This is a genomic window from Cellulophaga sp. RHA_52, from assembly GCF_007827205.1.
Classification (GTDB): Bacteria; Bacteroidota; Bacteroidia; order Flavobacteriales; family Flavobacteriaceae; genus Cellulophaga; species Cellulophaga lytica.
On the sequence record NZ_VIRZ01000001.1, the window covers coordinates 1,305,343 to 1,420,685 of the forward strand.

General features: G+C 32.7%; 115 protein-coding genes and 1 tRNA gene (1 of these 116 running past the window's edge). 52 read left to right on the top strand and 64 right to left on the bottom strand.

Going from position 1 to position 115,343, the window contains the following annotated elements; all coding sequences use genetic code 11:
* From JM80_RS05755 to JM80_RS05775, 5 genes are all read right to left on the bottom strand, one after another.
* Positions 1-315, bottom strand: the start of a protein-coding gene (locus JM80_RS05755) for a hypothetical protein (protein ID WP_144709450.1). Its footprint begins 345 nt before the window's first position; only the first 315 of its 660 coding nucleotides appear in the window; its start codon is at positions 313-315; its stop codon lies off the left edge, out of view.
* 239 nt (positions 316-554) lie between these two features.
* Entirely contained in the window at positions 555-1,313 is a 759-nt protein-coding gene (locus JM80_RS05760) for a porin family protein (protein ID WP_144709451.1), read from the bottom strand.
* A 55-nt stretch (positions 1,314-1,368) separates the two neighbouring features.
* Positions 1,369-2,556 carry a PD-(D/E)XK nuclease family protein gene (locus JM80_RS05765; protein WP_089118316.1) on the bottom strand — a complete coding sequence of 396 codons (1,188 nt, stop codon included), beginning with the start codon at positions 2,554-2,556 and terminating at the stop codon, positions 1,369-1,371.
* A 128-nt stretch (positions 2,557-2,684) separates the two neighbouring features.
* The gene (locus JM80_RS05770) at positions 2,685-4,184 is read right to left on the bottom strand and encodes an AAA family ATPase (RefSeq protein ID WP_144709452.1); all 1,500 of its coding nucleotides are present in this window, start codon (positions 4,182-4,184) and stop codon (positions 2,685-2,687) included.
* A 156-nt stretch (positions 4,185-4,340) separates the two neighbouring features.
* Positions 4,341-5,228, bottom strand: coding sequence for a hypothetical protein (locus JM80_RS05775; RefSeq protein WP_144709453.1), 888 nt, complete (start codon positions 5,226-5,228; stop codon positions 4,341-4,343).
* A 313-nt stretch (positions 5,229-5,541) separates the two neighbouring features.
* Here JM80_RS05775 and JM80_RS05780 point away from each other — a divergent pair, with 313 nt between their 5' ends.
* Positions 5,542-7,842: a DNA topoisomerase 3 gene (locus JM80_RS05780; protein WP_034645991.1), complete on the top strand. Its 2,301-nt coding sequence runs from the start codon at positions 5,542-5,544 to the stop codon at positions 7,840-7,842.
* Between the two features lie 7 nt (positions 7,843-7,849).
* On the opposite strand, the gene JM80_RS05785 is transcribed toward JM80_RS05780, so the two are convergent.
* Both JM80_RS05785 and JM80_RS05790 read right to left on the bottom strand, forming a co-directional pair.
* Positions 7,850-8,644 carry a CPBP family intramembrane glutamic endopeptidase gene (locus tag JM80_RS05785; protein ID WP_144709454.1) on the bottom strand — a complete coding sequence of 265 codons (795 nt, stop codon included), beginning with the start codon at positions 8,642-8,644 and terminating at the stop codon, positions 7,850-7,852.
* Between the two features lie 76 nt (positions 8,645-8,720).
* The gene (locus tag JM80_RS05790) at positions 8,721-9,722 is read right to left on the bottom strand and encodes an NAD(P)/FAD-dependent oxidoreductase (RefSeq protein ID WP_144709455.1); all 1,002 of its coding nucleotides are present in this window, start codon (positions 9,720-9,722) and stop codon (positions 8,721-8,723) included.
* 81 nt (positions 9,723-9,803) lie between these two features.
* On the opposite strand from JM80_RS05790, the gene JM80_RS05795 reads away from it, so the two are divergent.
* On the top strand, positions 9,804-10,178 hold the full coding sequence (locus tag JM80_RS05795) for a Fur family transcriptional regulator (protein WP_144709456.1): 375 nt from the start codon (positions 9,804-9,806) through the stop codon (positions 10,176-10,178).
* 11 nt (positions 10,179-10,189) lie between these two features.
* Here the strand turns inward: JM80_RS05795 and JM80_RS05800 are convergent, their stop codons facing one another.
* Together JM80_RS05800 and JM80_RS05805 are read right to left on the bottom strand one after the other, a co-directional pair.
* Positions 10,190-10,876 carry a GNAT family N-acetyltransferase gene (locus JM80_RS05800; protein ID WP_075694591.1) on the bottom strand — a complete coding sequence of 229 codons (687 nt, stop codon included), beginning with the start codon at positions 10,874-10,876 and terminating at the stop codon, positions 10,190-10,192.
* 100 nt (positions 10,877-10,976) lie between these two features.
* A complete protein-coding gene (locus JM80_RS05805; protein ID WP_038505106.1) occupies positions 10,977-11,354 on the bottom strand; it encodes a DUF2200 domain-containing protein in 378 nt (125 codons plus the stop codon).
* A 290-nt stretch (positions 11,355-11,644) separates the two neighbouring features.
* Here JM80_RS05805 and JM80_RS05810 point away from each other — a divergent pair, with 290 nt between their 5' ends.
* Positions 11,645-12,181 carry an MCP four helix bundle domain-containing protein gene (locus tag JM80_RS05810; protein ID WP_235183553.1) on the top strand — a complete coding sequence of 179 codons (537 nt, stop codon included), beginning with the start codon at positions 11,645-11,647 and terminating at the stop codon, positions 12,179-12,181.
* A gap of 49 nt (positions 12,182-12,230) precedes the next feature.
* Here JM80_RS05810 and JM80_RS05815 read toward each other — a convergent pair whose 3' ends face one another.
* The 16 genes from JM80_RS05815 to JM80_RS05890 form a co-directional block, all read right to left on the bottom strand.
* Positions 12,231-12,809, bottom strand: coding sequence for a hypothetical protein (locus JM80_RS05815; RefSeq protein WP_144709457.1), 579 nt, complete (start codon positions 12,807-12,809; stop codon positions 12,231-12,233).
* Positions 12,810-12,968: 159 nt separating this feature from the next.
* The gene (locus tag JM80_RS05820) at positions 12,969-13,499 is read right to left on the bottom strand and encodes a hypothetical protein (protein ID WP_144709458.1); all 531 of its coding nucleotides are present in this window, start codon (positions 13,497-13,499) and stop codon (positions 12,969-12,971) included.
* Between the two features lie 102 nt (positions 13,500-13,601).
* A complete protein-coding gene (locus JM80_RS05825; RefSeq protein WP_013620508.1) occupies positions 13,602-14,246 on the bottom strand; it encodes a hypothetical protein in 645 nt (214 codons plus the stop codon).
* A 6-nt stretch (positions 14,247-14,252) separates the two neighbouring features.
* A complete protein-coding gene (locus JM80_RS05830; protein ID WP_144709459.1) occupies positions 14,253-14,627 on the bottom strand; it encodes a hypothetical protein in 375 nt (124 codons plus the stop codon).
* A 90-nt stretch (positions 14,628-14,717) separates the two neighbouring features.
* Positions 14,718-15,281, bottom strand: a complete 564-nt coding sequence (locus tag JM80_RS05835; protein ID WP_144709460.1) for a hypothetical protein — start codon at positions 15,279-15,281, stop codon at positions 14,718-14,720.
* Between the two features lie 147 nt (positions 15,282-15,428).
* Positions 15,429-16,274 carry a hypothetical protein gene (locus tag JM80_RS05840; protein WP_144709461.1) on the bottom strand — a complete coding sequence of 282 codons (846 nt, stop codon included), beginning with the start codon at positions 16,272-16,274 and terminating at the stop codon, positions 15,429-15,431.
* A 99-nt stretch (positions 16,275-16,373) separates the two neighbouring features.
* Positions 16,374-16,823, bottom strand: coding sequence for an NTF2 fold immunity protein (locus tag JM80_RS05845; RefSeq protein ID WP_144709462.1), 450 nt, complete (start codon positions 16,821-16,823; stop codon positions 16,374-16,376).
* Between the two features lie 313 nt (positions 16,824-17,136).
* Complete coding sequence (locus JM80_RS05850) at positions 17,137-17,328, bottom strand: hypothetical protein (RefSeq protein WP_186439756.1); 192 nt, start codon at positions 17,326-17,328, stop codon at positions 17,137-17,139.
* Between the two features lie 74 nt (positions 17,329-17,402).
* Positions 17,403-18,059, bottom strand: coding sequence for a peroxiredoxin-like family protein (locus JM80_RS05855; protein WP_144709464.1), 657 nt, complete (start codon positions 18,057-18,059; stop codon positions 17,403-17,405).
* A gap of 68 nt (positions 18,060-18,127) precedes the next feature.
* Complete coding sequence (locus JM80_RS05860) at positions 18,128-19,300, bottom strand: MFS transporter (RefSeq protein ID WP_144709465.1); 1,173 nt, start codon at positions 19,298-19,300, stop codon at positions 18,128-18,130.
* A gap of 85 nt (positions 19,301-19,385) precedes the next feature.
* Entirely contained in the window at positions 19,386-20,270 is an 885-nt protein-coding gene (locus JM80_RS05865) for an AraC family transcriptional regulator (protein WP_144709466.1), read from the bottom strand.
* A gap of 288 nt (positions 20,271-20,558) precedes the next feature.
* Positions 20,559-22,190, bottom strand: coding sequence for a hypothetical protein (locus tag JM80_RS05870; protein ID WP_144709467.1), 1,632 nt, complete (start codon positions 22,188-22,190; stop codon positions 20,559-20,561).
* A 282-nt stretch (positions 22,191-22,472) separates the two neighbouring features.
* A complete protein-coding gene (locus JM80_RS05875; RefSeq protein WP_144709468.1) occupies positions 22,473-23,339 on the bottom strand; it encodes a S9 family peptidase in 867 nt (288 codons plus the stop codon).
* Positions 23,340-23,407: 68 nt separating this feature from the next.
* Positions 23,408-23,989, bottom strand: a complete 582-nt coding sequence (locus JM80_RS05880; protein WP_034646035.1) for a Crp/Fnr family transcriptional regulator — start codon at positions 23,987-23,989, stop codon at positions 23,408-23,410.
* 287 nt (positions 23,990-24,276) lie between these two features.
* Positions 24,277-25,893: a phosphoenolpyruvate carboxykinase (ATP) gene (gene pckA, locus JM80_RS05885; protein ID WP_038505072.1), complete on the bottom strand. Its 1,617-nt coding sequence runs from the start codon at positions 25,891-25,893 to the stop codon at positions 24,277-24,279.
* A gap of 68 nt (positions 25,894-25,961) precedes the next feature.
* Positions 25,962-26,348 carry a DUF423 domain-containing protein gene (locus JM80_RS05890; protein ID WP_013620494.1) on the bottom strand — a complete coding sequence of 129 codons (387 nt, stop codon included), beginning with the start codon at positions 26,346-26,348 and terminating at the stop codon, positions 25,962-25,964.
* 79 nt (positions 26,349-26,427) lie between these two features.
* Between JM80_RS05890 and JM80_RS05895 the strand changes: the two genes are divergently transcribed.
* From JM80_RS05895 to JM80_RS05920, 6 genes are all read left to right on the top strand, one after another.
* Positions 26,428-27,801: a saccharopine dehydrogenase family protein gene (locus tag JM80_RS05895; protein ID WP_144709469.1), complete on the top strand. Its 1,374-nt coding sequence runs from the start codon at positions 26,428-26,430 to the stop codon at positions 27,799-27,801.
* Between the two features lie 48 nt (positions 27,802-27,849).
* Positions 27,850-28,320: an Lrp/AsnC ligand binding domain-containing protein gene (locus JM80_RS05900; protein ID WP_013620492.1), complete on the top strand. Its 471-nt coding sequence runs from the start codon at positions 27,850-27,852 to the stop codon at positions 28,318-28,320.
* Positions 28,321-28,379: 59 nt separating this feature from the next.
* Entirely contained in the window at positions 28,380-28,739 is a 360-nt protein-coding gene (locus JM80_RS05905; protein ID WP_141103727.1) for a hypothetical protein, read from the top strand.
* Between the two features lie 236 nt (positions 28,740-28,975).
* Positions 28,976-29,806: an MbnP family protein gene (locus tag JM80_RS05910; protein WP_144709470.1), complete on the top strand. Its 831-nt coding sequence runs from the start codon at positions 28,976-28,978 to the stop codon at positions 29,804-29,806.
* An 83-nt stretch (positions 29,807-29,889) separates the two neighbouring features.
* Positions 29,890-30,918, top strand: a complete 1,029-nt coding sequence (locus tag JM80_RS05915; protein WP_186439757.1) for a cytochrome-c peroxidase — start codon at positions 29,890-29,892, stop codon at positions 30,916-30,918.
* A gap of 3 nt (positions 30,919-30,921) precedes the next feature.
* Positions 30,922-31,899, top strand: coding sequence for a transporter (locus JM80_RS05920; RefSeq protein ID WP_255436681.1), 978 nt, complete (start codon positions 30,922-30,924; stop codon positions 31,897-31,899).
* A 143-nt stretch (positions 31,900-32,042) separates the two neighbouring features.
* On the opposite strand, the gene JM80_RS05925 is transcribed toward JM80_RS05920, so the two are convergent.
* From JM80_RS05925 to JM80_RS05940, 4 genes are all read right to left on the bottom strand, one after another.
* Positions 32,043-32,741 (bottom strand): zinc metallopeptidase, encoded by a 699-nt coding sequence (locus tag JM80_RS05925; protein ID WP_013620487.1) that lies wholly within the window; start codon positions 32,739-32,741, stop codon positions 32,043-32,045.
* 90 nt (positions 32,742-32,831) lie between these two features.
* Complete coding sequence (gene ald / locus JM80_RS05930; protein ID WP_034646050.1) at positions 32,832-33,932, bottom strand: alanine dehydrogenase; 1,101 nt, start codon at positions 33,930-33,932, stop codon at positions 32,832-32,834.
* A gap of 164 nt (positions 33,933-34,096) precedes the next feature.
* Complete coding sequence (locus JM80_RS05935; RefSeq protein ID WP_144709471.1) at positions 34,097-37,015, bottom strand: leucine--tRNA ligase; 2,919 nt, start codon at positions 37,013-37,015, stop codon at positions 34,097-34,099.
* A gap of 125 nt (positions 37,016-37,140) precedes the next feature.
* A complete protein-coding gene (locus JM80_RS05940; protein WP_144709472.1) occupies positions 37,141-37,698 on the bottom strand; it encodes a porin family protein in 558 nt (185 codons plus the stop codon).
* Between the two features lie 160 nt (positions 37,699-37,858).
* Here JM80_RS05940 and JM80_RS05945 point away from each other — a divergent pair, with 160 nt between their 5' ends.
* From JM80_RS05945 to JM80_RS05965, 5 genes are all read left to right on the top strand, one after another.
* Positions 37,859-38,737, top strand: a complete 879-nt coding sequence (locus JM80_RS05945; RefSeq protein ID WP_144709473.1) for an ABC transporter permease — start codon at positions 37,859-37,861, stop codon at positions 38,735-38,737.
* 44 nt (positions 38,738-38,781) lie between these two features.
* Positions 38,782-39,048: a DUF3098 domain-containing protein gene (locus JM80_RS05950; protein ID WP_013620482.1), complete on the top strand. Its 267-nt coding sequence runs from the start codon at positions 38,782-38,784 to the stop codon at positions 39,046-39,048.
* 3 nt (positions 39,049-39,051) lie between these two features.
* A complete protein-coding gene (locus JM80_RS05955) occupies positions 39,052-39,837 on the top strand; it encodes an undecaprenyl-diphosphate phosphatase (RefSeq protein ID WP_013620481.1) in 786 nt (261 codons plus the stop codon).
* 10 nt (positions 39,838-39,847) lie between these two features.
* Positions 39,848-40,558 carry a tRNA pseudouridine(55) synthase TruB gene (gene truB, locus JM80_RS05960; protein ID WP_144709474.1) on the top strand — a complete coding sequence of 237 codons (711 nt, stop codon included), beginning with the start codon at positions 39,848-39,850 and terminating at the stop codon, positions 40,556-40,558.
* Between the two features lie 110 nt (positions 40,559-40,668).
* On the top strand, positions 40,669-41,346 hold the full coding sequence (locus JM80_RS05965) for a hypothetical protein (RefSeq protein WP_255436685.1): 678 nt from the start codon (positions 40,669-40,671) through the stop codon (positions 41,344-41,346).
* Here JM80_RS05965 and JM80_RS05970 read toward each other — a convergent pair.
* The gene (locus tag JM80_RS05970; RefSeq protein ID WP_144709476.1) at positions 41,329-41,958 is read right to left on the bottom strand and encodes a thioredoxin family protein; all 630 of its coding nucleotides are present in this window, start codon (positions 41,956-41,958) and stop codon (positions 41,329-41,331) included. The genes JM80_RS05965 and JM80_RS05970 overlap by 18 nt on opposite strands.
* A gap of 126 nt (positions 41,959-42,084) precedes the next feature.
* Here JM80_RS05970 and JM80_RS05975 point away from each other — a divergent pair, with 126 nt between their 5' ends.
* Complete coding sequence (locus tag JM80_RS05975; RefSeq protein ID WP_144709477.1) at positions 42,085-42,648, top strand: DNA-3-methyladenine glycosylase I; 564 nt, start codon at positions 42,085-42,087, stop codon at positions 42,646-42,648.
* 52 nt (positions 42,649-42,700) lie between these two features.
* The gene (locus JM80_RS05980; protein ID WP_144709478.1) at positions 42,701-43,240 is read left to right on the top strand and encodes a hypothetical protein; all 540 of its coding nucleotides are present in this window, start codon (positions 42,701-42,703) and stop codon (positions 43,238-43,240) included.
* Between the two features lies 1 nt (position 43,241).
* Here the strand turns inward: JM80_RS05980 and JM80_RS05985 are convergent, their stop codons facing one another.
* From JM80_RS05985 to JM80_RS06005, 5 genes are all read right to left on the bottom strand, one after another.
* Positions 43,242-44,219: an acyltransferase gene (locus tag JM80_RS05985; protein ID WP_034646127.1), complete on the bottom strand. Its 978-nt coding sequence runs from the start codon at positions 44,217-44,219 to the stop codon at positions 43,242-43,244.
* Between the two features lie 102 nt (positions 44,220-44,321).
* Positions 44,322-44,654, bottom strand: a complete 333-nt coding sequence (locus tag JM80_RS05990; RefSeq protein ID WP_013620471.1) for a T9SS type A sorting domain-containing protein — start codon at positions 44,652-44,654, stop codon at positions 44,322-44,324.
* A gap of 160 nt (positions 44,655-44,814) precedes the next feature.
* Positions 44,815-45,126, bottom strand: a complete 312-nt coding sequence (locus tag JM80_RS05995) for a T9SS type A sorting domain-containing protein (RefSeq protein WP_013620470.1) — start codon at positions 45,124-45,126, stop codon at positions 44,815-44,817.
* Between the two features lie 202 nt (positions 45,127-45,328).
* Complete coding sequence (locus tag JM80_RS16420; protein ID WP_013620469.1) at positions 45,329-47,554, bottom strand: hypothetical protein; 2,226 nt, start codon at positions 47,552-47,554, stop codon at positions 45,329-45,331.
* Positions 47,555-47,647: 93 nt separating this feature from the next.
* Positions 47,648-50,473, bottom strand: coding sequence for a TonB-dependent receptor (locus JM80_RS06005; RefSeq protein WP_013620468.1), 2,826 nt, complete (start codon positions 50,471-50,473; stop codon positions 47,648-47,650).
* 179 nt (positions 50,474-50,652) lie between these two features.
* Between JM80_RS06005 and JM80_RS06010 the strand changes: the two genes are divergently transcribed.
* Positions 50,653-51,342 carry a response regulator transcription factor gene (locus JM80_RS06010; protein WP_144709479.1) on the top strand — a complete coding sequence of 230 codons (690 nt, stop codon included), beginning with the start codon at positions 50,653-50,655 and terminating at the stop codon, positions 51,340-51,342.
* Positions 51,342-52,397: a cell wall metabolism sensor histidine kinase WalK gene (locus tag JM80_RS06015; RefSeq protein WP_013620466.1), complete on the top strand. Its 1,056-nt coding sequence runs from the start codon at positions 51,342-51,344 to the stop codon at positions 52,395-52,397. The genes JM80_RS06010 and JM80_RS06015 overlap by 1 nt, the downstream gene beginning before the upstream one ends.
* Here JM80_RS06015 and JM80_RS06020 read toward each other — a convergent pair.
* Positions 52,322-53,425, bottom strand: coding sequence for a glycosyltransferase family protein (locus JM80_RS06020; RefSeq protein ID WP_034646077.1), 1,104 nt, complete (start codon positions 53,423-53,425; stop codon positions 52,322-52,324). The two genes, JM80_RS06015 and JM80_RS06020, sit on opposite strands and share 76 nt — an antisense overlap.
* A gap of 70 nt (positions 53,426-53,495) precedes the next feature.
* On the opposite strand from JM80_RS06020, the gene trmB reads away from it, so the two are divergent.
* The 7 genes from trmB to JM80_RS06055 all read left to right on the top strand — a co-directional run bounded on the left by trmB (position 53,496) and on the right by JM80_RS06055 (position 58,148).
* Positions 53,496-54,167 carry a tRNA (guanosine(46)-N7)-methyltransferase TrmB gene (gene trmB / locus JM80_RS06025; RefSeq protein WP_013620464.1) on the top strand — a complete coding sequence of 224 codons (672 nt, stop codon included), beginning with the start codon at positions 53,496-53,498 and terminating at the stop codon, positions 54,165-54,167.
* Positions 54,168-54,170: 3 nt separating this feature from the next.
* Positions 54,171-54,803, top strand: a complete 633-nt coding sequence (locus JM80_RS06030; RefSeq protein WP_013620463.1) for a LysE family transporter — start codon at positions 54,171-54,173, stop codon at positions 54,801-54,803.
* A gap of 1 nt (position 54,804) precedes the next feature.
* Positions 54,805-55,140, top strand: a complete 336-nt coding sequence (locus JM80_RS06035; RefSeq protein WP_013620462.1) for an MGMT family protein — start codon at positions 54,805-54,807, stop codon at positions 55,138-55,140.
* Positions 55,141-55,298: 158 nt separating this feature from the next.
* Positions 55,299-56,441 (top strand): Mrp/NBP35 family ATP-binding protein, encoded by a 1,143-nt coding sequence (locus JM80_RS06040; RefSeq protein WP_075694561.1) that lies wholly within the window; start codon positions 55,299-55,301, stop codon positions 56,439-56,441.
* Positions 56,442-56,445: 4 nt separating this feature from the next.
* Positions 56,446-56,685: a NifU family protein gene (locus tag JM80_RS06045; protein ID WP_013620460.1), complete on the top strand. Its 240-nt coding sequence runs from the start codon at positions 56,446-56,448 to the stop codon at positions 56,683-56,685.
* Between the two features lie 75 nt (positions 56,686-56,760).
* Entirely contained in the window at positions 56,761-57,819 is a 1,059-nt protein-coding gene (locus JM80_RS06050) for an NAD(P)/FAD-dependent oxidoreductase (RefSeq protein ID WP_013620459.1), read from the top strand.
* Positions 57,819-58,148 (top strand): 2Fe-2S iron-sulfur cluster-binding protein, encoded by a 330-nt coding sequence (locus tag JM80_RS06055; protein ID WP_013620458.1) that lies wholly within the window; start codon positions 57,819-57,821, stop codon positions 58,146-58,148. Before JM80_RS06050 ends, JM80_RS06055 begins: the two co-directional genes overlap by 1 nt.
* A gap of 80 nt (positions 58,149-58,228) precedes the next feature.
* On the opposite strand, the gene JM80_RS06060 is transcribed toward JM80_RS06055, so the two are convergent.
* Positions 58,229-59,968: an ABC transporter ATP-binding protein gene (locus JM80_RS06060; protein WP_034646085.1), complete on the bottom strand. Its 1,740-nt coding sequence runs from the start codon at positions 59,966-59,968 to the stop codon at positions 58,229-58,231.
* Between the two features lie 158 nt (positions 59,969-60,126).
* On the opposite strand from JM80_RS06060, the gene JM80_RS06065 reads away from it, so the two are divergent.
* The 3 genes from JM80_RS06065 (at position 60,127) to JM80_RS06075 (ending at position 65,217) form a co-directional block, all read left to right on the top strand.
* Positions 60,127-62,310, top strand: coding sequence for an acylase (locus tag JM80_RS06065; protein ID WP_144709480.1), 2,184 nt, complete (start codon positions 60,127-60,129; stop codon positions 62,308-62,310).
* Between the two features lie 6 nt (positions 62,311-62,316).
* Positions 62,317-63,399 (top strand): YgcG family protein, encoded by a 1,083-nt coding sequence (locus JM80_RS16425; protein WP_186439781.1) that lies wholly within the window; start codon positions 62,317-62,319, stop codon positions 63,397-63,399.
* Between the two features lie 132 nt (positions 63,400-63,531).
* Positions 63,532-65,217 carry a helix-turn-helix domain-containing protein gene (locus tag JM80_RS06075; RefSeq protein WP_144709481.1) on the top strand — a complete coding sequence of 562 codons (1,686 nt, stop codon included), beginning with the start codon at positions 63,532-63,534 and terminating at the stop codon, positions 65,215-65,217.
* 1 nt (position 65,218) lies between these two features.
* Here JM80_RS06075 and JM80_RS06080 read toward each other — a convergent pair whose 3' ends face one another.
* Positions 65,219-65,851: a hypothetical protein gene (locus tag JM80_RS06080; protein ID WP_144709482.1), complete on the bottom strand. Its 633-nt coding sequence runs from the start codon at positions 65,849-65,851 to the stop codon at positions 65,219-65,221.
* Positions 65,852-66,052: 201 nt separating this feature from the next.
* Here JM80_RS06080 and JM80_RS06085 point away from each other — a divergent pair, with 201 nt between their 5' ends.
* Entirely contained in the window at positions 66,053-66,943 is an 891-nt protein-coding gene (locus tag JM80_RS06085; protein WP_013620452.1) for a DMT family transporter, read from the top strand.
* A 3-nt stretch (positions 66,944-66,946) separates the two neighbouring features.
* On the opposite strand, the gene JM80_RS06090 is transcribed toward JM80_RS06085, so the two are convergent.
* The 6 genes from JM80_RS06090 to JM80_RS06115 form a co-directional block, all read right to left on the bottom strand.
* On the bottom strand, positions 66,947-67,729 hold the full coding sequence (locus tag JM80_RS06090) for a DUF3050 domain-containing protein (protein ID WP_144709483.1): 783 nt from the start codon (positions 67,727-67,729) through the stop codon (positions 66,947-66,949).
* 125 nt (positions 67,730-67,854) lie between these two features.
* Entirely contained in the window at positions 67,855-68,193 is a 339-nt protein-coding gene (locus tag JM80_RS06095) for a n-acetylglutamate synthase (RefSeq protein WP_144709484.1), read from the bottom strand.
* 5 nt (positions 68,194-68,198) lie between these two features.
* Positions 68,199-69,191 carry a UDP-3-O-(3-hydroxymyristoyl)glucosamine N-acyltransferase gene (lpxD, locus tag JM80_RS06100; protein WP_034646098.1) on the bottom strand — a complete coding sequence of 331 codons (993 nt, stop codon included), beginning with the start codon at positions 69,189-69,191 and terminating at the stop codon, positions 68,199-68,201.
* Between the two features lie 108 nt (positions 69,192-69,299).
* Complete coding sequence (locus tag JM80_RS06105; RefSeq protein ID WP_013620448.1) at positions 69,300-69,755, bottom strand: tRNA (cytidine(34)-2'-O)-methyltransferase; 456 nt, start codon at positions 69,753-69,755, stop codon at positions 69,300-69,302.
* A 60-nt stretch (positions 69,756-69,815) separates the two neighbouring features.
* Positions 69,816-70,886: a phosphotransferase enzyme family protein gene (locus JM80_RS06110; RefSeq protein ID WP_255436687.1), complete on the bottom strand. Its 1,071-nt coding sequence runs from the start codon at positions 70,884-70,886 to the stop codon at positions 69,816-69,818.
* Positions 70,871-71,758 (bottom strand): sugar phosphate nucleotidyltransferase, encoded by an 888-nt coding sequence (locus tag JM80_RS06115; protein ID WP_144709485.1) that lies wholly within the window; start codon positions 71,756-71,758, stop codon positions 70,871-70,873. The genes JM80_RS06110 and JM80_RS06115 overlap by 16 nt, the downstream gene beginning before the upstream one ends.
* A 379-nt stretch (positions 71,759-72,137) precedes the next feature.
* On the opposite strand from JM80_RS06115, the gene JM80_RS06120 reads away from it, so the two are divergent.
* Positions 72,138-73,295: a homogentisate 1,2-dioxygenase gene (locus JM80_RS06120; RefSeq protein ID WP_034646100.1), complete on the top strand. Its 1,158-nt coding sequence runs from the start codon at positions 72,138-72,140 to the stop codon at positions 73,293-73,295.
* A gap of 49 nt (positions 73,296-73,344) precedes the next feature.
* Here JM80_RS06120 and hutG read toward each other — a convergent pair whose 3' ends face one another.
* Positions 73,345-74,292, bottom strand: coding sequence for a formimidoylglutamase (gene hutG, locus JM80_RS06125; RefSeq protein WP_144709486.1), 948 nt, complete (start codon positions 74,290-74,292; stop codon positions 73,345-73,347).
* A gap of 127 nt (positions 74,293-74,419) precedes the next feature.
* On the opposite strand from hutG, the gene modA reads away from it, so the two are divergent.
* The 4 genes from modA to JM80_RS06145 all read left to right on the top strand — a co-directional run bounded on the left by modA (position 74,420) and on the right by JM80_RS06145 (position 77,351).
* Positions 74,420-75,190, top strand: a complete 771-nt coding sequence (gene modA / locus JM80_RS06130; protein WP_144709487.1) for a molybdate ABC transporter substrate-binding protein — start codon at positions 74,420-74,422, stop codon at positions 75,188-75,190.
* Positions 75,191-75,270: 80 nt separating this feature from the next.
* Complete coding sequence (locus JM80_RS06135; RefSeq protein ID WP_075694552.1) at positions 75,271-76,026, top strand: ABC transporter permease; 756 nt, start codon at positions 75,271-75,273, stop codon at positions 76,024-76,026.
* Between the two features lie 3 nt (positions 76,027-76,029).
* Positions 76,030-76,674: an ATP-binding cassette domain-containing protein gene (locus JM80_RS06140; RefSeq protein WP_144709488.1), complete on the top strand. Its 645-nt coding sequence runs from the start codon at positions 76,030-76,032 to the stop codon at positions 76,672-76,674.
* Positions 76,675-76,793: 119 nt separating this feature from the next.
* The gene (locus JM80_RS06145; protein ID WP_013620440.1) at positions 76,794-77,351 is read left to right on the top strand and encodes a helix-turn-helix domain-containing protein; all 558 of its coding nucleotides are present in this window, start codon (positions 76,794-76,796) and stop codon (positions 77,349-77,351) included.
* 70 nt (positions 77,352-77,421) lie between these two features.
* Here JM80_RS06145 and JM80_RS06150 read toward each other — a convergent pair whose 3' ends face one another.
* From JM80_RS06150 to hutH, 8 genes are all read right to left on the bottom strand, one after another.
* Complete coding sequence (locus JM80_RS06150) at positions 77,422-78,309, bottom strand: DUF808 domain-containing protein (RefSeq protein WP_013620439.1); 888 nt, start codon at positions 78,307-78,309, stop codon at positions 77,422-77,424.
* 227 nt (positions 78,310-78,536) lie between these two features.
* Positions 78,537-78,610: transfer RNA gene (locus tag JM80_RS06155), tRNA-Asp, on the bottom strand.
* Between the two features lie 76 nt (positions 78,611-78,686).
* A complete protein-coding gene (locus JM80_RS06160; RefSeq protein WP_075694549.1) occupies positions 78,687-79,610 on the bottom strand; it encodes a DUF58 domain-containing protein in 924 nt (307 codons plus the stop codon).
* Between the two features lie 3 nt (positions 79,611-79,613).
* Entirely contained in the window at positions 79,614-82,175 is a 2,562-nt protein-coding gene (locus JM80_RS06165) for a M1 family aminopeptidase (protein WP_144709489.1), read from the bottom strand.
* An 81-nt stretch (positions 82,176-82,256) separates the two neighbouring features.
* Positions 82,257-82,574: a thioredoxin gene (gene trxA / locus JM80_RS06170; RefSeq protein ID WP_013620436.1), complete on the bottom strand. Its 318-nt coding sequence runs from the start codon at positions 82,572-82,574 to the stop codon at positions 82,257-82,259.
* Between the two features lie 160 nt (positions 82,575-82,734).
* Positions 82,735-84,738: a urocanate hydratase gene (locus JM80_RS06175; RefSeq protein ID WP_144709490.1), complete on the bottom strand. Its 2,004-nt coding sequence runs from the start codon at positions 84,736-84,738 to the stop codon at positions 82,735-82,737.
* Positions 84,739-84,776: 38 nt separating this feature from the next.
* On the bottom strand, positions 84,777-86,015 hold the full coding sequence (gene hutI, locus JM80_RS06180) for an imidazolonepropionase (protein WP_255436693.1): 1,239 nt from the start codon (positions 86,013-86,015) through the stop codon (positions 84,777-84,779).
* A 1-nt stretch (position 86,016) separates the two neighbouring features.
* The gene (hutH, locus tag JM80_RS06185; protein WP_144709492.1) at positions 86,017-87,597 is read right to left on the bottom strand and encodes a histidine ammonia-lyase; all 1,581 of its coding nucleotides are present in this window, start codon (positions 87,595-87,597) and stop codon (positions 86,017-86,019) included.
* Between the two features lie 78 nt (positions 87,598-87,675).
* Here hutH and JM80_RS06190 point away from each other — a divergent pair, with 78 nt between their 5' ends.
* Genes JM80_RS06190 through JM80_RS06200 form a run of 3 tightly spaced genes read left to right on the top strand, consistent with a single transcriptional unit; the run spans position 87,676 to position 89,669 of the window.
* Complete coding sequence (locus JM80_RS06190; RefSeq protein ID WP_013620432.1) at positions 87,676-88,569, top strand: LysR family transcriptional regulator; 894 nt, start codon at positions 87,676-87,678, stop codon at positions 88,567-88,569.
* A 36-nt stretch (positions 88,570-88,605) separates the two neighbouring features.
* Positions 88,606-89,082 (top strand): hypothetical protein, encoded by a 477-nt coding sequence (locus tag JM80_RS06195; protein WP_013620431.1) that lies wholly within the window; start codon positions 88,606-88,608, stop codon positions 89,080-89,082.
* Positions 89,083-89,117: 35 nt separating this feature from the next.
* Positions 89,118-89,669, top strand: coding sequence for a nitroreductase (locus JM80_RS06200; protein WP_144709493.1), 552 nt, complete (start codon positions 89,118-89,120; stop codon positions 89,667-89,669).
* A gap of 3 nt (positions 89,670-89,672) precedes the next feature.
* On the opposite strand, the gene JM80_RS06205 is transcribed toward JM80_RS06200, so the two are convergent.
* The gene (locus JM80_RS06205) at positions 89,673-90,608 is read right to left on the bottom strand and encodes a M28 family peptidase (protein ID WP_144709494.1); all 936 of its coding nucleotides are present in this window, start codon (positions 90,606-90,608) and stop codon (positions 89,673-89,675) included.
* Between the two features lie 10 nt (positions 90,609-90,618).
* Complete coding sequence (locus tag JM80_RS06210) at positions 90,619-91,137, bottom strand: DUF456 domain-containing protein (RefSeq protein WP_144709495.1); 519 nt, start codon at positions 91,135-91,137, stop codon at positions 90,619-90,621.
* Between the two features lie 165 nt (positions 91,138-91,302).
* On the opposite strand from JM80_RS06210, the gene JM80_RS06215 reads away from it, so the two are divergent.
* From JM80_RS06215 to JM80_RS06285, 15 genes are all read left to right on the top strand, one after another.
* Positions 91,303-91,671 carry a BlaI/MecI/CopY family transcriptional regulator gene (locus JM80_RS06215; protein WP_144709496.1) on the top strand — a complete coding sequence of 123 codons (369 nt, stop codon included), beginning with the start codon at positions 91,303-91,305 and terminating at the stop codon, positions 91,669-91,671.
* Positions 91,672-91,673: 2 nt separating this feature from the next.
* Positions 91,674-93,050 carry a M56 family metallopeptidase gene (locus JM80_RS06220; RefSeq protein WP_144709497.1) on the top strand — a complete coding sequence of 459 codons (1,377 nt, stop codon included), beginning with the start codon at positions 91,674-91,676 and terminating at the stop codon, positions 93,048-93,050.
* Between the two features lie 17 nt (positions 93,051-93,067).
* Positions 93,068-94,798, top strand: coding sequence for a M56 family metallopeptidase (locus JM80_RS06225; RefSeq protein ID WP_144709498.1), 1,731 nt, complete (start codon positions 93,068-93,070; stop codon positions 94,796-94,798).
* Positions 94,791-95,948 carry a tetratricopeptide repeat protein gene (locus JM80_RS06230; protein WP_144709499.1) on the top strand — a complete coding sequence of 386 codons (1,158 nt, stop codon included), beginning with the start codon at positions 94,791-94,793 and terminating at the stop codon, positions 95,946-95,948. Before JM80_RS06225 ends, JM80_RS06230 begins: the two co-directional genes overlap by 8 nt.
* 125 nt (positions 95,949-96,073) lie before the next feature.
* A complete protein-coding gene (locus JM80_RS06235; RefSeq protein ID WP_013620423.1) occupies positions 96,074-97,093 on the top strand; it encodes a LacI family DNA-binding transcriptional regulator in 1,020 nt (339 codons plus the stop codon).
* 106 nt (positions 97,094-97,199) lie between these two features.
* A complete protein-coding gene (locus JM80_RS06240) occupies positions 97,200-97,892 on the top strand; it encodes a glycerophosphodiester phosphodiesterase family protein (RefSeq protein ID WP_144709500.1) in 693 nt (230 codons plus the stop codon).
* Positions 97,892-99,172 carry an NAD(P)/FAD-dependent oxidoreductase gene (locus JM80_RS06245; RefSeq protein WP_144709501.1) on the top strand — a complete coding sequence of 427 codons (1,281 nt, stop codon included), beginning with the start codon at positions 97,892-97,894 and terminating at the stop codon, positions 99,170-99,172. The genes JM80_RS06240 and JM80_RS06245 overlap by 1 nt, the downstream gene beginning before the upstream one ends.
* Positions 99,169-99,711, top strand: a complete 543-nt coding sequence (locus JM80_RS06250; protein ID WP_144709502.1) for a DUF1697 domain-containing protein — start codon at positions 99,169-99,171, stop codon at positions 99,709-99,711. The genes JM80_RS06245 and JM80_RS06250 overlap by 4 nt, the downstream gene beginning before the upstream one ends.
* A 74-nt stretch (positions 99,712-99,785) precedes the next feature.
* Positions 99,786-100,868, top strand: a complete 1,083-nt coding sequence (mvaD, locus tag JM80_RS06255) for a diphosphomevalonate decarboxylase (RefSeq protein ID WP_144709503.1) — start codon at positions 99,786-99,788, stop codon at positions 100,866-100,868.
* A 23-nt stretch (positions 100,869-100,891) separates the two neighbouring features.
* A complete protein-coding gene (locus tag JM80_RS06260) occupies positions 100,892-101,827 on the top strand; it encodes a mevalonate kinase (RefSeq protein ID WP_013620418.1) in 936 nt (311 codons plus the stop codon).
* 20 nt (positions 101,828-101,847) lie between these two features.
* Positions 101,848-102,753 (top strand): geranylgeranylglycerol-phosphate geranylgeranyltransferase, encoded by a 906-nt coding sequence (locus JM80_RS06265; RefSeq protein ID WP_144709504.1) that lies wholly within the window; start codon positions 101,848-101,850, stop codon positions 102,751-102,753.
* Positions 102,753-103,703, top strand: a complete 951-nt coding sequence (locus tag JM80_RS06270; protein ID WP_144709505.1) for a carbon-nitrogen hydrolase family protein — start codon at positions 102,753-102,755, stop codon at positions 103,701-103,703. The genes JM80_RS06265 and JM80_RS06270 overlap by 1 nt, the downstream gene beginning before the upstream one ends.
* A 379-nt stretch (positions 103,704-104,082) precedes the next feature.
* A complete protein-coding gene (locus JM80_RS06275) occupies positions 104,083-104,514 on the top strand; it encodes a hypothetical protein (protein WP_144709506.1) in 432 nt (143 codons plus the stop codon).
* Between the two features lie 149 nt (positions 104,515-104,663).
* Entirely contained in the window at positions 104,664-105,167 is a 504-nt protein-coding gene (locus tag JM80_RS06280) for a hypothetical protein (protein ID WP_255436694.1), read from the top strand.
* A 189-nt stretch (positions 105,168-105,356) separates the two neighbouring features.
* Complete coding sequence (locus JM80_RS06285) at positions 105,357-106,187, top strand: pseudouridine synthase (RefSeq protein ID WP_013620410.1); 831 nt, start codon at positions 105,357-105,359, stop codon at positions 106,185-106,187.
* 137 nt (positions 106,188-106,324) lie between these two features.
* On the opposite strand, the gene argH is transcribed toward JM80_RS06285, so the two are convergent.
* From argH to JM80_RS06330, 9 genes are read right to left on the bottom strand one after another with little or no spacing between them, the layout of a single operon-like run.
* Entirely contained in the window at positions 106,325-107,599 is a 1,275-nt protein-coding gene (argH, locus tag JM80_RS06290; protein WP_144709507.1) for an argininosuccinate lyase, read from the bottom strand.
* 25 nt (positions 107,600-107,624) lie between these two features.
* On the bottom strand, positions 107,625-108,689 hold the full coding sequence (locus tag JM80_RS06295; RefSeq protein ID WP_038505010.1) for a M20 family metallo-hydrolase: 1,065 nt from the start codon (positions 108,687-108,689) through the stop codon (positions 107,625-107,627).
* A 1-nt stretch (position 108,690) separates the two neighbouring features.
* Positions 108,691-109,470 carry an acetylglutamate kinase gene (gene argB, locus JM80_RS06300; protein WP_013620407.1) on the bottom strand — a complete coding sequence of 260 codons (780 nt, stop codon included), beginning with the start codon at positions 109,468-109,470 and terminating at the stop codon, positions 108,691-108,693.
* Positions 109,471-109,472: 2 nt separating this feature from the next.
* Positions 109,473-110,411, bottom strand: a complete 939-nt coding sequence (locus JM80_RS06305; RefSeq protein ID WP_144709508.1) for an acetylornithine carbamoyltransferase — start codon at positions 110,409-110,411, stop codon at positions 109,473-109,475.
* On the bottom strand, positions 110,411-111,544 hold the full coding sequence (locus JM80_RS06310; RefSeq protein WP_144709509.1) for an aspartate aminotransferase family protein: 1,134 nt from the start codon (positions 111,542-111,544) through the stop codon (positions 110,411-110,413). The genes JM80_RS06305 and JM80_RS06310 overlap by 1 nt, the downstream gene beginning before the upstream one ends.
* 2 nt (positions 111,545-111,546) lie before the next feature.
* A complete protein-coding gene (proC, locus tag JM80_RS06315) occupies positions 111,547-112,344 on the bottom strand; it encodes a pyrroline-5-carboxylate reductase (protein WP_144709510.1) in 798 nt (265 codons plus the stop codon).
* 30 nt (positions 112,345-112,374) lie between these two features.
* On the bottom strand, positions 112,375-113,349 hold the full coding sequence (gene argC / locus JM80_RS06320) for an N-acetyl-gamma-glutamyl-phosphate reductase (protein WP_144709511.1): 975 nt from the start codon (positions 113,347-113,349) through the stop codon (positions 112,375-112,377).
* A gap of 6 nt (positions 113,350-113,355) precedes the next feature.
* A complete protein-coding gene (locus tag JM80_RS06325; protein ID WP_034646984.1) occupies positions 113,356-114,540 on the bottom strand; it encodes an argininosuccinate synthase in 1,185 nt (394 codons plus the stop codon).
* On the bottom strand, positions 114,533-115,159 hold the full coding sequence (locus JM80_RS06330) for a GNAT family N-acetyltransferase (protein ID WP_013620401.1): 627 nt from the start codon (positions 115,157-115,159) through the stop codon (positions 114,533-114,535). Before JM80_RS06330 ends, JM80_RS06325 begins: the two co-directional genes overlap by 8 nt.
* Positions 115,160-115,343 lie beyond the last annotated feature (184 nt).

The window sequence follows — 115,343 nt, forward strand, 5'->3', positions numbered from 1 at the left end:
AAAATAGCAATTAATTTGGTCATTTGTGGGGCAATTAGCCAAACCTGTAAGTTTAAAAACAGTGTCGTTATCTTTAAAATTTAAACCAATAATTTTTTTTGAGCAAGACAGTTTTTTCATCTCGTTTAAAAGAGCACTAAAATTTTTAAAAGAGTCTATTTCTATGATTTTAAAATTTGCTTTATTAAAATTATCTAAATAATCGTTAGATGTTATTTCTGTTGTAACTATGGCAAGTTTAGATTTTTTGTCGGTACCCAAACCACAGCCACATATTAAAAAGACCAAAACTATTATGCATAACCAATTTTTCATAAACATAAATTATAGCAATATTAACTAACTTTACTTTAGTAGTTTGACATCTAATTTAGTACTTTAAATTTTAAAGTAGCTTTAATACTACAAAAACACACAAGCCTTTTAGGCTACCATTAATTTTGGTTTACTAAATTGCTTAGCAATTGTAGGTATACACGTAGTGGCTAAAACCTAGCTGTAGGCATTATTTAATGTTGGCCAAAGACTTTTCATAATTGTCTAGTCCTATTTTTTTAATAAAACTCAAAGCCAAACGATAAAGCAATAGAACCATTTTTAGTTTTGTAATTGTATGAAGATTCTATATCTTTTTCTTCATACACATTTTGTAATGATTGGCTATACTCTAAACCAACTGTGAATTTATTTTTATTAATTTCTTTAAAAACATAGCTAAACCCAACCATAGAGTTTATTATAAAGGGTTTTGCATAATCAAATTCTTGAACTTCAAAGCTTTCATCTACATTTACAAGAACGCCTCCACTTGAAGATCCCGGAATGTAACTATTATATCTAATATCAGACATAATATTAAACCCACCAGATAAACCTGCATTAAAATAAATAGGCATCTGCTCAAAATTTTTAGACTTAAAAAGCTTTTTAAGGTTAATATTTGCCTTTATAGGAATTTCAATATAATCTAACCTAAACCTAGTTTTATCATACCCACTATCAGAACCATTTTGGTCTATTATTATCACACTACTATTAGGTCTTCTATATTCAGTTCCTTTACCAACATAACTTAAGCCAGACTCTAACCTTAAATAGTCATTTATTTTGTAAAAAGTACTTAAATCTAATTTTGCAGAAACTCTTGCAGAATTTGAATATCCTAAAGATTCATTGTACCCTAATTCACTTACAGGAGTATTAAAAAAACTAATATTAGCTCCTAAACCTACTCCAAACGATAGTTTGGGTTTGTTAGATTGTGAATAAGATAATGATGTAATTAAAAATGAAAGTAATATTATTTTTTTCATAGTATTTTATAGTATGGTTTTAATGGTTGTTAAGGTTATTTATGGCAACTGGCTTTTATTCTAAATGCTGTTGTAATTCCGTTTTATATTTTAATAATTCTGTTTCTACTTTGTTGACTATTTCTTGTACTTTACCCCATTCTTTATCTAAAACCTTCATTACTTCACTTTCGTCTGCTCCAATAAAATCTTCAACATCAAATTTCCAAGTATGAATAAAATGTACCAGCCATTTATTTCCTCTTGGTTTTTTTGCTCCTTCTATGTTACTCATTGCTTTCTTAAAAATATCGTGAATTTCTGGGGCGCCTGGTGAAACAACAGTTTTAAAAACAACTTTTTTTTTGCCCCAGAAATAGTCAATTTCAAAAAGAAAATTCTCATTTAAAGGCCAACCTTTCCCTTTTTTTGGAATTATATTGTCAAGTTCCGAAGTCAGAAATCGAGCGAAACCTTTATGTTTTGAACCCATTACCCAACCACTATTCTCAATTTTTTTAACAAAAACAGGATAAAGTTCAGATGCTATATCTGACTTATGTTCAAAAACAAAATCAATAAGTTCACGATGGTTTTTATATATTTTATCTGCAAGTTCGTTTAACTCATCGTTTTTCATAAGTTCTCGTTTTATTGTTGTTAAATAGTCCAAAATATATTGATTCACTCCATTGTTTAAAGAGTTTCCGTGAATTTTTAATATTCTGTCAAATTGTTCTATAATTTCTTGATAGGAATATGGCGCATAATACTCCCTTTCTGTTTTGTCTGTTGGTAATTCCCCAATTGGCGTTAAATAAACAAAAACTTTCTTTTTAGGCTTAAAATTAGAGTTTACAATTTCTCTGTACTTTGTAAGTTGGTTAGAATGGTCTTTACTATCAATTTTGTTTTCTATACAAATTACCAAAGAATCAAAAATCAATAGTAGGTCAATATTTTTCCATTCTCTTCTTATCTCTACGTTGTTAAAATTTAGCTCTTCAATTTCAAATTCATCAAGCTCGGTTGCTACATCAGAAGTTGAAATTCCACGTAAGAATTTGGTCAAAAATAATTTCCCAAGTCCGTGATTTCCATTGGGGTTAAGCAACCAGGCTAAAAAATTTGAATGTCGAATTTCAGTTCTTGCAACACCTAAAATTTGGAAAATATTAGGCGTTTTTAATTGAAGTTCTAGTTTGTCAAAATCAATATCGTTTATCAGCTCTCTGTATTTCTCTCTTACGTTTATTTCGGTCACGGTTGTTTTTTTAAATTGTAGGCAACGGTTTAGTTATGAGTAGTTGCGTGTAAATAATCGCTAACTTTTCGGGTTAACACAGACCTATTTTATTTTTACTTACTTTCGTTTTAGCGAATAAACCGCTATTACTTATACACATTATTGTAGGCCGTTTTTATTTTCTTTTCAAAGTCTTTATTGAATTTCTCTATTGCTGCGGTGTTTTCAGTCTTCCAATAACTGAATAGTTTTCTACCATTAATTCCCCAAAATTCTATTTGTGTTTTCCACCACTTTTTCATTACATCTCGATTTCCTATTTCGTTTAGGTCTCTAAAACAAACTTGTTTAGTATAACCACCAACACTTCCCCAAAAAGGGTGTGCAGGATCTAATCCTTTTAAGTATCTAAACATAATTTTCTCTGGGCTATCCTCTCCAGGTAAAGTAATTACATTTCTTGGGTTTGGTTTTACAACGGATGGTTGTTTATCTCCGTCAAGTACAATAACACTTCTTTTAAAAGCTGGTATTTTTTTATTTGCAAGTGTAAGTAATAATTCAGCTCCAAAATTTTCTGGAATAATCTTAATTTTTTTCTTTATTGCTGGTGTTAAAATTGATTTTAACAATTGTTCAGCTTCCTTATCTTCAAGATAAACTTCAATTTTAATATCTTTTACTTTGTCTATTAAAACTTCTGCTTTTAAATCAGCAATTATTTCTTTTAAGTTACTTTCTTCTGCTTTTTTGATTGGGCCATTTGCTTTGTGTAAATAGCAAACTTTAGATTGATGTTTGTATTTAGAAGTCAGTAAAATTTCTAAAATTTCAATTGAATGAGTTGTAAATACACATTGTAAATCTAATTTAGAAGAAGCCTTAAATAAAAATTCAATTAATTTTTCTTGCGCAGCTGGAAACATACTCGCATCTAGTTCATCAATCAGTAGAATTCCACCATTATAATTTTCTCCGAGTTCTTGTTTTAGTCTTTGAAATGAGATTATTGCAGTTACAATTTGTCCAATATTATCCTGTCCTGCTGAATTCCCAAGTGCATCATATTTGTCAGATTTAGCAGCCAAGAAATGCTTATTAGATGTCTTTACTTCATCACTCGTAATTTCATCTTGCATTAACAAAATTTCATTATGAGATTTTCTATAAAACTCTAATTCCTCATTACTAAGAGAATGAGCATTCAAATCCACCTTTCTTTCTTGAGCCAAAGGTATAAGTCTTTTTAAACCAAGGAATAGAACAGGAAAATCAATTTTTCCACCTTCTTTAGTACTTTGACCAACTCTTAGTCTTAAACTTTCAGGTTTGTTTTTTTCTTTTCTAGCATATGACATTACTTGTGTCGAAGTATTGTCAGAAAAATTAACTTCATACAAGTGTTCTTTTGGTTTGTCAAATTCTGGAAATGAAAATTTAAAAATTTCTGAATAATCCGTTTCAAATCTTTTATTGTCAAAAGTTTTGAAATTGGTTTTTTCTCTACAAACGTGACCAAGTAAACCGAGAACGGTTGATTTTCCTGTTCCGTTTTGACCTGCAATTGCTGTTAATCTATTTCCTAAGACAAAATTTATATCGTTTAAGTGTCTAAATTTTGTTATTTGAAGATTGGTAATATTCATTCAATATCGTTTTCTTAAATGGCCTACCGGTTTAGGCTATGAGTAGTTGCGTGGGTTAGCACTAAACGTTGCAAGTATACACCAAACTGAAAATCCGCGAGGATTTTTAGAAGTAGGCGAGAACAAGCAATTACTTATAGCCATTGTTAGGCAAAGTTATTTTAATATTTCAATACATTTTTCAAGAATTTTTCTTGTACTTCTGTAATTGAAACTATGATTTTTAAATGTCAAATATCCTCTCTTAAGGATGTTTTCCATTTCTATTATTTGCGTTTTGCAATCCATTAAGTATTTATTCATCTCCAAAGTGAATTGCAAATTATATGGTCTTCTATTTAAAGCAAGAGTCGGTTCAATTAGCATATCGTAAGTTGTTTTGTAGTGAACTCTTTCGGTTTCGTCCAAGGCTAACCAAGCTCTCCAAATATTTTCAGTTTCTATCATATAATCATCGATTGGGCTTCTCCCAGCTATTAAAGGAAGATTATGTTGTAAATCAAATTTCAAAGCGTCAATCATTTCGTTGAAGTTAGATATTGACTCTTTATATTTAACGTGGTGATTATTAAAGTCCGTTATAAAATTTTCTATGTCAGGTCGAATAAATCCCTCAAAATATTTAATGTTGTCAAGGTTTGAATATATTTTGTGGAAAGTTCTTTTTTTAACAGATTGGTCACAACAACTCCAATTTATATAACTCTCAAAAGCTTGAAATACTTGATGAAATTCAAATTCAAATACTGTGTGTAAATAATTTATTCTTGTGAAACTCAAAGTCCAATGGCCTCTATGTTCCGTTGTAAAAGTTGGATAAAACCTTTTGGTTTGTTCTTCTTTAATTTTACAAACTCGAATGATTTCTTTTATCATTACTCGGAAGATTTCACGAAGGTCTTTTCTTTGTCGATATGATTTTATCCGATTATATACAAAACTTATAAGTCCGCCAGTGATGAAAACAAGTAGTGTAATTAAAATTGGTGCAGAAACCTCATTCTCAATTCCAAATAGTTCATTAATAAATTCGAGAATGTTCATTTCGTTTTAGTTGGTTTTAATTTTGCCTAACTATATATAAACTCAATTTATTGTGTTTATTCCGCCAATAGGAGTAAATAAACGCACATTTAGCTTAGCAGTTGTTTTTTTTGGTTGTTTAATTTTCCTACAATGTAAAACTATTTTTTATACTACAATTACGGAAATGTGTAATTGGTATATTTTTTAGTATGGTTGGTTGTCTTTTACATGCGTTATGCACTAAATTTTTACTACTACTTTTTTTTGTTAATTTTTTTATGCGCCAACTATAAATACATCCACTAATAAAATCCTATTTTTACGCCTTGTTATGAAAGTTTGTATTGCAGAAAAACCAAGTGTTGCCCGTGAAATTGCTACTGTATTAGGTGCTAATACAAAGCATGATGGGTATTTTATGGGTAATGGCTATGCAGTAACCTATACTTTTGGCCATTTATGCACACTTTGTGAGCCTAACGACTATAAACCACACTGGAAAAGTTGGGACCTTAACAACTTGCCAATGCTACCCAATAAGTTTAAAACCAAAGTAGTACAAGAGTCTGGCATACAAAAACAGTTTAAAATTGTAAAAAAATTATTTGACCAAGCTACTGTAGTAATTAACTGTGGTGATGCTGGGCAAGAAGGAGAACTTATACAGCGTTGGGTTATAGACCAAGCAGCGTACAAAGGAGAGGTGCAACGCTTATGGATATCGTCTTTAACAACAGAGGCAATAAAGGAAGGGTTTCAAAAACTACAACCTGCTACCAAATATGACAATTTATACTACGCAGGTTTTTCTAGAGCCATAGGAGATTGGCTTTTGGGTATTAATGCTACACGTTTGTACACTGTAAAACACGGTGGTTACAAGCAAATGTTATCTGTAGGGCGTGTGCAAACACCTACTTTAGCTATGATTGTGAATAGGTACCACGAAATAGAAAATTTTAAGCCACAACCGTATTGGGAGCTACAAACATTGTACAGAGACACACTGTTTAATTGCGAAAAAGGAAGGTTTTTAAAGAAAGAAGAAGGAGAGGCTTTTGCTGCTAAAGTAAAAGAAAACGATTTTGAAATTGTGTCTACCACCAAAAAAAAGGGCAAGGAATATGCGCCTAAGTTGTTTGACCTTACTGGCTTGCAGGTATATTGCAATACAAAATTTGGTTTTTCTGCAGACGAAACCTTAAAAATAGTACAAAAATTATACGAGCAAAAAGTGGTAACCTACCCAAGGGTAGATACTACCTTTTTACCTAATGATATTTACCCAAAAGTAGCCGGAATTTTACAAAAGTTAACCAATTACCAAAACCTTACGCAAGTTGTTTTGGCGGGTAAAATTAGAAAATCTGCCAAGGTTTTTAACGATAAAAAAGTAACAGACCACCACGCTATTATACCTACTGGTGTGCAAATAAATTTACAGCACAACCAACAGTTGGTGTATGATATTATTACCAAACGTTTTATTGCTGTTTTTTATCCAGATTGTGAGGTGGCCAATACAACGGTATTAGGTAAAACAGACACAGTGCCTTTTAAAACAACTGGTAAAGAAATTTTAAAAAAGGGCTGGCGTGTTGTTTTTGAAAATCCGGATGCTAAAAATAAGCCAGAAAAAGGCATTTTACCATCTTTTGAAAAAGGAGAAAAAGGACCACATGAACCTTCGTTTTTAGAAAAAGAAACCAAACCACCAAAGCAATACACAGAGGCTAGTTTGCTACGTGCTATGGAAACCGCAGGCAAGCAGGTAGATGATGATGAAATGCGAGAGTTAATGAAGGAAAACGGTATAGGAAGACCGTCTACCAGAGCAAACATTATAGAAACACTTTTTAGACGCAAATACATAGAGCGTAAAAAAAAGCAATTGCTACCAACCCAAACAGGCATACAACTTATAGGCATTATAAAAAATAAATTGTTAACCTCTGCCGAGCTTACGGGTATGTGGGAAAAACAATTAAAACAAATTGAAAGCGGAAATTTTCATGCAGGTGTTTTTATCAACAACATGAAAAAAATGATTGACGATTTGGTGTATGAAGTCCGTATTGAACAAAAACACATTAAAATTTCGCATGCAGCCACAGAAAAAGCTGCAAAACCTGTAAAAGAAAAGAAAATTACCTCTGTACAAGGTAAAACGTGCCCTAAATGCAAACAAGGTGTGTTGTTAAAGGGCAAAACTGCTTACGGTTGTAGCGCCTATAAAACAGGGTGTAAAATGGTATTGCCTTTTGTGTATATGGATAAAAAAATATCTGAAAAACAGTATTTACGATTGTTAGATAAAGGTTGTACTGTTAACCTAAAAGGTTTTAAAACCGAGCACGGAACCAAAGAAGGTTTGTTGCGTTTTAATGATGATTTTGAGTTGGTGTTAGAAGAAAAAAAAGTAGCACCAAAACAAAAACAAACTACAGTTACAGATCCAATGCCGTGTCCGCAATGCAAAACAGGAACTGTACTAAAAGGTAAAACAGCCTATGGTTGTAGTGCGTACAAAACGGGTTGTAACTTTAAGTATCCTTTTAGTGTTTTAAGAGAAAAAGCAGCAGGCAAAGCCCTAACCAAAGAGTTGGTGTATGCATTATTATCTAAAAAGTAATGCTTTTTTAAGCATTATGAATAGTAGTTGCTGTAAGCTTGTATTTTTTCATTAAAAACAAGCCGTAAATAAAGCAAGGCAAAGCTAATACTGTAATAAGTGCAGCAGTCTCTAAGGACATTAATTCGCTAATTTTTTCTTTAATAGGCATACCTACCACATCTAAATCTGCTACAAAATCTATTATTGCGTGTACTATAATTAAGGGGTATAATCTTTTTGTTATCACAAGTAAAAAACCAAACATTATCCCAATAAAAGTAGCGTAAATAAGCTGTGCTAACTCGCCATAAATTCCGGTATCAAAATTTAATAAATGTATAGCACCAAAAAATAAGGCGGCTAAAAACACAGAAATAATAGTGTTTTTACGGCTGTTGCCTAAGTAATTTATAAGGTGCGACTGTAAAAAGCCTCTAATGCTTAACTCTTCTGCAAACCCTATAGATATGGAGTAAAATAAAAATAAGAAAACGTTAGGCAACAATGTTTGTATGTCTACAACATCTATAATTAATACATTTAATAACACTAAATACAAAAGAGGAAATAACAGCAGATACCATTTGTTTACGTTCCCTTTTTGGAGTCCTGCTAATTTACCGAGCTTATTTTTTTGAATAAAAAAGTACGAAACAACAATTAAAATTAAATTGGCACAAATATTTAAAAGTGTGTGTATAGCATAGGATTCAATATTTTTTTGAATAAAAAGGTATGATAAGGACTCCCTTGCAATTAAAATTAAAAGTAAAGCCGTAACAAAAAGTAAAAGCTGATTCCAGAACTGTTTTTTGGTCATAATTTTGGTCTTAGTTGGTTTGTTTACTTAATAGACGCAATTGTAGACCATTTTGTTGCCTGGTTTTTTACTACATTTAAAAATTTTCTTGAGTTAATTCGTTATTTAGCATTGCGCCCGCTAAGTTACCAGTATAAACTGCACTAGATAAAGCACGTAGTCTAGAGCTGTTGTCTCCGCAAGCATACACACCATCTACTGTAGTTTTTTGCATAGGGTTTACCTCAATATGTCCGTTTTCTGTAAGTTTACAACCTAGTTGTTCTGCTATATTAGTGCTTTGTTTAAAAGGTACATCTGCATAAGCACAATCATAATTTTCAGAGCTACCGTCTTTAAATTCAATTTTTTCTAACTGACCGTTTGTATGCACAATGGTTTCAATTTCTTTTTCGTTAATTTTAATATTATGTTGTTTTAGTTTTTTAAGTTCTTCATCACTAAAATTATTTTTGCCCATAGTAATAATTGTACTGTTATTAGTTAAGTTATTTACTAATGATGCCAAATGAAAAGCCCTATCTCCGTTAGCAATTATAGCTGTTTTTTTATTTTTGTACTCATAACCATGGCAGTATGGGCAATGTATTACAGATATGCCCCAACAAGAAGAAAAGCCTTGTATATTGGGCAATAGGTCTTTAATACCTGTGGCAATAATTATTTTTTTAGCATTAAATACTTTTTCATTGTCTGTAGTTACACTAAAAATAGCATTGGTTTTTTTAGCGTTAACCACAAATCCGTAGTGGTAAGTAACACTGTTGTAGGCTGCTAGTTGTTCTTTTCCAATTTTTAAAATTTCACCAGGCTTATTTCCATCTTGACTCAAAAAATTGTGAGCGTGTGGCGTTTGTGCATTGCAAGGTTTGCCAGCATCAATAACTAACGTTTTTTTTAACGATCTACCTAAGGCCATAGCAGCAGACAAACCTGCGTAGCTTCCGCCAATAATTACAACATCAAAATCTGTTTTATTCATTTTATACACGTATTTAGAAAAGTTCCATAAAGGATTTTGCACCGTAATGGCAATACCAGAAATTGCAAAAGTCTTAATAACAGCTCTCCTGATCATAATTTTATATTAACGCAACATTGTTGCAATTAGTAACAAATATAGATAAATTTTGTATTATTGCGAATTAATCGCAATAAAATGAATAGAAGAAATACACCAGCTAAAGAAGCGGTTTTAAAATTACTGTCTGGCTCAAAAAAAGCACTTAGCCAAGATGCTATAGAGAAGCAGTTAGATATTGCTATAAACAGGGCTACAATTTACAGGGTGTTAAATAGGTTTTGTGAAGATGGTTTGGTGCATAAAATTGTTGCAGAAGATGGCAAACAATACTTTGCTATTTGTAAAAAATGCGAAAACGAGGAGGAGGTAAAGCCTCATTTTCATTTTAGGTGTGTACGTTGTGATACTATAGAATGTTTGCAAATACCTGTAGAATATACCACCCCAAAAGGATACAGTGTTAGCAGTGCAAATTGTATTTTAACAGGCACTTGTAGCAATTGTGTGTAATGTGTGGTAATTTATTTTTTAGTGTACAACCACCAGTTCATATCTCTTGTTAAAGTATATCCTAATTTTTGATATAGCGCTATAGCTGGGTTTCCTTTATTGGTATGTAAAATGGGTGTTTTGTTTTCTTTTAAAATTTCTTTAGTGTTGTGTGCAATTAACTGTTTTGCTAATCCTCTTCTGGTGTAATTAGGATGTGTAACAACAGCGCTAACCTCAATAAAAAGGTTACTTTGTAAACGTTGCCCAGCTATAGAAACCAGTTTGCCGTTTTTAAATATACCATAGTACTTGCCCATTTCAAAGGTTCTTTTTCTGTAGTAACCAGGCATAACCAACCAAACTAAATCATAAATTTCTTCACTAAAAGTTTCGTCTAGTAGTACTATTTCTTCAGTTATATTAACATTGGTTAGGGAGTCTAAAACCATTTGGCATCCATCAATTTTTTTAGTGAATTCTACTTTGGTTTCATCTACCACAGGAGTTAAATTTTCTGAGACATAAAAAAAACTATCAGACGTTTTTATGTACTCATTAGCAGCTTCTGCAGTATTGTTTTCATCAAAAAAAGTCCCAAAAGTGCAAACTTCAGAATTGTAAAATTGTACGTTGTTAAACTCAACCGCAAATTTTTTATGTGTTTCTTGTAAAGAAGACCAAACAGGGTTTTTTAGTTGATGCTCTAGCGTAGACATAAAATAAAAGTTACGTGAAAAATAAAGTTTTTATAAATAGGTAAACTTGTTTGTACTGTAGTAATTTCAAAGAAATTAAAACAAAAACTAAAGGTATAAGTTATTTTTTTTCTTTTCGTAAAATCTTCTCCATTTTACGCCCTTTTGCCAATTCATCAATTAGTTTTTCCATTTGCCTGCATTGTTTGTATAGTTTAAACTCTTCTTCTATTTCTTCTATACGGTAACCACAAACAACACCTTTAATTAAATGTTCATTAGGGTGAATTTTAGCTTTGTCAAAAAAAGCTTTAAACGTCACTTTTTCATCAATAAGGTTTTGTAAGCTAGTAGCGTTAAAACCAGTAAACCATTCTATTACTTGGTCTAACTCTTCTTTTGTTCGCCCGTTTTTTTCTATTCTACTCAGATAGTGAGGATAAATAGAAGCGAAAATCATATTTGCGACTTGTTCATTTTTTTTGGTGGTAACTTTCATATTATACTTTTTAAAGCACGTATGCTTGTAGCTAATTAGGGTTGTAATTTAATAAATAGAAAATAAATAAAACTACAATCTGTGGTAATGATGGCTATACATAGCGTATGCTAACTTCCTTTATTAATTTAGGTATTGATAAATCTATTAATTTTTAGTATTTTTATTTTGTAAGATAAACTTAACACACCCACCACTTAGAGTTTATACAGTAAATAATAACTAAAATGGGATTTTATGCCAAGTTTAAATGGATTCTAGGAATTTTAATGATTTTTGTCTTAATTATAATGACAAACTTAATTGACAAAAACAATTTTGTGCGGGTTAGAGACTCTGTTGTAACCATTTATGAAGACAGATTAATAGCCAACGATTTAATTTTTGAAAAGTTAAAGTTGGTACAAGAAAAAGAGGTTGCGGTTAAAACATTGGATAGTACTTTTTATGAAAACCGTAATTTAAAAGTAAACGATAATTTACAATCGTTAATTTCTAGATTTGAAGAAACAAAATTAACTTCTAAGGAGGCAACCGTATTTAACGACTTTAAAAGTAACGTTAAGGTGTTGCAAAATGCAGAAACTAAGTTTATAAACTCTAGTTATAACAGTACATCTAAAGTAAATAGCGCTATAAATAGTTTAAAAACTAACCTTAGTGATTTATCTAAAATACAGTTAAATGAGGGTAGCAGGCAAATGTCTATTAGTAAACGTGCAGTAGATTCGGTAGAGCTATTTACACAAATAGAAATTTATATGCTTGTTTTTTTAGCAATTATTATTCAGATTGTTGTAATGTATAACCCCAAAGAAAAGAAGTGAGTTATACCGTAGCTGAAATAGAAGTGTTTTCATAGGTTGTTTTGCTAAACTACGTTAGCAAATTAACGGGAGTAGTCATATTATTACTCTTGTAACTTAATACGTATACAGGTTTTTCTTTTTTAGATGGGTTGGCTATTACAAATTCTATAGTGTTGTTTGTATACTTTTCAAAAATGATATTAGCTTTAGCGTTAGCTTCTTCTTCAGTTATTGTATTGGCTTCTAACTCTTTGTTAAGCGCCTCTATTTTAGGATTTACATCTTTATCGTTTACAATAAACTGCTCAAGCGCAATATTTTTTTTAGCTAAAATTTTAGCAGACTTATTAGCAATTATAACACCGCCAATTTGCCATTCTTTTTGACCTTGACCATTGGTTTCAAAAACAATATAGCCAACAGTACCAGATATAGAATATACAGGCGTATTATGTTCTAATTTAATCTTATATAGTTTTTTTAAAGTGTCTGTCTCTTTTTGTGTGAGGACTCTATCATGGCTTAAGTTTTCTAAAATACTGGCTTGTGTCTTTTTCATATCTCCTTTGCCTTGGTAATAGCTAATGATACTTATAATACCTACAACTAGCATAATAGCAAATAAGATTAATTTAATGTAGCCCATAATTTTTGGTGGTTTTTTGGTTTTTATAAAAGCAGAAATATTCTTTTTTTACAGTTTGGTTTAAGTGCAATGTATATACACTACAGTAGTAACTAACGCCTTTTTAATAGAATAGTTGTATGGGAAATAAGAAATTTAGGAGGTGTTTTTAAGTGATTTTTAATTTTTTCTTAGTTGATGTTCACCTTGGACTAATTTCCAAATTCCTAAACCAAATAGTAATATGGCTGGTATGCTTATTCTTCCTTTGGTAAGTAAAAAGATATTAATTAAAATAGAAACAACGAGTAATACAATACCTATTGTTGTATTCTTTTTTCCTTTTTCTCTTAATTTATTTTTTATCTCATTTAAATAATTAGAATCAACATTAAAGTTTTCTTTTAAATCATTATCTATAGTTTCTTTTGATTCTCCTTCAAGTTTTTTAGACTCAATATAGTTTAGAATTATATTTTCTTGGGATTGTTCTTTCTTTATAATATCAAACATATCTATACCCATAGTTTTTAGTTTAAATTTGATATTCTCAATAGATTCGCCAGCTTCTAATTCTTCTTTAATGTAATTCTCAGGATCAAAATTGTTTCTTAGTTCTTGCTCGTTCTTTTGGTTTATAAGGTGTTTGGTTATTTTAGAAGCTTCATCTAACTCATTACGCTTAATTAACTCTTCTTGCAGAAGTACCACAGCTTCAGGTTTTAAACCGTTTATTTCTTTAGCAATACTTAATAGCTTGTCGGTAGAAAATACTGAATAGTTTTTTTTTATTTTTAATTCTGTGTGTCATTTTTACTCCTTAAAAAGCACTTCTTTAAACGAGTTTTCTTCATCCGTTATAATTAGCGGTGGTTCTAGGTGAGCGTGACCTTCATCAAACATTTTACCAGTCACTTTTTTAATTTTATACCAAGATTCTTGCGTTTCAGACACAACACTAATGTCATAATAGTCTTCTTTTTCTAAAATGCGCATTGTACCATTAAACTCGGCTATATCTGCATAATTAAAAGAGTCTATAGCATTACATACAAACGCTATATTTTTTTTGATAGATTCTGTTTGTACATAATAGGGTATGTTTTTTTGATTATTAAAGTCCAGTGGGTTTGCAACGGTACTTTTAGAACCAGATGCTGTAGTTAAGTTTACGCTAGCATTATCATAAAAAACGGTGTTTATAGGCAAGTACATTACAGGGTTGTAAAAAATAACGTAAAGCTCTTTACCATTGCTTTGTACGCTAGTTTTAGAAAAGTTTTCTAATCTTGCATTTTTATCCACCAAAGGCAATGCAAGCTTAATAATAGAATCTTTACCTAATTTTACTAATTCCTTTACTTCTTTGGTCATTTTAAACTTCTTTGTTTTTTGGGCATAACTAGATGAAGAAATAAGAGTAATTAGAATTAAAATTGATGTAAATTTTATTTTCATAAATTTCTATTTTAAAGTGTCTATTCCAAACGGACTTTCTGCATCTTCAGCATAATCTCTAAAAAAGCCCCATTTGGTTTTACTGGTAATATTTTTCTTTTCACCTCCGCCTTTAAATCCATCATTACAGTCAACATCATATGAAATGGCTATTAATTCGTTATTCTCATTAAAATCAAACGATTTGTAAGTAAGAGGAATTCCGTTAGAAGCTAATTTTTTCTTTATGCTAATTAAATCATCAGGCTGTAAATTACTGTTAAATATAATTTCAATTTTTAGTCCGTTTGGCTTTGTCTCAGAAATTTTTTCATTAGTGTTAAACGCACTAAAGGTTACAAATAGTAGTAGAATTGGTAATGTTTTTAATAGGTTTTTCATAATAATTATATTTTTTAATATTTAAAAAATATGATAATACACACTAGCATTAAAGGCGTGTGCAATGGTTATTTTTATTAGTTATAGCAATTACTTACCAGCTAGTCCTAATTCTTTTTTTATGTCGGTTCGTGTAGATAATTTAGTAGGGTTTACACCCCATTTTTCGGCAATCTCCATAACTAACATTTCATCTGCATAAGTCAAGTCCTCACGCTCAAAATATGCTTCATTTTTTGCGTCCTCGGATAGTGAGTTGAATAATTTTAGTCCTTCTTCTGCTTTAGTCGGTTCACCAAAAACTTTAATGTTTTCCATACTTTCTCCAAGATACGAATAAATTCGTTCCATTTTTCCATTCTTAGATTTCATCCAACTATGGTACTCCACAACTCGGTTGGTGCCAAAAAAATGAGCTTCTCCAAACTCCGTACTTAAATAATTTAAGAGGATTTCTACAGCAGCCATATTTTCTTTAGTTTTTACAGCAATCCAAACCATTTTATATCCAAAATCTAAGGGTTTATATAGGATGTTAGAAACAGCTAACGCTTTTTGTTTATTATGAAATTCAGAATTTATTCCAGTTTTGTTTGCATACCAAACAGAAACTAAAACCAGTAAAACTATTCCAATGATGATTACAACTTTCATTTTTCTCTAATTGAGCTTAACGGACTAGTGTACAAAACGTAGCGTGTAAAAAGATACTAATTTTTAGGATTAACACAGAGCCGAATTTTTATATTTGGCGAACTTCGAAAAAATACGCCCAAGTTTTTAAATATAGCACTTTATACCCTATTTGATATAGCCAATGTTAGCAAGGGTATTTTTTTTCGGTACTCTTGCGTCATTAATAAATTTACCTAGCTCAACTGCTATTATTCTTCTAACTAGATAATCGTTTAAATCCAATTTGTGCCGATTAACCATATCATCAAATAGACCAATACTAATATGGCTTACTTTATTTTTTGTATCATAAAATTCCTCTAAAAATGGAACTCCATTTTGTATGGACTCAATAGCGCGCCAATATTTACCTTGATTATTAAAATGACAAATTCCAAATTCTATTTTTACAATAGAATCTATGTCCATATTAGGTTTAAAACTACCTCCAACTTCTCCAATTACTCTTTTCCCATTTTCACTTAAATAAACATACCGACTTTTTGTTCTAAGAATTATACTATCAATCAAAACCGAGTCAACGGGCGCGTATATTTCATGCCACAATTGACTTTCAAAGTATTCATCCAAATTGTAGTCAGTAAATAGTTCGTAAAGCTTCATCGATGCGATGGAGTAGGGGTTTTCAGATAATAGTTCTGAATAGGCTTTATTAGTTGTTAGAGTAGGATATTTTTTCTTTAGTATTTGAGTTTCGAAAGCCTGAACATAATCAGAAAGTACTTTTGAATTGTCCGCTCCGAGAGTTTTCTCAAAGGCCCCAATTTTTTTAGCGCTACTCAAACTCGAGCAGTTACATAAAAAAAGCAATGAGATGACTATTAAAAAAAATGCTTGTTTCATGTGTTTGCTAACGGTCGGGCTATGAACAGTGCGGGGGCAAACTAGCGTTTGCTTTCCGCCACGCACATAGCGAAATCTTTGTGTTTTGTTTTTTCTTTTTTTGTCCAAAGCAAAATCCCAAAGATTTTGCGGACTTCATAAAAATACGCAAACCTCTCGATTAAGCCCTAAGCCCGTATTGTTTATAGGTTTTGTTGTGCGTAGTTTTTATAACGACTTATATTTTCCATCATCATCCACTAAATACAATTCTTCTAAAATCCATTTATCCTCAATTAGAGTAAAATGATATTCATAATCGTGCTTTATAAAACTGAATTTTTCATTAGTAAATTTTGTCTTAACAATTGCTTTTGCCGAATCAATTATTTCTTCAATTACTAATTCTTGTTTTGGGCAATGGTCAGAATTACTGCCATAAGCAAGTCCCTGATATTTTTTTTCAGGACTACAAAATTTGAGTATTAAGTCATCATACTTTTTACCAATTTTATACTTAATATTTTCATCTTTACTTTCTTTATTAGCGAAGGCAAAGTCATTCCAATTTTTATAATCAATTATGAATTCGTTAGTTAATTCAGTAGGTGTTTTCATTGCTTTTTTTTGTCCGTTACAGTTTATAGTCAACAATAATATTAAAGTTATTATCTTCATTCTTTATTTTTCAAATTACGCACAACTACTCAATAACCTCAATGTATTGCGTTTATTCCTCCAATACGGCTGTATAAATGCACATTTTAGTTTTAAGCGTTTAATTTTCCTACAATTTATAACTATTTTTTATTTTAGAAATGTAAAAACGTATATAAATAATCTTCTTATATAAACTTTATAATCAGTTGGGAAACTGCAATAAGCATTAACGTAATAGCTAGGCTTACCAACATAGGCGCAGGAGTTTCTCTTATAAAATATTCGGTAACCAACGCTCCAGCCATAGTGCCAAATAGTAATATATAGCCCGTTATTGTAGTAATGTTCCCTGCTTTTCACTTAAAAAAACAGAAGCCAATAACACCAATGCAGTCACCAATTCTAATGTACCGGTAAAGTGCATAAAGCCTTTGCCGCTTATACCTAAAACTTCGCCAAATTGTGTAAAAGATTTTACGCTTACCGCTAAGCCACGTAGTTTAGGAAGGGCAAATGTAAACATAGCATAAGCGCTCAGTAATTTTAATCCTATTGTAATAATATTTAGTACCATTTTATTTTCTATTTATAGTTCAACTAAAGTGTTTTTAATACGTCTATGATTTCTGAAATTTCTGCTCTTTTGCGGTAATCAGCATCAAGAAAAGCATATTGCACAATACCTTTTGCATCTATAACATAAGTAGCTGTAATAGGTAGTTCGCTACTGTCATCGCCATTGTAATTTTTTAAGCCCAATTTGTTCTGGTATATTTCAGATAGCGCATAGGTTAGTTTATACACTAGTCCGTATTGCTTGGCAACCTTGTTTCCCACATCGCTTAAAACTTCAAATTGTAAATCGTACTTTTCGGATGTGCTAAGAGATTTGTCTGGCAATTCTGGAGTTAAAGCCAATAGGTTGGCACCATATTTTTTAAATTCTGGCAGACTGTTTTGCAAGTACTGTAGGGTAATGTTACAGTACGGACACCAACCACCTCTGTACCACGTTAAAATTACAGGTCCGTTGTCTAAAACCGATTGTAAGTTGGTGCATTCTCCCAAGGCATTTTTTAATGTAAAATCGATTATTTTATCTCCAACGTTTACCGCATTTTCTTTAAAATGGGTAGCTACAATAGCATCAAGGTTTTCGGTTGTCATTTCTTTTTGTGCCTCGGAAGCATTGGTTTCCCAAGCTGCTTGTTTTGCACTTAAAGCGTCTTCTAAATTTGTATGTTCTGTATTCATTTGTGTAATTTTTAAAAAGTGAATGTGTTTATTATCAATTGAAAGCGTAGTACAATTTCAATTGGTTTTTATTTCGATTTTCTCGAAATATGAAAAAGAAGGGCAATTGCAGCTAAAGCAAATCCAAAAATGGTAAGTCCTGTCCAGCCAAACTTGCTAATTACAGATACACCCAATGCAGAACCTGCAGATGCCCCTATATAATAAAAAAGCATATAAATGGCATTGGCTCTACTTTGTGCATTTACATCTACCGAAAAAACACGCACCTGGTTTGGTATTTGAGAACCAAACACGCCCAAATCTAGCAGTACAATACCAATACAAAGCACCACCATATTATTTTGCCCTAATGCAAGCACCACAAAACTTGCCAGCACCAAACTAATGGAAACGGTCATTACCTTTCTAGCTCCAATTTTATCTACCCATTTGCCCGCTATTTTAGCGCCAAAAATTCCGGCAGCACCAACAAACCCTAACAGACCTACTTGCTGTACCGATAACGAAAAAGGTTCTTCCATAACGTGTATAGCAATAGTTGCCCACATAGCGTTAAAGGCAGCAAACCAAAGTGCACCCACAAAAGCGGCTTCGCGTAAAAGTGGTTTGGTTTTTACTAAGGTAAACATTGACGCCAGTAACTGGTTGTATTTTAGTTTTGCCGTAGGTTTGTTTGATGGTAAGTAAACGTGTAGCACAACACCAATTATGGCGGCAACAACGGCAGCAGTTAAAAACACACTACGCCAACCAAAATGCTCAGCTATAAATCCGCTTAAAGTTCTAGACAATAAAATACCTGTGGTTAAACCCGTCATTAAGGTAGCCACTACTTTGCCTTTATTCTCTGGTGTAGCTAAAGACGAGCCCAGTGGCAACAACTGTTGCGTAATGTTGGCTCCCAAACCTACCACAAAAGTAGCCGCCACTAAAATGCCAAAATTTGGAGCAAAATACACGCCCAGCAATGCTATAACCAACGTGATAGATAAGTTTCTTATCACTGTTTTTCTGTTCATTACATCACCCAAAGGGGAAATAAAAAATATAGCCATTGCATACCCAATTTGCGATGCAGATGGTATAAAACCTAGCACACTTTCGCTAAGTCCTAATGATTCTCCAATAGACGGAATTAAAGGCTGATTGTAATATAAATTAGCTGCCGTTGCCGCAATGGCAGTAGCCATTATAAATAGCAACTTATTGCTTAAAGGTTTTGTTTCTATGGTGTTCATTGTACTCTTCTAATTTGTTATGGGGCAAAATTAGAGCAGAACAAAACCCTGTATAAGGTGAGTATTTTAGAGAAAATGATACTTTTTAAGGTAGTTTTCTAAAAGCGGCAGGTGTAATGCCTTCGTTGTTTTTAAAAAACTTGATAAAATTGGTAGGCTCATCAAAACCCATTTCATACGCAATTTGGGCAACTGAGCTGGTAGTTTGCTGTAACAAAGCCTTAGCGCGTAAGGTCATATAGTTAGATAAGATTTTTTTAGCCGTTACTCCTGTTGCTTTTTTTACACATTCAGACAAGTAAATGGGAGTAATGTTTAATTGATGGGCATAGTCTGCAATGGTTTTATATTTTGAAGTTTCTTTAAGGATTAATTCTTCAAAATTGGCTGTAATTTCTTGGTAACGTTTTAGTTGCACCACTTCTGTAGCATTACCCACTACACGTTTTATTTGAAGCAAAAGTACCAGCACGTAAGAGCGTACTATTTCTACTTTATGGGAATCGTCCTTTTTAAATTCTTCATAAATGGTATCAAACAGGTTTTTAATTAAAGGTAAATCTAGCTGTGATAATTTATAAGCCGGATTAGAGTTTAATTTAAAATAAGGAAACTCGTGCTGAATTTCGTATTGATGTTTTTTAGGTTCAAAGAAATCAGCCCCAAAAAGCAAGGAATAACCTTCTTCGCCTGGTATACCATTGGAGGTGTGTACCGAAAATAATTGTAAAGGCGAATTAAAAGCTATTGAATTGGTTAAGTCTTCAACCTTTGTGGTTCCTATTTGCCGTTTAGATAGGTTATCTGCATAAAAATCTATAGTAAAAAATGTTTTTAAATGCGGATGAAGTGCATCAGCGGCAATTTTGCTGGTCTCGTTAAATTTAAAAATATGAAAACCAGGATGTATAGACTCACTTTTTACGTTTAAGTCTTTTAATAAGTCTGCAATGTTTAGATAGGTTTTCATAATTGTAAGTATGCTGTTTACATTGCTGTACAGGTTTGTTTTGTTAGCCGGATTAATTGCCTAATTTAGTGAATACACACCAAATTAAAAACTAACTATAAGAAGTTAGTAAAGGTGATAAACTAGACGATAACGTTTAGTATTTAGCGACTTTATAATTAAACACAGACCTTTGGGTTAAACACCTAAGCCCGTATTGTTTATAGGTATTGTTAGCATTAGTTATTATTTCTATGACCTGTTTTTTGAGTCACGATTTTCTGTCAATTTTAAAAAGGATAAAAACCACTAATATTTGCATTTTTTTTCAATCTCCAAATAAAGTGCTTCATATTTATAGCCTAGAGCTTTCAGAGAACTAACTTCTTTTAAAAAATCAGCTTTTGTTAGTGATTTAGTGCCATTTATAAACCTTTTGTTGTTTTTGGAATAACGTATTTTACCAATACCACTATTTTGATTTGTTAGTAATTTATTCCAATAACAGTTTTTAACTATAGCATAGCTTTTGTTACCTGCACTTTTTGTTGTTACTTGAGCTCCAATGTTGCCTAAACTGTTTTTTAATTCATTTGCTAATGTTTTAAAAAATACTTCATCATTTTCACTAAACTCAAGCATTCCAGAAATTACTCCTGCTATTCCTCCCACATTTTCTTTTCCAGTTATTTTTCCAATAGCACTTGTGTTTGATATTAGCCCATTAAAATTTAATTCACCTACAACACCTCCAACATTTTTTTCTCCAATAACATCACCTGTAGCATACGAGTTATTAATATTGCCTTTTATAGAACCAACAATGCCTCCAACAAATTTTTTACCTTTTATATTTCCTGTTGAGTATGTTAGGTCTATAAATGAATCATATTCATGATAAATATCTCTCATTTCACCAACAATTCCACCAGCATATTCTTCAGTACAATTAATTGATCCGCTATTGTAACAATTAAAAACTAAGCTAGAAGTATCATTTCCTATAATGCCTCCAGTAGCATAATTTCCAAAAACACTCCCATTAAAGTAACAATAAAATATAGAACCAATCGAGCTTTGACCTACAATACCTCCTATTTCTCTCTTACCTTTTATAGTTGCTGAAGAAAAGCAATTATTTATAGAACCTGGACCTATTTCATTTTGACTTGATCCATTATCATAGTCGTAATCTCCTGAATTTCTACCCGCAATCCCTCCTATATTTCGCCAACCTATAACTTCACCAATGGAATTAGAATTGGTAATAATTGCTTCTTGCAAATCTCCGACTAGACCACCAACGTAACTCTTATTAGCTTCTAGTTTTCCTTTAAAAGAAGAGTAAGTTATTTTTCCATTTTTTTTTTCACCAATTAATCCCCCCAAAAAGAAGTCTTCAGATTTTAGGGTTCCATTAACATGAGAATTACTAATTAAAGATTTATGGTCTTTACCAGCTAAACCCCCAACACTAGTTTTACCAGTAATGGAAATATTAACTAAATTAATACTATCTAAAGTACAATTTTCTAATACAGAAAATAAGCCTATTTGGTCTTGTTCTGGTCTATTAATATACAAGTTAGAAATACTGTAGCCTTTTCCATTATAAGTTCCGGAAAAAGGAATCCTTTTGGAACCAATAGGCATAAATCCAAGAGTATTTTCTTCTTTTTTAGTTTTTAAATCAATGTTATTGGTTTGTAGGTAATTAGCACTCCACTTAAACCTTAATTTATCCTCATCATCAAGTTTGTTTTGTGATGAAGATGTATCAAATTTTAAAAATAAATTAGGGTTAGACAACCATATTAAATCTTCTTTAGAATCTATAATGTAGTAAGTTTTCCCATCAATTATTTTTTTTTCAATATCGTTATTAGAACATCCCGTTATAAAAATAATAGTTGAAAGAATGAGTAATTTTTTTTTGAACATTGGTTTGATGATGTTAAAAACAATTAATATTAAAATAGGGGTAATTTCTTGAGTACAGCAGATGTATTTTTTAATTAATGCTAACGTTCAGTATAAGAAACGTAGGGCAGTTGATAAGCGATACGTTTCGGTTTGGTACTAAGCCAAATATAATATTTTGCTTTTATCTTTTTTGTTGAAAATACCAAATTTTATATTTGGCGACTTTATAAATAGACACAGACCTTTTGGTAAGCCTAAACTGCTCTATGTTTTTTATACCTTGTTAGCCACTGGCTTTTATTATTCAGTTGGTAAATGCTTGTCTAAAAAATCATATACAAGATTAAAATGTTCCAAAGGTGCTATGTGCCCACCATCTATTGCTATATGTTTATTGTAATGCTTAAATTTTTTGTTTTTCAGTCTTTGGATTAATTGGTCAGACATTTCTGAAGCTGGCCATTGGTCATCGGTTTTACCTGATAATATCAATATAGCTCCGTTAATATTTTCAACTTCAATTTCAGCTTTTTTTAAAGCTTTTTTGTCTTCAAGTATCATTTTATGAGCAGTATATAAATCTCCTTTTAATGCAGGTAAGATTGTTTTTAAAGGTGCTGGGACATAAGGAACGTCTTTTCCTTTGAAAGTCCAAGAAGAAGTGTTTGCAGACCAAGTAATTGCAGGGAAGCTTACATTCGATGTTGACATTGCAATAACAGCATTGAAATGGTCAAATCTACTAGCTAAATTTAAGACTAATTCTCCACCACGAGAACCTCCAATAAGTGCAATTTTTGATTCATTAATTTTAGAATTTCTTTTGGCAATGTTGATTATCGTATCTGAAATTGCATCAAGTGAAATTCTGTCGAGATTTTTCGGTGTTCCTTCTGAATTGAAATATCCAATAGCTAAAATCGCATAACCTTTTTGAATAAGACTGTCTCTCTTACTTTTCATATGGTTTCTATGCCAATCAATTCCACCTTCTGCACCACCAAAAGCTACAATTAAAGGTTGATTTTCAGAATCTCCTAAATATAATAGAGTTTCAACAACTCCATGTTGTTTTGATAAATTCGGTATATACGTAAATATGTAAACTATTCCTGAGATTAAAGCTAGCGTAAGGATTAATAATATTCTTTTCGTTCTTTTCTTCATTATGAGTTTTAATTTAGAGTTAAAGTTCGTGATTTAAATTATTAGAACTTTTGACCTAAATCAAATAATTACTTTTTAGCCCTAATTCTACTTAATGTTTCTTGCGTTATTCCTAAATAAGAGGCAACCATTCCTAAAGGAATACGATGATAAATCTTAGAGTAAGTTTCTTGAAAGTGATTGTATTTTTCTTTAGCAGAAGTAAATCTCATTGAGGTAATACGCTCCATAAAATGACCAAAAACTGTCCCCATTGATAAACGAGCATAACGTTCCATTTCTGGAAAATTATCAAAAAGATATACAAGGTCGTTTACATTTATAAAATAAGCTTCGGTATTTTCAATTGCATCAATATAATAGATGTCTTTTTCTCTTTGTGTAAAGCTTCTTGGTGAATTAACCCATTCATCTATTCCTGAAAAATATTCGCTGATTTCTTTTCCATCTTTAATAAAATAAGTTCTTAAAATACCTTTACTAATGAAATAACTTTTTTTAGAAATATTGTTTGCATCTAAAACAAGTTCTCCTTTTTTAAATTCAATCGGTTTTATTCGTTTTGAAAGTTCAGATTTTAACTTTTCTGAAAGTGTAATAAACTTTTCAAAGTGGGTGTATATAATTTCCGTTTTTTCGATGTTATTCAATTTTGAGTTCGGTTGTTTCTTTAGCTTGTGGCTAACTACTCAATAACCTCAATGTATTGCGTTTATTCCTCCAATACGGCTGTATAAACGCACATTTAAGTTTTAAGCGTTTAATTTTCCTACAATTTATAATTATTTTTTTATTTTAAAAATGTAAATAAGTGATAAAGCACGTTTTTTATTATAACTATTAAAACGTATATCTTTAAAAATAAAAAATCCAGAGAAGCTAGCTCCTCTGGATCTGTAATTAAAATTATTAAGCTGTATTAGGTACAGTGTTGTATTTAAAATGCGTAGCGTTGTGGGCCACCTCTTCTAATTTCTTCATTAGCGTAGGCTTCAAACTTTTTAAAGTTTTCACGGAACGCGTTAGATAATTTAAAAGCTGTTTTGTAGTACTCTTCATCATTATTCCAAGTTGTTCTTGGGCTAAGTACTTCTGTAGGTACACCAGGACACTCTCTAGGTTGTGCAACACCAAATACAGAGTGTATGTGGTATTTGTCATAAGAGTATAAACCTAAGTCACCATTTAATACAGCATTAATCATAGCACGTGTGTACTTTAATTTCATACGTGTACCAACACCGTAAGGTCCGCCTGTCCAGCCAGTATTAACCAACCATACATTAACCCCAGCTTCTTGCATTTTTGTACTTAGCATTTCTGCATATTTAGTTGGGTGTAATGGCATAAATGGTGCACCAAAACAAGCAGAAAAAGATGGTACCGGCTCTACAACACCAGCTTCTGTACCTGCAACTTTAGCTGTGTAACCAGATATAAAGTGGTAAGCAGCTTGCGCAGGAGTTAACTTAGATATTGGAGGCAGTACACCAAAAGCATCTGCTGTTAAAAAGAATATGTTTTTAGGGTTAGTACCTATAGATGGTTCTTGTATGTTTTCTATATTATAAATAGGGTAACTAACTCTTGTATTTTGAGTAATAGAGGTGTCTGCAAAATCTACAGCGCCCTTATCATCCATTACAATATTTTCTAGAATAGCACCTTTTTTAATGGCACCAAATATTTCTGGTTCGTTTTCTGCAGATAGGTTAATTACTTTAGCGTAACAACCACCTTCAAAATTAAAAACAGAGTTTTCATTAGTCCAACCGTGCTCATCGTCACCAATTAATTTTCTGTTAGGATCTGCAGACAGGGTAGTTTTACCTGTACCCGATAATCCAAAGAAAATAGCAGTGTCACCATCTTTACCAACGTTAGCAGAACAGTGCATAGGCAATGTGTCTTTGTAAACCGGTAAAATAAAGTTTAACGCAGAAAAAATACCTTTTTTAATTTCTCCTGTGTAACCAGTACCACCAATTAAAGCAATTTTTCTTGTAAAGTTTAAAATTGCAAAATTGTGTTGGCGAGTACCATCTACTTCTGGGTCTGCCATAAAACCTGGGGCATTAACAACAGTCCATTCTGGGTCAAAGCCATTTAGCTCTTCTACAGTTGGTCTTAAAAACATGTTGTAAGCAAACATATTAGACCAAGGGTACTCGTTAATAACTCTAATGTTTAACTTGTAATCTTTATCAGCGCATGCATAAGCATCTCTTACATAAAGTTCTTTTTCGTTTAGATAATCAATCACTTTATCATAAAGTGCATCAAATTTATCTGGTGCAAAAGGAATGTTAATATCTCCCCACCAAACTTTGTCAGCAGTTACATCATCCTTTACAATAAATCTATCCATAGGAGATCTACCTGTAAATTCGCCAGTATTAATTGCTAAAGCTCCAGAAGAAGCTTCTTTACCCATACCTTTATCTAAAGTTATTTTGTGCAATTCTGACGGAGATAATTGATAATTAATGTCAGTGCTTGTAATACCATATTCCTCCAACGAAATCGTTTTCGTGTCTGGACTATAAGTGCTCATAGTTTTAGTTTTTTTGTTAATGCAAAGCTAAAAAAATTTTGCAGTTATATAGTTTAATTGTCAAATGTTTAGTTAAAATGTTTAAAAATACGATAACCCAATAAAAACCATCCAATTATTAAAAATAATCCACCAATTGGAGTTGCAAGTGCTATAGATTTTGCATTAAATCCTAAAATTGTATCGATACTTAAAATATATATAGAAAAACTAAACAGAAAAATACCTATTACCAAAACGTAAAAAATTTGCTTTTTATGCTTTTCTGTAAGTTTTGGTAGTACACCTAAAACCAACAATAAAAGTGCGTGGTACATTTGGTATTGTGTTCCTGTTTTGTATGATGCTATTGCTTTAGCATCTACCAAATTCTCTAATCCGTGTGCACCAAAGGCTCCAAAAATTACTGCAGTAAAGCCAAAAAATACTCCAGCACTTAAAATTGTTTTGTTCATAACAAAAAACGTTTGTAAATTTATAAATGTAACAAAACTGATCATTGTATCAGTATCACAACCAAAAGTAATAAAACATATGTTAAGACAAATACTTGTATTAGGTGCCGGAAAATCTACCGCTTATTTATTAGATTATTTACTAGAAAAAGCTGCTGAAGAAAGCTTACATATTACTATTGCAGATTTACAACCACAAAATATAGCGCCACATATAGCAAATCATCAGGCTTGTAGTGTAGTTGGTTTAGATATTTTTAATGTAGAAGAAAGGCAAAAACTGGTACAAAAGGCAACCTTAGTAATATCTATGTTGCCAGCAAGTTTACACATACAAGTAGCTAAAGATTGTGTTAATTTTAAAAAACATTTGGTTACGGCATCTTATGTTAGTGATGAGTTACTTGGTTTAAATAAACAGGTAAAAGACAACAAGCTTGTTTTTATGAACGAGATTGGCCTAGATCCTGGTATAGACCATATGAGTGCTATGCAAGTAATAGATAGCATTAGAGAAAAAGGAGGTAAAATGTTGTTGTTTGAGTCTTTTACAGGTGGTTTGGTTGCGCCGGAGAGCGATACTAATTTGTGGAACTATAAATTTACTTGGAACCCAAGAAACGTGGTGGTTGCTGGGCAAGGTGGTGCGGCAAAATTTATACAAGAAGGCACCTATAAATATATACCTTATAACAAACTGTTTAGAAGAACAGAGTTTTTTAATGTAGAAGGTTTTGGTAGGTTTGAGGGGTATGCAAACAGAGATTCTTTAAAATACAGAGAAGCGTATGGTTTGCAAGATGTGCTTACCTTATACAGAGGCACTATGCGCCGCGTTGGTTTTTCTAAGGCGTGGAATATGCTCGTAGAATTAGGAATGACAGATGATAGCTATACTATTGAAAACTCTGAGAATATGAGCTACAGGGCATTTACAAATTTATTTTTACCGTACTCACCAACAGATTCTGTAGAGTTAAAACTACGCCATTACTTAAAAATAGATCAAGATGATGTAATGTGGGGCAAGTTGTTAGAACTACACCTTTTTGACGACACCAAATTTATAACACTTAAAAATGGGACGCCAGCACAAATACTACAGCAAATTTTAGAACAAAGCTGGACACTAGATAAGGATGATAAAGATATGATTGTAATGTACCATAAATTTGGGTACAGCCTTAACGGAGAAAACAAGCAAATAGATTCTAATATGGTTGCTTTGGGTAAAAACCAAACGCATACAGCTATGGCAAAAACTGTTGGTTTACCGGTAGCAATGGCAGCTCTGTTAATTTTAAATAACAAAATAAAAACTTACGGTGTACAAATACCTATTACCAAAGAGGTGTATGACCCTATTTTAAAAGAATTACAGAATTTTGGGATTGTATTTAAAGAGTATAACACAGAATATAAAGGATACAATTCTGCTAAACTACATAGTTAACATTTAACGCTATTTAAGTATATTTACAGTTAATTTATAGCTAAACTTATGAAATTTGATAACGATAGAATAAAAATTGACGGAATAGACAAAAAAATTATAAGGTATCTTATGCAAGATGCTCGTAAGCCTATTTTAGAAATTGCTCGTAAAATAGGAATTTCTGGTGCAGCTATCCATCAACGTTTACGTAAGTTAGAAACATCTGGACTAATGTCTGGTTCTAAGTTTGTTATTAACCCAAAAGTTTTAGGGTATACTACAATGGCATACATTGGTATTTTTTTAGATAAGGCAATGAGCAACCCAAAGGCTGTTAAGGAGCTAGAGAAAATTCCAGAGGTTTTAGAGTGCCACTATACTACAGGCAACTGGTCTATTTTAATAAAAGTGTTGTGTAAAGATAATGAGCATCTTATGCATGTTTTAAATAAAGAAATACAGCAAATACAAGGTGTTTCTAGAACCGAAACTTTTATTTCTTTAAACCAGCAAATAGATAGGCAAATACAAATATAATTGTAGCTATTTATGACAAATGTTCTAGGTTTAATTTTTTTTAATTGTAAATTTGCGGCGTGAAACAGACCTTACTCATAATTGCAATTGTTATTTGCCTAAAGCCAATATTTCCGTTTATGGAGTATGTGGTTAATTATGACTATATTTCTAAAGTACTGTGTATTAACCAAGATAAACCAGAACTAGAATGTAATGGTAAATGTGCGTTAATGAAATCTATAGAAAAATCTACGCAAGAAGAACACAATGAGCAGGCTGTTGTAAAGTCAGAATTTCAGTTGTTATTTCATCAAAATAACCAAGATGTTTTTGTAAGCACACAAATTTCACCTCAAAAAAAATCAAAAATACTTTCTGCAGAGAGTAACTATCATTTTAAATCGGTTTTTAGCCTTTTACGTCCTCCTATTTCTTAAATTTTATTAGTTAAGCTTATTGTTTGTGTTGCTTTTTCAGTTTTTATTGAAAAATCATCATTTGTTGTGCTGTTTTTTAATCAGCCTATAGCTTAACAACGTCTCAGTTTATTTTATTAAAAAAATAATTCAGGTGATTCTTTTCTTAAGTATTCACGCCTTTATTTTAATTCTTTTTTATAAGCTAAACATCTAATAAAATCACATAAAAAATAAGGAAATAGTAAAAATTTAAAATGAAAACAAAATTTTTAAAATCGATAGTAATAAGTTTTAGTTTAATTGCATTGGCATCTTGCTCATCTGATGATGACGGAGAAATGGACAATGTTAACCCAGGACAAGTTACACTAGAATTTGATAATGGTTTTGCAGGAAACAATTTAATAATAGGTAATGCTAATACAGCAAATGCTAATGGTGAGGCCTTAACCGTATCTCGTTTAAATTACATAGTAAGTAATATTGTTTTAATAGATGAGGATGGTATGGAGTACACTTACCCAAAAGAAAGTAGCTACTTTATTATTAGTGAAGATTCTAATGATGAGTTGGCAGACAATACAAAAGTAGTTTTAGAAGATGTACCAGCAGGTACATACACAGCTGTTAAATTTGGTATTGGTGTAGATAAAGAAAAGTACAACCAGGGATTAAGCGGAGCAGGAGAGTTTTGGGATGCTGCTGGTGAGTATGACATGACGTGGTCTTGGGCTGCAGGTTACAAGTACATTAATTTTGAAGGTACTTACACATCTAACACAACTACAGATGAGCAGTTCTGGGTACACTTAGGTAGAGCTAGTGATGAGGTTACAAACTATACAGAAACTACTATAGAGGTGCCTTCTGGTTCTGCAATTATTGTAAATGAAGTAATGGCTCCAGAAGTACATATTATTACAGATGCAAATCAACTTTTAACAGCTACTGAGGCTATAAGTTTAGAGTCATATGACAATGCTATAATGGGTGGCGAAGGTGCAGTGAAAGTAGCGACTAATGTGCCGTTAGCATTTAAAATAGATCATGTACACAACAACGAAGCTGGTAACAGCAGTCACTAATTAATAATTGTGTGTTGCAGGCCTGGTTTTAGTTTTGGTTTTAGCTGGGCTTGTGGCACCTGTTATTTCTTTTTTTAGTTGTAATGAAAAAAATTAGCTTCTTTTTGGTTGTATTGGCTTTTGTAAGTTGCCAGAGTGATGATGATGGGTATACTAATATTCCGGTAGAGTTAGAGGTGCCTGCTCATTTCCCTGAAGTAACTTATAATTTAGCTCACAATCCGTTAACAAAAAACGGAATAGAACTTGGCCGTAAATTGTTTTATGAAGGTGCAGTGTCTTCTACAGGTACGGTTTCATGTGGTACTTGTCATGAACAAAAATATGCGTTTACTCATCACGGACATACATTTAGCCATGGTGTAAACGATTTAGAAGGGACAAGAAATGCACCTCCTGTACAAAATATGGCTTTTTTAGAAAATTTTGCTTGGGATGGTGCAACGGGTCATTTAGATCTTTTTCCTGTAATTCCTATTACTACAGAGGTAGAAATGGATGAGACCTTAGAAAATGTGATAGCAAAGCTGAAAAATAAACCGGACTACAAAGCACTTTTTGCTGCGGCTTTTGAAGATGGTGAGGTAAATTCTGAAAATTTTTTGTTAGCGTTGTCACAGTTTATGGTCACTATGATTTCTGCAGATGCTAAGTATGATAAGTACATAAATAACCAAGTGCAACTAACAGAGATAGAACAGCAAGGTTTGGTACTTTTTGAGCAAAAATGTGCTAGTTGTCACGCTACAGCATTATTTTCTGATGGTAGTTTTAAAAATAATGGTTTGCAACCCAATACCAAATTAAATGATTTAGGTAGGAGTGTAGTAACTGGTTTTGCAGAGGACAATTATAAGTTTAAAGTGCCCAGCCTTAGAAATATTGCGGTTACTGCACCGTATATGCATGATGGTAGATTTGGGTCTTTAGAGGCGGTACTTGCTTTTTATGATAGTGGAGTTGTAGACTCGCAAACCTTAGACCCTTTATTGCGTAGTGGTGAGAGATTGGGTATTGCTACAACAGCAGAGGAAAGGGTGGCAATTATTGCCTTTTTAAACACCCTTACAGATAATACTTTTTTAACGGACGAACGATTTTCAGAAAAATAGAATATGAAAAATTTAACAATAATAACGTGTCTATTGGTTGCGTGTAATGCGTTTGCAACGCATAAAACAGAACCAACAGACAGTTTGCCAGCAACAGCAACAACAAAGCATTACGTTTTTGAAGACTTTTGCGATACTTGTGGTTGTAGTGGTAATGGTGGTAGTATGGGGTTTGGTACTGGTTTAGACACCAATTTTGCAGGTGTGCGTTACATATTTCAAAGTTACAGGTCTAGAGATGGTATATTTAACAATTCACCTTGGATAGATGAAAACTTTAATACATTACAGGCTTGGGGTAGAATACCTTTGGGTAAGCGTTTTTTAGTTAACGCTATAGTTCCCTATCATTTTCATAATAGAGAGTTTGCAAATGAGTCTTCTCAAAATATTAATGGTTTGGGAGATATTACATTGTTGGGGTTTTATAAAATTTTAGCAAAGCAAGATAGTATTATGGTTGTTGGTCCGCAGCACTCTTTACAAGTTGGTGGTGGAGTAAAAATGCCAACAGGTAGTTTTGATAGGGCTAATAATACCGGAAGTGTAAACACTAGTTTTCAATTAGGAACCGGAAGTTGGGATTATGTTACTGCAGTTAATTACGGACTTACACATAACAATTGGGGGATGTCTGCAATGGTAAATTATACGTTTAAAACAAAAAACACTAAAGATTATCAGTTTGGTAATCAGTTAAACTATGGTTTAAATACTTATAAAACATATTACTTGTCTAATGATTTTGCATTAACGCCTGCAGTTGGTGTTAGTGGAGAAAATTATGATGAAGATGAGTCTTACGGATTAACAGTGTTAAACACAGGAGGTAATGTTTTTTTTGGAAAATTTAGTGTAGAGGCTAGTTACAAAACATACTCGTTAGGGGTAACTACAATGTTGCCAATAGATCAAGATTTAAATAATGGTAAGGTTGAGGTAAAAAATAGATTGTCTTTGTACCTAAACATAAATATTTAGCAACGCATAATTGGGCGTAATGTATAACGCTAACTACAGTTAGTTCTAATGGTTTGGGGGAATTTTTTAGAACGTCATTATGTCCAATAAAAAAGGGTGTCTTTAAGTAGACACCCTTTTTGCTTTTTGTATTTTTATAAAAATTAATCTCGTCCAAATACTTGGTAAGCCCAATACACTAATGATGCTAAAGCACCTAAAGCAGCTACAAGATATGTTCTGGCAGCCCATTTTAATGCGTCTTCTGCGCCAGCATATTCTTCTTGGCTAAGCATATTTTTGTTTTTTAACCAAGCTAATGCACGGTTACTAGCATCGTATTCTACTGGTAAAGTAACAAAACTAAACAATGTAGCAAAGCCCATCATTACCAAACCGGCAACTGCTATCCAAAATCCTACACCGCCAGCAACACCAGATACCGCCATTAGAACAACACCACCGTAAACTACCCATTGAGACATGCTAGATGTTACACTAACAACTGGCACTAATTTAGAACGCATTGTTAGCCATTGGTAAGCTGTAGCGTGTTGCACAGCGTGTCCGCATTCGTGTGCAGCAACTGCAGCAGCAGCAGCATTACGTTGGTTGTAAACACCTTCACTAAGGTTTACGGTTTTGTTTGCTGGGTTATAATGATCTGTAAGCATACCAGGGGTAGAGATAACTTTTACGTCTCTAATACCATTATCTGCCAACATTTTTTCTGCTATTTCTGCGCCACTCATACCGTTGCGCAATTGTACTTTAGAGTACTTTTTAAATTTGCTTTTTAGTCTGTTGCTAACAATCCAGCTCACTAAAGCAACTGCACCTATAATAATATAATATGTATACATAGTTTGTGTTTTAAAAAATAAATATAACAATTAAAAAGCAAAAACCTCGCCAAATTTAGCGAGGTTTATTTTACTGACAGTTGTTTGTATTTATGCTAATGCTTCTTCCCAGCCAAAAGCTTCAATAATTTCATTGTAAACTATTTTTCCTGATACAATGTTTAAACCTTTGTGTAAAGAGGCATCTTGTTCACAAGCTGCTTGCCACCCTAAGTTGGCTAGTTTTAAGGTGTATGGCAGTGTTACATTGGTTAATGCCATTGTAGATGTGTATGGTACAGCTCCTGGCATATTAGCTACAGAGTAGTGTACAACATCATCTATAATGTAAATTGGATCTTGGTGGGTAGTTGGTTTGGTGGTTTCTACACAGCCTCCTTGGTCTACAGCAACATCTACTATTACAGTACCTGGTTTCATTTCTTTTAGCATATCTCTGGTGATAAGGTTTGGAGCTTTAGCACCTTTTAAAAGCACACCGCCAATAATAAGATCATGTGTTTTTATGTGTTTTCTAATATTAAACTCGTTAGAAAATTCTGTTGTAACGTGTGGTGGCATTACATCATTAACATAACGTAAGCGTTTCATGTTTACATCTAGTATGGTGACGTGTGCGCCCAAACCAGCTGCCATTTTAGCAGCTTGTACGCCAACAACACCAGCGCCTAAAACCAAAACTTTACCCGGAGCAACACCAGGTACGCCACCTAAAAGTACACCTCTACCTTTAACTGGTTTCTCTAAGTATTTTGCACCTTGTTGTATTGCCATTCTTCCTGCAACTTCAGACATTGGAGTTAGTAGTGGCAAAGTGCCGTCATTGTCTTCAACAGTTTCGTAAGCAATACATATGGCTTTTTGCTTAATCATTGCTTTAGTTAGTGCTTCACTAGATGCAAAATGAAAATATGTAAATAAAATTTGTCCTTCTCTTATAAGGTTGTATTCCTCTTCTATAGGTTCTTTTACCTTTACAATCATATCACTCATTGCGTACACTTGAGCAATAGTGTCTAAAATAGCTGCGCCAGCTTGCTGGTAATCTTCATTGCTAAAACCACTGCCTAAACCAGCTCCAGACTGTACATAAACAGTATGGTTGTTTTTTGTCAATTCAAAAACCCCACCTGGTGTCATACCAACTCGGCTTTCGTTATTTTTAATTTCTTGAGGAATACCAACAATCATAATTAACTATTTTAGATTTTGGTGCTAAATTAAATTAATTATTAAAAGTATTTCTAATTAATCGATAAAAATAAGGGGTATGAGGTTAAAATAATTACTTTTAATAAAAAAACACCCCTGTAAAAACAGGGGTGTGTATAAAATTAAATTGCTTTTTTGTGTTGTTACCCCACGATATTTATAATTTTTCCAGGAACTATAATTATTTTTTTAGGTTCGCGACCTTGTAATTGAGCAATAGTTTTTTCGTGTGCCATTACTGTAGCTTCAATTTCATCTTTAGATAAGTCTAAAGGTAACTCTAGTTTAAATCGCATTTTACCATTAAAAGAAACAGGATATTCTTTACTGCTTTCTACAAGGTGCGATGCATCAAACTTAGGAAAAGGAGCTGTAGCAATAGAAGTGTTGTGTCCTAATTGCTGCCATAACTCTTCTGCTATATGCGGAGCGTAAGGAGAAACTAAAATAGCTAAGGCTTCTAAAATTTCTTTGCTAGTACATTTTTGACTAGACAACTCGTTTACGCAAATCATAAATGTAGATACAGATGTGTTAAAAGAAAAGTTCTCTATATCTTCTGCAACCTTTTTAATGGTTTTGTGTAATGTTTTTAAATTGTCTTTTGTTGGTGCAGTATCTGTAAATTTAGCGCCATTATCATCTAAATATAAACGCCATAATTTTTTTAAGAAACCGTGTGTACCTGTAATACCAGCAGTGTTCCAAGGTTTAGATTGCTCTAGTGGGCCTAAAAACATCTCGTACAAACGCAAGCTGTCTGCGCCATATTCTTCACAAATACTATCTGGACTAACCACATTGTATTTGGATTTAGACATTTTTTCTACCTCACGCTTAACCTTAAAAGTACCATCTTCTTCAGTAATAAAGTCAGCGTCTTTATATTCTGGTCTCCAGTTTATAAAAGCTTCAATATCTAACTCATCAGAAGCATTTACAAAAGAAACATTAGCGTGTATTAATCTATAAGAAACATCAGAAAGCTCATTTTCAGAAATTCCTTTACTATTTAAAAGTTTTAAAAGTTCTTCATATTTAGGATGCTCTGAGTTTAAGTAGTTTGGGCCATCAAACAATCCTGCTGACTCATAAATTTGTAAACTTTTATCATTGTGAAGAGCTTCATACACAAAAGCACTCGTACCTGTAATCATTCCTTGGTTAATCAGTTTTTTAGCAAACTCATTTTTAGGAACAACACCTTTATCAAACAAAAATTTCTGCCAAAAACGTGCGTATAATAAGTGACCGGTTGCGTGCTCACTACCACCAATATATAAATCTACATCTTGCCAGTAGTTAATAGCATCATCAGAAAATATGGCACCTGTATTATTAGGGTCCATATAGCGGTTAAAGTAAAAACTACTACCTGCCCAACCTGGCATTGTGTTTAACTCTAACGGAAATATAGTTTCATTGTTAATTTTACTATTGTCTACAACTTTATTTTCTTTAGTACACCAAGCCCAAACGTTAGCATTACCTAGTGGTGGTTCGCCAGTTTCTGTTGGTAAGTATTTTTCTACCTCTGGTAAGGTAATAGGTAAATGTTTAGCGTCTATCATTTGTGGCATACCATTTACATAATACACAGGAAAAGGTTCTCCCCAGTAACGTTGTCTGCTAAAAACAGCATCGCGCAAGCGGTAGTTAATTTTACCTTTACCGTGTCCTATTTTTTCTAGCTCGTAAATGGCTAGTTTCATTGCTTTTTTGTACGGTAAACCGTTTAGGAAATCTGAATTGGTAATTATAGTTTTGTCTTTATCTGCGTGTGCTTCTTCAGATATATCTACGCCTTCAAAAACATTAGGAATAGGAATATTAAAATGTTTAGCAAAATCATAATCGCGCTGGTCACCACAAGGTACAGCCATTACTGCTCCGGTACCGTATCCCGCTAATACGTAATCTCCAATCCAAATAGGAATAGGTTTTTTTGTAAAAGGGTGTTCTGCATAGGCACCCGTAAATGCACCAGAAATAGTTTTTACATCTGCCATACGCTCGCGCTCACTACGTTTTGCAGTGGCTTGTATGTAGGCATCTACTTCTGCTTTTTGTTCTGGAGTAGTAATGGTTGCTACTAGCTCATGTTCTGGAGCAAGAGTCATAAAACTAACACCAAAAATAGTATCTGGGCGAGTGGTAAAAACATCTATTTGCTCTTTATGATTTTTTACATTAAAAGTAACAGATGCACCTTGACTCCTCCCAATCCAGTTTGTTTGTGAGTCTTTTAAAGGTTGTGGCCAGTCTATGGTATTTAAATCGTCTAACAAACGTTGTGCGTAAGCAGAAATACGCATACTCCACTGTGTCATTTTTTTGCGAATAACAGGATGTCCGCCACGTTCTGATACTCCGTTTATAATTTCATCATTAGCCAATACTGTTCCCAAAGCAGGGCACCAGTTAACTTCGGTTTCTGCTAAGTATGTTAGCCTGTACTGTAATAAAATTTCTTGTTGTTTTTTAGTGTTAAATGCGTTCCATTCATCAGCAGTAAAAACACTAATATCATCATCAGAAACAGCATTTACGGTTGCGTTTCCTTCTTTTTCAAACAAAGTAACAAGTGTAGAAATATCTTCAGCCTTATTGGTGTTGTTATTGTACCAAGAGTTAAATAGCTGAATAAAGATCCACTGTGTCCATTTGTAATAATCAGGATTAGAGGTACGTACTTCACGACTCCAGTCAAAAGAAAAACCAATTTTATCTAGTTGTTCTCTGTACCTGTTTATATTAGTTTTGGTAGTAATTGCAGGGTGTTGCCCTGTTTGTATAGCATACTGTTCTGCTGGTAAGCCAAAAGAATCGTACCCCATTGGGTGTAAAACATTATACCCTTGGTGTCTTTTGTAACGAGCATAAATATCACTGGCAATATACCCAAGTGGGTGGCCAACGTGTAACCCAGCACCAGACGGGTAAGGGAACATATCTAAAACATAAAATTTTTCTTTATCAGAATTATTTTCTGCTTTAAAAGTTTGGTTTTCTGCCCAATATTTTTGCCACTTGGCTTCAATTTCTTTAAAATCGTAGTTCATATGCTTGTCTTCTGCTATTTAGAATGGGGCAAATTTAAGAATTACAAGCCAAACAGCCTACTATTGCTTTTACTAGTATGTAAAAACTTAAACACCCTGCAAAACAAGGTGTTTAATGATATTTTTTAAAAGATATAGCCTAATGAAATTTGTAGCACGCCGTTTTTAATATCTGGGTTTTCTGCAACTGTAGTAATGCCAAAATTATACCTTGCTTCTGTAAAAATACCAGCACCTAAATTAAGTCCAAAACCAGTGTTAAAACCAAAATCTACACTTTTGGCATCTGTATCTAAAGTGCCAATATTGTCGTCATAAAAAACAGCTTTATCAGAAACTAAAAAAGAAACCTGTGGACCGGCTTGTAAAAAGAACTTAGGTAATACGTTGTATTTAAATTGAATAGGAATAGATATGTAGTCTAATTTTGCTTTGTACAGACTGTTTAAATCTGCACCTTGCCTAGAGTACAGTAGCTCTGGTTGAATATTTAGCTTTTCTGAAATTTCGACTTGAGTAAAGAAACCAGCGTGAAAAGTAACAAGGCTATTTTTGTCTTGATTGTTGCCGTACAAATTAGAAACATTTAAACCTGCTTTTGCGCCATAATTTATTTTTTGAGCAATGGCATTACTGCTATAAACAAAAAGAGCTGCTAAAAGTAAAAAGGTAGTTTTTTTCATAATTATATGTTTTTTGTTTTGTAGGATTTTACAACTACTGTGCCAAAAAGTGTTAATTTACAATAAGCTTATTCTTGTTTTTTGTAGATTACTAATTACAAATACCTTTAAAATGTATTATTACAAATTACTTTACTATTTTTACGTATTGTTATAAGTTATGAGTAAATCTTTTGAACGTTATCAAAAAAGGAAGTTAATTTCCTCCTATTTTTCTGTAGTGCTTAGTATAGCCTTAGTGCTGTTTTTGCTAGGTGTGCTAGGTTTGTTGGTGCTTAATACCAAAAAAATGGCAGATCATTTTAAAGAGCAAATTACGGTTTCTGTATTTTTGAAGGATGAGGCTAAACAGGTAGAAATAAACCAATTGCAAAAAAGTTTAGCTATGGCAGACTATACAAAGCAAGCAGTATTTGTGTCTAAAGAGGAAGCTGCAGAACAACATACAGAAGCTATTGGTGAAAATTTTATAGAGTTTTTAGGATATAATCCTTTAAAGAACTCTATAGATGTACAACTTAAAGCAGATTTTGTATCTCCTACGCAAATAGAAGAAATAGCAGAAGCCATACAAGAAAAAGACTATGTAGAAGAGGTTAGTTATGATAAGCCTTTGATATCATTATTAAATGATAATGTTAAAAAAATTAGTTTATGGATTTTGGTAGCTAGCGGAATATTTGCATTTATTGCATTTTTGTTAATTAACAGCTCTATACGCCTGTCTGTTTACTCTAAACGTTTTATTATAAAAACAATGCAAATGGTTGGGGCTACAAAGCGTTTTATACGTAGACCATTTTTATGGACAAACATAAAATTGGGTATGTTGGGAGCCTTAATTGCAATGATAGGTTTGGCGGTGACTATATATTACGTAAACGATTTTTTTCCGGAGTTAACACTACTTAAAGACCCAACAACTTTAGCGTTGCTTTTTGCAGCTATTTTTGTTTTAGGCGTCTTAATTTCGTTTATAAGTACATTTTTAGCTACACAACGTTTCTTAAATCTTAGGACAGACGATTTATATTATTAGATTTGCACTGTTAAAAATTAAACAAGGATTAAATTTTTTACAAAATGAAAAAAAATAATAGCACCACAGAAGAAAGCTCTAAAAAAGAATTTATTTTTCAGAAAAAGAATTACATTTTTATGGCTATTGGCCTAGTTTTTCTTACACTGGGTTTTGTTTTAATGAGTGGTGGTGGTAGTGATGATCCTAATGTTTTTAATCCTGAAATATATAATTTTAGAAGAATTCGCCTAGCACCAACTTTGGTGCTAATAGGTTTAGGCATAGAGGTGTATGCCATTTTGTTAAATCCGCACAAGAAGAAAAACTAAATTTTGGACATATTACAAGCAATTATTTTAGCAATTGTAGAAGGTATAACTGAGTATTTACCAGTATCATCTACAGGGCATATGATTATAGTTTCTTCTTTTTTTGGTATTGCCCAAGAAGAATTTACAAAATTATTTACCATAGTAATACAATTAGGAACCATACTATCTGTAGTTGTACTTTACTTTAAGCGCTTTTTTCAGAGTGTAGATTTTTATTTAAAACTATTGGTAGCATTTATACCTGCTGTTGTTTTAGGGTTGTTGTTAAGTGATGTAATAGACTCATTACTAGAAAACCCGTTAACAGTAGCCATATCCTTAGTAATAGGTGGTGTTATTTTATTACGAGTAGACCATTGGTTTGCGGACTCTGAAGAAAAAGAAATTACGTATTTAACCGCATTAAAAATTGGTTTTTTTCAGTGCTTGGCTATGATTCCAGGAGTTAGTAGAAGTGGTGCAAGTATAGTGGGTGGTATGTCTCAAAAACTATCTAGAACTGTAGCGGCAGAGTTTAGTTTTTTTTTAGCAGTACCTACAATGTTAGGCGCAACATTAAAAAAGAGTTACGACTTTTATAAGCTAGGGTACACCTTAACAGGAGAGCAAATTAACTTGTTAATAATTGGTAATGTAGTTGGTTTTTTAGTAGCACTATTAGCCATAAAAACATTTATAGGGTATTTAAGTAAACACGGTTTTAAAATGTTTGGTTATTACCGTATTGTAGTTGGGTTGGCTATATTAGCAATTCATTACTTTGTACACCCGTTAATAATAATCTAATTTTTATAGCGTGACAACTAAAGAAGAATTTTTAGAAGGACAAATATTGCTTATAGATAAACCGTTAACTTGGTCATCTTTTCAGGCAGTAAACGCTTTAAAATGGGGTATTCGCAGAAAATTTGATTTAAAGAAAATAAAAATTGGTCACGCTGGTACTTTAGATCCATTAGCTACGGGTTTATTAATTATATGCACAGGTAAATTCACCAAAAAAATACCTGCACTACAAGGTCAAATAAAAGAGTATACAGGAACCATAACTGTTGGGGCAACCACACCGTCTTATGATATGGAAACCACAGTGGAAAAGACTTATCCAACAGAACATATAACTACAGAAAAAATACACGCAGCAACAACTAATTTTATTGGAAAAATACAACAAGTGCCACCAGTTTTTTCAGCTTTAAAAAAGGATGGTAAACGGCTGTATGAGTATGCAAGAGAAGGACAAGCAGTAGAAGTAAAATCTAGAGAAATAGAAATTACTGAGTTTGAAATTACCAATATAAATTTACCAGAAATAGAGTTTAGAGTAGTGTGTAGTAAAGGTACCTACATACGCTCTTTAGCAAATGATTTTGGTAAAGCACTGCAAAGTGGTGGGTATTTATCTGCTTTAAGAAGAACCAAAATAGGTGATTTTAACGTAGATAATGCAATAACCCCAGCAGATTTTCATACAACAGTATTGGGGATGCCTAAACCAAAAGAGTAGTAAAAAAACACCTTTTTTGATTAAGAATAAAATATTTTTATAAAAACAAGGTTATAAGTTATATGTTTAAAGATAGTAGATACTTATCATTTTTAATCACATTCTTTTCTATGTCTATTGTTATATTGTCTTTATACAATATACACTTAGGAGCAAAGGAGAAGGAAGAGTATGTGGTAGAATTAGCTATGCTAGAAGAAGATGAGGAGTTAGAGGAGATGCAGAAAGAAGAAGAGCAACAACCTACACAGCAGCAAGAAATTAAAAGCCATATGGCGTATAATGAAAAGGCAAAACCAACTTATGGTAATCCAGAGCCTTTAAAAACGCTTGAAGAGTTAATGGAAGAGGCTAAGTCTGATGCGGAAAGCGATCCTAACTCTAAATTGGTGAGTTCTGAAAATGGTTACGCAGCCAGTTTAAAAGAATTAGCAAAAAAACGAAAAGAAGCCAAACAAAGGTTAGGTGAAAAAGACGCTAAAAAAGATGAGGTTTCTCATAACTTAGCAAAACGTAAAACGTCTATTTCTTTTTCATTAGTAAAAAGAAGCGCTTATGATTTGCCACCACCAACATACACTTGTATAGAAGGAGGTAAAGTGGTTATAAATATAGTAGTAGATAATTTAGGCAATGTAATAGATGCAGAATTTAATAAAAAAAGTTCTGGTACAAGTAATGGTTGTTTGGTAGATAATGCTATTGAATATGCATTAAAGTCTAAATTTAGCAACGCATCTAAGGAGCGCCAAAAAGGAACAATTACTTACCTATTTCAAGGCAAGTAATTGTGTAAGATCTTCAATAATAGTATTTCCTTTATCTTTATTGTACCACACTTGTAGCTCTTGTTTAAACTCCGGAGTTAAACTTCCGTTTTTAGCTTTAAAATTTTCAACAATTTTAGTTAGTTTACTTGGTCTTGGCCCCCAATCACCTATAACTTCTTGTGTATCTTCATTAAAAGCAATAAGTCTAGGTATAGATAATGTGTTGTTGTATAAAAAATGATTCATCAGCTCTAAATTTTCATCTCTAAGAATCACTTTTACATTAATATTAGAACTCTGTTCTGCAAATTTTTGCATTACAGGCATAGACTGTGCAGCATCTCCACACCAACTCTCTGTTAATACAAGCCAAGTAACTTTAGCAGTTACTTGTTTTATTTTGCTAATAGTAGCATCGGTTAGCTTTGTTGTTTTATCTAACCGCTTCATACGTTTGTCATTTAGCATAGTGTAGTTTGCTAAAGCATCTGTCTGTAACACACCTGTAGACTTGTTGTTAGCTACTAAATTGCGCATTTGTTCTCTGTACTCTGTGTATGGCATAGCAGCAGAGATTGCATTAGTAATTAATGAGGTTACTGTAGTATTTATTGTATTTGTAGAATTCATAACTAAACGCTTTACTTTTTTATTCAAAAATAATATAGAAACTATTTATATAAACTGATAATGATCATATTGGTAGTAGAAAGTTGAGTAAACTTACATATCTTTAAATCGATCAAAATAAAATAAATGGAAAAACACAGATGTGGTTGGTGTGTAGGTGATGATTTGTATGAGGTATATCATGACAAAGAGTGGGGAACTCCTGTAAAGGATGATAAATTGTTATTTGAGTTTTTAATTTTAGAAACTTTTCAGGCTGGGTTAAGTTGGATAACAATTTTACGTAAGCGAGAAAATTTTAGAAAAGCCTTTGATAATTTCGATTATAAAAAAATTGTAAATTACAAACAAGATAAAATAGATGCTTTGTTACAAGATGCTGGTATTATTAGAAATAAGTTAAAAGTGAACTCTGCTATAACCAATGCAGCTGCTTATATTAAAATACAAAAAGAGTTTGGTAGTTTTAGTGCTTACATATGGAGCTTTGTAAACAACAAGCCAATAAAAAATGCGTTAACTAATTATAAAGAAGGGCCTGCAAACACGCCTTTGTCTGACGCTATAAGTAAAGACTTAAAAAAAAGAGGATTTAAATTTGTAGGTAGTACGGTTGTTTATGCGTTTATGCAGGCAACAGGTATGGTTAATGATCATGAAATTAGTTGTTTTAGATATAATGAAGTGTAGTATGTTTAGATTAAAAAAGATTGGTTTCTCTGTTGTTCTACTTTTTTTCTGTGTGATAACAATTGTAGCGCAAAATAAAATAGAAAGGGAACACAGAATTTTAAAATCTCAGTTCCCAGAGGTTTTATATATTAAGGAAAAACTAGGTGATGATGTTAAAAAAATAAAATACTATAAGGAAGTTGGTCCGCAAGAAGTTGTGTATACTACCAAGTTTAAAAAGGTTAAGCTCCACTACCATATGCAATATTCTAACAATGGAGATTTACAAAATATTGGGTTTAGAATAAAGCAGGTAGATTTTCCTTTTGAAGCTTTTACGGCTATAAATAACCAATTGGTGTACTCTTATGATAAATTTAAAATTATAAGAATGTATCAGCAATATCCAGTACAATCTAAGGAAGATGAAGCTTCTGTACTTAAAAGTGCATTTATGAATTTAATGGAGCCTAATATGCAGTACAGACTTATTGTTAAGGGAAGAAAAGATGGTAAAAAAGTTCTAAAAGAATTCTGGTTTACGGCATCAGGATCTTTTGTAAAAGAAAGAAATATGCTGCCAGCAAATTATGATAGGGTTTTATATTAATTTACAAAACCAGTAAATTACAACCTCTAATATCAGAATTGTCAAACCTACCAATAATTTCAAAGCTTTGGTTTGTGTGTACTTTACCTAAATCTTGAGTAGCAATAAAAGCGCAAGAGTTTACATTTGCTAAGTCAATTACATTTATCCCTCCTGTTTTTCCATTCTTTTGGAGTGTTAATGGGTCTTCTGGATCTCTAGTTAAAATTTTCATCCAAGGTGGTGTATTAAAAATACCGTTTCCTTTAGAATAAGCTTGAGAAAGTAACTCGGTCATTCCGTACTCAGAATGTATTTCTGTAACACCAAACCCATTTTTTAACTCTTGGTGTAGTTCTTCTCTAATTAGTTCTTTTCTTCTACCTTTCATACCACCAGTTTCCATTATAATGGTATTTTTAAGATGTAAATTGTATTGCTCTGCCATATCTAACAAGGCAAAAGAAACACCAATTAAAAGTACTTGTGTGCCGTTTTCTTCTAGTAATTTTAATTTAGAAACAAGAGCGTTAATATTATGTAAGTAAAAGCCACTATCTGGGTGTTCACTTTTTTTAATAAGGTCATCTGCCATATAAATTAAAGAAGAACCTTTACGCTCTAAATATGATGGTAATAGCGCTAAAACACAATATTTTTTAATATCTCCGTAAAAATATTTAAAACCTTTTAGGTAACTATCTATATACACTTGTACGTTAGAAACATAATGTTTGCTTGTTACAGTGCCAGTTGTGCCACTACTGCTAAATGTAACTTCTGGCGTAGTGTTTTTTACAAGTACTTTTTTGGTTTTAAAAAACTGAATAGGTAAAAACGGAATATCTGTAAAATGGTTTACGTTGTGACTATTTTTATTTAAATGGTTGCAAAACTCACTGTAAACTAAATTGTTTTTATACTGAAAATTAAATACAGCTAGCGCAGCAGTATTAAAATCCTCTTTAGTTTTTATGTTAAAAATAGTTTCTGTATTCATTGTTGCAAATAATACTGCAAAAGTAAGCAACTACTTAGTTGTAAAAAACAAAAAGCCCTAACATATTGTTAGGGCCTTTATGTGGTTGTTTGGGCTTAATTTTTATTTCACGACTAATTTGCGTGTCACTGTTTTTTTATTTTCTGTTACTTGCATTAAATACATCCCAGGAATTAACTTAGAGATATTTAATTGTTTAGCAATTAACCGTTGTTTTAAAACTACTTCACCAAAAATATTATAAACAACAATATCTTTAGCTTTGTTTTCTTTAGTAGTAATGTAAACGGTTCTGTCCGCTACCGGGTTTGGATATAGTTTAAAATCTGCAATTTGGGGAATATTGCTATTTTGCATAGGCAAGTTAACCACCTTTTCTTGGGCAGAAACTAGCAAGCAAAATGTCATTAAAAACAAAATGTAGATTTTCTTCATTTTTTGCTGATTTGGGATTAGCTCTGTAAATGTATGTTAAGTAAATACTTAAAAATATTTATTGTTGTGAAAAAGGATTATTTGTAGGTTAAATCACCTTTTTTTGTTTGTTAAGAAATAAATTTTGAAAAAGTACGTTGCTCGGATAAACTGCAAGTACTTATTTTATAATTAGTTTGCGAGTTGCAACTTTGTCTTTTTCAAAAACGCGAATTACGTATACACCTGCATCTAAATTAGATAAATTTAACTCTTTGCCAATTAATTTAGTTTCTAGTGCTTTATTTCCTAAAACATCAAAAATTAATATTTTTTTAGGGGCATTTTTCTTAGTACTAATGTATATTTTTCCACTAGTTACAGGGTTTGGGTAAAGCTTTAAACCTTCTATATCAGAGCTATTCTTGGCATCTTGCCCAAAAGCAACCACCGTAGAAAATACAAAGAATAAGACAAGGTATAAGTGTTTCATATATAGCTGTATGCAATAAATATACTACAAATATACTAAACTGAAACTTTTTACGTTACAATAAATTTAACATTTTCGATAAAAAGAAAAAACTTTAGCAAATGAAAGAAAAAACATCATAATTTACTACAGCTGTTTAATGTATAAAAAAAACCGCCTAAACTTAGTTTAGGCGGTTCATTTAAATGTATGTTTTTATGGCTTATAAACCAACTGTCCACCCAGTAGCCCAGTCAGGAGTAGCAGCGCCATTACCAGCACCAGTTGCAGTACCTTCTGTGTAGAAGTCTTGCTTAGCACCTGTGTAATCAGTTTCAACAAATCCAGTTGCTTTAGCGTCAAATTGGATGTTAGTAATAACTAAATCACCAGCTTCAATTCTTGTTGCTGCAGGAGCATCTGTACTTTTAACTTTAATTCCTAAATCAATTCCAGAAGTGTATAAGTTATCAATTGTGAATTTTCCACCACCTTCTTTGTAGTAAAGTGCACCTTCTGTAACAGGACCAACAACAGTAATGTTGCTTAATGTAGTTGTAGTTACAGGATCTACACCAACTGGCTCTTCTGCAAGGTTAGAACCTTCTATACCAGCAAAAGCAGCTCCAGAGATATACCAAAATTCTCCGTTACCATTCCATCCGTCAGCAAAGTCAATACCGTCATCACCAGAGTTAGTAGACACTAAGTATTTACCAGTAACAGTACCACCAAAGAACTCAATACCATCATCGTTACCGTTGTAAGACTGTACATACTCTACAGTAGTCTCAGAACCAACACCAAATAAAGATAAGCCGTTAAACTCTTTAGAGTTTGTAAAAGTTGCGCCAGTGTACTCTAAACGTAAGTAAGTAATAGAACCAGAATTATCATCTGCAACAGTACCACCATAAGTTAAATCTGCAACTTCAGAAGTAACAGCAGTACCTTTGTTTGTTGGAGCTTTACCACAAACAACTAAACCACCCCAATCACCAGGAGCAGGAGAAGCCTCACCAGAAGTCATAACTACTGGCTCTGTAGCAGTACCATTTACAAATATTTTACCACCTTGTGCAACTGCAATGTAAGAGCTAGTTTGTCCTGTAGCTTCAATAACAGTACCAGCAGGTATAGTTAACTCACCACCATCTAATATTTCTAATTTACTAGTAAGTAAGTATTTTACGTCTGCTTGTAAAGAAACAGCAGAAGTAATTGTACCTTCTAAGTTAGATTCTGTAACACCGCTGTTATCTAAACCTCTTGTCCAACCAGCAGCCCAGTCAGGAGCAGCAGCACCATTACCAGCACCAGTTGCAATACCTTCAGATATAAAAGATTGGTTAGCACCAGTGTAATCTGTTTTTTCAAAACCATCTGCTACACTTGCAAACTGCATGTTAGTAATTTTTAAAGCTTCAGCTTCAATTCTTGTTGCTGCAGGAGTATCTGTACTTTTAACTTTAACACCTAAGTCTGTACCAGCAGTGTAAAAGTTATCTATTGTGAAGTTTCCGCCACCTTCTTTGTAGTAAAGAGCACCTTCTGTAACAGGACCAACAACAGTAATGTTGCTTAATGTAGTTGTAGTTACAGGATCTACACCAACTGGCTCTTCTGCAAGGTTAGAACCTTCTATACCAGCAAAAGCAGCTCCAGAGATATACCAGAAATCTCCATTACCATTCCAGCCGTCAGCAAAGTCAATACCGTCATCACCAGAGTTTGTAGACACTAAGTATTTACCTGTTACAGTACCACCAAAGAATTCAATACCGTCATCACCACCGTTGTAAGACTGTACATACTCTACAGTAGTACCAGAACCAACACCAAATAAAGATAAACCGTTAAATTCTTTATCATTAGTAAAAGTTGCACCTGTGTATTCTATACGTAGGTATTTTATAACACCAGAATTATCATCACTAACAGTACCACCATAAGTTAAATCTGCAACTTCAGAAGTAACAGCAGTACCTTTGTTTGTTGGCGCTTTACCACAAACAACTAAACCACCCCAGTTACCAGGAGCAGGAGAAGCTTCACCAGAAGTCATAACTACTGGATCACTAGCTGTACCATTTACAAATATTTGACCTCCTTGAGCAACAGCTATATATGATGCTGTACCACCAGTAGCTTTAATTACAGTACCTGCAGGTATTGTTAATTTACCACCATCTAATATTTCTAATTTACCTTTTAATTCGTATTCTAATGAAGCATCTAAGGTTAATTCATCGCTAATTTCTCCTTCTAATGCTGTAGAAGCACATGGTTGACAAGAAGATCCTCCACAGTCAACTCCTGTTTCATCTCCATTTTGTATGCCGTCAGAGCAAGTATTTTTGTCGCCAGAGTCGTCATCACTACTACATGATACCATTACAGTTCCAAGAACTGAAGCGATCATCATAAATTTTAAGAAAGTTTTTTTCATTTTTCCGTTTGTTTAATAATTTAATGCGAATTAAGACTTTGGTTGTTAACCAGTTGTTAACTCAGTTTTATATAAGTGTAACTATACTATTAATTAAAAGTTATATGACAAAGAAAGTTTTACGTTAGCACCTCTTTTGTAAGATAGTACTGTAACATCTTGTTCGTCTTGGAATCTTTCTACAGAAGGGTTTAATATATTTTTAGCAGAAAGTCCAATTCTAATGTTTTCATTTAGTTGTGCTTTTGCTATAAAATCTAAAGAACCAAAACCTTTATCAACCAAGTTGCCTTTTCCTTGTACTCCTAAAGCGTATATTCTGTCTGAAAAATAGTTGTAAGCAATTGTAGTTGTAATGTTTTTGTTTTTACTGTAGTCTTTAGAAAAGCTAATGTCTCCGTTTAGTAACAAATCAGACGCTCCAGTTAAGCCGTCTTCCTCATTAGAAAAGTTTACGCTTAATGGAAAGCCAGCAGCGGTAGTTTCTTCAATTATCTTATCAGGGTTTAGCTCTTGATTTGTATTCATGTAAGATGCATTAAAGCCTGCAGATAATACAGTTTTTAATACGCTGTCTTCAGTATCTTTTTCTGTAGCAAAAAGATCTTTTCTTACTTCTAGTTCTACACCGTATGCTTTTGCCCAGTCACCAGAGTTTACGTAGCTAATTACGTTAGATGCAGAGTTAATTGTAATTTCATTAATAGGGTTTTCAATATATTTACCAAAAACACCTAATGAAATAATTTCACTAGAGTTAGGGAACATTTCCCATTTTAAGTCAAAGTTGTAATCTGTAGAAGCGTATAAACTTGGGTTACCAGTGTAAGTTGTTGTAACATCTTCAAATAAGAATAATGCTCTTTCTTTAAATTGTGGTAAGGTATATGTTTTACTAGCTGCAAACTTTAAGTTTTGCTTATCGTTTAGTTCATATTTTAAAGATAAAGCAGGTAAAAATTCTGTTTTTTCAAATTCATTAGAATCTCCCGCTGGGTCTATAGATGTACTCCAATCTATACTTTGGTTAATTTGCTCTACGCGTAAACCTGCAATTAATGTAAATTTAGGATTAAATGCATACTCTAAATTAGTATAAGCGGCGTGTATATCTTGGTTACCATTATAAGTTTGTGGTTGTAATGCAATTGGGTTATTGGCATTACCTCTAAAGGTACTTAAGCTAAATAAGCCTGCATTTAAGTTCTCTTGAGTAAAATAAGCATCTAAATTGTAAGGGTCAGTAATAATAGGTTGTGGTATTGTAGACCCATCATTATTTCTTGTATTTATATTAAAGTTAAATTGAGTAGCTTCAAAATCAACTTCTTTAAATCTTCCGCTATAACCAACAGTTAATTTACCGTCATATAAATCATCCTCATTTTTCTTAAACTTATAAGTTGCAGATAAATTAGCAGCTAATTCATCTTCAGTTAAGTCTTGATAAAACCTGTGGTTATCAGAGTTACTAATAGATCTACGGAAAGATTTTGGTCCGTTTGGCTCATCCCAATCATCAGGAGATAGTGTAGTTTGTTTTCTGTTAGGAATACTACTTTCTACAGTGTTGTATGATGCTCCCCAATTAACCTCTAATTGTTCTCCAATTTTATGATCTCCTAATAATTGATTTACAAAAAGAGAAGTTCTTTCAAAAGTTCCTCTTTGTATTAAACCACCGCCTTCTGGCGCGTAATCAAAAACATTAATAACACCATTGTATTCTTGTTGTTTTTGAGTAGAAGTGTTTACGTATAAAGAGTTATATTTAATTGATGATCTACCTATTGTATAACCAATATTAGCCATTAATGTAGAGTTTGTGCTATACTCGTAACTAGTATAGTCAAAATCTTTAGCAATTAAGCCGCTAGGAGAAGTGCTACCTCTTGCAACACCTTCTTTATATTTGTAGTCGTTATCAAAAGTACCAACAGCAAAAAAGCTTAATTTACTTTGCTCACCTAAGGTATAAGAATCGCCACCAGATAAAGATAGGCTAGTAACTATAGGTGTAGGGGCAGATTCTCTGTCCCAGCTGGTTGTGTAGTTGTAATTGTTTAATGGAAAATCTGGATAGTCATTAGTATAAAAACCATATACATCTGGGCCATCGTTTAAGTAAAAATCACTTTCGCCAATAGCTTCAGTGTTAATACCAGTACCAACTCCTAGTTGTAAAAAGCCAGATCCTTTATAGTTTTTTGAAGAAATATCAATATTTGCACCTGCAAAGTCACCGTAGTTTTTGGCGTTATATGTTTTATCAATACCAATATACTCAACAATATCAGTAGAAAAAATATCTAAATCAATGTTTTTTCTAGAAGGATTATTGGTTGGTAAAGGCAATCCATTCATTGTAGTAACGTTGTAACGATCTCCTAAACCACGTACAAAAACACTACCAGAACCTTCTTGTTTAGAAATACCGGTTGTTTTGGTAACAGCAGTAGCAACATCACTAACACCTTTACGTGCTAATTCTTGTGCGCCAATTGCAGTTTTCATTTCTACAGCTTTCTTTTGATCTAGTAATAAAGCTGTTTCAGAATCTTTTCTTGTAACTGTTGTAATAACAATTTCATCTAACATCATTCCTTCGTTAGCTGCCATTGGTACATTTATTGTAGTAACCTTGCCAGCAACAATAGCAACATTAGGTATTTCTACAGTTTCATATCCAACATAACTAAATACTACTGTGTATGTACCCGGCTCTAAATTTGCAATCTCATATAAGCCATCAAAATCTGATGTTGTTCCTTTAGTCGTTCCTTTAATTAGTACGTTAGCAAATGGTAACGGGTCATTATTCATTTCTTTGTCGGTTAATTTCCCAACAACGCTTCCTGTTTCTTGTGCCTTTGATACTAAGCACGTTAGTAGGCAAAATGTCAATAATAAAAGTCTCATTAATTTCGTTTAATAGTTGGCGCAAAGAACGTGTCAACCTGTGAACGCGATGTTACCTGTGTGTTAACAATTTAATTCTTAATTGTTATTTAAATGTTATGATATTAAATGAATGTTAAGCAGCTTTGAAGTATAAGTATTATCTTTACTTTTGGCGAACCAATCAATAAAATATAAAAATGAAAAAGAAGGATATTAAAATACTTTTAGTAGACGACGAACCAGACATTTTAGAAATTGTTAGTTACAACCTTTCGTCAGAAGGATATGAGGTTTTTACAGCAAAGAATGGGGTTGAAGCTGTTGCTAAAGCAAAGAAAAAACATCCTCACTTAATTATTTTAGATGTAATGATGCCAGAAATGGATGGCATTGAAGCTTGCGAAATTATACGCAACACACCTGGTTTGCAAAACACTATAATTACCTTTTTAACGGCTAGAGGAGAAGATTATTCTCAGGTAGCTGGGTTTGACGCTGGTGCAGATGATTACATTACAAAGCCTATTAAGCCAAAAGTTTTGGTGAGTAAAGTAAAAGCTTTGTTAAGAAGGTTAAAAGAAGACAATGCTGCAGAGCAAGAAGATATAGTTAAAGTTGGTAACATTATAATTAATAGAGAAGAGTACAAGGTTATTAATGATGGCCAAGAAATAGTACTGCCAAGAAAAGAGTTTGAGCTTTTAGCTTTGTTAACCTCTAAGCCTAATAAAGTGTACAAAAGAGAAGTTATTTTAGACAAGGTTTGGGGTAACGAAGTTGTTGTTGGTGGTAGAACTATTGATGTGCACATTAGAAAATTAAGAGAAAAAATAGGAGACGACCATTTTAAAACTGTAAAAGGTGTTGGTTATAAGTTTGTTTTATAATGGCAAAAAGACTAAAAAAGTCATATAAATTCGCATTCCGTTCGTCATTTTTTATTGTAATAACACTAACACTGTTGTTAGGATTATATATGTATTATGCAGCTACTGTAGAGTGGCTGTTTTTGTTATGTTTTGCACTTGTTAGCTTTAGTATATCGTTTTTAATTATACAGCATAGAGTAGAGCGTTTTATATACAGAAGAATAAAAAAAATATATGATGATGTTTCTTTACTAGAGTCTACTTCTTTTTCATCTGCCCCTATTACTACAGATATAAAAACCTTGACAGAAGAGATTGAAAAATTTGCCAAAGGAAAAAAAATAGAAATTGACACGCTTAAAATTAGAGAAGAATACAGAAAAGATTTTTTAGGTAACGTATCTCATGAGTTAAAAACACCATTGTTTACGGTACAAGGTTATATTTTAACGTTGTTAGATGGTGCTATGGACGATAAAAAAGTGCGAGAAAAATATTTAGAGCGTGCCAATAAAGGTGTAGAGCGTTTAATATACATTGTTAAAGATTTAGATATGATTACCAAGCTAGAGGCTGGTGGTTTAACAATGGAATTTGAAGATTTTGATATTGTAGAGCTCATACAAAATGTTTTTGATTTGCTAGAAATGCGTGCTGCTAAAAAGCAAATTACATTAACTTTTGATATGGAGTATAAAGAGCCAATACTAGTTAGGGCAGATAAGGAGCGTATGCAACAGGTGGTGTCCAACTTGTTGGTAAACTCAATAAAATACGGCCACACTAACGGTACTACAGAGGTTAGTGTAGAGAACCTTATAAAAAATAAAGTAATTGTACGTGTTACAGACAATGGCGAAGGTATATCTAAAGAACACCTATCTAGGCTTTTTGAGCGTTTTTACCGTGTAGAAAAAAGTAGAAACAGAGAGGTTGGTGGCTCTGGACTAGGTTTATCTATAGTAAAACACATTATAGAAGCACATAACGAAAAAATTTATGTAGAAAGTGTAGTAGATGTTGGATCTGAGTTTTCTTTTACTTTAGAAAAAATAGAGAATAAAGAAGAGTAATCTACAGTACTTTTAAATTTGGTTAAACCTTTATAATCTTTTACTTTTTTTAATAATTCTAGTGTAAAGTCATCTTGTTGGCAAGTTGGTGCTATTTCTTTTTTATTTAATCTTTTGGCTAAATACTCCTGCTCAAACTGTCCAGGTGTTGGTATAAAAAACGCCTTTTTTTCTAGTTTGGCTAAATCCATTAAAGTAGTGTAGCCAGATCTGCAAAGTATTAGTTTGCTTTCGTTTATAGCGCGTTCTAAAGCTTTAGAACTCATAAAGTTGTATACAACAATGTTGCCTCTTAATGAAGATATTTTTTGCTCTTCCTCTATAATGCCTTTTACAAAAAGTACATCATTAGGATAGCCAATAAGTTCATCAAATATTTTTTCTTCAAGCATAGAACGTTGTGGTTCTGGACCAGATAACAGCACCATTAAATCGTACTTTTTAGGTGTGTCAGTTTTACTAAACCTACTTAGTGGTCCCAAGTATTTAATTTTAAGGCTAGATTTTTTTAAATGGCCAAGTTTGCCAGATAGGTTAGGCTGTTTTTTAGTGTCTGGCACCCAACATTCATCAAATTTTTTAATAATATTTTGGTGCAATTTAGTGGTCATCCAAGTGGTGTTACCGGTCAGCACATTTAATTGGTGCGTAATAAAAACACTAGGTACTTTTTTGTAGCAAACACCTAAACGGTTGTCAGATATAATACCATCAATATTAAACTCTTTTACCAGTTTTTTAGTTTGTTTTTTCTCTTTTTGTATTGCTTTAAGCATTTTAGGAGAATCCCAAAGTAATTTTATTTTAAAGTTTTTTCCGTTTTTGGCATATTTTATTTTGTACGATGGCAATTCGTGAAACTCCAAGCCCGGAAATTCTTTTTTTAAAAGGTTAAGTGCATCGCCATCAGAGGCAATAACAGGAGTAAAACCTTGGGTTAATAAAGCATTAATTATAGGAATACATCTTGTAGCGTGCCCTAAACCCCAGTTTAATGGGGCAACCAATATGCGTTTGCTTTTATTCATACCTATAAAGAAACTACTATAAAAACATAAATAGATTTCCTTAGCTTTGCCAAATCATTAAATTTATGTTGTGGGAAGTAAAAACAAGCTAAAGAGGTTTAAAGAAAATGAAACGTTTGATAACGTAATTCAGCCAACCAGAGAAGAAATAGTAGATGAAACATTTGCTTTAAAAGGCAAGTGGAATACTTTTTTTAAGAACGATAACCCAATTATACTAGAGTTGGGTTGTGGTAAAGGAGAGTATACCGTTGGTTTGGCAAAGCAAAGTCCTAACAAAAATTTTATTGGTGTAGACATAAAAGGAGCTCGTTTTTGGAGAGGAGCTAAAACAGCAACCGAAGAAAATATGGATAATGTTGGTTTTATTAGAACTCAGATAGAGTTAATAGATCAACTTTTTGCAGAAGGTGAAGTTTCTGAAATTTGGATTACTTTTCCAGATCCTCAAATAAAATACAAACGTACCAAGCACAGGTTAACTAACGAGGCTTTTTTAGCTAAGTATAGGCAAATATTAAAAGCAGATGGTGTTGTTAACCTAAAAACCGATAGCGAGTTTATGCACGGTTACACTTTAGGTCTTTTGCATGGTAAAGGTTTAGAGGTACTTTACGCAAATCATGATGTGTATAAAAATGAAGGAAGTCCAAAAGAAGTATTAGAAATTCAGACTTTCTATGAAAATCAGTATCTTGAGAAAGGAAAACCAATCACCTATATAAAATTTAGAGTCAATTAACCAATGACACACTTACTCATACTCTTTTTTGCAACATTTTCTGGGGCCTTTATGGCAACTGTGCCTCCTGGGTTGTTAAATATGAATGCTGCAAAAATTAGTGTAGAAAAAGGAAAGTTAAATGGTATAATATTTAGTATTGGCGTAGCTATAACGGTAATTTTACAAGCATACATAGCGGTAATAATATCTAAATTTTTACACAATAATCCAGATTTTGTTGGAGTACTGCTAAAAGTAGCTTTAGGAGTATTTGCCTTATTAGGCATTTATTTTTTTGCTATGGCAAAAGAGTGGATTAAACCTAAAAAGAAGGCCAAGCCTAAAATTAGTAAGCGTAATAGTTTTTTTAAAGGTGTTTTTTTAGCAGCAATAAACCTTCTTACAATTCCGTATTACAGTGGTATGAATGCAATGTGGAAGGCATCAGGCTGGATTAAATTTCAGGTTTGGGATATTTTGGTGTTTATACTTGCTGCAGGCTGTGGTACTTTTGCAGTGTTGTACTTATACACTGTTTATTTTAATAAACTAGAGAAAAAATCTAACGGGTTTTCTAAAAACTCTAATTACATTATAAGTGCCTTAATGCTGTTACTTTTTATTATAACTTTAATAAGAGTATATAATCATTAAAATGGCAACAGATAATCAGAATTTTTTTGAAAGAGTATATGCGGTAGCAAAACAAATACCCTATGGCAGAGTGACCTCTTATGGGGCAATAGCTAAATATTTAGGAGCTGCACGTAGTGCGCGTATGGTAGGTTGGGCTATGAATGCATCTCATTTAAAAGAAGAAATACCAGCCCACAGAGTAGTAAACCGTAAAGGGTTGCTAACAGGTAAGCATCATTTTGACGGAACCAACCTTATGCAACAGCTTTTAGAGAATGAAGGTGTTGTGGTTATAAACAATCAAATACAAAACTTAGAAACCTATTTTTGGGATCCTATAGAAGAACTAGAGTAGCCTTAGCTTTAAAATCTATATGCTGTCTAAATAATATATTTTAAACTTATAAAAGTATGTTATATTTCAATTCTGCTGCTTCTTAATCTCAGCCCTATACACTATCTTTGTAGTTTAGAATCAGTTTAAGTAAAAAGCTGAAAAAGAAAGTACTATAGATGAAGCTAAATAAACAAGATGTCTTAAAGGCATTAGAAAAGATAACAGTTCCTGGTGAAGGTAAAAATATGGTTGAAAGCGGAGCTGTAACCAATGTTATGGTTTTTGGTGATGAGGTAGTTGTAGATGTAACTATAAACAATCCTAGTTTACAAGCACGTAAAAAAACTGAGGTAGAAATTTTAAAAGCTATACACGCAGAAGTGTATGAAAAAGCTAAAATTAAAGTTAATATTAAGGTTGATGCAGAAGCTGCAAAGCCAAAAACTAACGAAATTAAAGGGAAGCCACTTCCTGGAATTAAAAATATTATAGCTGTTGCCTCTGGTAAAGGAGGTGTAGGTAAATCTACAGTAACAGCTAACCTTGCAGTAACTTTAGCAAAAATGGGCTTTAAAGTTGGTTTGTTAGATGCAGATATCTACGGGCCATCTATGCCAATTATGTTTGATGTGGCTCAAGAAAAACCTTTAGCAGTAAATATAGACGGTAAGTCTAAAATGAAACCAGTAGAAAGTTACGGAGTTAAATTGCTATCTATTGGCTTTTTTACACAACCAAACCAAGCTGTAATTTGGAGAGGGCCAATGGCATCTAAAGCATTAAACCAAATGATTTTTGATGCACATTGGGGAGAAATAGACTTTATGCTTATAGATTTACCTCCAGGAACAGGAGATATACACTTAAGTATTATGCAAGCAATGCCAGTAACTGGTGCTGTTGTTGTAAGTACACCACAAGAAATAGCTTTAGCAGATGCACGTAAAGGTGTAGCAATGTTTCAGCAAGATTCTATTAACGTACCTGTTTTAGGAGTTGTAGAAAATATGGCGTATTTTACTCCAGAAGAGTTGCCAAACAACAAATATTATATTTTTGGTAAAGAAGGAGCAAAACACTTATCAGAAGACTTAAAAGTGCCTTTTTTAGGAGAAGTTCCTTTGGTACAAAGCATTAGAGAAGCTGGTGATGTTGGTAGACCTGCAGCAATGCAAGAAGGTACACCTATAGAAACTGCTTTTAACGAGCTTACAAAAAATGTAGTGCAACAAGTGGTAAGTAGAAATACAGATTTGCCACCAACAGAGGCTATTAAAATAACAACTATGGCGGGTTGCTCGCCTGTTAATAAGCAATAAGAAAATGACAACAGAAGAGGTAAGAACTAACGTAGAGAAAGCATTAGAGGAAATCCGCCCATTTTTACAGAGTGATGGTGGTGATATTTCTCTAATTTCAATAGATAATGATACTTCTGTAAAAGTAAAGTTAGAAGGTGCGTGTGTTGGTTGTAGTGTAAACCAAATGACACTTAAAAGTGGTGTAGAAATGACCATTAAAAAGTATGTACCACAGATTGAAGAAGTAATTAACGTTGGTTAATTTGTGCTGATAATTGTCATATTATAAGCATAATTACTTCTGTAATTTTACATTTATTTTTAAGACTACTTTTACATGATTAAGACAGATATATTAATTATAGGTGCTGGTCCAACAGGATTATTTGCTGTTTTTGAAGCCGGATTATTAAAATTAAAGTGCCATTTAATAGATGCTTTGCCACAAGCAGGCGGACAATGTTCTGAGATTTACCCTAAAAAACCAATTTATGATATTCCTGGTTTTCCAGAAGTATTGGCAGGTGATTTGGTAGATAACTTAATGGAGCAAATAAAAGCGTTTCAGCCAGGTTTCACTTTGGGTGAACGTGCAGAAACTATAGATAAACAAGAAGATGGTTCTTTTATAGTTACAACAAATAAAGGTACAAAACACCACGCACCAATTGTTGCAATTGCAGGTGGTTTAGGTAGTTTTGAACCTCGTAAACCGTTGTTAGAAAACTTATCTAAGTTTGAGGACAATGGCGTTGCTTATATGATAAAAGATCCAGAAGTTTATCGTAATAAAAAAGTGGTTATAGCTGGTGGTGGAGATTCTGCTTTGGATTGGAGTATTTTTTTAGCTGATGTAGCTGCTGAGGTTACTTTGGTGCATAGAAGAAATGAGTTTAGAGGAGCTTTAGACTCGGTTGAAAAAGTGCAACAACTTAAAAATGCAGGTAAAATTAACCTTATTACTCCGGCAGAAATTGTTGGTTTAAAAGGTGATGATACACTTACTGCTGTAGAAATTAAAAAAACAGGAGAAGAAGAAAACCTTGTTTTAGAGGTAGATAATTTTATTGCTTTATTTGGTTTGTCTCCAAAATTAGGTCCAATAGGAGATTGGGGATTAGAGATAGAGAAAAATGCAATAAAAGTTGATAATGCTTTAGATTACCAAACAAACATACCTGGTATTTATGCTATTGGAGATGTAAATACATATCCAGGAAAACTAAAACTAATACTGTGTGGTTTTCATGAAGCTACATTAATGTGTCAGAGTGCCTACCAAAAAATATATCCAGATAAAAAATATGTCATGAAATATACTACCGTTGGTGGTGTGTCTGGTTTTGATGGTACTAAAAAAGAAGCGCCTAAAGCAGTTGTAAAAGCAATAGAATAATGAGTGATATTAAATTAAAAATAACAGACAGAGAAGGTGTTTTACACGAGGTAGATGCACCTACTGATATGAATATGAATTTAATGGAAGTTGTACGTTCTTACGAGCTTGCTCCAGAGGGTACAATTGGTATTTGCGGTGGTATGGCAATGTGTGCCTCTTGTCAATGTTATGTTAAGTCGGATCATGAGCTACCAGAAATGTCCGATGATGAAGATGCTATGTTGGCAGAAGCTTTTAATGTAGAAGATAACAGCAGATTAGGTTGTCAAATACATATGACGCCAGATTTAGATGGTTTAGAAGTTGAGTTGGCTCCAGAGAGTTAAAATCAATTTAATTAAAAATATAAAAAGCTCAAATTCTAAAATTAAGAATTAGAGCTTTTTACTTGTAATATTCTTCGTTATTATATTCTTGCTTGGTAGGTAAACAAGTTAAAGTAACGTCCTTCTTTAGCAATAAGTTCATCGTGAGTGCCGCTTTCTGCAATTTCACCATTTTCTATCACTAAAATCTGGTCTGCCTTGCGTATAGTACTTAGTCTATGTGCAATAACAAAAGTAGTTCTGCCTTGCGTTAATGTGGCCAAACTTTTTTGTATTAAAGCTTCACTCTCTGTATCTAAATTAGAGGTGGCTTCGTCTAAAATTAATATTTTAGGATTGGCCAAAATAGCTCTAGCAATAGCAATACGTTGGCGTTGTCCGCCAGATAATTTAACTCCACGTTCTCCAATTAAAGTTTCTAAGCCATCATCAAATCTATCTGTAAATTCATTTACGTAGGCAGCTTCAACGGCGTTTAAAAGTTCTTCTTCTGTAGCGTTTGGTCTAGGAAAAAGGATGTTATTACGTATGGTGCCTTCAAACAAAAAGTCGTCTTGCAAAACCACACCTAAATGTTGCCTAAAACTGTTTAAGTCTATTTTAGATAAGTCGTTACCATCAATAGTAATTGTGCCGCCATCCGGATTTAAAAAACTTGCAGCTAAACCAGCAATGGTAGATTTTCCAGAACCAGAACTGCCAACCAAAGCAACCACTTTACCAGAGTTTACTGCAAAACTTACGTTGGTAATTACTTCTTTATCTTCTTCATAAGCAAAAGAGACGTTCTTAAAAGCTACATCACCTTTAATATCGTCTAATACAATTGTACGGTCTTTTTCATCTGCTTCTGCGGTCATATTCATAAGCTCCTCTGTACGGTCTAAACCTGCAAGGGCTTCTGTAAGCTGACTACCAACATTACTCATCTGTACAATAGGGGCAACCATAAGTGCAAGTAAAAATGTAAACTGAAAATACTCACCCGTTGTTAAGTCACCTGTAATTAATAAATAACCGCCATAACCCATCATAATCCCTGTTGTGGCAAGTCCTAATAAAAAAGTAGATGAGCTTGTCATTACAGCGGTTGCCGTTAAACTCTTTTTTACATTTTTATATAATTTAGCAACACCTTTTTCAAAAATTTTATTTTCTTGTTCTTCGGCGTTAAAACCTTTAATAACTCTAACTCCGCTTAAAGTTTCTGTTAACCTGCCTTTTACTTCAGCGTTTATTTTACCACGTTCTCTAAAAACAGGGCGTATAATTTTAAATGCTTTTATAGAAATAAAGGCAAATAAAATTAAGGGTGCAAACGCCATTAGCGTCATTGTTAAACTAATTTGCACCAACAAAACAACAGATACTACAGCGGTAATAGTACCACCCACTAATTGTACCAAACCAGTGCCTATTAAATTCCGTACGCCTTCTACATCACTCATAATTCTAGATACTAATCCGCCAGACTTGTTATTATCAAAAAAACTAATAGGTAAAGACAATACTTTTTTCTGTACTTGCGCACGTAGTTCAGATATTAAATACTGTGCCTGTATACTTAATACTTTGGTAAGTAAAAATGATGTTATTGCTTGCACCAAAAAAGCAGCAATTACCAGTGCTACTAAAGTTTTTAAAAAGGGAATATCTTTATTTGGTACAATATCATCCATTAAATATTTAAGAGATATTGGAGCAACAAAACTTGCGGCCTTACTTATTACAATTAATAAAAGTCCTATAAAAACAAGTTTGCGTCTTGGCCAAATAATAGTTTTAAATGCGGTTAAAATGCTTACTTTCTTCTCTGCCATCGTTCTATTTTCAATTTGTATGCAAGGTAATTTAAATCTATGTTAATTTTAGTTATCTGCTTTTTTAATGAGGTTATCAACCTAAAAAAACCTTTAAAATTAGTTTTTAAAACAGAAGTCTAGTATTTTCACACAAACCATTTTAATAGTTCTTTTAGATGAAAATTAGCATATATACCCTTGTGTTTTTTAGCTTGTTAGTCGGTTGTAAACAAGCAACCAAACAAAATAAAAATGTAGATCGTTGGCAAGCACACGCAGATAACACCATTATAATTAGAGATACATTTGGTGTGCCACATATTTATGGTAAAACAGATGCTGATGCTGTTTTTGGCTTGTTGTATGCACAATGTGAGGACGATTTTAACCGAGTAGAACAAAATTACATATGGGCAACTGGTAGGTTGGCAGAGGTAGATGGTGAAGAAGCTTTGTATAGTGATCTGCGAGCTAAATTATTTATGACAGAAGAAGAGGCAATTGCTAACTACAATAAGAGTCCAGAATGGTTAAAAGAGTTGTGCAATGCATTTGCAGATGGTATAAATTATTATTTACACACGCACCCAGAGGTTACACCTAGGTTGTTGACAAAGTTTGAGCCTTGGATGCCAATGTATTTTAGTGAAGGCTCTATTGGTGGTGATATAGAACGAATTTCTACACGTAAAATAAAAGCATTTTATGAGGGTGATATGGAAATTCCTGAAGCAACAGAATTAAAAATTGAAGAAGAAAAAGCAGAGTTAGAACCGCAAGGATCTAACGGTATTGCAATATCTGGTAGCTTAACACAGTCTGGCAATGCAATGCTTTTAATTAATCCGCATACCTCATTTTTCTTTAGGGGAGAAGTACACGTGGTTAGTGAAGAGGGTTTAAATGCATACGGAGCAGTTACTTGGGGGCAGTTTTTTGTGTACCAAGGCTTTAATGAAAAAACCGGTTGGATGCACACATCTACATACACAGATGTTATGGATGAGTTTAAAGAAACTATTGTAAATCTTAAAGGCGATTTAAAATACCAGTACGGAGAAGAACTTAGAGATGTTGTTGAAGATTCGGTTACCTTAAAGTACAAATCTGGTGAGTCTACCAAACAAAAAACGTTTAAAACGTACAGAACACATCACGGACCAATTACACATAAAGCAGACGGAAAATGGACAGCCTCTGCTATCATGTGGGAACCTGTAAAAGCATTAGAACAATCTTACATTAGAACAAAACAAAACGGATACAAGGGTTTTAGAGAAATGATGAATATACGTACCAACTCATCTAACAATACGGTGTATGCAGATGCTGGTGGTAATATAGCTTATTTTCACGGTAATTTTGTGCCAGTACGCGATACTGTTTTTGATTTTACAAAGCCAGTAGATGGTAGTAATCCGCAAACAGATTGGAAAGGATTGCACACTGTAGATGAAAATATATTGCTTTTAAATCCTAAAAACGGATGGTTGCAAAACTGTAATTCTACACCTTATACTGCAGCGTTAGAAAACAGTCCAAAAAGAAAAAACTATCCTAAATATATGTCTAAAGACCAAGAAAACTTTAGGGGTGTACACGCAATACGTTTATTAACAGATAAAAAAGAGTACACATTAGATAGTCTTATAAAATTAGCACACGATCCCTATTTGCCAGCGTTTAAAGCTTTAATTCCTGGATTAGTAGAGGCATATGATACAACAGACAGAACAAAACTTTTAAGTTTGCCAATAGAGGAGCTACGCAACTGGGATTTTAAAACCTCAAAAGAATCTGTAGCAATGACACTGGCGCACTATTACGGCACTATGTATGGTAGAAACGGGAAACGACCGCGAAAAATGAGTGATATGGAGGCAATGACTTACTTTGGATCTGCGTCACCAATGGCTGAGCGTTTGTCCGTTTTTAGAGCAGTAATAAAAAAGTTAGAGTCCGACTTTGGAACTTGGAATATTCCGTGGGGAGAGGTAAATAGGTACCAACGTTTAAATGGCGACATAAAACAAGCTTTTAATGATGATGAGCCAAGTGTTGCAGTTGGTTTTGCTTCTGGTCGTTGGGGAGCTTTAGCAGCCTATGGTGTTAGCTATACCAATAATACCAAAAAAATATATGGTACGCGTGGCAATAGTTTTGTTGCTGCGGTAGAGTTTGGAGAAAAAGTAAAAGCGAAGACTATTTTGGCAGGTGGACAAAGTGGAGATCCTACTTCGGCACATTTTAACGACCAAACTGATGCATACATAAATATGCAATTTAAAACCGTAGCTTTTTATAAGGATGATGTTTTAAAACAAGCAGAAAAAACATACCATCCTGGAGAAGTAAAGTAATTGAGTATGATTAAGAAAATAGTTTTTTTACTTTTTGTATGTTTTACAGTTGTTGGTTCTGCACAAGATTATGAGTATCCTGTAATTAAAGATATAGTAACTGATAATGCAGGTATATTTGAGACAGAAGCAGCACAAGCTTTGCGTAATAAATTGAAAAATTTTGAAACAGAAACAACTACGCAACTGGTGGTGCTTACAGTTAATTCTTTAAACGGACAAAATATAGAAGATTTTGCAAATAAAACATTTAACCAAAATAAACTAGGGCAAGTAAAGGAAGATAATGGTATTTTAATTCTCTTTTCTAGTTTTGATAGAGAAGTTAGAATTGAAGTTGGTTACGGTTTAGAACCATATATTACAGACATAGTGGCAAAACGAATTATAGAGGACACTATGATTCCTGAGTTTAAAGAAGGTGCTTATTTTACAGGAATAGACAAAGCTACAGACCAATTAATAAACTTTATTAAAAATCCCGAAGCACTAAAGAAGTTTAAAGAACTCATAAAAGAGAGAGATCGTAAGCAAGAAAGAATTGGAAATATATTACTACTCACCTTTGGTTTCTTTTTTTTGATTACAGGTTGTTTTGTTATTTATATTTCAGGAAAAAAGGGATTTAAAATTTTTAAAAAGTTTTTTACGGCAGAGATTGGACTTATCTTTTTTACAATAAACATACTAGTATATACAGTATATTTTTGTTTTGGTGTTGTATTGTTGGCAATTATTATTTTGACCTGTTTTAAAAAATATGGTTATCAGGTTGAACCATTCATAGAAACTAATTCCATTTTAATTTTTTGTGTTTCAATAGTATTATTTATTGCAACCTTAACAGTAATTACAATTAAAGATCTTGTTGTAAAAAATAAAACTAAATTATCTTTTTCGTTATTTAAAAGTGATTATGATTCTGTTATAAAAGCTATAAAAAGTATTGGTTCTTCAAATGGAAGAAGTGGTGGTTCTTCAAGTAGTTCATACAGTAGTTATAGCAGTAGTGGCTTTAGCAGTAGTTCTAGTAGTTTTTCTGGCGGAGGAGGAAGTTCTGGTGGAGGTGGAGCAAGCGGAAGTTGGTAGACTAATTTACTTAAAATTGTTATCTACTAAAAAACGGTAAGTAAATAGTAGTGTAATTTTTATATCTTAAAATTTATAATGATATTGTGAATTGGAATAATAGTAAGGTTATTCTAAATAACACACAAACCATTGCAACAACAAAAAGCACTAGCATTATTAAAATCTGGTAAAAATGTATTTTTAACAGGTTCTGCAGGTACAGGTAAAACGTATGTTTTAAACCAGTACATTACCTATTTGAAAAAACGTAGAATACCAGTTGCTATAACAGCATCTACAGGTATTGCGGCTACGCATATGAATGGGATGACTATACATTCTTGGGCTGGTTTTGGTATAAAAGAACAACTTACCAGGGCTAATCTAAATTCTATGAAGGAGAAAAAGTACCTGAAAGAACATTTAGAAAATGCAAAAATTTTAATTATTGATGAAATATCAATGCTGCATAAAAAACAGTTAGATATGGTAGATACTGTTTTGCAATTTTTTAAAGAGAATGATGAGCCCTTTGGAGGCATACAAGTTGTGGTTTGTGGCGATTTTTTTCAGTTACCACCAATAGGTAATCAAAATGAAAAAAGTAAAGATAAATTTGCTTTTATGTCTGCTGCTTGGGTTGCTGCTAAATTTAATGTGTGTTATTTAACGGAGCAATATAGGCAAGCAAATGAAGATGTTTTAAATACTATTTTAAATGAAATTAGAATAGGAAAAATATCTAAAAAAAGTATAGAAGAACTTAAAAAAGCAGAGCAGAATACGTTTAGTAAAGATGATGAGCCTACCAAATTGTTTACGCACAATTATGATGTAGATCAGATTAATAACGAGCATTTACAACAATTAAAAGGTAAGATAAAAAGATTTAAGGCTACCACTAAAGGAAACAAAAAACTGGTAGAAACTTTAAAAAAATCAGTCTTAGCTAAAGAAGAGTTAGAGTTAAAAATGCATACAAAAGTTATGTTTGTACGTAACAACCAAGAACAAGGTTATGTAAATGGTACATTAGGTACTATTGTTAGTTTTAATGATGATGGATTTCCGGTAGTAAAAACAGCCCAAGGAAAACGAATTTCTGTAAAGCAAGAGAATTGGGGTGTGCAGGACGATACCGGAAAAGTTTTGGCTAGTTTAGACCAAATACCATTGCGTTTAGCTTGGGCAATAACTGTACATAAATGTCAGGGTATGACGCTAGATGGTGCGCTCATAGACCTATCTAAAACTTTTGAAAAAGGCCAGGGTTATGTAGCTTTATCTCGTTTAAAAAATATTGAAAACCTAAAGTTATTAGGTTTTAACGAAATGGCTTTGCAGGTAGATGGACTAGCTTCTAAAGCAGACAAAAGATTTTTAGAACTATCTGATGAAGCAGATAAAAAATATGCCTTAGATAATTTAGAGGAAGAAGCGATTAAATTTGTAGTAGAGTGTGGTGGCTTAACCAATTTAAAAGCTATAGAAAAGCACGCTAAAAAAATTATAGATAAGAAAATTAAAAAAGATTCTACCTATGATGTTACCCTAGATTATTTTAGAAAGAAACTAAGCATTGAAGAAATTGCAGATCAAAGAGGATTGTCTAGTGGAACTATAGCGGGACATTTAATTAAATTATGTAAAGATTACCCCGAAGAAGATTTTAGTTTTTATCAGCCTAAAGAACAAATAATTAAAGATGTAGAAAAGGCTAAAAGCAAGCAGAAAAAAGGAGAGCCTGTAAGTTTAAAAGCTATTTTTGAAGCCTTAAATAAAAAAGTAGATTATAACGATATTAAGCTGGCACTAGCTTTTATTGGTAGAGAGTAACTTACTCTTGTATTACAATAATAGTAGCTTTAGACCCTGTGGAAAGCAACCATTTTTTAGAAGATATCACTTTCCCGTTTTCATCATAAATGTTTACTTGTGCGGTATTTGGACCAGATGTACCTTGGTTTAATGCTTCAAAATCTATACGGTTAAAACCTTTTTTTAGAGTATGGTTTACTCCTTTAAAAGCGCCACCAAGCATTAAATTGTGCTCTATTACTTTTCCGTCTGCATAAATTTTTACGCGGTCACCATCTACATATTCGTGATCTCTACAAACAATACCAATAAATTTTCCGGTAGTTTTTACATCACCTAAATATTGATCTCCATGAAACGATTTAGAGTCTTTTTTTTCTTCAAAACCTAAACGAGGATTCAATTTAACATCACGCCCAGGTTTAACAAGTCTGTTGTCTGGAGTCATATCTATTCTAGGCTTCATCATAGAATCTAAAAAGTTTGTATTGTTAGGTTGCTTTTTAGGCTCTGGTATTATAATAGTTACAGGTGGTGCAGTTTTTACCTCTTTCTTTGCTTCAATTTTTAAAGGTATAACAGTCGTTTCCTGTGCTACAACTGGTGCAGCAAAAAACAGAATGGTTAATAATGTGAATAATGAAAATCGCATTAAGTTACTTTAAAAATTTTAAGATAAAGATAGCAAATACCTTGCCATGTGGTAAATTTTTGTTGTTAAATTAACAGTTAAGAGTCATTTATTAGACAAACTACAAGTTTTTTTATAGGGTTAATTTTTAACGCTAACTTTTTATAAAAAGTATTTTTTTATACCCTTTTTATTTTAAATTAGCCAGCTAATTTATGGCGTATGAAAAAGGCAAAAGTTGCTCTAGCTTTAGGTGTTTTATGCATCTCTATATTTCCTATTTTGGTTAAGTTAAACTTAACACCAGGTGTTATATCTGCTTTTTATAGGATGGCAGTAGCCACAGTATGTATTTTGCCATATGTTTTACTAACCAAACAGTTTAAAATTACAGCTAAAAAACCGTTTTACTTAGCAATGTTATGCGGAGTTATTTTTGGTTTAGATGTTGCTGTTTGGAACATAGCTATACAAGAGTCTACAGCTACACAAGCTACACTTTTAACCAATTTATCTCCGGTTTGGGTTGGTGTAGGAGCTTTTTTCTTTTTAAAAGATAAGCCTACTAATAATTTTTGGTTTGGTACCGTAATTGCAATTATAGGTATGGTGATGTTGGTTGGTTTTAAAACATTTGTTGCGTTAGATTTTAATTTAGCTTTTTGCTTTGCAGTGCTATCTGGTATGTTGTACGCAGTATATATGTTGCTAAGTAAAGATATTTTAAACCAAATAAATGTACTTACGTTTATGACAACAAGCTTGGTTGCATCTACTATATTTTTAGGGGTATTAAGTTACGCAATTAATGAGCCTTTTACGGGTTTTTCTAATGCAGGATGGTTAGTGCTATTGCTACAAGGTTTGGTGTGCCAGCTTTTAGCTTGGTTGCTAATTAGCTATGCAACTAAGCATATGCGTGCAACCAGAGTGTCGGTTAGTTTATTAGGACAAGCCATTTTAGCCTCTTTTTTAGCGTGGTTATTTTTAGATGAGGCTATTTCTACTCAGATGGTAGTGGGTGGTTTGGTATTGCTTTTTGGTATACGTATTACCTTTTACCAAAAAAGTATATTTGCTAAAAAAAGAGTTTTAAAAAGAAAATTGTCTTAGTAGTTATACTACTGCTACTGCATTTTTGTTAATTAGGTTGCTAATAGCATCCCATAAATTAATGCGCTGTTGTAGTGCTTCTTTGGCTACCGTTAAGGTTTCTTGCCACTTGGTGTCATCATTACCACATAACTCAGAAATCATTTGTAAAGATAGTGGTCCGTGCTCATCACCATCTAACTCTATATGTCTCTCTAAATAATACGTAAGTTTATTATAGTGTTTATTTTCGGCATCAGCATTTTTAAGAATCTCAATAAACATATCAGGTATAAGATCTTCCCTGCCAAAAGTAAAAGCAGCGGCAATTAAATGTGGCTTATTGGTGTTAATTATTTTAAAAGTATAGTTTACAAAATCTGCTAAAGTAGTGTCTAAGTTTACTTTTTTTAAGGCAGATGAAACAGGTTCTTTTTGAAGTATAAGATTGATAAAATTTTCAATAGAATTGGTGTTTGCTCCTATTTGATGCATTGCATCTAAGTACATTGTAAAATGACTTTTAGGTTCGCCAAGTTCATTAATGTCGCTTTCTTCGCCGTGAACAATTTCATTAATAAAACGTGCTAATGTTGGATTACTAGCAGGTACCCAAGGAGTATCTGTACAGGTCAGATTTTTTTGTAACGCTTTTAAAAGAGACATAAAATCCCAAACCGCATAAACGTGGTTTTCCATAAAAACTTTAATGTCGTTTACATCTTTTAAACTTGCATAAAGCTTGTGGTTTTGAAGCGCTTGTCTTAATTCAGAAATTTCATCTTCTATGTGCTCAATTCTGTTCATTCTTTCTAAAATTATATCTAACAATTGGTACTGTACTTTGCATACGCAAAAACAATAGTATTGGTTTTGCGCTGCAAAATTAATACATAGGTGTTATTTTAGATGAATTTTATACAAAAAAAACACTATTCTTCATCTAGAATAGAGTTTCCTGTAGATTTGTCTCCAGAGGTCCATTGCCATTTTTCATGCAATCTAATTTTTCCATTTGGCAAAATTTCTGGTGTAGACGTACATTTTCCGGTCATTAATTGGTTGTTGGTATTTACCTGGTGGTATCTCATTTGTATAACGCCAGTAGCATCAACCAAGCCAATTAAGTGTCCTTTTTTTATGTTACCACCTGCATAGTCAGCAGTTAAAATAGCACCGTTTTGTTTATATGTAAAAACGGTGTCATTAGAGGTTTCAGAATTTTTAGAACTATTAGCCGGTCTAAATATTTTACCGTTATAGTTTATCATTACTTCTAATTTCTACTAAGTTTTTTCATTACCACCCATTGTTTTAGCATATCTCTAGAATCTTGAGCAGGATAACCTAAAACAGTTTTGCCTGGGGCAATGTTACCCATAACACCAGATCCTGCGCCAACAATAGCACCATCGCCAATAGTAGTATGGTCTTTTATAGATGCACTACCACCAATAATAACGCCGTCTCCTAAAGTAACAGAGCCAGCTAAACCACTATGACCTGCCATAATACAAGACCTTCCCATAACACAATTGTGAGCAATTTGCACTAAGTTATCTATTTTACAACCATCACCAACAACTGTAGAACTAAATTTACCACGGTCTACACAAGAGTTGGCTCCAATTTCAACATCGTTACCAATAACAACATTACCAATTTGTGGTATTTTAACCAAACCTCTGCCATCATCACTTGGTCTGTAGCCAAAACCATCTGCACCAATACTTACGTTGATATGAAAAGTACAACGGGCACCAATTTCGCTACGTTCTCTAACAACAGTTCCAGACCACATTACCGTTTGGTTGCCTACGGTAGAATCATCTAAAACAGTAACATTTGGGTATAAAACAACACCTTCCCCTAAAACAACATTTTTACCTATATAGCAGCCGGCTCCAATTTTACTTCCTACACCAATTGTAGCAGTACTATCTATAACTGCTGTTGGGTGTATGTCTACATCAAAAACAGGTTTTCCAGGATCAAAAGCTTCTAAAAGTTTAGCTAAAGAAATGTCTGCATTTTTTACTTTTATTAGAGCAGTATTTTCTCTTGGCTCTATTTTTAAATTGTCATTTACAATAGCTACACTTGCGTTAGAATTTTTCCAAAGACGAACATATTTTACGCCACCAATAAATGTAATTTGATTTTCGGTAGCCTTTTCTATTTGTTCTGCGCCTTCTATTTTGTGTGTAGTGTTACCTACTAATTCTCCTCCTAAAAGTTCGCTGATTTCTTGTACTGTAAATGATTTCATTCTTAATTTATAAGGTATTATTGGTTAAGGTTATTTATTATGGAAAGCTTTAAAAGTACTTATAAAAAGTAATTAAAGTTTATATTTTGACTGTTTTTGTTATAAAAACTACAGTTTTTTTGATTTTATTGCATCGTAGATTACAATACTTACTGCATTTGCCAAATTTAGACTTCTTATATGTTCGCTAAAAAGGGGTATTTTGTAAAGGCTATTTTTGTGTTTTTCTACAACAGATGCGGGTAAGCCTACAGATTCTTTACCAAACACAAAAAACATATTATCTTCATAATCAATTTCATAATAGTTTTTTTCTGCTTTAGCAGATAAAAATGCGAACTTTTTATCAGAATGAACTTCAAAAAAATGAGTTATACTATCGTAGATTTTTAGGTCTAAATGCTGCCAATAGTCCAAACCAGCACGTTTAACCCTTTTATCATTTAACTCAAAACCAAATGGTTTAACCAAATGCAATGTAGAGCCAGAAGCCAGACTTAATCTTCCAATATTACCTGTATTGTTTGGTATTTCTGGTTCAAATAGTACAATGTTAAAGCTCATAAATAATTTTGCGTTTAAGCAAAGAAACGGATTGAATTTTTAAAATAAAAAGATTTGGTTTTATTGGCTAAATTTTTTCTTTAGAATAGCATTCATATAATCTACCTTGTCTAATGCTTTTTTAGAGAATTCAAAAAGACTAACACACCTATCTAAATTCTGATTAGGATAAGCAACCTTGTAGTAAGCATCATTCTGTAAAAAATCTGTAAGTGCACGTAAGCCATGTATAAATGGCATAAACACGGTTCCCTGTGGTAAAGATGCTATTTCTTCTTTGGTTAATATACTGTTATGAGTGATTAAACCGTCTACAAAGCTGGTAAAAAGGTCTTCACTAAAAGTTATTTTAGATAGGTCTTTCTCGTCCTCAGGAGCTGTATTTACAATAGTGCGTACGGCATCCCCAAAATCATAATAAAAATAACCTTTCATTAGCGTATCTAAATCTATTAAACACAGAGCCTTATCTGTAGTTTTAGAAAATAAAATATTATTTAATTTGGTGTCGTTATGGCAAACTCTAATTGGTAATTCTGTAAAACAAAAATCTAGTAAATCTGGCAACAACTCTTCAGCAAATTCTATTGCGTCTTTTGCGGCAGCTGTACGTTCCTTTTTAGCCTTTTCTAAAGCATCAAAAAACTGATTATTTCTGTGTATTAAATTATGAAAATCCGGAATTGTATCTTGGTAATTTACAACATCTTCAGAACTTAAAAGCGAATGAAATTCGCCCACAATTCTACCAGCCTCAAAAGCAATATTATTACTTTTGGTGGTGTTGTAAGTTGTGCTATTGTCAATATAAGAAAGTACTCTCCAAAAGCCATTTTCTTTATGGTAACTTGTGTCTTTTTTAGTCTTAACTACAGCTACACTACTATAATTTTTACTTTTAAGTACATGTAGTGCTGTTTCTATATTTTGCATTACGCCAGCTACATTTTTAAACACATTGTTGTTTATACGTTGTAAAATGTATGCAGGTTTGTTGGTTGTTAAAACTAAGTAAGTATCATTTATAAGTCCATTATTAATTGGCTCAAAAACGTACTCTTTTTTAGGAACAGAAAAATGACTTAATATTTTGGCAGGTTCTATTGGCATAGTTATTAGTTTATATTCCATAAATTATAAGGGTACTCCCCGTTATTAGTCATTTCTGCTAGTTTAGACACAGCCATTGCTCTGTCTTCTGCATAGGTAACGCCAAACCAATTGCTTTTAGAATTTACTACAGGTACATTTAATTTTTGATTACTAATCATTTCCTGAATAATAAAAGGCAAGAAAACTTCACTAGACTTAATTTTTTCTTCGTCTTGCAAGAATAATTTAAAAGCTTGCTCTATAGTTGAAAAAATAGATGTGTCACAAACCCAAAAATTCATACTAACTTCTTCGTTTCCTGTAAACTCAATTCCTGTATTGGTATCTACTATTTTTTCGCCTTGTTTTTCTAATTTTAAACGTTCTTCAACCTTAGTTAAAATACCATTGTTAATTTTACAAACACCTCTAGAAACAGAGCCGTGAGTAGACAATGTATCCTTTAGTGTGTAAGATATTAGTGCGTATGTATTAGCAGTACTAGCTTGCATAATTTTGGCGGCATTTTTAAAAGCTAAGCTACCATAAAAATCATCGGCATTTAATACTGCAAACGGACCGGTTATTACATTTCTAGCAGTCCAAACCGCGTGTGCAGTTCCCCAAGGTTTTAAACGTTCTGTAGTGTAACTTGTACCTTTTGGAACATCAGAAATTTCCTGAGCCAAAACATCTAATTTTACATTACTTGGTAGGCGTTTGGCTAAATGTTCTTGTAAAAAGGCAACCTTATCTTTTTTAGTAATAGCAACTATATGGGTAAAGCCATATTTAATAGCGTCAAAAATGCTAAACTCCATTAAAAATTCGTGGTGGGGACCAATATCATCAAATTGTTTAAGTTTTCCGTATCTGCTACCATTACCTGCAGCCATTAAAAGTAGTGTCATTTTTTATATTTTGTCTAACAAAAATAAGGTTTTGCAATGTGGCAATGGGTGGTATTTAAGTTAAATAGTATGGTCTTTTTTGTTTTTTTGATTTAAAAATACAACCATAATTAGCTTTTAAAACGCTATTTTACGGTTAAAGTATTAAATATTAAAATGCTTTACTATCTTTGCGGCGTTGTGTTGTGTCTCAATTTTTTTTGGGGCAATGTTGAAAACCATTTTAGATGGTATCAACCAATGAAAGGCTTTCCTATTGGAAGGCTTTTTTTATATCCAAAACTCTTCAATTTATTAATTACATAATTTTAGGCTTATTTTTTAGATAAAGTTCAAATTATTGTACTTTTATTGTCTATTTACAAAGAACAATAGAAATATGCCGTTATATCATAAATTAGGTAAAATACCGCCTAAAAGACATACCATCTTTAAAAAAGAAGATGGTACTTTGCATTACGAGCAACTGTTTGGAACTATAGGTTTTGACGGAATGTCGTCCTTAATGTATCATAAACACAGACCAACTATGGTAAAAGAAGTTGGTGAAAGTATAGATGTGTCTCCAAAAGCTGCTGTGACTCATAATATTAAATCTAGATTGTTAAAAGGTTTTGATATTAGACCAGAAGATGATTATTTAGAGAGTAGAAAAACTGTATTATTTAATAGTGATGTACATGTTGGTTTAGCTGCTCCAAAAAAGTCATTAACAACGTATTTTTATAAAAATGCAGATGCAGATGAGCTTTTGTTTATTCATGAAGGAACCGGAACATTAAAAACTATGTTGGGTGAAATCCCTTTTGAATACGGAGATTATATTGTTATTCCAAGAGGAATGATTTACCAAATAGAGTTTGATACAGAAGACAACCGTTTATTGGTAACAGAGTCTTACCACCCAATATATACACCAAAAAGGTACAGAAATTGGTTTGGTCAGCATTTAGAGCATTCTCCTTTTTGTGAGCGCGATTTTAAATTGCCGCAAAACTTACAAACGTATGATGAAAAGGGTGATTTTTTAATAAAAGTAAAAAAGCAAGGACAATTACACCACTTAACATACGCATCTCACCCGTTTGATGTTGTTGGTTGGGATGGTTACAATTTTCCGTATGCATTTTCTATACATAATTTTGAGCCAATTACTGGGCGTGTGCACCAACCGCCACCAGTGCACCAAACTTTTGAAACAAGCGCTTTTGTTGTTTGTTCTTTTGTGCCAAGGTTGTACGACTATCACCCAGAGTCTATACCAGCACCATACAACCACTCTAATATAGATTCTGATGAGGTTTTGTATTACGTAGATGGCGATTTTATGAGCAGAAAAAGCATAGATAAAGGCTATATTTCTTTACACCCAGCTGGTATACCTCATGGTCCTCACCCAGGTACTTACGAGGCTAGTATTGGCAAATCTAAAACTGAAGAATTAGCAGTTATGATAGATACTTTTAAGCCTTTGCAATTAACGCAATTGGCGTTAGATATAGATAATGGTACGTATTACCAATCTTGGATGGAGTAATGTGTTTTAAATTATAACATAAAAAAGGAGGTTTATTAGCCTCCTTTTTTTATGTGGTATGTATAAGAGTATGTACCAAAGAGGCTGCTAATTTTGCAGTTTGGTTGTCAAGGTCATATTTTGGGTTCATTTCTGCAATGTCTAAACTAATGAGCTTGCCAGATTTTATAATAGTTTGTAAACATTGCAATGCAATATCAGGAGAAAAGCCCATTGGAGATGCAGCACTAACTCCGGCTGCATAAGCAGATGAAAAACCGTCTAAATCTACTGTTGTGTATACCACATCTACATTGGCTATAAAAGCAGAAATTTGTTCTTGTATTTTTATAGATTGATGTAGGTTAAAATCTTCATTTTTAATAACCGTTACCTTAAGTTCTTTTGCTGTTTTAAAAAGAGAAGCGTCATTGGCATCATCTCTAATTCCTAAACACAAATAATTAAACGGAATATTGTTGGTTTTACAATCTTCTGCTATTTGATAAAATGGTGTTCCAGAATTATTTCCATTTGTATTAGCTCTTAAATCAAAATGAGCATCAAAATTAATAATACCAATAGTTTTGTGTTTTTCAACCGCATTTAAAATGCCATTATAATGTCCGTAAGCAATATCGTGGCCACCACCTAAAACAATAGGAAAAGTATTGTTTTTTAGTAAAGTAGTAACCGTATTAGCTAAAGTTTGTTGTGCTTGCTCCATATCATTATCAGTACAAAAAACAGTGCCAACATCTAAAAGCTGAGTATCTTTTTTTAAATGATTTGGCATTTTAGCCAATTGCCTTACAATAGCTTCTGGACCAGTAACAGCGCCAACTCTGCCTTGGTTGCGTTTAACACCTTCATCACAAGCGTAGCTTAATATAGCAAAAGTTTTAGTGGTTTCTTGTTTTAAAGTATCTACGCAAATTACTTTTTCATGAAGATATAGATTGGCATTAGATTTTCGGCCTTGCCATAAAGAAGAATCTGGTTTTTTAAAGTTGTCCATTTTACAAATTTATAACTCAAAAGTAAGGTGTTATTTTAGTTTTTAAACTTCAAATTAAATAAAAAATAGATTAGACCAGGAAATGCAATTGTTTTAGTGTAAAACTTTTAATTTAGTAGTTTAATTTATGCTAATGAAGTTTACTGGTACAACAAGAGTAATAGTGCTTGTATGTTTATTTTTTTTAATGATAGGCTGTAATAACAAGCAGAATCAAAAAACACTATTAGTGTATTGTGCTGCTGTAGTAAAGCCTGTTTTAGAAGAAGTTGCAAAAGAATATTATAAAGAAACAGGTATACAAATAGATTTGCAATATGGAGGTTCTGGTACGTTATTGGCTAATATTAGAGTTGCCAAGCAAGGAGATTTGTACCTGTCTGCAGATGCAAGTTACATGCAGCAAGCAATTGCATACAATATAATACAGCAAAGTAAGCCATTAGTTGCTATAACTCCAGTATTGGTAGTTAGTGCAAATAACCCCAAAAATATAACAACTATTAAAGATGTGTGTAAAAAAGGTATTAGGTTTGGTATTGCTAACCCAGATGCGGCATCTGTAGGAACTGTAACTAAAAAAATACTGCAAGAATCTGGTAATTGGGATGCAGTTAAAAAATGCGTATATGTACAAATGCCAACAGTGTCTGACGTTGCTAATGCTATTAAACTAAATACTATAGATGCGGGTGTTATTTGGGATGTTACAGCTAACCAGTACAAAGAAATAGATGCTATAGAGTTAGCTAATTTTAAACAGTATAAAGAGCACGCAGTAATTGGAGTTTTAAAATGGTCTAAGCAACAAACTGAGGCATTAAAGTTTACAGAATTTTTATTACAGAATGCAAAAAGTAAAAGTGTGTTTAAAAAATTAGGGTATAAAATGTACTAATATAATACGTAGTTATCAAAAAAGAAGAGCAACATATAAAACAGCATAAGGTTAGGTCTAACGTACCATTTTATTTGGTAATGGGCATTGTGGCGTCTACATATATAGTTTTAATATTAGCAATGGTGTTGGCCGATTTTTTTTATACCACACCAGATCATATTTTTAAGGCTTTAGCTAGTAAGGAAATACAATATGCTATAAAATTAAGTTTGGTGAGCAGCACAATTACAATGTTGTTAAGCGTTATAGTGGCTATACCAATTGGCTATTTTATGGCGCGTTATAACTTTAAATTTAAAAAAATTATTGATGCTATTTTAGATATACCTATAGTGTTGCCACCACTAGTAGTTGGTTTAAGTTTGCTATTACTTTTTCAGACAGCGTTGGGGCAGTTTATAGAGAGTCATTTAAGAATTACCTATACAGTGTATAGTGTTGTAATAGCACAGTTTATGGTTGCTTGTGCCTTTGCTGTACGTACAATGTATGTTACGTTTTCGCAAATTAATAATAGACAAGAACAGGTTGCATTAACTTTGGGCTGTAACCAGAGACAGTCTTTTTTTTATATTTTACTACCACAAGCTAAAAGCGGAATTTTAACTGCAGCTTCTTTAGCGTGGGCAAGAGCTTTGGGAGAATTTGGCCCTATTTTAATTTTTGCAGGTGCTACAAGAATGCGAACAGAGGTGTTGCCAACCACAGTGTTTTTAGAAATGTCTGTAGGGAATATAGAAGCAGCTGTAGCTGTGTCTTTAATAATGATAGCATCTGGTTTTTTGGTGTTGCTGTTAGTTAGAATATATGGAACTAAAAAACATACTTTTTAGCCTATGTTACAATGTGTAGATTTAGAAATAGAACAAGGTGCTTTTAGCTTGTCTAATATTAATTTTAAAGTTGATAAAGGTGAGTATTTGGTGCTAATGGGTAAAACAGGTAGTGGTAAAACAACACTTATAGAGGCTATTTGTGGATTGCGAAAAGTAAAAAAAGGACAAGTATTACTGCACTCTAATAATATAACAAACCTAGTTCCTGGTCAAAGGCAAATAGGATACGTGCCGCAAGACGGAGCTTTATTTTCTACAATGACAGTAGCAGAAAATATAGGCTTTGCACTAAAAATAAGAAAATGGCCTAAATTAAAAATTGAAGAAAGAGTGCAAGAGTTAGCTGTTTTATTAGGAGTAGAACAACTACTAAACAGAAGCGTAGATAACTTAAGTGGAGGAGAAAAACAACGTGTGGCACTTGGTAGGGCTTTAAGTTTTTATCCTCAAATTTTGTGTTTAGACGAGCCTTTAAGTGCATTAGACCAAGCTACAAAGTCAGAAATTATACTATTACTCCAAAATTTAGCGCAAAAGTTACAACTTGTAATTGTTCATATATCACACTCAGAAAGTGAAGCTAAAAAACTAGCAACTAGTATTTTAAGTTTAAAAGACGGTACTTTAGAGAAGGTTAGTTTGTAGACTGTTTTTATTTTGTTAAATAAAACCCTAGCTGTAATACTAATACTATAAATAAATAATTCTTATTTTTGAGGTACATAAACTGTAGATAGTCATACTATTACACTAACCAATTATTTATGGATGACATTTTGATAAACATTGGCAGACAGCTAAAGCTGGCTCGCCAAAAGAGAAACTTAACCCTACAGCAAGTCGCCAAAAGAACGGGCGTAAGCGCAGGGTTAATTTCAAAGATTGAGAACCTTAGAACAACTCCCTCTTTACCGGTTTTGCTTAAAATTATGCAAACCTTGCAGATAGAGTTGTCTGAATTAGAACTTTCTTCTAGTATTGATGGAGATTATATTCTTATTAAAAAGGGTACAGGAACCAGAGAAGACCGAGAAGACTCTGAACAATTAGAGTATACACATTTATTATCTAATACTTCTAAAGGAGAAAGTATACGTGTATATTTAATAACTGTACTACCATTAGCGGTTAGAAAACCTATTTCTACCAATGCAAATGAACTTGTTTATGTGTTAAGTGGTTCGCCAACTTATACACTAAAAGGCAACGAGGTAACATTAGACCAAGGAGATTTATTATTTTTTGATGGTACCGTTGCACATGGTATATCTAACAAGTTTAATGAGCCTGCAGTATTGTTAAAAGTTTACTTACTGCATTAAATAGCTACAAGCTTAAAAAACAAAAACCTTCAGTTAACTGAAGGTTTTTTGTTTTGTATAAATATTATGTTTAATGTTTATCTTTCTTTTTGCCAAAAAGCTTTTTAAACAAGCCAATAATAGGTAAAGTTAAGAGTCCAATTACTAGTCCTAATAAAAATTCTTTTAGCATAGCTGGTAACGGAACATCTTCAATTAAGTGGTGTAAAAAGTCTATGTTGTGTGCAAATACACCACCAGCAACAGAAAGTAGTGCTAGTGTGCCTACAACGGCTAAAAATTTAATTACCCAAGGTAAAGCGTTTACTAGCAGTCTGCCTACTTTGTCAGAAAAGCTATTGTCTTGTTCGTTTAGGTTAATTAGTTTTAAACCAAATTCATCCATTCTAACAATTAGTGCAACTATACCATAAACACCAACAGTGGCAATAATGGCAATTACTGTTACCACCATTATTTGTGTAGAAATTGGCTGATCTGTAACTGTACCTAATGCAATAATTACAATTTCTACAGAAAGGATGAAATCTGTAAATATGGCCGATTTAATACGTCCTTTTTCAAGTTTTTGTAGTTCTTCAATAGTAATGTCTTCATCTAAAAGCTCATTACTCTCGTGTTTATGACCGGCTAAAAACTCATAAATTTTTTCTGCACCTTCATAAGCCAAATACAATCCGCCTAAAACAAGTATAATAGTTACCGCAATTGGTATAAAAGCACTTAATAAAAATGCAAAGGGAAGTATTATAAGTTTATTTAAAAACGATCCTTTTGTAATTGCCCAAAGTACAGGTAGTTCTCTGTCTGATATAAACCCTGAAGCCTTTTCTGCATTCACCGCTAAATCGTCTCCAAGTATACCTGCTGTCTTTTTAGCAGCAACTTTACTCATTACAGCAACGTCATCCATAAGCGCTGCTATATCATCTAATAATGCAAAAAAACCTGATGCCATATATGTCTATCTTTTTTTAAAGTCTAAAATTAGAGTTTTTCTTTAAACTGATGAAGTCACAAATATAAATGATTAAAATAAAGTTTAATTTAGGAGAGATGTTTTGGCGAGTGATTTTGATAAAAAACAGAATTAGAGCTAAAAACTTTTATAAGATGATCTGATTTTTTTCACCTTAAAAAAGGTATAAAACCAAAAAAACCTTCAACAAATGTTGAAGGTTTTTGCGGTCTGGACGGGACTCGAACCCGCGACCCCCTGCGTGACAGGCAGGTATTCTAACCAACTGAACTACCAGACCGTGGCGTTTAGCGGTTGCAAATATACAGAGGTTATTTAATTCAGCAAAACTTTTTTGAAGAAATTTTCAAAAAAAATTAAAATTTTTGTCGCTCCACCATATACGTGTTAAAAACCGAAGCAAAATTTTTAGCAATATCTACGCCAACATATTTTATCTTGTATTGTGCGCATTTTAATTTAATGTCTGATAAGTAATTAGTTAGCTCTTTTTGGTAAGCTTCTTTTACGTTTTCAGCATACAAATCTATCTCTTGTTTGGTCTCTACATCTACAAAACGCTTTGGTGCATCATCAAAATTAAAAAAATGTTCTTTTTCTTTATCAAGGAGATGAAAAAGTACAACTTCATGTTTATTATATTTTAAATGTTGTAATGCTTCAAACAATTTTATGTCCTCTTCTTCGGTCTGAAACATATCAGTAAAAAGAAAAACCAAACTACGCCTGTGCATTTTTTCGGCTATCTGGTGTAAATAGGTATATGTTTTTGTTTTTTGAGCCGGATTTTTATCTGTTACCACTTCTGTAAGCTTTGCCAACAACATTTGGTGGTGGCGTTCACTACTTTTTTCTGATACATAATAGTTGTAAGCATCAGAATAAATACTTAAACCAACAGCATCTCTCTGTTTTTTTAAAATATTCATTAAACCGGCAATGGCTAAAACGCCAAACCCTATTTTATTTAGGTTATTTACATCTAGTTTTTTTGTTTCAGGATAATGCATAGAGGCAGAGTTGTCTAAGATCATATGACACCTTAAATTGGTTTCTTCCTCATATCTTTTAGTGTATAACTTATCTGTTTTTGCAAAAAGTTTCCAGTCTATATGCTTGGTACTTTCTCCTTTGTTGTAAATTTTGTGCTCTGCAAACTCGGCAGAAAACCCATGAAACGGACTTTTATGTATTCCGCTAATAAAACCCTCTACCACCTGTTTTGCTAGTAACTCTAGGTTTAGCAGTGGTTGCGCATTTAAATTGTCCTTTAGGTTCATAATTTACTTTTTTATGGTTTGCGCTCTTTCTAAATCATCTGTAGTTTGCAATAGTTTTTTTAGTAGAATAGGGTTAAAGTTAGGGTTTTTGCTTAAAAAATCTTCACGTATTTGGTAAGCATCTTTAGAGCTGTATTTACCAATACAACTTGCCAACCAGTTTTTTGGAAAAAATATATCTCCTGTAAGTTGCACCTCTTCTAACTTTTGTAAACATTTTGTCAAATGCTTTTTACTTTCATTTTGGCGTAGCGGATGGTGAATGTAGCTTAGTGCTGTTGTAACCCAAGATTCTTTTTCTCTGTTTTTGGCATCAAATAAAGAAACCATAAAAGCATCTCTTTGCTCTACATTGTTACTTATAGATGGTTGTAGCCATATAAATTTTGCAAGTTTATCTGGGTTGCTAATACGCTTTTCTTGTTCTTTTATAATTTCTGTAGCCTTTGGGTGTTTTTTTAAAGATAATTCACTTGCAAGACTAGTGTAATCATCCTCATTTAAAAATAATTGTGGTATACTCAATTCTTTTGTCCAAATAGCGTGTAAATTTTCTAATGCTTTAGAAGATATGGCAAGCGATTTATACAGATTAAATATATCTTTTTTGAATGCCTTTGGTTTAGAGCTGTTTAATAATGCAAACAACTTATTTTCTGTTGTAGTCTGAATTTTTTCTTTATGTTTTTCTGATAAAAATTTCCAGTAAATATCTCTGGTTCTTCCTGTAATATAATTTAAAACAAGCTCATTTTTTTCTGATGCTACTCCGTTTAAAAATATATTAAAAGCATCTAAAGCTGGTACCTTATTATTTAAAAACACTTCATATAAATTTATATAGCTGTAACCACGAGCGGTAGCATCTTTAATTTCTTTTATTTTAGAAATATGAGCAACATTAACCGGAAAAACTCCATATCCAAAACCGTTAGCGTTGTATATAATTTGCTCGGGCTTTGCAAGTCCTATAGTTTCTTTTAGTTGAAGGTTTTTACTATTTATTGCTACATTTATAGTTTTTACACTGTCTTTATACACAAGCTGTATAGCAAAAGATTGTGGCCATATTTTATCTGTACCATCTTCTGCCCTTTGCGTAATTGTAAAATTGGTTATTTTGTTATCCTTGTAGGTAATATTATCTGTAAAAACTGGTCTTCCAGGTTGGTTTACCCACACATTAGACCATTGTTTAATATCTACGTCAGATTTTTTATCTAAAATAGAAACCAAGTCGTTCCAATCTGCATTGTCATTGGCATACGTTTTTATATACTCTTGCATTCCCTCTTTAAAAGCATCTTTTCCTAATACGGCTTCTAATTGCTGCATCATTATTGGTGCTTTGTTGTAAATAATACGACCATATAAAGAGCCTGCATTTTTTAAATTGCCCAAATGTTGCTTAATAGGATTTGTGCCTTTAGTACGATCTTCAGAATATGCACTAGGGTAGTGTGTCATCATAAATTTTAATTGATGATTTATATCTGGAAAAAGCGGATTCATAATCTTATCTGCCATAAAGTTGGCAAACACTTCTTTTAGCCAAACATCATCAAACCATTGCATAGTAACCAAATCTCCAAACCACATATGTGATGTTTCATGTGCAATTAACTTAGCACGAGATAACTTTTGGTTCTGCGTAGCATTCTTATCTAAAAATAAAGAAGATTCTCTATATTGTATTGCGCCTACGTGTTCCATACCGCCATATTGAAAAGGAGGGATACTAGCAAAGTCCATTTTCTGAAAAGGAAAATCATAGTTGGTATAATCTATTAAAAAATCTAAAGACTGTTGGTGAATGTTAAAAACCTCATTTGTACTCTCTGCAATTTTTTCTTTATTATTTTCTCTGTATAAAAAGCGCATATCAAAAGCACCAGGGTTTTTAACTTCTTCAGTAAATTTACCTGCAACAAATGAAAACAAGTAAGTACTCATTTTATCAGTGGTATTAAAAATATGGGTAGTGTACTCTTCTTTTTCTATTTTTTCTTTTTCTGTACCGCCGCAAAGTACTTTCCAATCTTTAGGAGCTGTAATGGTTAAGTCGTAAGTTGCTTTTAAGTTAGGTTGGTCTAAACACGGAAACAAAGTACTAGCCCTGTCTGGCACTAATAACGTATATAAAAACTCTTTGTTTCTGTTAAGTGATAACTCACCTGCGTTAAAAGAAATTTCAATTTTATTTTCTCCTATTACTAATGCATTTTTATCTATAATTAAATGCTCGTTGGTATGGTTAATTGGAGTGCTTTTACCATTTACGCTAAGTGTTTTTAAATGATCTTTATCTTCATTAAAATCTAAAATTAGATCATATTGCAGGTCGGTAATGTTTGCAGCAAGTACTAATGTAGTAGGTATTGGATCTTCTTGACTTTTAGGAATAGAAAAATTTAGCGCATAATGCAAGTTCTTAATTTGTTCTTTTCTATAATTTGCAAGGTCTAAAGAAATTCCTTTTTCAACTTGTAAAGGTTTAATTTCTTTTTTTTGAGGACAACCAATTAAGGTTAAAGCTAGTAGTGTAAGGAGCGTAATTTTTTTCATAAATAAAAAAAGGTAAGTAGTAAAAATAAAAAAGGGTTTGACAAACGCCAAACCCTTTTTTTATAATTGTATGTTTATAGACTATAATAAAGCGTCTATTGCGTCTGTGTAAACTTGTTTAGGAGAAACGCCAACTTGTCTGCTAACCATTTCACCACCTTTAAATACTAATACTGTAGGTATGTTACGTACACCATATTTAGCTGCAAATTCTTGGTTTGCATCTACATCTACTTTACCAACAACAGCTTTTCCTTCGTACTCAGAACTAACTTCGTCAATAATAGGACCAACCATTCTACATGGACCACACCAAGCTGCCCAAAAATCTACAACAACTGGTTTGTCACTTTTTAAAACAACTTCGTCAAAAGTTGCGTCTGTTATTTCTAATGCCATAATTTTATTTTTTAATATTATACAAAGTTAGTCAAATAAATTCCTATTTCCTTAACAACGAACTATACCTATTATCTATTGTTCTATTAATTATTTTTATAACAGAACATAAGGGGTATTGTTATTTTTTAATGTTTTAAAATTAATTGTAATTCTACGGCTACGCAAATAAATTATCTAATAAATGCTCTTCAACCAAATTAGGAACAGTAACCTTTAGTTCTGGTGTTCTTTTCATCTCTCGTTCTATGGCAAAAATAGCCTCTTTGTTACGTGCCCAGCTTCGTCTAGATATTCCGTTATTAACATCGTAAAAAAGCATATTTTTCAACTTTTTTGAAGCCTCTGTAGAACCATCTAACACCATGCCAAAACCGCCATTAATAACTTCTCCCCAGCCAACACCGCCACCGTTATGTATAGATACCCAAGTGGCACCTCTAAAACTGTCTCCAATTACATTATGTATGGCCATATCTGCGGTAAATTTACTACCATCATAAATATTGCTGGTTTCTCTAAACGGAGAATCTGTACCACTAACATCATGGTGATCTCTACCTAAAACTACAGGGGCAGAAAGTTCTCCTGTTTTTATAGCTTTATTAAAAGCTTCTGCAATTTTAGCTCTACCTTCTGCATCTGCATATAAAATACGCGCTTGTGAGCCAACAACCAGCTTGTTTTGTTCAGCTTCTCTAATCCAAGTAATATTATCTTGCATTTGTTGCTGAATTTCTTCTGGAGCAGTAGCCTTAATTTCTTCCATTACTTTTAAAGCAATAGCATCTGTTTTTTGTAAATCTTCAGGTTTACCAGAAGAACATACCCAGCGGAAAGGACCAAAACCATAATCAAAACACATAGGTCCTAATATATCTTGTACATAAGATGGGTACTTAAAATCTATATTGTTTTCTGCCATAACATCGCCGCCTGCACGCGATGCTTCAAGTAAAAAGGCATTGCCATAATCAAAAAAGTAAGTGCCATTTGCTGTATGCTTATTAATTGCAGCTACCTGTCTTTTTAAAGATTCTTGTACTTTTTGCTTAAAAGCATCAGGATTGGTACTCATTAACTCATTAGATTCTTCAAAAGAAATACCTGCAGGGTAATAACCACCTGCCCAAGGGTTGTGTAAAGATGTTTGATCTGACCCTAAATGAATAAAAATATTTTCATCATAAAAACGTTCCCAAACTTCTACAATATTTCCAATGTAAGCAATAGAAACAACCTCTTTATTCTCTTGTGCTTTTTTAGTTCTATCAACTAAATCGTCAATAGAGTCAATTAAAACGTCTACCCAGCCTTGTGTATGTCTTTTGGTGGCAGCTGCAGCATTAACTTCTGCACAAATAGTAATGCAACCAGCTATATTACCAGCTTTTGGTTGTGCGCCACTCATACCACCTAAACCAGCAGTTAAAAATATTTTTCCAGAAGGTGTTTCATTAGGTTGCAGTACTTTTCTAAAGGCATTCATAACTGTAATTGTGGTTCCGTGTACAATACCTTGTGGGCCAATGTACATATAAGAACCAGCAGTCATTTGTCCGTACTGGGTAACACCAAGTGCATTGTATTTTTCCCAATCATCTGGCTTAGAATAGTTAGGAATCATCATACCATTAGTAACAACAACTCTAGGTGCATCTTTGGTAGAAGGAAAAAGTCCCATTGGATGACCAGAATAGATATGCAGAGTTTGTTCTTCTGTCATTGTTGCTAAATATTGCATAGTTAACAAGTATTGCGCCCAATTCTGAAAAACAGCACCATTACCACCATAGGTAATAAGTTCCTCTGGATGTTGTGCAACTGCAGGGTCTAAGTTATTCATAATCATTAATTGCAATGCAGCAGCTTGTGGTGTTTTTGCTGGATATTCTGATATTGGTCTGGCATAAATATCATATTTGGGCTTAAACCTAAACATATAAATACGTCCATAACTTAGTAGTTCATTAGCAAACTCTTTTGATAATTCTGCGTGCCAAGCAACAGGAAAATAACGCAAGGCATTTTTTAGAGCCAATTTTTTTTCGTCTAAAGAAAGAATGTCTTTTCTTTTTGGAGCGTGATTAGCATTTGGGGTGTAATTTTTTTTTGGAGGTAATAGAGATGGAATACCTTGCAGAATTTGAGATTTAAAATCCATTTTTTATATGTTATAATGAAGCTGAATTCGTTATTTTTTTAAGCTATTTTAGTTCCTTTTTTCCAAACCATATTTGGTTTTAGTTGTCCTTGTTGGTATAAAATTTCTTTATAGTTTGCTGTTGGAAAAGCAATAAAATCTGCCATAAACCCACTGTTTAACACACCTCTATCTTTAAGGCCTAGTGCCGCCGCAGCTCTAAAAGTAATACCAGATAAAACCTCTGCATTACTCAGTTTTTGAAAAGTTCCTAAGATTGAGGCTTGGGTAAGTAAGTCTCCCATAGGAGCAGAACCCGGATTGTGGTCACTGGCAATAGCAACTGCACCACCAGCATCTAAAAACTTACGAGCAGGTGTAAACGCACAACCTAAACCAATACTAGCGCCAGGTAAAGCTGTAGCAATAACATTGCTTTTTGCTAAAATATTTATTTCTTCTGTAGTACTTGCTTCTAAATGGTCTGCACTTATAGCATTAAAATCTACAGCCACTTTGCTACCACCTGTAGAAAACTGATCTGCATGTACCGTTATTGTAAAGCCCATTTCCTTTGCCTTTTTAAAGTAAGGTGCAATTACTTCTGCTGTAAAAGCACCTTCTTCAATAAAAGCATCAATTCTGGTTGTTAAACGTTCTTCTTTTAAAAGGGGGAAAAGGGAGATGCTTATTTCTTCTAAATACTCACTTGCCGTACCAGGGTAATCTTTAGGGTGCATATGTGCAGCCAAGCAAGTAGAGACTAAATCTGCTTTAATTCTGTTATCCACATTTTTTATAGCGCGTAGCATTTTAAGTTCTTCATAAACCGATAAACCGTAGCCACTTTTAACCTCTATAGTAGTAACGCCATTTTTTAAATGTTTGTTAGCTCTTTTAGTAATGCCATCTTCTAATTCTAAAATACTAGCTTTTCTGGTTTGGGTTACTGTGTCCCAAATGCCACCACCAGCTTTAGAAATTTCTAAATAAGTTTTGCCGGCATTACGCATAGCATAATCATTAGCTCTGGTGCCACCAAAACAAATATGTGTATGAGAATCTATAAAACCAGGGAAGCAAACACTATCACCTATTACTTCTTCTAACAAGGTATTTTTAATGTCTATTTGTTTTAATAACTCTTTGTATGTGCCAACAGCTATCATAGTATTATTTTCAACTATAATACCGCCATTTTCTATAACTACAAGTTCTTCATCCTTAACGGCACCTTTAACGGCAATGCCTGTCATTGGTAATAGTTGTGTAAACGGACCTATAAGTTTTTGTTTCATATTAGTAGATTTCAAATTCATCTGCAAACGGAATCTCCATTTCTAAATTTTCTCGTTCTTTTACCTCTTCAATAGCATTTAAAATGGTTTGGTTTTGTATCATTTCTATTCCTGCTTCAATATCGGTAGCAAACACACGATCTTTATCTGCAAAGGCAACTTTTTCTCTAATTTTTTTATGTACTTCTTCTAAAAATAAGCCCGATTTAAGTGGTTTTCTAAATTCAAAAGCTTGTGCAGCAGTTAGCATTTCTATAGCTAATATTTTTTCTACATTACAAATAACTTGTAGTGCTTTGCGTCCTCCAATAGATCCCATACTTACGTGGTCTTCTTGTCCTAAAGACGTTGGTATACTATCTGCACTAGAAGGAAAACAAAGACCTTTATTTTCACTAGCTAAGGCAGCAGTAGTGTATTGCAATATCATATAACCAGAGTTAATTCCGGTTTCATTCATTAATAATTTAGGCACTCCAGGGCTATTACCTTCTAAGGCTAAGTATATTCTTCGGTCAGATATGTTACCAACCTCAGACGCAGCTAAACAAGCATAGTCTAATGCCATAGCTAAAGGCTGACCGTGAAAACTACCACCACTAATTGTTAGTTCTTCATCTATAATAATAGGGTTATCTGTAACCGAATTTAACTCAATCTCTAACAATTCTTTTAAATGCAACCACGCATTTCTAGATGCACCGTGAACTTGCGGAATACAACGCAAAGAATAAGGATCTTGTACCCTATTGCAATTTGCATGATCTTCCATTATCTCAGATCCTTTAAGCAAGCGTTTTACTTTTTTAGCAACATACATATTGCCTTTAAAAGGGCGTAATGCGTGCAGTTCATTATAAAATGGTTTAATAGAACCTTGCAAGCCTTCAATCATCATTGCACCAATAATATCTGCTTGTGAAAGGCAACTTTGCAATTTTTCTACCACTTTTACAGCGTGTGCAGCAATAAACTGTGTGCCGTTAATTAGCGCTAAACCTTCTTTAGGACCTAAGTTTATGCTTTGCATTTCTGTTTTATCAAACAAAGATGAGGTTTCCATAATCTCACCCATATAATTAACCTTACCCAAACCAATTAATGGTAAAAACAAATGAGAAAGCGGAGCCAAATCACCAGATGCGCCAACAGAACCTTGAGCCGGCACAACAGGAATTGCATCAGTATTTATATGCCATAAAATACGGTCTAAAGTTGCTTCTGCAATACCAGAATATCCTTGTGCAAGACTATTCATTTTTAAGATAAGCATAAGTTTAGCAATCTCTTTATCTATTGGTTCTCCTACACCAACACTATGACTTTTTAAAATGTTACTTTGTAATATTTTTGTTTCTTCTTTAGATATTTTAGTAGTACATAAAGGTCCAAACCCGGTGTTTATACCATAAACAGGATCTCCTTTTTCTACAATATTAGCAACAGTTTTACTGCTGTTTCTTATTTTTATACGAGAAAAATCTGAAATTAACCCTTTGGTTTTGCCTCTTGCAATTGAAAGAGCAATACCAGCCGTTAAATGATCTTCTCCAAAATTAAAGGTCTTAGGTGCGTTACGCATAGCATATATTTTAATACTATAAAATTATTGATTATGTTTGATGATTGCCAATATCATATTTATCAATAATTAATAACTATGAGTTATCAAATAGAGTTACGCCATTTTAATTATTTTTTAGCTGTAGCAGAAGAATTACACTTTAGAAAAGCAGCAGAACGTTTGTTTATATCGCAACCAGGTTTAAGTAGACAAATAAAACAAATGGAAGAAATTTTAGAGACACAGCTTTTTATTAGAAATAAAAAAAAGGTTTCCTTAACAGCTGCTGGAGTTTACTTAAAAGATGAAATAGAGTTTATTTTAAACCATTTAGAGTTAACAAAACGACATATAAAATTGGTAAGTCAGGGTAAGTTTGGTGAGCTTAACATAGGTTTTTTGGGTTCTGCAATGCAAACCGTAATTCCGGATTTGTTATTAAAGCTGAAAGATGCTTTCCCAGAAATTAATACAAGTTTAGAAGAACTCTCTAACAATGCACAGTTAAATGCTGTTTTAAAAGATGGTTTAGATATTGGTTTTGTGCGTATGGTTAGGGTACCAAAGGGTTTGTGTATTAAACCAGTATTTAATGATACATTTTCTGTGGTTGTACCAGCAAACCATAAAATAACAGAAACTAAATTTAATGGAATGGAACAGTTTAAAGGAGAAAATTTTATTCTGTTTTCACAAGATTACAGTCCGCTGTATTATGATACGGTAATGAGTATTTGTGAAGATGCTGGTTTTACACCAAAGGTTTCTCATAAGTCTGTACATGCGCAAACTATTTTTACATTGGTAGAAAACAATTTGGGAGTTGCCATTGTACCTACATCTTTGCAACAAGGTTTTAATATGAATGTAAAATTTATAGAACTAAAAAAAATACCGCAGCGAGCCGTATTGTCTGTTATTTGGAAAGAAGACAATAGAAACCCGGTTTTAAAACATTGTATGCAGTTGTTGTTGGGTGATGAAAAATAGATATATTTGAAGTAAGTAATAACTCACAAATATTTTATGACTTTTTCAAAAAAAGAATTTTTATGGTTTTTAGGTGCTGTATTAACATCATTTTTAACCTTAGTATTGATATTTGGAATTGATGGATTTAAAGCTGATGAAACAATAGATATAAATATTCACGATACCTATTTTGTTTTTTCAAATACTCCTTTCTTTTGGTTTTTAGGAGCTCTTATTTTCTTTGTTATTTATTTTTTTAGAATGATAAGAGGGAAATTCAAAAATGTATTTGTAGGCATTTTAGTTCTGTTATTTTGTTTGGGTTTAATATTGCTGTTAAGTAAAATTATTTATGTTGTTGATTCTTTTTTACAATCAACCATAGGCTTTCAAGAAAGTGGAGGCGATAAAGAAATTTCTCCTGTAACTAAAATATTATCAGCCTTTACTAATGTACTCTTTGTAATTAAAGTTTTATTTTTACTAATACTATCTTATTCTGCCTACAGAATAGGTAAAACTAGAGGGTAGTTAAGTTTTATGTAAATTTTGATTAAAATTGAATTATGATTTTTGATATAATAAAGAAGAGGAGATCTGTGTTTCCTGCGCAATACAATAGCAAACCAATAGCTAAAGAATTAATTGAAAAGGTTTTGGAGGCAGGTAATTGGGCACCATCTCACAAAAAAACTGAACCTTGGCGTTTTAAAGTAATACAAGGAGAAACTAGAGCAAAACTAGGAATGTTTTTGTCTTTAAAATATATGGAAAACGACCCAAATCCAAAGAAATTTAAGGTAGAAAAACTAATAAACAATCCGCAAAAGGCAGGAGCAATAATAGCTATTTGTATGCAGAGAGACCCTAGTGAGTCTGTGCCAGAATGGGAAGAAGTTGCGGCAACGGCAATGGCAGTACAAAATATGTGGCTTATCTGCACAGATTTAGGTATAGGTAGTTATTGGAGTTCTCCTGGCTTAATAAAACATATGGGCGATTTTTTTGCAATGGAAGAAGGAGAAGTTTGTTTGGGTTTCTTTTATATGGGGTACACAGATGATGAACTTCCGGAAGCAACTAGAGGTGCTGTTGAAGATAAAACAACTTGGCTTTAACTATTAGAGTTCCTTAATAGTAAAGTAGAGTTGCTGAATAACCGCACTCATCTTGTTTATGTTTAATGTTTCAAGAGAATCCTTATTTGTGTGATAATTCTTGTTGCGGTAAAAAGAGGTATTGGTGATCATAACTGCTGGGTAATTTAAATTCCAGTAGTTTAAATGATCTGAAAAATCCACGCCAGTAACAAGAGAAGATCCTTTAAAAGATACAGTAGGTATCAGTTTCTGTTTCTTCATTAAGTTTTCAATTTCAGTACCAAAATTGCCGCTTTTTTCATTTTGAACAACAGTTATAAAATTAGCACGATTGCCATAAATGGTGCTCATCTCTTTAATTGGGTAGGTTTGTGTATTGGGTTCGTCCTTATAATAACCAATCATTTCTAAGCAAATCATACCTTTTACGGTTATGTTGTTTTCCTTTAAGTAATTTGCATGCACATAACTTCCCATTTTCTCAGTTCTAAAAAAAGGAGGTTCTTCTAAAGTATAGGCAACAAAATCTATTCTATAATCAAGTTTCTCTTTGGCTAATAAACGTGCTAATTCTAATAATCCTGCAACGCCACTTGCATTATCATCTGCACCTTCTTGATCGCCGTATACATCATAGTGGGCACCAATAATTAACCGTTCTTTATATTCTGTGCCAATAGAGCCAAGGACATTTTTATAAGTTTCATTCTCAACCTTATATTCTTGGTAAGCAGTAGTGTCGCACACCTTAGCAAGTTCCACTTTAATATAGCTAGCAATTGAGTTAAGAGTTTTAATATTTTTATAATTCCGGCTATTTTGTGTTTTTGTAATTTTTAGCAAGTCATTTTTAATACGTACCGTATCTATATTAGTTGCAGTTTGGGTGCTAACCTTTTTTTGTCCACAAGAAATTAAAAAGGAAAGTAGTAGAATGGCTGATAGTATTTTTTTCATACTTGTGGTTTTAATTATAAAAAAACGGAAACAACGCTTCACTATATTCCCATACTTTAGATACAAATAAACCAAGGTATACTATGGCAATAATAAATTTTAAAAAAGTACCTGTTAAAAAACCAATAAAGGAACCAAAAGCAGCTTTTAAAGCTGTTTTTTGGTCGGCTTTATTTAAAAGCTCACCTACTAAAGCACCAATAAAAGGCCAAACTACAATTCCAAATACTCCAAGAACAGGAAAAAATACAGCTACTAATAGGCCAATAGTTGTACCTATCATACCAGCTTTTGTACCTCCAAATTTTTTAGTTCCAATTGCAGGAATAATATAATCTAATGCAAAAACTATTAGAGCTACTGCTAAAGTTATACCAAGAAAAACCCAATCGTTAGGTATAGCTTTGGTTAAATAAAGTACTAATAGACCCAACCAACTAATTGGAGGCCCAGGTAATACTGGTAAAAAACTCCCTATAATACCAGTTAGTATTAGAACAAAACCAATTATTAAAAGCGCTATATCCATACAATAGTTTACTTGTTTGACGAAGATAACAACAATTTGTTACAAATTTTTTACCTAAAAAATTAGTTTAAACTAAAATATTAGTTATATTAGCGAAAGAATATAAGATAAATAGTACTAATTTAATATTCAAAATATTCTAGAATATATATAAAATAAAAGAGAATGAAGCAATTAACAAAGGCAGAGGAAGAAATTATGCAAGTGCTATGGGAGTTAGAAAAAACAACTGTAGCAGCTGTTATAGAAAAATTGCCAACACCAAAACCAGCCTATAATACAGTATCTACTATTGTACGTATTTTAGAAAATAAAGGCTTTGTTGGGCACGAAAAATTAGGAAGAGGATATCTGTATTTTCCGTTGATAAAAAAAGCAGATTATAGCAATCAGTCTATAAATAAATTAATGGAAGGATATTTTCAAGGTTCATTTAAAAGTATGGTTTCTTTTTTTATGAAAAAGAACGATATGAGTTTATCTGAATTGGAATCTATTTTAAAAGATATTAAAGAGGACGATAAAAAAGAATAGTTATGGTACAGTATATAGTTTTAGTAATCACATTTCAGTTGTTGTTTTTGGCAATTTATGATTTGTTTTTAAAAAAGGAGACTTTTTTCCAGAGCAACAGAGTGTATTTAATAGGTACGTTTTTAGTGTCTTTATTTTTACCTTTTGTAAAGTTGCCAGTCTTTAAAACTGTAGTATCACAGCAATATGCAGCCATTGTTTTAGATGAAATTGTATTAACAGCAAATTCACCACAAGCTGCAGCAGAGAGCAGTTTTCCTTGGCTTAAAGTGGTATTTGTAATTGGCGCAGTAGTAGCGTTTGCATTGTTTGTTTATAAAATTTATCAGATTATAAAATTGAAGCAAGCGGGAGAAAAGCAAAAATTCACAGACTATATAAAAGTTACAATCCCTAAAAGCAATAATGCCTTTTCATTTTACAATACTGTTTTTATGGGCGATGCGGTTACAAAAGAAAATGAAGAAGGCATTTTAGAGCACGAGTTAGTACATGTTAAGCAAAAACACACTTTAGATTTATTATTTTTTGAGGTAATGCGCATCGCCCTTTGGTTTAATCCACTTGTGTATGTCTACCAAAACAGAATAGCAGAAGTACACGAGTTTATAGCCGACTCTAAAGTGAAAAAAACGAGTAAAAAAGAACAATACGAGTTATTATTATCTCAAATTTTTGAGACAAAAAATATCTCATTCATCAACCATTTTTATAAATCATCATTAATTAAAAAACGAATAGTTATGTTACAAAAATCAAAATCTGGTAAAGTTTTAAAGCTAAAATATTTAGCATTGGTGCCATTAGTTGCAGGTATGTTATTTTATACCTCTTGTGAAACAGAGAACAATGCTAAAATAGATGCGGTAGAGGCAAAAAGCGAAGTAAATACAACAGCTGCGTTAAGTGAAGTTGTTATTACGGCTCTAAAAATGCCAAGTTCATTTGAAACTACATCAGATTCAGAACTCAAAGAATTAGCACTTAATCGAGAAATAAAAAATACCGAAGTTTTTAATAAGGTTGATGGTGAATTAGTAGCTTTTTCTGAATTGGAAATTCTTCCAAGTTTTCCTGGTAGTGAAGAAGGAGTAAGCACTTTTGAAAGTTTTAATAAGCAAATGAGCAAACACATAAGAAGGCATTTTGCTTATCCAGTAGAAGCTCATGAAAAAGAAATACAAGGTGTTGTATCTATGAGGTTTATAATTGAAGAAGATGGCTCTGTAAAGAACTTACAAATGCGTGGTCCAGATGAATCTTTAGAAAAAGAAGCTGCTCGTATAATTAGTAGATTACCTAAAATGAATCCTGGGATGAAAGATGGTAAACCAGTTAAAGTTCCTTTTTCATTACCAATTACATTTAGATTACAGTAATAAAAATATAAAAAACGATGGTACAGTACGTAATAGAAAGTCTTGCTTTTCAGTTAGTTTTTATAATTATTTATGATGTGTTTTTAAGAAGAGAAACCTTTTTTCAATGGAACAGATTGTATTTATTGGGTACGTGTGTGCTATCGTTTTTAATGCCATTAGTAGCTTTAGATATATTTAAAAGTAAGGTGCCAGATGCAGTTGCCGTTTACACACCATTTATGTTTTCTAATTACGATTTAGAAACAAATACAACTCTTTTAAATGAAACCAATGTAGCACAACAATTAACAATGCCTTGGTATGGTATTCTTTTTAGTATTGGAGTGGTAGTAGCACTTTTTTTATTTTTATTTAAAATACGTCAGCTTTACAAGCTACGTAAAAGAGGAGAAAAAACTGTTTATACAGATTTTACAGAGGTTGTTTTAAAGCAAAGTAATAGTGCTTTCTCGTTCTTTAAAACCATTTTTCTAGGCGATGAAATAAAAACTAAAGAGTACCATAATATTATTGCGCATGAGTTAGTACATATTAGACAAAAACATACGTTAGATTTATTGTTTTTTGAAGTAATGCGTATTGCCCTTTGGTTTAATCCACTAGTATATATTTATCAAAGTAGAATATCAGAAGTACACGAGTTTATTGCAGACGCTAAAGTGGCTAAGACTCATAGAAAAGAACAGTATGAGTTATTGTTGTCTCAAGTTTTTCAAACAGAAAATATCTCATTTATAAATCACTTTTTTTCATCATCATTAATTAAAAAACGAATTAAAATGTTACAAAAAAATCAATCTAAAAAAATATGGGCAAGCAAGTATTTGTTATTGTTACCAACCATAGTTTGTATCCTTTTTTACACATCTTCTAAAGGTCAAGAAAAAGATACAGATAAAGAAAACGACATTATAGAAGTAAAAGAAGCTCCAGTTAAACAAGATGTAAAAGAAGTTCCTTTTTCTGTAATAGATGAAGTTCCTGTTTTTCCTGGTTGTGAAAATGCTACAGATAAAAAAGCTTGTTTTAATGATAAAATAAATGAACATATTAGAAAACATTTTAGTTATCCAGAATCTGCACAAAAAGAAGGAGTACAAGGTAGAGTTTCTGTGCGTTTTGTTATGATGGAGGACGGTAGCATTGGTGAAATTCAGATGCGTGGATCAGATGTTAGGTTAGAAGAAGTTGCGTTGAATATTATAAAAAAATTACCAAATGTTACACCAGGTAAGCAAAAGGGAAAAGCAGTAAGAGTTCCTTTTTCATTGCCAATTACATTTAGGTTAACGCCAGAGACTGATAAAGAAAAACTAACTAAAGATGTAAAAACAGCATTGCTGCGTAAAGAACAAGAAGAAAAGGACAGGTTGTATAAAGATGCAAAAGAAGTTCCTTTTTCTGTAATAGATGAAGTTCCTGTTTTTCCAGGTTGTGAAAATGCTTCAGATAAAAAAGCTTGTTTTAATAATAAAATAAATGAACATATTAGAAAACATTTTAGTTATCCAGAATCTGCACAAAAAGAAGGAGTACAAGGTAGAGTTTCTGTGCGTTTTGTTATGATGGAGGACGGTAGCATTGGTAAAATTCAGATGCGTGGACCAGATGTTAGGTTAGAAGAAGTTGCGTTGAATATTATAAAAAAATTACCAAATGTTACACCAGGTAAGCAAAGAGGAAAAGCCGTAAAAGTTCCTTTTTCATTGCCAATTACATTTAAGCTGCAGAAAAAAAATGACTAAAATTTTTTATGCAATACAATTAATTGTTCTGTTTTTAACTTTAAAAGCTGGGGCGCAACCCTCGGCTTTTAAAATTGCAGACAGTTTGTATAATACTGGTAACTATACTGCAGCTATTAACCGGTATGCTAAAATAAATAATACTAATGCAAATCTTCAAATTGCAAAAGCATATAATGCTATTGGTAATTATGACAAAGCTATTGCTCAATACAATAGTGTTGTAACAAAAGATACAAGTTTATTGGTTGCTAGGTTTAACTTAGGTAAGCTGTATTTAAAAACCAATAAGTTTAAACAAGCAAATAGCCTTTTTGCTAAACTTGTAGCTATATCTAAAACTAACCCAGAGTACAGCTATAACCTAGCAAGATCTTTTAGTGCAATAAATGAAGATAAGAAAAGTGTACTGTGGTATAAAAAAACACTTGATGTAGATAGTACTCATTTACGAGCATTACAGCGCTTAAGTATACATTACGTAGGTGAACATGAAAACCATTTTGCATTAAAATATGCAGATAAAGGACTAAGTTTTTTTGAGAACGATCCTGTACTTATAAATGTAAAGGCATTAGCGTTATTTAATATGGGTAGTTATAAATTGTCTATTAAATGTTATGAAAAATTACTAAGCCTAGGTAAAAAAGATCAAAAAGTATATCACAGATTAGGCTATGCATATAATAGTATAGAAAATTATGAAAAGTCTATAGAAAATTATAAGTTATTACTAGAGTATGATCTAGAAAACATAAAAGTTTTACGTATGATTAGTGAAGTGTACATGAAAGACAAAAAGCTAGATAGTGCAACGGTGTATATAAAAAGGGCAATAGAAGCACATTCTTATAAACTAGACAAAGAGTATGAGGTTGCTGCACGCATTGCTGTAAATAAGAAAGACTATAAAACGGCAATAAAATATTATAATATGGCTTATACTGAAAATCCAACTAAAGTATTGTATTTGTATCAAGCCTGTATTTATGCAGACAAATATTATAAAGATCCCAAGCTAAAGCTTAATTACTACACACAATTAAAGCAGAAATCAGAGTCTAAAGGCTCTAATAGTCAGTATTTTGTAGTGTTTGCAGAAAAACGAATTTCAGAATTAAAGAGTGAGATTTTTGCGAAAGGCGAATAAATTCTGGTAGATAATTGTTAATTTCTTCAATCTAAGACAAATTTAAAATCACAATCTGCTTTTATTATTTTAGAATATTGTTTTTTATATGTACATTCATCTGTTAGAAAAAAACAAAGTTCATTTTGAAAAAAGTTATCACCCTTAAACACATAGCAAGAGAGTTAGAAGTGTCTATATCTACTGTTTCTAAAGCACTTAAAAATAGTGAAGAAATAAGCAGAGATACTAAAGAGCGTATACAAGCTTATGCAAAACTTTACAATTACAGACCAAACAATATTGCAATTAGCTTAAAAAATAAGCGAACAAAAAATATAGGGGTAATTATTCCAGATATTGTACATCATTTTTTTACAACTGTGGTACGTGGTATAGAGAGTTATGCCAATTCTAAAGGGTATAATGTTATTGTTTGTTTGTCCGATGAGTCTTTTGATAAAGAAGTTATAAATATGGAAATGCTTGCCAATGGCAGTATAGATGGCTTTATCATGTCTTTGTCTGTAGAAACACAATTAAAAAACGATTACAACCACCTTAAAGAAATTACAGATCAAGGTATTCCTTTGGTTATGTTTGATAGGGTTACAGATGAAATTAAGTGCGATAAAGTAATTATTAATGATAGAGAAGGTGCTTACTTAGCAGTTAAAAAGTTAATAGCAAACGGACGTAAAAAAATAGCATTAATTACCACAGATAATTATTTAAGTATTGGTAAGCAGCGTACAGAAGGGTATTGTGATGCTTTACGTGACCACGGTTTAGAGGTAAATGAAAATTTAATTTTAAGTTTGCCTCAGATGAAAATGGATGAAAAAGCCATTAGTGATTTTTATGATAGAGAAGAGGTAGATGCTGTTCTGTGTGTGCATGAGTTATTTGCAATGTACAGTATGCGTGTAGCGCTTAAAAAAGGATTAAAAGTGCCAGAAGATATAGAGTTTATTGGCTTTACAGATGGTAATTTGTCTAAATACGCTTACCCAAGTTTAACAGCAATTGCACAACATGGAGAGCAAATGGGAGAAATGGCTTCTAAAATGTTAATAGAGAAAATTGAAAGCGAAAAAGAAGAAGAAACCTATGTAACAGAGGTGTTACAATCTACATTGGTAGAGCGCGAGTCTACTAAAAATTAGGAATTTAAAACAGAAAGTAAAGGACTAAAGCTAAGTTTTAGTCCTTTTTTTATGCAGTTTTTTTACAATTTTACTTTGTGTACTTTTACTATAAATACTTGTATGTATGATTAAAAAATTACTTGTTATTGGCCATAGAGGTGCCATGGGACATAAGACCGAAAATACCTTGGCATCTATGCAAAAAGCCTTAGAATTAAAGGTTGATATGATAGAAATTGATGTCTTTAAAATTAAGAGCGGAGAAATTATTGTTTTTCATGATGATGAGGTCAATAGGCTAACAAATGGTACAGGCAAGGTTGAAGATTATACGTGGCAACAATTGCAAGAGCTTACGCTTTTAGGTAATCATAAAATACCACTACTAACCACAGTTTTAGATACTATTAATGCTAAAGTTCCTGTAAATGTGGAGCTAAAAGGTGCAGGCACAGCAAAAGATGTAAATACAATACTAGAAGAGTATATTAATACTAAAAACTGGAAATTAGACCAGTTTTTTATTTCTAGCTTTAATTGGGATGAGCTAATAGCAATGAGAACAATTAATAGCAAAATAGCTATTGGTGTGTTAACAGAAGAAGATCCGTTACAAGCATTACCTATGGCAAAACAATTAAAGGCGGTAAGTATAAATGCAGATGAAAAAGATGTAACAAAAAATGTAGTTGAAGCTATACAATTACAAGGATTTAAATTGTATACGTATACTGTTAATGCTCCAGAAAATATAGTAAGGTTAAAAAATTTATTTGTAGATGGTATATTTACAAATTATCCAGAACGTGTATACTAATGTTTGATGTTATTATTATTGGCGGAGGCGCCGCAGGTTTTTTTACAGCAATACAAATTGCAGAACAAAACAGTAGCCTAAAAGTTGCTATTTTAGAACGAGGTAAAACAGTTTTAGCTAAAGTAAAAGTTTCTGGTGGTGGCAGGTGTAATGTAACCCATGCCGAGTTTAATCCGGCAGACTTGGTGCTAAATTATCCACGTGGGGAAAAAGAGCTTTTAGGACCTTTTCATAGCTTTTGCACAGGAGATACTATGGCCTTTTTTGAAGAAAGAGGCGTTCCTTTAAAAATAGAAGAAGACGGTCGTATTTTTCCGCAAAGCGACTCATCACAAAGTATTATAGACTGTTTTATTAATGAAACAGAACGTTTGGGCATTAAAGTAATGAAACTTTGTCCGGTTTCTAATATTGCTTATGAAGATAAAAATAAGCCAGAACAAGGATTTTTAGTAACTACTCCTAAAAAAGAATTTAAAGCTAAAAAAGTAGTTGTAGCAACAGGCAGCAATCCTAAAATATGGAACTTATTAGAAGGTTTGGGGCATAAAATTGTGCCGCCAGTACCATCGCTTTTTACATTTAATATAAAAGATAGTCGTATTACAGGTATTCCTGGTGTGAGTACCACAGCCAGAGTTACTGTTTTTGATTCTAAAAAAGGCAAAACAAAAGTATCTGGTAAAATAAAAACTACGGTTAGTAAAAAACCATTGTTAGAGGCAGAGGGTCCTTTGTTAATAACGCATTGGGGTATGAGCGGACCTGCAATTTTAAAATTATCTGCTTGGGGAGCAACGCTATTACACGCAAAAAATTACCAATTTGTGGTACAGGTAAATTGGTTGCCAGATATGGTTCCGGGTGCAGTTTTAGAGTATTTAAACTCGGTTAAAGAAACGGACCCCAAAAAAACAATTTTACGTACCAAAATATTAGAAATCCCTAGGCGTTTATGGGTAAATTTGGTAAAAGCAGCAGACATAGATGAAACTGTAAAATGGGCTACAGCTACCAAAATACAGTTGCAAAATTTAGCAGACCAATTAACAGAAAGCGAGTTTTCTGTAAACGGAAAAAGCACTTTTAAAGAAGAATTTGTAACAGCAGGAGGCGTAGATTTAAAAGAAGTAAATTTTAAAACATACGAGAGTAAGGTGGCAAAAAACTTATATTTTGCAGGCGAAGTTATAAATGTAGACGCCATTACAGGAGGTTTTAATTTTCAGAACGCGTGGACAGGTGGTTTTATAGCAGCACAAGCAATTTCTAAATTATGATAACTTATACAGCGCTTTTAAGAGGCATAAACGTTAGTGGTAAAAATAAAATTGTAATGGCAGATTTAAAACAAATGCTATTACAATTAGGATTCTCTAATATTACAACCTACATACAAAGCGGTAATATTGTTTTTAGTAGTAAAGAGGTTGATGCAACTGTTTTATCAGAAAAAATACACAAACAAATTTTAAACACTTTTAAGCTAGATGTACCTGTTTTAGTATTGGCCTCATCAACCTTACAAACTATTTTTAATAACCACCCATACGCAGAGGAAGATGAAAAGCAAATTTATTTTGTATTGCTTAAATCTACGCCAAGTGCCGCACTTGTTGCAGAACTAAATAAAGACACTTATGCTACAGAAAAATTTGTAGTAACCAATAATTGCGTGTACTTGTTGTGTTTAAATGGCTTTGGTAAGGCAAAATGCAACAACAATTTTTTTGAACGTAAATTAGGTGTGCAAGCAACAACTAGAAACTACAAAACAATGGCTAAGCTTGTAGAAATAAGTAAAAATTCAGAAGCTTAAAATTTATCTCTCATATTGCTAACAACCCAAATATGCTGGATATTTTCTTTTTATATTTGCTAAAATTTTAAAATATGACCCAAGAGGAGTTTGTACCCAAAAGCTATACAAATACAGTTTTAGAAGGTACGGTAAAATGGAAATCGCCCAGTAATATTGCCTTGGTAAAGTATTGGGGTAAAAAAGAAAACCAAATACCAGCAAACCCATCTATTAGTTTTACGTTAGATGCTTGTGCAACAACAACCTCTGTTACTTATAAAAAGTTAGATAGTAAGGCTGATAATTTTTCATTCGATTTATTTTTTGAAGGAAAACCTAAAGAAGATTTTAAACCAAAAATTGAAACTTTTTTAACTAGAATTGAAGCTTATCTTCCGTTTTTAAAGGAGTATCATTTTAAAATAGAAACATCAAACTCTTTTCCGCACAGTAGTGGTATTGCTTCATCTGCAAGTGGTATGTCTGCTTTGGCATTGTGTTTAATGAGTGTAGAGAAAGAATTAAATCCATCTATAACAACAGCATTTTTTAATAACAAAGCATCATTTTTAGCACGTTTAGGCTCTGGTAGTGCTTGCCGTAGTGTAGAAGGTCCGTTGGTACAGTGGGGAAACCACGCAAATACAAAGGGCAGTACAGATTTATTTGGTATTAAGTACCCAAACGAGGTACATTCGGTTTTTAAAAATTACCATGATACTATTTTGTTAGTAGACAAAGGACAAAAGCAAGTAAGCAGTACAGTTGGTCATAATTTAATGCACAACCACCCATTTGCTAAAGAGCGTTTTGCACAAGCACATACAAATTTAGACGAGTTGCAAACAGTTTTTAAAGAAGGCAATTTAAAACGATTTGTAGAAATTGTAGAGAGTGAGGCATTAACGCTGCACGCTATGATGATGACAAGTATGCCGTATTTTATTTTAATGAAACCCAATACTTTGCAGATTATCAATAAGATATGGGAATTTAGGGCAATAAATAAGTCAAATATTTGTTTTACCTTAGATGCAGGTGCAAACGTACACGTATTGTACCCAGAAAACGAAAAAGAAGTAGTGTACCAGTTTATTAAAGATGAGCTTGTTGCATATTGTGAAAACGAGCAGTATCTTTGTGATAGAATTGGTTTAGGCGCTAAACAACTGTAAATTAGTAATAAGATATTTTTAAAATGAAAGGACCTTTATTTTACTCAAAAATTCTATTATTTGGAGAGTACGGAATTATAAAAGATTCTAAAGGACTTTCTATACCTTATAATTTCTTTAAAGGAGCATTAAAATCTTCTGATGAGTTGTCTGAAGAGGCAAAAAAATCTAACGAAAGTTTACAACGTTTCGCATTGTATTTAGAAAAAATATCTAAAGAAGACGATAGTTTTTCTTTTGATATTGAAGCTTTAAAAGCAGATGTAGAGCAAGGTATGTATTTTGATAGCTCTATACCACAAGGTTACGGCGTTGGTAGTAGCGGCGCATTAGTAGCGGCAATTTACCATAAATACGCGCATAATAAAATTACAGTTTTAGAGAACTTAACTAAAGATAAGCTATTAGTATTAAAAGGTGTTTTTGGGAAAATGGAGTCTTTTTTTCACGGTAAATCTTCTGGTTTAGATCCTTTAAATAGTTACTTAAGCTTACCAATTTTAATAAATTCTAAAGACAATATAGAGTCTACAAGCATACCGTCTCAAAACAACCAAGGTACAGGAGCAGTGTTTTTGTTAGATAGTGGTATAATTGGCGAAACCGCACCAATGGTACAAATATTTATGGAGCGTATGAAAGAAGATGGTTTTAGGCATATGCTTAAGGACCAGTTTATTAAACATACAGATGCTTGCGTAGAAGATTTTATTAACGGTAATGTAAAATCTTTATTTGGTAACATAAAGCAACTATCTCATGTTGTGTTAGACCATTTTAAACCAATGATTCCGTCTCAGTTTCATAAACTTTGGAAACACGGTATAGATACTAACAAATACTACTTAAAGCTTTGTGGTTCTGGTGGTGGAGGCTATATTTTAGGTTTTACAGAAGATATAGATGGCGCACGTAAAGAACTAAAAGATTACAACCTAGAAGTGGTCTATAACTTCTAAAAAAAAATTATATTTATTTTATGCTTAACAGAAAGAACAAACTTATAGTTTTAAAGTTCTTAAGTCTGTTTTCTGTAGTTAGAGGTTACAATATTTTGGTAATTGCTCTGGCTCAATATTTGGCATCAATTTATATATTGGCGCCAAACTTACCATTGCGTAAAGTAGTTTTTGATCTTAATTTATTTATAATAGTGCTTGTCTCAGCAATGGTTATAGCATCGGGCTACATTATTAATAATTTTTATGATTCAGAAAAAGACCTTATAAATAAGCCCAAAAAAAGTATGCTAGACAGGTTGGTTAGTCAGCGTACCAAATTAACAACTTACTTTGTACTTAACTTTTTGGCTGTTTTTTTTGCCAGCTACGTATCATTTAAAGCGGTACTTTTTTTTTCATCTTATATTTTCGGAATTTGGCTTTATTCGCATAAATTGAAAAAAATACCATTTTTAGGTAATTTTATATCTTCTACATTGGCAATAACACCATTTTTTGTGGTTTTTGTGTATTATAAAAATTTTGAACCTGTAATATTTGTACACGCTATATTTTTGTTTTTACTCATTTTAGCAAGAGAAATGATAAAAGATTTGGAAAATATAGCAGGAGATTTAGCGCAAAATTACAAAACTGTGCCTGTACTTTACGGCGCAAAAACATCTAAAATTACAATTACTTTTTTAATAGTTTGTAGCCTAATACCATCTCTATTACTTATTTATAATTTTGATGTTGGCCATATGCACTACTACTTTAAATTGGCGGTTTTACTATTAATTATTTTTTTAATATTTCTGTGGAAATCAGATACCAAAAAGCAATACAATACATTACATAATATCTTAAAATTTGTAATTATAAGCGGTGTTTTTAGTATTTTGTTGGTCGATATAAATCTCGTCCTAAACAGAATTTTATAATGAACAACATTTTAAAAGTTGGTTTAGCTCAAATTTCTCCGGTTTGGCTAGACAAAGAGGCTACATTAAAAAAAATTGAACATACAATTGTTGCAGCCGCAGAACAAAAAACAGAGCTTTTAGTTTTTGGAGAAGCATTGTTACCTGGTTATCCTTTTTGGTTGGCACACACCAATGGTGCTTCATGGGATTTAAAAGTAAATAAAGAAATACACGCGCATTATGTGCGCAATTCTATACAAGTAGAGGCAGGAGAGTTAAACAGCATATGTACGTTAGCTAAAACTCATAAAATGGCTATTTATTTGGGTATTATGGAGCGCGCTAAAGACAGAGGCGGACATAGCATATATTGTTCTTTAGTATACATAAATGAAAAAGGTGACATAAAATCTGTACACAGAAAATTACAACCAACATATGATGAGCGCTTAACTTGGGCACCAGGAGATGGTAATGGTTTGCAAGTACACCCTTTAAAAGACTTTACGGTTGGGGGTTTAAATTGTTGGGAAAATTGGATGCCTTTACCAAGAGCAGCATTATATGGTTTGGGAGAGAATTTGCATATAGCAGTTTGGCCAGGTAGTGATTACAATACCAAAGATATTACACGTTTTATAGCACGTGAGTCCCGTAGTTATGTTATTTCTGTATCATCCTTAATGAGAAAAGAAGATTTCCCTAAAAACACACCACACTTAAATAAAATTTTAGAAAATGCTCCAGATGTTTTAGCTAATGGAGGCTCTTGTATTGCAGGTCCAGATGGTGAGTGGGTAGTAGCACCTATTTTACACAAAGAAGGGGTAATATGTCAAAAAATAGACTTTAATAGGGTGTATGAAGAACGACAAAATTTTGATCCCGTTGGGCACTACTCAAGACCAGATGTTACTAATTTACAGGTAAATAGAGAACGACAAAGCACTGTTACGTTTAAAGATTAATTTTTGAGTTTAATTATTTATTTAACGGCACAAGCAAGATGCTTGCGCTAGCGGGGGAGAGGGTGCATTTTCTGTAAAAACTAAATTATCAGATTATGAATGGAAAGTAAATCCTCTTAGAAAAAATGCTGATAAAAATAATTTAAAAGAACTTTGGAAAAAAGCATTTTTAAATAACAATAAACAAAATGGGCTAACTCAAGAACAAATCTTTACCACTATTTGGAGTAATAACAGTTTAAAAAATGATCTCTTTGATTTATCAAATTACCCTCCAAATTTATCGCAAAGTCAAATTAAAAATTTAGCAGAAAATGATTTTATAACTTTAGTTGGTAATGTAAATTCTAAAATATATAATTTTATTAAAACCCAATAGATGAAATTTATAATGATAATAAAAAATGTGGAAGAGTATAATGTTAAAAATGAAAGTTTATCTTATTCAAACATAAAAGGAGAGCTTTTTTTAAATGATAAATTAATAGATGATAACTATCAATTCTCTGGGATGTTTTTTGAAAATTATCTTTATTATCATCCTAAAAATAATACAACTAATTTTGTTGATTTAAAAACTAATAAAAAGAAAGTTACGAACTGTATTTTTTATAAAAAAAATGAATTTGAAGGTGATTTTTTGACCTCGAAAAAAAATTTCAAAAATGCAAATAATGAATGGGAGAGTGATTTGTTCTTATATTCAACTTCAAATTTTTCAGAAATTAAACAACTCCCTAATGTAATTGGCGGGTTTTACAGACATAAAAATTTTCTAATTCAAATAAAAATAAAAAGACGATATCTTTAAAAACTATTGATTTACCAGAACTTCTTTGGCAATTCAATTTAGAAACCCTAGGTAAGTTTGAAGACAGAGATGGCAACTTACAAAATTATGAAGTTCATAAATTTATAGGTGCTTGGCAGAACTCTATATTAGTTGCTTGTTCTGGACAATTGGTTTTAGATATTAATAGTAAAACAGGTGAACTAAATAGAAAATGGCAATCATTGCCTGGCTACGGAAGTTCTGCTTTTCAAGGGCGTTTGCAACATAAACTACCTTCTACTGATGGTTTTCAGCTAGATATTTCTAAATCGTACCTATACCACTTAGCAGGTGCTTATTTAGTGACAATAGATTTAGTTACGGGCAAAGCAGATTATCAGTCATTAAAAAATACTTTAGAAGAGCACATATTTTCTGGTTTTAGGTGGAGTACTGGCTATGCAGAAGATGAAACTCACATTTATACTATAGCAGAAATGAACCGTTTAGAGCTAGGTTTAGACTATATACCGCAATGTATTGTTGCTTTTAATAAAAAAACACTAAAAATAGATTGGCACTATAGGTTTGAAGGAGATTGGGTAAAAACTGATATTCCTCAACTAGCTAATAATAAACTATACCAACTTAGCGGAGATAACACATTGTATATTTTTGAAAAAGAAGAATAAATTAGCTTAACTAAAGTGTAGTAGGAGCGTTGTAAAATTGAGTAAACTAAAATTGTATTCCAACTCAGATGTTACTAATTTACAAGTAAATAGAGAACAACAAAGCACTGTTATGTTTAAATATTAATTAGTTAAACTATTATATAGTTATTCAAATTCCTTTGCTACCTTTGCAAAAAATATAATACAATGGGTAGATCTGACTATAATAAGGACAGAAAATCTTCAGGAAAGGATAATGGAGGAACAAGAAAGAGGAATTTTACTGGTTCAGGTAAACCAAAAAGTACTCAAAAACCTTCAGATCCTAATTCTATAAGGTTAAATAAATATGTAGCTAATTCTGGAGTATGTTCTAGAAGAGAAGCAGATGTTTTTATTGCTGCTGGTAGTGTTACCGTAAATGGTAAAGTAGTATCAGAAATGGGGTATAAAGTTAAGCTTGATGATGTTGTTAAGTTTGATGGTAGACACCTTAATCCAGAAAAAAGAGAATACGTTTTACTAAATAAGCCAAAAGATTTTAGTACAACCGTTAGAAATGAACACGGTAAAAGAAATGTTGCTGGTTTAATTTCTAGCGCTTCTAAAGCTACTTTATTACCGGTAGATAAAATGGCTAAAGCATCTACAGGATTATTGTTGTTTACTAATGACAAAGAACTTACAAGACGATTGCTAAACCCTAAAAATGGTTTACGTAAAATATATCACGTAGAATTATCTAAAGCATTAAGTCCGGCAGATTTAAAAAAGATTCAAGACGGTTTGGCTATAGATGAAAAAGTAGTAAACGTACACGATATTAGTTATGTAGATAATGCACCTAAAAACCAAGTTGGTATAGAACTTTTTAGTAGTAGAAGTAATATTGTCACTAAAATTTTTGAACACTTAGGGTATGAAGTTGCTAAATTAGACAGAGTTGTTTACGGTGGTTTAACTAAAAAAGATTTACCACGCGGACACTGGCGTTACTTAACAAAACAAGAAGTTGTTAACCTAGGAATGGTTAATTAAAATGTAAAAGCTGTGTATGTAACACGGCTTTTTTTATGCCTAATACTTTATAAGCTAATTTTTTTAAATAAAAATAAAACCCCTGATGTTCTAATGTTAGGGGTTTTATTTTGTTTTAGGGGAAAAGGTGTAAAATTTTAATCAATTAATTTATTTCTAATTTCTTGCAAGCATAAATTACCTAAACTGCCTTGGTGTGTATGTTTAATATCTTTTTTAGGAGAAAAAGTACCTTCATTAATTTCTTTGCCCATTTTTTTATAAGCATCTCTAAATGGTATTCCGCTTAAAACCAACTCGTTTAACGTGTCTACACTAAATAAATAATCGTATTTAGGGTCTTCTAAAATGGCTTCATTTACACGTACTTCTTTTAAGCTAAAAGTCAGTATTTCTAAACAAGCTTTAATGTCTTGTATTGCAGGTATAATTACCTCTTTAACCAATTGTAAATCTCTGTGGTAACCACTAGGTAAGTTGTTTGTTATTAAAATTAACTGGTTAGGTATAGCTTGTAATTTATTGCATTTACCACGTATTAACTCAAAAACATCTGGATTTTTCTTGTGCGGCATAATGCTAGAACCCGTTGTAAGCTCTTCTGGGAAAGAAATAAAATTAAAATTCTGACTCATATACAAGCAAATATCCATAGCCATTTTAGATAGGGTAGCAGCAACATTACTAATACCAAAGGCAGTAGCTTTTTCTACCTTACCACGTCCCATTTGTGCCGCTACAACATTGTATTTTTGAGTAGCAAAGCGCATTTCTTTAGTAGTAAAATCTCTGTCTATAGGAAAAGAACTGCCGTAACCAGCAGCACTACCAAGCGGATTTTGATCTGCTATTTTGTAGGCGGCATCAACAAAATACAAATCATCTATTAAGCTTTCTGCATAGGCAGAAAACCAAAGTCCAAATGAAGATGGCATAGCAATTTGCAAATGTGTATAACCAGGCAATAGCACATTTTTATATTTATCGGCAAGATTTAAAAGCAGGTTAAATAAAACTTTTACTTCGCTCTTAATTTCTTGTAATTCATCTTTTAAATACAAATGCATTGCAACCAAAACCTGATCATTTCTAGAACGTGCTGTGTGTATTTTTTTTCCGGTGTCACCTAATTTTTCGGTTAATACAAATTCTATTTTAGAGTGCATATCCTCAAAAGAATCTTCAATAACAAAAGAGCCTTCTTCTATGGTTTGTGCAATGGCATCAAGTTCTGCTACCAAATTCTCTGCTTCTTGTGCTGTAATAAGTCCTATTTTGCCAAGCATTTTTGCGTGTGCTTTAGACGCAATAACATCGTACTTAGCAAGTAGCAAATCTAACTCCCTGTCATTACCAACAGTAAAATGATCTATTTTTTTATCGGTACTAAATCCTTTGTCCCAAAGTTTCATAATCTTATGTTTTTTAGGTAATTACTTATTGTAGAAACCCATTTAATATTTTAATGTATAAATCTATACCTTCTTCAATTTCGTTTACATAAATAAATTCATCTGCAGAATGTGATCTTGTGCTATCTCCTGGTCCTAGTTTTAAAGACTGACACGTAAGCGCTGCTTGGTCTGATAATGTAGGAGAACCATAAGTTTCTCTCCCTAAAGCAATGCCAGATTGTACTAAAGGATGGCTAATATCTATAGCTGATGAATTTAACTTTAAACCACGAGGAGTAATTTTGCAAGGAGCTTCTTTTTGCAGCATTTCTGCAACTTCTTTATTTGTGTATTTATCATTAACCCTAACATCTATAACCAAGTCTACCTTAGCCGGTACAACATTGTGTTGCTTACCTGCATTAATTTGTGTTACTGTAAGTTTTACTTCGCCTAAAACATCAGAAACCTTATTAAAGGTGTAATTTTTAAACCACTCTAGTACTTTTATGGTATTGTAAATAGAATTGTCATTATTTGGGTGCGCTGCATGAGATGGTGTTCCTTTAACTTCGGCATCAAAAACAATAAGTCCTTTTTCTGCAATAGCCAACTGCATTAAAGTAGGTTCGCCAACAATAGCAACATCTATTTTTGGTAACTTAGGTAGTAAACCTCTTAAACTATTTGGTCCGGCAGATTCTTCTTCCATAGAAGCCACCATAAGTATGTTATGGTTTAAGTTCTCTGCATTGTAGTAGTGAACAAATGTAGCTAGTAAAGACACCAAACAACCACCAGCGTCATTACTGCCTAAGCCATACAATTTACCATCTTCTATATGCGGATTAAAAGGGTCTTTTGTATAAGCTGAATTTGGTTTTACAGTGTCATGATGCGAGTTTAAAAGCAACGTTGGTTTGCTAGGATCCCAATGTTTATTTTTTGCATAAACATTGTTATTATCTCTAGTAAACGGAATATTAAAACTTGTAAACCAGTTTTCTATTGCGTCTGCAGTTTTATCCTCCTCAGACGAAAAAGACTGTATAGATATTAACTCCTTTAATAAATTTATGGCCTTTTCAGTCAGCAGTTTTTGTTCCATATTATAGTGTTATAGTGGTGTAAAGCGTTTCATTTTTATCTAACATAGAAACATCTCCTATGCAAACCGTAGTTACTTTTTTGTGTAAAGCATTAAAGCAGTTTTCAAGTTTCGGTAACATACCATCTGCAATTACCTTACTATCTAAAAGTTCTTTATAGGTTTCTGTATTTATTTTTTTTACTACAGAATTTTCATTTGTTATGTCTAATAAAACACCTTTTTTCTCAAAGCAATAATACAAGGTAGTGTCATATAAACTACTCATAGCAATAGCAATTTCAGAGGCAATGGTATCTGCATTGGTGTTTAGTAATTGCCCGGATTTATTATGGGTAAGTGCACAAAAAACAGGCGTCCATTTATTTTGTAACATTGTATTAATGGCGTTGCTGTTAACAGCTACAATATCACCTGCAAAACCATAATTTATATCTTTTACAGGGCGTTTTACTGCTTGTATAACATTAGCATCTGCGCCACTTAATCCTATGGCATTGCAGTTTACACCTTGTAATTTAGACACAATGTTTTTATTAGCCAAACCACCATATACCATTGTAATTAACTCTAAACTTTGTGCGTCTGTAATTCGCCTTCCATTAATAAGTGTAGATTCTATCCCTAGTTTTTTTCCAAGTTCTGTAGCTAATTTTCCGCCACCGTGAACTAATATTTTTAGACCTTCAATTTTAGAAAAAGCAGTTAAAAACTTACTCAGTTCTTCTTTGTTTTCTATTACGTTACCGCCAATTTTTACAATGGATAATTTTTGTGCCATAGTTATTGGTTTTCTAATATTTTTTTTAATGCTATTTGTGCAGCAAAAGTTCTGTTGTTGGCTTGTTCTATTACTAAAGATTGGTTGCTGTCTAAAACAGCATCTTCTACAATTACATTTCTACGTACAGGTAAGCAGTGCATAAATTTAGCAGCTCCTAATTTTTTTAAAGTAATTGTCCAGTTTTTATCTTGATTTAAAACCTCACCGTAATTTTGGTAACTACTCCAGTTTTTAACGTACACAAAATCGGCATTTTCTAAAGCCTTTTCTTGGTCATATTCTATAGTAGCACCTTTTGTAATATTAGTATTTAACTCGTATCCTTTTGGGTGTGTAATTACAAAGTCAGCATCTTGCAAATGCATCATTTCTATAAAAGAATTTGCCACCGCATGTGGTAAAGCCTTAGGATGTGGAGCCCAAGAAAGTACAACTTTAGGTTTAGGTTTTGCGTTGTTTTCTGCCAAAGTAATAGCATCTGCCAATGCTTGTAACGGGTGTCCTACAGAACTTTCCATATTTAAAATAGGAACCGTAGCGTGTTTTATAAATCCGTTAATAACCAATTCAGCCTCGTCTTCTTCTTTATCTTGTAAATTGGCAAAGGCTCTAATACCAATAACATCACAGTACTGAGAAACCACTTGTGCAGCTTCTTTTACGTGTTCAGATTTGCCTTGGTCCATAACAGTGCCATCTGTAAACTCTAGTGTCCAACCTTCAGAACCAAAATTCATAACAATAACTTCCATACCTAAGTTTTGGGCTGCTTTTTGTGTGCTTAGCCGTGTTCTTAAGCTGTTATTAAAAAATAATAATACAATGGTTTTATCTTCTCCTAAGTTTTTATATTTCTTCGGATTTTTCTTTATTTCTATGGCTTCATCAACCCAATTGGGTAGTGAATCTATGTTTGTTATGGATACGTAATTTTTCATTATAATTCTTTTAACTCTGCTTGTAAGGCATCAAAAAATACATCTATTAAAGCTGTTGTTATGTTTAGTGCAGGTAAAATACGTAATAGTGTTTTGTCTTTAGCACCGCCTGTAAATACAAACTGATTGTATATTAATTTTTTTCTAAGTTCTCCAACTTCAAAATCAAACTGAAGTCCTAGCATTAACCCGCGACCTTTTACTTTTTTAATTTGTGGTATGGTAGCAGCTTTTTGCAAAAAGTAAGCATTCATTTTAGCAGCATTGCGTATCAAATCTTCCTGTTCTATAACTTCTAAAACAGCTAAGCAAGCCACGCAAGCCAAATGGTTGCCTCCAAAAGTAGTACCTAACATACCGTAAGAGGCTTTAATTTTTTCTTGTATTAGAACACCACCAACCGGAAAACCATTGCCCATACCTTTGGCAATTGTTATAATATCTGGTTTTATATTATGGTGCTGATAAGCAAAAAACTCACCTGTTCTTCCGTAGCCAGATTGTACTTCATCTGCAATTAAAACAACATTGTGTTTTTTACATAAAGCTTCTATTTTTTGGTAAAACTCTGTAGTAGGCTCGTCTAAACCACCAACACCTTGTACAGCCTCTAAAATAACCGCACATACATCATCTTTTTCAATTTCAGTAGTAAAAGTTTCTATATCATTAAAGGCTAAAAAAGTTACTTTTTGTTGTTTGTTTATAGGCGCATTTATTGCAGTATTATCTGTAGCAGCTACAGCAGCAGATGTTCTGCCGTGAAATCCGTTATTAAAAGCAATAACTCTAGATTTGTTGGTGTAGAATGATGCTAATTTTAATGCATTTTCATTGGCTTCTGCACCAGAGTTACATAAAAACAAATTGTAGTCTGTACAGTTAGACAGTTGCACTAATTTCTCTGCTAACTCACCTTGTAATGGGTTTTGTACAGCATTGCTATAAAAGGCAATTTTATCTAATTGCTCTTTAATTCTGCGTACGTAATGCGGGTGAGAATGTCCTATGGAAATTACTGCATGGCCACCATAAAAATCTAAATATTCTTGACCTTTATCATCTATTACCTGGCTGCCTTTTGCAGAAACAGGAGTAACATTATATAAAGGGTATACATCAAATAAATTCATACTTAATTTTTTACTTTAAACTCACTTATTTTATCAAACGAAGCTACAATTCCTCTAATTAAAGAAGAACTTAATCCTTGGTGCTCCATCTCATTTAAACCTTTAATAGTACAGCCCATAGGCGTTGTTACACGATCTATTTCTTGCTCTGGATGATTGCCAGATTCTATTAATAAACTAGCGGCACCGTTACACGTATGCATTGCCAATTCTTGTGCTTCTTTAGCATCAAAACCTAGTTGTATTGCTCCTTGCGTAGTAGCGCGTATTAGTCGCATCCAAAAAGCTATTCCGCTTGCGCATATAACAGTTGCAGCTTGCATTTGACTTTCAGGAATTTCTAACGAATGCCCCATTCTATTAAAAATGGCCTTAGCCAGTTCTATTCTTTTTTTTCCCATTTCGTTGCTACAAACGCAGGTCATAGATTGCCCTACAGAAATAGCTGTGTTTGGCATACTTCTAATAATATAGGTGTCTTTACCTAGTACAGCTTCAATTTTTTTAATGCTAAAACCAGTTATGGTTGATATTACAATATGCTTTTCAGTAAGCAAATCTTTAACATCATTTAAAATAGCTTCAAAATGATTGGGTTGTACAGCAAAAATTAAGACATCAGAATTTTTTACAGCCTCTTTATTGTCTGCAGTAACAGTTACGTTGCCGTAAGTTTTATACTCTTCAATACTTTCTGTACTTCTTTTTGTTAAGTACATTGTTGTTGCTCCATTAGAGTTTAAAATACCTTTTGCAATAGATAATCCTAAGTTTCCGGCACCTATAATAGCTAGTTTCATAGTTGGTTTTTTTTATTTTTTAGATTGATGTTAAAATGCGGATGCTTTTAGTTTTAAACCTTCATCTTCATTAAAACCGTACATTAAATTCATATTCTGTACCGCTTGCCCAGATGCACCTTTTAGTAAATTATCTATAGCAGATGTAACTAATAAATTGCCATTATGTAAGTGTAAGTGCAAATGGCATTGGTTGGTGTTTACTACTTGTTTTAAATGAATTTCGGTATTAGAAACATTTGTAAATTTCGCATCAGCATAAAAATTAGTGTACAGCTCATAAGCATCTTCTAAACTACCTTTGTATTTGGTGTAAGCAGTTGCAAAAATGCCTCTGGCAAAGTTTCCTCTTTGCGGAAGAAACAGTAACTCTCCAATTTCATAGTTGTAGCTCATTAAACTTTCACCAATTTCACCTAAATGTTGGTGTGTAAATGGTTTGTACCAAGAAACATTATTATTTCGCCAACTAAAATGGGTAGAGTCACTTGGTTTTACACCAGCACCAGTACTACCAGTTACAGCATTTATATGCACGCTATTGTGTAAAATATTTGCTTTTGCTAATGGTAGTAATGCAAGCTGAATTGCTGTTGCAAAACAACCTGGATTAGCTATGTAATTAGCAGATTTTATTTTGTCCTTATTGGTTTCTGGTAAACCGTAAATAAATTCTTTTTTGTTTAGAATAGCATCATTATGTAATCTAAAATCATTACTTAAATCTATAATTTTAGTGTTACTTGAAAATGAATTCTGTGTTAAAAAAGTGGTAGAGTTGCCGTGTCCCAAGCATAAAAAAACAAGGTCTACATTTAAATTTACATCACCAGTAAACTTAAGATCTGTTTGTCCTAATAAATCTGGATGTGCTGTTGTAATATCTTTACCAGCTCTAGTGGTACTGTAAATAAAATTTATGTTTGCTTTAGGGTGATTTAAAAGTAACCTTATTAACTCGCCACCTGTATACCCAGAACCACCAATAATACCTATGTTAATCATCCTATTTTAATTTTTATTTACGTGATTGTATATTTTACCAGAGTTAGATAAAATTTTAATAAATCCTTTAGCATCGTCAGCAGTCCATCCTTTATTCATTTCACCGTAACTACCAAAAGAAGCGTTCATAAGGTCGTGTTTAGATGCTATACCATTAAGCTCAAACCTGTACGGATGTAGTGTAACAAATACATCTCCAGAGACATTTTTTTGCGTGTCTTTAAGAAAAGCCTCAATGTTACGCATTACTTCATCTAAATAATTGCCCTCATGCAATAACATACCATAAAAATTACCTTGTTGTTCTTTTTGGTATTGTTGCCATTTTGTAAGCGTATGTTTTTCTAGTAAATGGTGTGCTTTTATAATTAGTAATGATGCAGCAGCCTCAAAACCAACTCTACCTTTAATACCAATAATTGTATCGCCAACGTGTATGTCTCTACCAATAGCAAATTTAGAAGCAACATCATTTAACTTAGTGATATTGTTAATTGGTTTATCTTGTTCATCATTAATTGCAGTAAGTTCTCCTTTTGTAAAGGTTAGTTTTACATCTAAAGGGTTTCTTTCTTCAAGCTGACTAGGGTATGCGGTGTCTGGTAACGGAGAATGTGACGTAAGTGTTTCATCACCGCCAACAGAAGTTCCCCAAAGCCCTTTGTTAATAGAGTATTTGGCTTTTTCCCAAGGATAGTCAACACCATTTTCTTTTAAATATGCAATTTCTACTTCTCTAGATAATTGATTGTCTCTAATAGGAGTAATAATTTCTATTTCTGGTGCAATGATCTGAAAAATCATATCAAACCTAACTTGGTCATTACCAGCGCCAGTACTACCGTGAGCAATATATTTTGCGCCTATTTTTTTAGCGTGATTTACAATTTCTATAGCTTGTACAATACGCTCTGCACTAACAGACAATGGGTATGTGTTGTTTTTTAAAACATTACCAAAAATTAAATATTTTACAACTTTAGTGTAAAAAGTCTGCACAGCATCTATAGAAGTATAGCTGCTTGCACCTAATTCTATGGCTTTCTTTTTAATGTTAGAAATTTCTTGTTTAGTAAAACCGCCAGTATTTACACTAACAGCGTGTACTTCAAAACCTTTGTCTTTTGATAAATATTTTGCGCAGTAAGACGTATCTAATCCACCACTATATGCTAAAACTAATTTACTCATCTTTATTTTTCTTTTTTAAGAACAATTGCTCTTTTATACTTTTTAATCTTTTAAATACTTTGCCATCTACCTCTTTTTTTTGGGTAGCTTTTTGCTTTGCAGCAGGATCATATAACATCCCTGTACAAAGACACATTTTTTGTTCTGTTCTGGTTAATACATCAAAATTTTTACAAGTTTGGCAGCCTTTCCAAAATTCAGGGTCATCTGTAAGTTCAGAGAAAGTAACAGGCTTGTAACCAAGTTCGTAGTTCATTTTCATAACAGCTAAACCTGTAGTAATACCAAATATTTTTGCGTCAGGAAATTTTTCTCTGGAGAGTTTAAAAATTCGCTCTTTTATTTTTTTTGCAAGTCCTAGATTTCTAAAATCTGGATGAACAATAAGTCCAGAATTGGCAACAAATTTATTATGTCCCCAAACCTCTATATAGCAAAATCCTGCAAATTTTTCTCCGTCTAAAGCAATAACAGCATTACCATTTTGTAGCCTTTTTAAAATATATTCTGGCGTACGTTTGGCAATACCAGTACCGCGTACTTTAGCAGATTCTGTTATTGTATCAGAAATTATTTGCGCATATTTTATATGCGATGCATTAGCAATTACAATTCTCATTGAATGTTGCTTTAATGTTAGTATTGTAAAATTTTATGTCTTGAAAAACGGAATTGGACTCACCTAATTCCAAAATAGAAGTAATACCCTTACGGGCGGCGGCGTGTAGGAACAAGCGTAGCTAAGGGTGTAGAAACCCCGCTAAAAAATAATATGTTTGTGTTGTTGCTCATTACAGGTCAAA

Excerpts from the sequence above, each read along its gene's own strand:
- JM80_RS05760 (WP_144709451.1), bottom strand. The coding sequence starts at position 1,313 with ATGAAAAAAATAATATTACTTTCATTTTTAATTACATCATTATCTTAT.
- JM80_RS05770 (WP_144709452.1), bottom strand. The coding sequence starts at position 4,184 with ATGAATATTACCAATCTTCAAATAACAAAATTTAGACACTTAAACGAT.
- JM80_RS05775 (WP_144709453.1), bottom strand. The coding sequence starts at position 5,228 with ATGAACATTCTCGAATTTATTAATGAACTATTTGGAATTGAGAATGAG.
- JM80_RS05780 (WP_034645991.1), top strand. The coding sequence starts at position 5,542 with ATGAAAGTTTGTATTGCAGAAAAACCAAGTGTTGCCCGTGAAATTGCT.
- JM80_RS05785 (WP_144709454.1), bottom strand. The coding sequence starts at position 8,644 with ATGACCAAAAAACAGTTCTGGAATCAGCTTTTACTTTTTGTTACGGCT.
- JM80_RS05790 (WP_144709455.1), bottom strand. The coding sequence starts at position 9,722 with ATGATCAGGAGAGCTGTTATTAAGACTTTTGCAATTTCTGGTATTGCC.
- JM80_RS05795 (WP_144709456.1), top strand. The coding sequence starts at position 9,804 with ATGAATAGAAGAAATACACCAGCTAAAGAAGCGGTTTTAAAATTACTG.
- JM80_RS05800 (WP_075694591.1), bottom strand. The coding sequence starts at position 10,876 with ATGTCTACGCTAGAGCATCAACTAAAAAACCCTGTTTGGTCTTCTTTA.
- JM80_RS05805 (WP_038505106.1), bottom strand. The coding sequence starts at position 11,354 with ATGAAAGTTACCACCAAAAAAAATGAACAAGTCGCAAATATGATTTTC.
- JM80_RS05810 (WP_235183553.1), top strand. The coding sequence starts at position 11,645 with ATGACAAACTTAATTGACAAAAACAATTTTGTGCGGGTTAGAGACTCT.
- JM80_RS05815 (WP_144709457.1), bottom strand. The coding sequence starts at position 12,809 with ATGGGCTACATTAAATTAATCTTATTTGCTATTATGCTAGTTGTAGGT.
- JM80_RS05825 (WP_013620508.1), bottom strand. The coding sequence starts at position 14,246 with ATGAAAATAAAATTTACATCAATTTTAATTCTAATTACTCTTATTTCT.
- JM80_RS05830 (WP_144709459.1), bottom strand. The coding sequence starts at position 14,627 with ATGAAAAACCTATTAAAAACATTACCAATTCTACTACTATTTGTAACC.
- JM80_RS05835 (WP_144709460.1), bottom strand. The coding sequence starts at position 15,281 with ATGAAAGTTGTAATCATCATTGGAATAGTTTTACTGGTTTTAGTTTCT.
- JM80_RS05845 (WP_144709462.1), bottom strand. The coding sequence starts at position 16,823 with ATGAAGATAATAACTTTAATATTATTGTTGACTATAAACTGTAACGGA.
- JM80_RS05850 (WP_186439756.1), bottom strand. The coding sequence starts at position 17,328 with ATGTTTACATTTGCCCTTCCTAAACTACGTGGCTTAGCGGTAAGCGTA.
- JM80_RS05855 (WP_144709464.1), bottom strand. The coding sequence starts at position 18,059 with ATGAATACAGAACATACAAATTTAGAAGACGCTTTAAGTGCAAAACAA.
- JM80_RS05860 (WP_144709465.1), bottom strand. The coding sequence starts at position 19,300 with ATGAACACCATAGAAACAAAACCTTTAAGCAATAAGTTGCTATTTATA.
- JM80_RS05865 (WP_144709466.1), bottom strand. The coding sequence starts at position 20,270 with ATGAAAACCTATCTAAACATTGCAGACTTATTAAAAGACTTAAACGTA.
- JM80_RS05870 (WP_144709467.1), bottom strand. The coding sequence starts at position 22,190 with ATGTTCAAAAAAAAATTACTCATTCTTTCAACTATTATTTTTATAACG.
- JM80_RS05875 (WP_144709468.1), bottom strand. The coding sequence starts at position 23,339 with ATGAAGAAAAGAACGAAAAGAATATTATTAATCCTTACGCTAGCTTTA.
- pckA (WP_038505072.1), bottom strand. The coding sequence starts at position 25,893 with ATGAGCACTTATAGTCCAGACACGAAAACGATTTCGTTGGAGGAATAT.
- JM80_RS05890 (WP_013620494.1), bottom strand. The coding sequence starts at position 26,348 with ATGAACAAAACAATTTTAAGTGCTGGAGTATTTTTTGGCTTTACTGCA.
- JM80_RS05895 (WP_144709469.1), top strand. The coding sequence starts at position 26,428 with ATGTTAAGACAAATACTTGTATTAGGTGCCGGAAAATCTACCGCTTAT.
- JM80_RS05900 (WP_013620492.1), top strand. The coding sequence starts at position 27,850 with ATGAAATTTGATAACGATAGAATAAAAATTGACGGAATAGACAAAAAA.
- JM80_RS05910 (WP_144709470.1), top strand. The coding sequence starts at position 28,976 with ATGAAAACAAAATTTTTAAAATCGATAGTAATAAGTTTTAGTTTAATT.
- JM80_RS05915 (WP_186439757.1), top strand. The coding sequence starts at position 29,890 with ATGAAAAAAATTAGCTTCTTTTTGGTTGTATTGGCTTTTGTAAGTTGC.
- JM80_RS05920 (WP_255436681.1), top strand. The coding sequence starts at position 30,922 with ATGAAAAATTTAACAATAATAACGTGTCTATTGGTTGCGTGTAATGCG.
- JM80_RS05925 (WP_013620487.1), bottom strand. The coding sequence starts at position 32,741 with ATGTATACATATTATATTATTATAGGTGCAGTTGCTTTAGTGAGCTGG.
- ald (WP_034646050.1), bottom strand. The coding sequence starts at position 33,932 with ATGATTGTTGGTATTCCTCAAGAAATTAAAAATAACGAAAGCCGAGTT.
- JM80_RS05935 (WP_144709471.1), bottom strand. The coding sequence starts at position 37,015 with ATGAACTACGATTTTAAAGAAATTGAAGCCAAGTGGCAAAAATATTGG.
- JM80_RS05940 (WP_144709472.1), bottom strand. The coding sequence starts at position 37,698 with ATGAAAAAAACTACCTTTTTACTTTTAGCAGCTCTTTTTGTTTATAGC.
- JM80_RS05945 (WP_144709473.1), top strand. The coding sequence starts at position 37,859 with ATGAGTAAATCTTTTGAACGTTATCAAAAAAGGAAGTTAATTTCCTCC.
- JM80_RS05950 (WP_013620482.1), top strand. The coding sequence starts at position 38,782 with ATGAAAAAAAATAATAGCACCACAGAAGAAAGCTCTAAAAAAGAATTT.
- JM80_RS05965 (WP_255436685.1), top strand. The coding sequence starts at position 40,669 with ATGTCTATTGTTATATTGTCTTTATACAATATACACTTAGGAGCAAAG.
- JM80_RS05970 (WP_144709476.1), bottom strand. The coding sequence starts at position 41,958 with ATGAATTCTACAAATACAATAAATACTACAGTAACCTCATTAATTACT.
- JM80_RS05975 (WP_144709477.1), top strand. The coding sequence starts at position 42,085 with ATGGAAAAACACAGATGTGGTTGGTGTGTAGGTGATGATTTGTATGAG.
- JM80_RS05985 (WP_034646127.1), bottom strand. The coding sequence starts at position 44,219 with ATGAATACAGAAACTATTTTTAACATAAAAACTAAAGAGGATTTTAAT.
- JM80_RS05990 (WP_013620471.1), bottom strand. The coding sequence starts at position 44,654 with ATGAAGAAAATCTACATTTTGTTTTTAATGACATTTTGCTTGCTAGTT.
- JM80_RS05995 (WP_013620470.1), bottom strand. The coding sequence starts at position 45,126 with ATGAAACACTTATACCTTGTCTTATTCTTTGTATTTTCTACGGTGGTT.
- JM80_RS16420 (WP_013620469.1), bottom strand. The coding sequence starts at position 47,554 with ATGAAAAAAACTTTCTTAAAATTTATGATGATCGCTTCAGTTCTTGGA.
- JM80_RS06005 (WP_013620468.1), bottom strand. The coding sequence starts at position 50,473 with ATGAGACTTTTATTATTGACATTTTGCCTACTAACGTGCTTAGTATCA.
- JM80_RS06010 (WP_144709479.1), top strand. The coding sequence starts at position 50,653 with ATGAAAAAGAAGGATATTAAAATACTTTTAGTAGACGACGAACCAGAC.
- JM80_RS06015 (WP_013620466.1), top strand. The coding sequence starts at position 51,342 with ATGGCAAAAAGACTAAAAAAGTCATATAAATTCGCATTCCGTTCGTCA.
- JM80_RS06020 (WP_034646077.1), bottom strand. The coding sequence starts at position 53,425 with ATGAATAAAAGCAAACGCATATTGGTTGCCCCATTAAACTGGGGTTTA.
- JM80_RS06030 (WP_013620463.1), top strand. The coding sequence starts at position 54,171 with ATGACACACTTACTCATACTCTTTTTTGCAACATTTTCTGGGGCCTTT.
- JM80_RS06035 (WP_013620462.1), top strand. The coding sequence starts at position 54,805 with ATGGCAACAGATAATCAGAATTTTTTTGAAAGAGTATATGCGGTAGCA.
- JM80_RS06040 (WP_075694561.1), top strand. The coding sequence starts at position 55,299 with ATGAAGCTAAATAAACAAGATGTCTTAAAGGCATTAGAAAAGATAACA.
- JM80_RS06045 (WP_013620460.1), top strand. The coding sequence starts at position 56,446 with ATGACAACAGAAGAGGTAAGAACTAACGTAGAGAAAGCATTAGAGGAA.
- JM80_RS06050 (WP_013620459.1), top strand. The coding sequence starts at position 56,761 with ATGATTAAGACAGATATATTAATTATAGGTGCTGGTCCAACAGGATTA.
- JM80_RS06055 (WP_013620458.1), top strand. The coding sequence starts at position 57,819 with ATGAGTGATATTAAATTAAAAATAACAGACAGAGAAGGTGTTTTACAC.
- JM80_RS06060 (WP_034646085.1), bottom strand. The coding sequence starts at position 59,968 with ATGGCAGAGAAGAAAGTAAGCATTTTAACCGCATTTAAAACTATTATT.
- JM80_RS06065 (WP_144709480.1), top strand. The coding sequence starts at position 60,127 with ATGAAAATTAGCATATATACCCTTGTGTTTTTTAGCTTGTTAGTCGGT.
- JM80_RS16425 (WP_186439781.1), top strand. The coding sequence starts at position 62,317 with ATGATTAAGAAAATAGTTTTTTTACTTTTTGTATGTTTTACAGTTGTT.
- JM80_RS06080 (WP_144709482.1), bottom strand. The coding sequence starts at position 65,851 with ATGCGATTTTCATTATTCACATTATTAACCATTCTGTTTTTTGCTGCA.
- JM80_RS06085 (WP_013620452.1), top strand. The coding sequence starts at position 66,053 with ATGAAAAAGGCAAAAGTTGCTCTAGCTTTAGGTGTTTTATGCATCTCT.
- JM80_RS06090 (WP_144709483.1), bottom strand. The coding sequence starts at position 67,729 with ATGAACAGAATTGAGCACATAGAAGATGAAATTTCTGAATTAAGACAA.
- JM80_RS06095 (WP_144709484.1), bottom strand. The coding sequence starts at position 68,193 with ATGATAAACTATAACGGTAAAATATTTAGACCGGCTAATAGTTCTAAA.
- lpxD (WP_034646098.1), bottom strand. The coding sequence starts at position 69,191 with ATGAAATCATTTACAGTACAAGAAATCAGCGAACTTTTAGGAGGAGAA.
- JM80_RS06105 (WP_013620448.1), bottom strand. The coding sequence starts at position 69,755 with ATGAGCTTTAACATTGTACTATTTGAACCAGAAATACCAAACAATACA.
- JM80_RS06110 (WP_255436687.1), bottom strand. The coding sequence starts at position 70,886 with ATGGAATATAAACTAATAACTATGCCAATAGAACCTGCCAAAATATTA.
- JM80_RS06115 (WP_144709485.1), bottom strand. The coding sequence starts at position 71,758 with ATGACACTACTTTTAATGGCTGCAGGTAATGGTAGCAGATACGGAAAA.
- JM80_RS06120 (WP_034646100.1), top strand. The coding sequence starts at position 72,138 with ATGCCGTTATATCATAAATTAGGTAAAATACCGCCTAAAAGACATACC.
- hutG (WP_144709486.1), bottom strand. The coding sequence starts at position 74,292 with ATGGACAACTTTAAAAAACCAGATTCTTCTTTATGGCAAGGCCGAAAA.
- modA (WP_144709487.1), top strand. The coding sequence starts at position 74,420 with ATGCTAATGAAGTTTACTGGTACAACAAGAGTAATAGTGCTTGTATGT.
- JM80_RS06135 (WP_075694552.1), top strand. The coding sequence starts at position 75,271 with ATGGGCATTGTGGCGTCTACATATATAGTTTTAATATTAGCAATGGTG.
- JM80_RS06140 (WP_144709488.1), top strand. The coding sequence starts at position 76,030 with ATGTTACAATGTGTAGATTTAGAAATAGAACAAGGTGCTTTTAGCTTG.
- JM80_RS06145 (WP_013620440.1), top strand. The coding sequence starts at position 76,794 with ATGGATGACATTTTGATAAACATTGGCAGACAGCTAAAGCTGGCTCGC.
- JM80_RS06150 (WP_013620439.1), bottom strand. The coding sequence starts at position 78,309 with ATGGCATCAGGTTTTTTTGCATTATTAGATGATATAGCAGCGCTTATG.
- JM80_RS06160 (WP_075694549.1), bottom strand. The coding sequence starts at position 79,610 with ATGAACCTAAAGGACAATTTAAATGCGCAACCACTGCTAAACCTAGAG.
- JM80_RS06165 (WP_144709489.1), bottom strand. The coding sequence starts at position 82,175 with ATGAAAAAAATTACGCTCCTTACACTACTAGCTTTAACCTTAATTGGT.
- trxA (WP_013620436.1), bottom strand. The coding sequence starts at position 82,574 with ATGGCATTAGAAATAACAGACGCAACTTTTGACGAAGTTGTTTTAAAA.
- JM80_RS06175 (WP_144709490.1), bottom strand. The coding sequence starts at position 84,738 with ATGGATTTTAAATCTCAAATTCTGCAAGGTATTCCATCTCTATTACCT.
- hutI (WP_255436693.1), bottom strand. The coding sequence starts at position 86,015 with ATGAAACAAAAACTTATAGGTCCGTTTACACAACTATTACCAATGACA.
- hutH (WP_144709492.1), bottom strand. The coding sequence starts at position 87,597 with ATGCGTAACGCACCTAAGACCTTTAATTTTGGAGAAGATCATTTAACG.
- JM80_RS06190 (WP_013620432.1), top strand. The coding sequence starts at position 87,676 with ATGAGTTATCAAATAGAGTTACGCCATTTTAATTATTTTTTAGCTGTA.
- JM80_RS06195 (WP_013620431.1), top strand. The coding sequence starts at position 88,606 with ATGACTTTTTCAAAAAAAGAATTTTTATGGTTTTTAGGTGCTGTATTA.
- JM80_RS06200 (WP_144709493.1), top strand. The coding sequence starts at position 89,118 with ATGATTTTTGATATAATAAAGAAGAGGAGATCTGTGTTTCCTGCGCAA.
- JM80_RS06205 (WP_144709494.1), bottom strand. The coding sequence starts at position 90,608 with ATGAAAAAAATACTATCAGCCATTCTACTACTTTCCTTTTTAATTTCT.
- JM80_RS06210 (WP_144709495.1), bottom strand. The coding sequence starts at position 91,137 with ATGGATATAGCGCTTTTAATAATTGGTTTTGTTCTAATACTAACTGGT.
- JM80_RS06215 (WP_144709496.1), top strand. The coding sequence starts at position 91,303 with ATGAAGCAATTAACAAAGGCAGAGGAAGAAATTATGCAAGTGCTATGG.
- JM80_RS06220 (WP_144709497.1), top strand. The coding sequence starts at position 91,674 with ATGGTACAGTATATAGTTTTAGTAATCACATTTCAGTTGTTGTTTTTG.
- JM80_RS06225 (WP_144709498.1), top strand. The coding sequence starts at position 93,068 with ATGGTACAGTACGTAATAGAAAGTCTTGCTTTTCAGTTAGTTTTTATA.
- JM80_RS06230 (WP_144709499.1), top strand. The coding sequence starts at position 94,791 with ATGACTAAAATTTTTTATGCAATACAATTAATTGTTCTGTTTTTAACT.
- JM80_RS06240 (WP_144709500.1), top strand. The coding sequence starts at position 97,200 with ATGATTAAAAAATTACTTGTTATTGGCCATAGAGGTGCCATGGGACAT.
- JM80_RS06245 (WP_144709501.1), top strand. The coding sequence starts at position 97,892 with ATGTTTGATGTTATTATTATTGGCGGAGGCGCCGCAGGTTTTTTTACA.
- JM80_RS06250 (WP_144709502.1), top strand. The coding sequence starts at position 99,169 with ATGATAACTTATACAGCGCTTTTAAGAGGCATAAACGTTAGTGGTAAA.
- mvaD (WP_144709503.1), top strand. The coding sequence starts at position 99,786 with ATGACCCAAGAGGAGTTTGTACCCAAAAGCTATACAAATACAGTTTTA.
- JM80_RS06260 (WP_013620418.1), top strand. The coding sequence starts at position 100,892 with ATGAAAGGACCTTTATTTTACTCAAAAATTCTATTATTTGGAGAGTAC.
- JM80_RS06265 (WP_144709504.1), top strand. The coding sequence starts at position 101,848 with ATGCTTAACAGAAAGAACAAACTTATAGTTTTAAAGTTCTTAAGTCTG.
- JM80_RS06270 (WP_144709505.1), top strand. The coding sequence starts at position 102,753 with ATGAACAACATTTTAAAAGTTGGTTTAGCTCAAATTTCTCCGGTTTGG.
- JM80_RS06275 (WP_144709506.1), top strand. The coding sequence starts at position 104,083 with ATGAAATTTATAATGATAATAAAAAATGTGGAAGAGTATAATGTTAAA.
- JM80_RS06285 (WP_013620410.1), top strand. The coding sequence starts at position 105,357 with ATGGGTAGATCTGACTATAATAAGGACAGAAAATCTTCAGGAAAGGAT.
- argH (WP_144709507.1), bottom strand. The coding sequence starts at position 107,599 with ATGAAACTTTGGGACAAAGGATTTAGTACCGATAAAAAAATAGATCAT.
- JM80_RS06295 (WP_038505010.1), bottom strand. The coding sequence starts at position 108,689 with ATGGAACAAAAACTGCTGACTGAAAAGGCCATAAATTTATTAAAGGAG.
- argB (WP_013620407.1), bottom strand. The coding sequence starts at position 109,470 with ATGGCACAAAAATTATCCATTGTAAAAATTGGCGGTAACGTAATAGAA.
- JM80_RS06305 (WP_144709508.1), bottom strand. The coding sequence starts at position 110,411 with ATGAAAAATTACGTATCCATAACAAACATAGATTCACTACCCAATTGG.
- JM80_RS06310 (WP_144709509.1), bottom strand. The coding sequence starts at position 111,544 with ATGAATTTATTTGATGTATACCCTTTATATAATGTTACTCCTGTTTCT.
- proC (WP_144709510.1), bottom strand. The coding sequence starts at position 112,344 with ATGAAACTAGCTATTATAGGTGCCGGAAACTTAGGATTATCTATTGCA.
- argC (WP_144709511.1), bottom strand. The coding sequence starts at position 113,349 with ATGATTAACATAGGTATTATTGGTGGTTCTGGGTATACAGGTGGCGAG.
- JM80_RS06325 (WP_034646984.1), bottom strand. The coding sequence starts at position 114,540 with ATGAGTAAATTAGTTTTAGCATATAGTGGTGGATTAGATACGTCTTAC.
- JM80_RS06330 (WP_013620401.1), bottom strand. The coding sequence starts at position 115,159 with ATGAGAATTGTAATTGCTAATGCATCGCATATAAAATATGCGCAAATA.